Consider the following 114,606-nt stretch of genomic DNA (forward strand, 5'->3'; position numbering starts at 1 on the left):
CGCGTCTGCCCGATGCGGTGCGTGCGGTCGACCGCCTGGTTCTCGGCCGCGGGGTTCCACCACGGGTCGAGCACGAACACGGTGTCGGCCTCGGTCAGGGTCAGCCCGAACCCGCCGGCCTTGAGCGAGATGAGGAACGCCGGCGCGGTGCCGGTCCGGAAGCGGTCGATGACCTCGGGCCGACGCCGGGTGGAGCCGTCGAGGTACTCGTACCCGATGCCGCGGTCGTCGAGCGCGGTGGCGACCATGCGGAGGAACGACGTGAACTGGCTGAACACCAGGGCGCGGCGGCCCTCGGCGGCGAGCTGCTCGAGTTCGTCGAGCAGCAGTTCCAATTTCGCCGAGGAGAGATCATCACGAGACCCGTCGACCAGCGCCGGGGACAACGCCAGCATCCGCAGCAGCGTCAGCGACCGGAACACGATCATCCGGTTCCGGGCCAGGTCGTCGATGAGGTCGAGCACCTTGAGACGCTCCCGGTTCAGCGTCCGCTCGTACAGGGCCCGGTGCTCGGGGTCGAGCGTCACCCGGACGACCTGCTCCTGCTTCGGTGGCAGGTCGGCGGCGACGCTCTCCTTCGTCCGTCGGAGCATGAGCGGCCGGATCCGCCGCCGCAGCCGCTCGGTGAGTTCCTGGCGCGCGACCCCGCGGAGGTCGGGGGAGGCCAGCGGCTTCACGTAGTCGTCGCCGAACCGCGACCACGACGACAGCAGCCCGGGCGCGACGACGTGGAACAGCGCCCAGAGGTCGGTCAGCCCGTTCTCGAGCGGCGTCCCCGTGATCGCGAACTTCACCGGCGCACGGATTTCGACGGCGGCCCGGTGCGTCTGCGACTGCGGGTTCTTCACGAACTGGGCCTCGTCGAGCACGAGCGCGGACCACGGCAGGTCGGTGTAGGCGGTGGCGTCGAGCCGGAGCAGCGCGTACGAGGTGACGACCACGTCCGACGCGGCCGCCGCCCGCGCCACCCGAGCCAGGTCCTTCAGCGAGGTCGCCGTCACCGTGGTGACCCGGAGCGAGGGGGTGAACTTCGCCGCCTCGGCCGCCCAGTTGCCGACGACGGAGGTCGGCGCGACCACGAGGAACGGCGGCCCGTCCGGTGATGTCTGCCGGGCAGCGGCGACCATCGCGAGCACCTGCAGCGTCTTGCCGAGCCCCATGTCGTCGGCGAGCACCCCGCCGATGCCGTGCGACAGCAGGAACGACAGCCACGCGTACCCGGCGTGCTGGTACGGCCGGAGCTCCGCGTGCACCGTCGCCGGCACGGGGACCGACTCCGGCGGGGTCGCCCCGAGCAGCCCGGACGCGATCGTCTGCCACCGCTCGTCGTGCGAGGTCTCGTCGGCGAGCTGGTCGAACTCCGACCAGAGCCCGGCCTGCAGCGGCGTGACCGTCATCGGCTGGTCGGGCTCCCACTCGTCGAGGTCGCGCGCCTCGTCGATGAGCTCCTTCAGCCGGTCGAACGCGGGGTCCCCGAGCGACAGGTACGAGTTGTCGATCAGCTTCATCCGCCGGTCGCGCTTCGCGAGCGCCCGCAGCAGCGGCGTGAACGGCACCTGCTTGCCGTTCACGGTCACGAAGATGCCGAGGTCGAACCAGTCGTGCTTCTCGGACGGCATCGTCGTGACCGTGATGTGCGGCCGTCCGGTCAGCCGCTCGTAGTCGACGCGCTCGCCCTGCACCACGGTGCGGACGCCGAGCGCGGGGAGCGCCGGCAGCAGCTCGGTCGCGAACACCGCGACGTCGGCGCCGTCGACGGTGCCGTCCACGAACCAGTCCAGTCCGCCCCCGGGGCCAGTGCCGGTGGCGGGGCCAGTGCCAGGGCCTGGAGGCGCGACTCGGCCCGCGTCGTCGGCCGCCGTCGCCGACGTGGTCGGCTCCACGGCGTCGTCGGCCGCCGTCGCCGACGTGGTCGGCTCCACCGCGTCGTCCGCCGCGCGCAGACCGCTCAGGTCCGGCAGTGGGCCGTGCAGCGCGACCGGGTCCTTCCGGCCGTCGACGTGCCAGCGCCACTGCAGGTGCACACGGTCGTCGGTCCGGGGTGCTCGTGCGGGCTCGAAGGTCGCCGTGAGCACGAGCTCGGGCGGCGTGCGTTCGGGGAGCGCGATCGAACCGTCGGAGCTGACGAGCCCGAGGGCACCGCGGAGCTTCGGCGACCAGTCGGCCAGGAACTCGTCGACCTCGGCCGCGGGCACCGTGATGCGTGCGCCCTCGACCAGCATGCGGCGCTGGTCCTCCGGCACGGGGCCGGGCGTCGGGGCGAACACGACGTGGAACTCGGGGCTCTCGCGGAACACGTAGAGCCCGTGGTCGCCGATCATCCGGGCGGCGCCGTCGACCACGGGCCGGCCGTCGAGCACCGCGCTCGCGCCGAGGACCAGGCCGTCGTCGTGCCGCGCTGAATCGGTGTTCCGCGAGACGTCGAGGAGCACCCGGGCCTCGGTCCCGAGCGCCGCACCGCCCTCGCGCTTGCCGGTGACGAACGCGATCCCCAACCCGTGCGCCTGCGCGAGCAGCGGCCAGAGCAGCGGGCTACCGAAGTCGTCGAGGTGGATCCAGTCGGCCTCGCCCGGCAACCCGGCGAGCTGCCCCGCACGGTGGAGCGCGGCGAACTGCAGGAACCAGCCGTGCTGTTCGGGGGAGAGGCCGAACCGGTTCATCGAGTACGGGAGCGTGCCCCACGTCAGCTGCCCGCGCACCCAGTTGCCGGCGTCGCTGCGGGTCACCGGGCGGACGCCGAGCCGCACCGACCGCGAGGCCGTGGGCAGCGCCCGACCGGCCGCCCGCGCGCGGGACGCGAGCCGGGCCGACACGGCGTCACGCAACTCGAACTGCAGACCCATCGGCGTGCCCTGCGGGGTGACGACCTGCTCGTCGTCACCGGCGAGGCGGGCGAGGTCGTGCCTCCAGTCAGAAGGCGGCGGAGCCGGCGCTTCGGAACGTGGGCCGGCCGCGGCGGCGAGGGCTCGGGCGTTGACGGTGAGGAGCGCGGCGGCGACGTGCTTGCACTCGCCGCCGAGGGGGCAGCTGCACGTGCTGCGGACGGGGCGGACGAACTCGCCGCGTGCCGGGGTGGTCTCGACGCGGACGTCGTACGGGTCGTCGGCCGAGCCGGAGACCGACGCGGTGACCGTGCCGTCGTCGTCGTGCCAGTCGGCGTCGTCGACCAGGCCGGCGCGGACGAGGTCGCGTGCCCGGCCGAACGCCTGCGGCCCGACGAAACGGATGACGTCGACGGCGTCGATCATCGGGGCGGCTGGCACGCGTCGAGTCTGCCAGGTGCCACCGACCGCGGCGGCTCGCGGCCGGAGCCATACTGGGACGGTGACGACCATGCGAGGCGAACTGCGATCCACGGCCACCCGAGAAGCCGAGGGCAGTGGGGACGACATCGAATCGGCTCGGCAGGCCGCGATCGCGGCGCTCGACCTGGACGGCTTCGAGCTGCAGCAGATCAACGCGGTGACGAGCAAGGCGACCGGGGAGAGCACCGTGCGCGCGGTCGCGCGGGCACGGGACACGAAGCCGCACGAGGCGACGGGCAAGGACTACGCGGACGCGCTGCGGGCGTTCCGCGAGTCGATCCCGGAGGGGTGGCAGGCGCAGAACATGCGTGAGGTGCGGCAGTAGGCGTTCTGCTGCTGACCGCATCGACCCGTTCTGGGGGCGTCGGGCCGCGTCCATCCCCGGCAGGATCGATGACGGTCCGTCCGGAGGGAGTCGCATGCTGCATTCACTGGTCTACATGAGCTCGGCGTCCGAGCCGTTCGACGAGGACGCCCTGGCGGCGGTGCTCGAGCACGCGCGCGAGCGGAACGGCGCCGACGGCCTCACCGGCATGCTCGTGCACCGGGCCGGCCGCTTCATGCAGCTGCTCGAGGGCCCGTACGACGCCGTGCTCGCGACCTACGCCCGGATCGTCGAGGACCCCCGTCACGAAGAGGTCCGGCTGCTCGTCGAGGAGTCGATCCACACGCGGCGCTTCCCGGAGTGGTCGATGGCGTACGACCGCGAGTCCGACGGGGGCGACGTGCCCGAGGGGTTCAGCGGGTTCCTCGCGGCGGGGGACCAGAGCGCGGACACGAGCCGGCCGCGCGAGCTCCTCCGCTGGTTCCGGAACCACCCGATGGCGGACCCGACGGCGTCGAAGGGCAAGCACCGCCGCGAGGGGTGAGCCCCGGGGCGGCCGTACGCTGCTGCGTCAGGCGCCGAGGGGCTCGCTGGAGTCCGTCCGACAGCGCGGAAGACCCCCCGCCGACCGTGGTCGGCGGGGGGTCTTCGTGTCCTCGGCGGGTCAGTAGACCTTGCGGATGTAGCTGATGCAGATGTCGATCTCGACCGTCAGGAGCGAGTCCTGCTTGAGGAAGCGCTGCAGGAGTTGGACGTGCGACGGGCTGCCGATGCGGGAACGGTTCGCCGGGCCGACGATGTGGACGTCCTCGGTCTCAGCCGACTTGATGATCTTGAACACGTGATGCCTCTCAGTCGGTCAGGCTGCGGGCCAGACCTGGCGGATGTAGCTCTTGCAGATGTCGATCTCGACCGTCAGCAGGTCGCTCGACCGCTGGAACCGCTCGAGCAGTCCGGCGTGCGTGGCGTTGCTGACGTGGACCTTGCCGGCGGGACCGACGATCCACACCCGCCCGGTCTCGTTCGCCTTGATGAGCTTGAACATGTCGTCGTCGTCTCCGGTGCTGGGGTTGGTCGGGGTGGGCGCCGGCTTGCCCGGGTTGAGGCGAGCCGTCGTGATGACCTTCGCGGGGTCCTGGTTCTGGCCGTTGACGAGGTACTCGAGGTGCAGGTGCGGCCCCGTGACCTTGCCCGTGTCTCCGACCTGGCCGAGGAGCGTCCCCAGCTCGATGGTCTGTCCGGTCTTGACCGTGATGCTCCCGGCGACCATGTGGTTGTAGCTCGTGACGAAGCCGCCGCCGTGGTCGATCCGGACCTGGTTGCCCCACCCGCTGTTCGCCCCCGCGAACGCCACCTTGCCGCCGGCGCAGGCGTGGATGTTGACGCCTGCGCCCGCTCGGTAGTCGACGCCCCAGTGCATCTTGCGGATGCCGTCCACCGGGTGCACGCGCATGCCGTACGGCGAACTGACGCCCCACGCCTGCGTGAACGGGAAGACGAACGCCGGAGCTGCCAACGCTGGGACTGTTCGGAAGATCTCTGTGACGGAGGCTGCTGCTGCCACTCCGGCTGCGCCGGTGAGCAGCATCCTTCGTGACATCCCCCCTTGTTTCTGTGTATGCACACAGGGAGTCTGTCGCACCATCCGGAACCGCCGCAGTCCTCGTTTCGGAGGACATGAAGTTTCGTCGAGTCAGGTGCCGGTGCCGTCGCGACCGGTGTCGACGCGACCGGTGCCGCCGCGACCGCCGCCGCCGCGACCGGTGCCGTCGCGACCGGGGTCAGTCGCCGAGGGGCTTGCCGGTCGTCTCGCCCGTCGCCAGCTTGCTGTGCTTGCGCGAGTAGCCGAAGTACACGCCGAGGCCGATCGCGAACCAGACGGCGAAGCGGACCCAGGTCTCCCACTGCAGGAACGTCACGAGCCACAGCGATGCGATCACGCCGATGATCGGGATCACCGGCATGAACGGCAGCTTGAACTGGCGGTCGAGGTCGGGCTGGCGGTACCGCAGCACGATCACCGCGGAGCAGACCACCACGAAGGCGAGCAGGATGCCGATGTTCGTCAGCTCCGCCACGACGCCGATCGGCAGCACACCCGCCAGGATCGCCGACGCGATGCCGAGGATCCACGTGACCCGGGTCGGCACGTGGCGCTTCGGGTCGGTCTTCGCGAACCACTTCGGCATCAGGCCGTCGCGGCTCATCGAGAACCAGACGCGGCTCGCGCCGAGCATGAAGGTCACGAGGACGGTGATGATGCCGACGATGGCGCCGATCGCGATGACGTTCGCGACACCGCCGAGACCGACCGACGCGAACGCCGACGAGAAGCCCGACGCCGGGTCGATGTCGGTGTACTTCTGCATGCCCGTCAGGACGAGCGTCGCCAGGACGTAGAGGACCATCGAGATGCCGAGGGACAGCAGGATCGCCTTCGGCATGTGCTTCCGGGCGTCGGTGGACTCCTCGGCCGCGGTGGACATCGCGTCGTAGCCGAACACGGCGAAGAACACCGTCGCGGCGCCGGTCATCACGCCGCCGAACCCGAACGGGAAGTACGGGGAGTAGTTCGCGCTGTTGATGTGGAACACGCCGAGCACCACGATGAGCACGACGAGCGCCACCTTGATGCCGACCGCCACGAACTCGAACCGGGCGGCGCTGCGGATGCCGCGGGTGAGCACGAACGCGGTGAGCAGGCAGAGGATGATCGCGAAGACGTCGATCACGTGGCCGTCGCCGGTGCCGGGGGCGCCGAGCATCCAGGCGGGTAGGTCGATGCCGAACTGGCCGACGAGGAACCCGACGTAGCCGGAGATGCCGATCGCGACCACCGCCACGATCGCGGTGTACTCGAGCAGCAGGTCCCAGCCGATGAACCAGCCGACGATCTCGCCGAGGACCGCGTAGCCGTACGTGTACGCGCTGCCGGCCTTCGGGATGAGGCCGGCGAACTCCGCGTACGACAGGGCTGCGGCGGCACTCGCGACACCGGCCACGAGGAAGCTGATGAGGACGGCGGGGCCGGCGACGCCGTTCGCCACCGTGCCGGCGAGGGTGAAGATCCCCGCGCCGATGATGCCGCCGATGCCGATCGCGGTGAGCTGCCAGAGGCCGAGGTGCCGTTTGAGGCCGTCCTCGCCACCGGTCTCGTCGTCGATCGTGTCGATCGGCTTCCGTCGGAAGAGGGTGCGTGTCGTCGTCGTCACGCGCCCACTCTGCTCCTCGGGAGCGCGTTGTGCGCGGTTGGCCGCCCGGCCGCGCGCCCGGCGGGGCGCGCGGGGCGGGGGCCCGTTTCGCGGTGAGCGACAGTTCACGCGCTCGCTGCCGCGTGAACTGTCGCTGGGCCCGAAACTCGGGCGGCGCCGGGGCAGAGAGCCGGGGCAGAGAGGCGGGCGGCGAGGCGGGCGGAACGGCCGGGGGACGGACGCGACGGCGAACCAGCAGGGGCGCGGCGTAGACGGGAGCCATGCGACGACCCACCCGAACCGAACCCGCTGCCGGCCAGGAATCCGTGTGGGACTACCCGCGTCCGCCCGCCGTCGAACCGGTGCACGAGCGCGTGGTGGTGCGGCTCGGCGGGGTCGTGATCGCCGACACGACGGCTGCGGTGCGGGTGCTGGAGACCTCCCACCCGCCGGTGTACTACCTGCCGATGGCCGATCTGGACCTCCGGCCAGCCGACGGCTCGAGCATGTGCGAGTTCAAGGGCCACGCCCGGTACTTCGACGTGGTCGGTGGGGGTGCCGTGGCCTCGCGGGCGGCCTGGAACTACCCGACGCCGGAGCCGGGGTACGAGGTGCTCCGCGACATGGTGGCGATCTACCCGTCGGCGATGGACTCGTGCGAGGTCGGTGGTGAGGTCGTGCAGGCGCAGGAGGGCGACTTCTACGGCGGCTGGATCACGTCGAAGGTCGTCGGGCCGTTCAAGGGCGGGGCGGGCACGCTCGGGTGGTGAGGGTGTGGGCGATCACCGGAACGCGTACGGCGACCAGAACGGCGGCGGGAACGCACCCCCGGTGACGATCACGAGCAACTGCCACACGAGCATCGCCAGCCCGAGCGCCCCGATCACGATCCCGATCCACGACCAGACCCGCACGGCCCGTCGACGCCCCGCGATCGCGATCGCCCGCCACCCGCTCAGCACGCACACCACGCCGAACGCGGCACCGAGCAGGACGTGCCGTCCCGTCGAGGCGGCCGGCACGATGATGCCCATGTAGAACGCGATCGGCCCGAGCAGCACGGCCAGGGTCGCGGGAACGGCGGCTGGCTCGTGGTCCCGCGTGGCTGCTCCCATGCGTCCGAATCTACCGACCGACGAGTCGTGGCGCGCGAGCCGGTCCGATCCAGCGGCAGCGGGCACCGGGCTGGTCGGACGGGCACGATGGAGGCATGCGTTCCTTCCTCCGCGTCCTGCTCGGTCTCGCCCTGGTCTTCGCCGGCACGAGCCACCTCACCTTCGCCCGGCAGGACTTCCGCGCGCAGGTCCCCGAGTTCGTCCCGCTCGACGAGGACACCACCGTCCTCGCCTCGGGCGTCGCCGAGATCGCCCTCGGCAGCGCCCTCGTGCTCGCACCGCGCCGGAGCCGCCGCACCGTCGGGAACGTCGTCGCCCTGTTCTTCGTGGCGGTCTTCCCCGGCAACGTCTCGCAGTGGCTGAACCGTCGCGACGCCTTCGGCCTCGACTCGGACGTCAAGCGCATCGGTCGGCTGTTCGGGCAGCCCCTGCTCATCGCCGCCTCCCTCTGGTCGACGCGCGGGCGGCGAGTGTGATGGCAGCCCGCGCGGGAGTCGGCTCGGACCGGTCGGCACGTGCGCCCGGTCCGGCGTCGGGTGCCGCGTCGGCTGCGGATCCGCTCGGGTCCGGTCCGGCAGCCTTCGGCCGGGAGGCGCGCCACCCCCGGGCAGGGCGCCGCCGCGTCGTCGACGTGGTCGCCACCACGGCGCTGCTGGTCCTGTTGGCCGCCGAGTCGGTCGTCGCCGGGGGCGGGATCGTGTTCCTGTCGCTCGCGTTCGGCTCGTGCGGGGCGCCGGGCAACACCTGCGACGAGGCGTTCGGGGGAGCGGTCGTGTCCGTCGGCCCGGTCTTGGTGGGCCTGGTACTCGTCGCCACCCTGGTCGTGTGCGTGCTCCGTCTCGTGCGGCGGAAGCTGACCTGGCCGTTCGCGTTGCTCGGGATCGCGGCCGTCGTGGCGGTGTTCTTCGGCGCGATCCTGTTGGTGGACAGCGCGATCACGCACGGCATCTGAGGCCGTTCCCGGGCGTCGCAGGTTCTTCCTCCACAGGCGGCGGACAGCGGCGATCGCTCCACAGATGGCTGCTCGACCCTGCGCCGGGGTCGCTCCGGCCGCGACGCTGGGGGCATGCCAGACAACGACATGCTCGACCGCCTCATCCACACCCCGGTCCGGACGGACGACGACGTGGTGGACCTCGTCGACGCGCTCCTCGAACGGCCGCTCACACGACAGTGCTGGGTGCTGTTCCTCGACGAACGCGCCGTGCCGATCTCGTTCGTGATGCCGATCTCGGAGCTCCCGTGGCAACCCGACGAACACGTCGAGGACTTCGCGGCGCTCGCGGCCGACGTCGTGCACCAGCTCGCCGCGGCCGAGGTGGTGCTCGTGTGGGAGCGCCCCGGTGAGTCGCGCCTGTTCCCGGTCGACTGGGAGTGGGTCGACGCCTGCGAGTGCGCGCTGCGCGAGCACGGCGTCCGGATCCGGGCGCAGGTGGCGGTGCACACGGGCGGGACGGCGATCGTCTCCCTCGATGAGCCGGAGGAGACCGGTGAACCGCTCGCCCTGGTGTCGTGACGCCCGGGTCAGCCCTGCGGGGCGGCGTCCGGCACGGTCTCGCCGGTGAGCCCCTCGACGACGGCCTTCGCCTCGGGCCAGAACTTCGCGTAGTGCTCGGGGTCCGAGTTGATCTGCACCGCGTGCGCCATCTGCGTCGGTGTCATGGTCTTCCACCCGGGCACCTTGACGAGCTTCGCGTAGAACATCGAGGCCGCCGTGTACGGGTCCATCCGCTGCGCGTACGTGCCCCACGCGCCGTTGTCCCGCTGCTGGAACAGTCCACGGCTGTCGGGTCCGGCGACGTCACCGTGGTCGATGTTCACCAGGCTGGACTCGCCGATCGCGGTCATCACGCCGACGGCCTGGGTGTGCGGGCCGATCCCGAGCGCCTGGGCGGCCTCGATCACGTACGCGGCGTTGACCAGGCGGTCCTGACAGAAGCCGGCGACGGGTCCGGCGGGGACGACGATCCCGCCGATCGTCTTCGAGGCGACGTCCGGGCACGTGGGCGTCGCCTCGGCGGTGACGGACTTCGCGGCACCGGACAACGAGTTCACGGCGATGACGATCACCACGATGACACCGATGCCGATCGCGACGACGCCCGCACCGAACACCGATGCGAGCGTGATGCCGACGCGGCGCATGGCGGGTCCTCTCGGGCGGGGCGGGTCACGCGGAGCACGAAGAGGCTACGTGCGCCGCCTGGGAACCGCACCCTCCCGAGCGGGGGTGTCGCCGGGTCCGGGGTCGGGTCGTGTCGAATCCGGTCGGGTCGGGTCGGCTGGCTCAGACGTCCCGGTGCTCGTGGTCGTGCGCCTCGCGCTGGACCTTCGTCGGCTCGGTGACCAGCCCGGTCGGAGCCTTCTCGGCCTGCTTCCGCCCGTGCGTGAACCACGTGACGATCCAGAGCAGGACGCCGAGGGCCAGCAGCGCGCCCGCGATCTGGTACTGCTGCGGGTCGCGGCCGGACGAGAACGGCAGGACCAACCACAGGCAGGTGATCACGCCGATCACGGGGATGATCACGCCGGCACGGAAGTGCTTGTGGTCGACCTTGTCGCGACGCAGGACCAGGGCGGACAGGTTCACGACGGCGAACACCGACAGCAGCAGCAGCGACGTGGTCCCACCGAGGACGACGACGATGGGGGAGTCCGGGTCGAGCGAGACCCAGCCGATGAGCAGCAGCGAGATGAAGGTGGTGAAGACGATCGCGCTCGACGGGGTGCGGCGCGTCGGCGAGACGCGGGCGAGGAAGCCGGGCAGGACGCCCTGCTTGCTCATGCCGTACAGCAGCCGCGACGCCATCATCATGTTGATCAGTGCGGTGTTGGCGACCGCGAACATCGAGATGAAGGGCAGCAGGTCGGCGATCGGGAAGTCCGGCGCGGCGGTCTGCACCACGGTGACCAGCGGCGTCTCGTTGCCGGCGAGCTGTCCGATCGGCACGACGGCGACGGCGCAGATGGACACGAGCACGTAGATCACGGCGGTGATGCCGAGGCCGGTGAGCATGACCTTCGGGAAGATGCGCGAGGGCTCCTTCGTCTCCTCGGCCATGTTCACCGAGTCCTCGAACCCGACCATCGCGAAGAACGCCAGCGAGGTCGCGGTGGAGATCGACAGCAGCAGGGACTTGTCCTCCGGTGTGTCGAACATCACGACGCGCGAGAAGTCCGCGTTGCCGCCCGCGATCGCCCAGAAGCCGATGAGGATGACCATCACGAGACCGCTGAGCTCCACGAGGGTGAGGACCACGTTCGTCTTCACGCTCTCGCTCACTCCGCGGAAGTTGATCGCCATCACCATGAGCATGAAGCCCATCGCGATGAGCATCACGACCGCGTTCGGCAGCTCGATGCCGAACCCGGCGCCGAGGTTCGCCGCGAACGCCCGCGACGCCGTCGACGCCGAGGTGATGCCCGAACACATCACGATGAAGGTGACGATGAACGTGACGAAGTGGATCCCGAACGCCTTGTGCACGTACAAGGCGGCGCCGGCGGTCTGCGGGTACTTCGTGACGAGCTCGAGGTACGAGAACGCGGTCAGCAGGGCCACGGCGAATGCGATGAGGAAGGGGAGCCACGCTGCTCCGCCCACCTCCGCCGCGACCTGACCCGTGAGCGCGTAGACGCCCGTGCCGAGGATGTCCCCGACGATGAACAGCAGCAGGAGTTTGGGACCGATGACCCGCTTGAGCTCTGTCTGCTCCTGTTGCGGGCGCTCTGTGTTGGTGGTGGCCATGCGTCAGCCTCTTCCGGGGGACACCATTCTGTCCGCCTTCACAGGAAGCTCCCCGCTGATCGCAACACGGCTGTGTCCTGGGGGACACGTGATCTGCGGACGCCGGGGGACCGGGCCGCTACGCTCCGAGCCATGTACGACGAGTCCACCACCACCGAAGAGCCCATCGAGTTCGCCGACTTCAACGCGAAGCTCCTCGTGCTCGACGTGCTCTGCTACGACCTCGACGTGCTCGAGCCGTACGACGGCGAGGACGACGAGCAGAGCGACGAGGACCTCGACGTCGAGGGGCAGGACGACCGGGCGCGTGAGTACTACGACGACCTCGACCTGCTGCCGTCGCACCTGTCCCTCGTGACGGAGCTCACCGTCGACACCGACCTCCAGGTCCTGCAGGACGTGCACCCAGGCTGGGACGGCTCCGACGACCGCTACGACCCGCAGAACTGGGACGACGTGCTCGACCTGACGGCGCTCACGACCGTGTACGCCGCAGCGCCCCTGCCCGCCCACGTTGTGGAGCGCCTCGCCGCGAAGGGCGTCGAGGTCCGCTCCGCCTGACCCGGCTCAGCCCCGCGTCGCGCGAGGTCGCGGGAACTGCCGCCCGGAGTGCGTCGGAGCTGCACCTCGTGCGACTTCGGTGGGTGCGAGGCGGCATGTCGTGCGACCTGCGCTCGCGCGACCTGCGTGCGTTCAGCTCGTGCAGCGGTTCAGCGCGAGCAGCTGCTCGGTGAACTGCGTCGCGCCGCCCTGCGCCGGGTGCCGGACCGCCACGGCGTCGATGCCCGCCGACGCGAGCGCACCCTGAGCCTTCCGCCCGACCGCGACCACGCGGACGGCACCGGCTCCGCCCCTGCCCGCACCGAGTGCCGACAGCAGCTCGAGCGCGACGGGTGCGCCGTCCCGCACCTCGGCTGGTCGCGGCGTGCGGTTCGTCAGTCGGTCGGCGCCGGCGAACGGGTGGTGCGGGAAGATCGCCCACGCCAGGGGCAGCGGGCCACGCCAGTCCGCGAGCGCAGCCTGCACGACCCGGGACGATGCCTCCCACGGGGCGGTCGGCTCCGGGGGCACGAGGTACTCCGGGCCGAGCTCCCGCATGCTCGTGAACGGCACACCCGTGTTCGTCATGCCGCGCCAGCCCGGGGCCTCGGCGACGAGCAGCGTGTCCGCGCCGTCGGCGACGAGCGACAGGTAGCGCGTCAGGTTCTCGCGACGCAGACGACCCTCGGCCGAGGACACGTCGTACAGCGCCTCGGCGTCCTCGGCGACGGGCACGGCGTCGAGCGCCGCCCAGAACCCCGCGAAGTCCCTCACGACGACACCGACGACACCGACGACACGTGCACGCCCACCCCGCTCACACCCGCACGAGCACGCGACGGTAGACGTCCTCGAGCCCGGCCGCCGACCGCTCCCAGCTGAGCCGCTCCGCGTGCTCCCGACCGGCCGCGGCCAGCCCCGCCGCGTACGCCGCGTCCGTCAGGATCCGCTCGATCTCCGCAGCCCACACCCCGGGATCCCGCGACTCGAGCACGACCCCGGTCTCGCCGTCGACCACGGCCTCACGCAACCCACCGGCAGCGGCGGCCACGACCGGCACCCCGGAAGCGGAGCCCTCGAGCGCGACCAACCCGTACGTCTCGGAGTGCGACGGCACCAGCACGGCTGCCGCGCCGCGGAACAGGAACGCCAGGTCGGCCCGTGACTGCGGACCGATGAAGGTCACGCGGTCCGCGATGCCGTGCGCGGCGGCGAGCCGACGCAGTTCGTCCACGTAGTCGCCCGCCTCACTCGAGGCGTCACCGGCGATGACGAGGGTGGGGCGTGCCTCCAGGCTGATGCCGGCGATCGCCTCGATCGCGAGGTCCAGGCCCTTCAACGGTTGGACGCGTGCCGCGGCGACCACGTACGGGACGTCGGCGCGCCGCGCGCCGCTCGCGGCGGGGCGGAAGACGGACCCGTCGACGCCCGGCGGGACGATCCAGATCCGGCCGTCGTCGCCACCCAGTCGGGTCCGGACGGTCGAGGCCTCGGCCTCGGAGACCACCACGACCGCGTCGGACTCCCGCGCCAGCAGTTCCTCGCCGGCGATGCGACCCGCCGACTCGGGGCGCTCGCCCTCGGACAGCGGCGTCTCGGGGTCGGCGGCGATGGAGTGGAAGGACTGCACGTGCGGGATGCCGCGTTCGCGGGCGACGGGCAGGGCCGCGGCGCCGGAGAACCAGTGGTGCGAGTGCAGCACGTCGAAGGGGCCGAGGCGTTCGAGCTCGTGGCGGAACGGCTCGATGAACGCGTCGTGCTCGCCCTTCGGCACCGGCTCGGCGGGACCGGCGGACAGGAACCGCAGGCAGACGCCGGGCACGAGCGACACCGAGTCCGGCTGCGTCGGCGACGAGCGTCGCGTGATGATGTCGACGTGGTGGCCACGGTCGGCGAGGGCCTCGGCCTGGTGCCGGACGACGACGTTCATGCCGCCGACCTCGCCCGAGCCGGGTTCGTCGCCGGGGGAGGTGTGCAACGACACCAACCCGATGCGCAGGGGTTCGGTGGTGGTGCTCACCGGTCAAGACTAACCGCGCGCCGTGCCGCCGCACCGGATCCGCAGGGTGCAGGAGCGGACCGGCGATCCCCTGGAGTCGGAGCGTCTCGCCGCGTACGATTGACCACATGGCCAAGCGAGTGGTTCGGAGTCTCACCAGTGCGGAGCGCGCCAAGCGGTCCCGCGCGGTCGCGGCGGTCATCCACTCCGGCCGGCTCGAGGGCTTCGCGGACAACCCCGAGTGGATCCGCCAGATGGACCGCTTCGCCAAGGGTGAGATCAGCCGCGAGGAACTCCGGGCCGTCGCGCACCGGCGGTGAGTGTTCGGCCGGACGGCGGCTACCACGACGAGAACTACGTCCTCCGGAACAAGTTCGGCGCGACGAGTCGAGCGGAACTCGCCGCACTCGAAGTCCCCGAGGTGCAGGACCGCGAACTCGACCTCGTGCTCGGCGACGTCGACGGTCTCGACGACCTCCCACCGTCGCAGCGCGTCCGGCGCATCCACGCGCACCTCTTCCAGGACGTCTACGAATGGGCCGGGGAGTACCGGCTCGACGGGATCGCGAAGAACCCGGAGGAACCCTTCCTCGCTCCCGAGCTCATCCCCGCGAGGATGGCCCGGCTCGACGACGAGCTCGATGACGATGACGGCATGTCGACGCGTCCGGTCGAGTTCCTGACCCGACAGTTCGCCGTCCTCAACCACATCCACCCCTTCATGGAGGGGAACGGCCGGACCCAGCGCGAGTTCTGGCGGCAGTACGCCGCGGCGCACGGCATGGTGCTGGACTGGCAGCAGGCCACGACGGCTGAGAACCACCACTCCGCACGAAGGTCGATGCTCGGCGACCTCCGCCCGCTGCGCGAGTTGCTCGAGAAGGTGATCCAGCCCGACCAGCGGCCGGCCGACTGCTGACGGCCACGTCCAGCTACTGCGACGAACCGGCTTCGTGCGGCTCAGCAACGGCAGGGCGCCGCTGCGACGGGCGCGCGGGCGCCACCACGACGGGCTTCCGGCCCGCCTCGTCCAGCGGGTCTGCCGGGAGGCGCGGATCGCCTCCCAGGATCTGCACCCGGTCGTCGCCGTGCCGGTCCCAGAACGCCGCGGTCCAGGCGCACAGGGCACCGTCCAGCAGATCCTCCCGGTGCTTGTGCGTCGGACCGTGGATCCCGGAGGGCTCGGCCAACCCGGCGGTCAGGGGGTGCGAGTCGAGCAGCAGCGGCGGGTCGAGCGGGGTCCCGCGCAGCCGACGGACGAGCTCGTCGAAGGCCTCCGCCCGCCGAGCCCGTGCGGCCGCGGCCGGCACCCGGAGGTCGAGCCGCTTGTACCGGGGCCGCTCCTCGTCGTACCCGAGCTCCTCGACGCCGACGAGCGTCGTGTACGGGTAGCACTCGAACGCCGCAGGGCCGGTGCGTGCGTGCATCGCCGCGGTGTCGGAGACGTACCCGATGCCGAGCGCGGTCAGCCGGTCGAGCAGGCGGGCGCCGGCGCTCGCCGCGGAGGCGAGGTTCGTCGGGTTCGCCGCGACCTTCCACCGGCCGTAGCGCTGTCCGACCTGCCGTTCGGCCTCGCGGATGCCGGTGGGGTTCGTCACCACGAGCGAGGCGTCGACGGCGATCAGGGTGCGCGGGCCGAGGTGCTCCGCGACCCAGTCGGTCACGGCGTCGACCCCGCGAGCCCACCCGGCGTCCGTGATGGTGCCGTCCGCGTCCGCGGCGACGAGGCCGGTCTCGTTCGCGGGCTTCCGCTCGGAGCCGAGCCCCCACGCCAGGTCCACCCCGAGGTACGCCGTCACCCGACCATCCTCGCGCAGGTCGAGCGGGCGGGACACGCCGCCCGTGCACGTGTAGCTTCCGCACCATGGCGAGCGAAGCGACGGTGCTGACCGTGCCCGGGCCCGACGGCGACCGCGAGGTCCGGATCAGCAGTCCCTCCCGCGTGCTCTGGCCGGAGCCAGGCATCACGAAGCTCGACCTCGCGGAGTACCTCGTCACCGTGGGCGATGCGTTCGTCCGGGCGAACGGCGACCGGCCGATCTCGCTGCAGCGGTTCCCCGGCGGCGTCGACGGCGAGCAGTTCTTCTCGAAGAACCCGCCGAAGGGCGCCCCCGACTACGTCCGCGCCGTCACGGTCACCTACCCGAGCGCCCGGAGCCACCCGCAGCTCGTGATCGACGAGCCGGCGGTGGCGGTGTGGGCGGCGCAGATGAACACGGTGGTGTTCCACCCGTGGGCCTCCCGTGCCGAGGACAGCGACCACCCGGACCAGCTCCGGATCGACCTCGACCCGCAGCCGGGGACGGACTTCCACGACACGGTGCCGATCGCGCACGAGCTCCGGAAGGTGCTGGCGGAGGTCGGGCTCACGGCGTGGATCAAGACGAGCGGCAACCGCGGCCTGCACGTGTTCGCGCCGATCCGTCCCGAGCACGAGTTCCTCGACGTGCGGCATGCGGTGATCGCGGCGGCGCGGGAACTCGAACGGCGGATGCCGGACCGGGTGACGACGGCGTGGTGGAAGGAGGAGCGGGGCCAGCGCGTCTTCGTGGACTTCAACCAGGCGAACCGCGACCGGACGATGGCGGGGGCGTACAGCCCGCGTGCCCTGGCGCACGCGGCGGTGTCGACGCCGATCGCGTGGGAGGAAATCGACACCGCGGACCCGACGACGTTCACGATCTGCTCGGTGCCGGAGCGGCTCGCGGCGACGGGCGACCCGTGGGAGTCGATGGGGGAGGACCCGGGGTCGATCGCCCCGTTGCTGGCGTGGTGGGAGCGCGACCTGGAGAACGGCGAGGGCGAGCTGCCGTTCCCGCCGGACTTCCCGAAGATGCCGGGCGAACCGCCTCGCGTGCAGCCGAGCCGCGCGAAGAAGGCCTGAGCCGGAGGGCTACGCGGCGGCGGTCTCTTCGCCGACCAGCTTCGTCTCCGTCACCCGCGTGGTGTGGGTCGGCAGCGAGACGCTCGCCGTGTGCAGCCGCGTCAGTCGCGACCAGGTCGCGCGGTGCGCGTCGCTGATGCCGTCGATGATCATGTCCCGCTCCGTTCTCACTCCTGGCGGCCGCTCCGGGCCGCGAGGACGAAGTTACTAGTTCGGCTAACTACCTTCATCCTAGTGAGCGTCAAACGGACAGCACAAGCAATCAGTTGAGCACGTCTCGCAGATCGTAGGCGGCCGGGACCTCGAGTTGGTCGAACCCGCACGAGCGGGCCTCGCGGTCCGGGCGCCACCGTTCGAACTGCACCGTGTGCCGGAAGCGGTCGCCCTCCATCTGGTCGTAGCGGACCTCGAGCACGCGGTCCGGCGCGAGCCGGACGAACGACGTGTCGCGACCCGACGAGAACCGCGACCGTTCTCCGTCACCCGTGACGGGCCTCCCGTCCGCATCCCGGAGGACCACCGGGTCGAGCTCCTCGACCAACGCGACCCGTCGCTTGTCGGAGAAGGCGGAGACGCCGCCCACCTGCCGCAGCTCGCCGTCGTCGCCGTAGAGGCCGACCAGCAGGGAGCCGACGCCGGTCCCGCTCTTGTGGATGCGGTAGCCGATGGCGACCACGTCGGCGGTGCGGTGGTGCTTCACCTTGAGCATCGACCGCTTGCCCGGCTCGTACGGCTTCGCGCGGGGCTTCGCGACGACGCCGTCGAGCCCGGCCCCCTCGAACGTCGTGAGCCACTCGCGCGCGAGGTCGACGTCGAGCGTCGTCCGGGTGACGAAGAGCGGGTCGGCCAGGCCGTCGGCCAGCGACTCGAGCCGTTCCCGTCGGTCGTCGAACGGGCGGCCGGTCAGGTCTTCGCCGTCGAGCGACAGGACGTCGAACGCCACGAACTGCGCCGGGGTCTCCGCGCTGAGCTTCGCGATCCGCGAGGCCGCCGGGTGGATCCGCTGCGACAGCGCCTCCCAGTCGAGCTTCTCGGCACCGGGTTCGCCCGTGCGGAGCACCACCTCGCCGTCGAACACCACCGGGTGGTCGCGCCCGCCGAACTGCGCCCGGAACGCCTCGACGAGCTCGGGGAAGTAGCGGGTGAGCGGCTTCGCGCCCCGGCTGCCGATCTCGACGTCGTCGCCGTCGACGGTCACGATCCCGCGGAAGCCGTCCCACTTCGGCTCGTACCGCAGCCCGCCTTTCACGCTGTCCGGGTCCGGGACGTCCGCGACGGCCTTGGCGAGCATCGGTGCGATCTCCATGCGACCTGTCTACTCGTCACGACTCCGGGACCCCGCGGCGACCGCCTGGAGGCGCGGGTCACCCCGAGCAGGTCGTCGCGCCTCAGTAGGGTGGTGCGCGTGACGACCGTGCCACCGCCGGCAGCGCCGGCACCGGAACCAATCAGCCCCGTGCAGGCCGCCGCGCTCCGCGACGGCGTCCTGCCGCCCGTCGAGGAGGTCCGGCCCGGCATCTGGACCCTCGCCGTGCCCTTCCGCTTCGGCGTGCCCGACGCCACCCTCGTGTACGTGGTCGAGGGCGCCGACGGGTCGCTCGCCGTGATCGACCCCGGGTGGAGCGGCGACGGCTCGCTCGACGAGCTCCGCGACGGCCTGACGTCGATCGGGCGTCGCCTCGAGGACGTCTCGCTCGTCGCCGTGACGCACCTGCACGCCGACCACCTCGGCGCGGCGGCGGCGATCCGGAACGCCACGGGTGCCCGGGTCGCCATGCACCGGCTCGAGGTCGAGGCGCTCGGCCGCGAACGCGAGGACGCCGTCGCGAACGACGCCGAGATCGCGACGTGGGGCGTGCCGGCCGAGCTGCGGGCCGGCGTGGTCGAGTCCTGGGGGAGCGGGCGGCACATCGGCCTCGGTCGGCTCGTGCAGCCGTACGCGGACCTGCTGCTCGAGGACGGCGACGAACTGCCCGTCGCCGGGCGGTCGATCCGGGCGCTCTGGACGCCCGGGCACACCGCGGGACACCTGTGCTTCGTCGACGAGGCCGACGGGCTGCTCTTCACCGGCGACCACGTGCTGCCCCGGATCAACCCCGGGATCGGGCTCGGTGGGCTGACCACCACGAACCCGCTCGGGGACTACCTCGCGTCGCTCGAACTGCTCGCCGGCATGGACCACCTCGAGGTCTGCCCGGGCCACGAGTACCGGTTCCGGGGTGTCGTCTCGCGGGCGCAGACGCTCGCGCGGCACCGCGAGGAGCGGTCGCGACACGTCGCTGCGGCGCTCGACGCCCTGGACGGACCGACCCTGTTCGAGGTCGCGGCCCGCGTGCCGTTCAGCGGCGGGATCGAGACGATGACGGGGTTCCTGCTCGCGAGCGCCCTGACACAGACGGCGTACCACGCGGCGCTGCTCGGTCGTTCCGACGAGGTCCGCCCCGCCTGACCGGGCAGGGCGAGCGGTCAGGCGAGGGTGGACGCCAGGCGCTCCAGGGTCGTCTTCGCGTCGGCGAACTCGGCGTGGGCGTGCTCGGCGAGCGGTGCGAGGTCCGGCAGCCGGTCGGCGAGGGTCGCGCTCACCGTGATCGGGTAGACCTTCATGCCGAGTGCGGTGCCGAGGATGAGGTGCAGGACGGGCGACCCGTGGTCCCAGTCCTCCGTCGGGGTACCGGCGTCGTACGTGGCCCCGCGGCTCACGACCGTCACGACCGGGCGGCCGGCGAGGGGCTGCACGCCACCGGCCAGGACCCCGGGGACGTGGACGCGGTCGATCCAGGCCTTCAGCGTCGACGGCACGGTGTAGTTGTAGAGCGGCGATCCCACGACGACGACGTCGGCGGACAGGAGTTCGTCAATGACGTCCTGGCGGAGCGCCTCGGCCTCGGGCGCGACGGTCTCGTCGGCGGTCCGGTCCGCGGCTGCCCAGTGCAGGGCCGAGGTCTCGAGGTGGGGGAGCTGGTCGACGTGGAGGTCTCGGCGGACGACCGTGTACTCCGGGCCCCGTGCGCGCCAGGCGTCCGCGAAGGCGGCGGTGAGGGCGCGGGAGCGGGAGTGCGCGAGGTCGGCCGAGGAGTCGATGTGCAGCAGGGTGGGCATGCACCCAACGCTACCGATCCCCGACGGCCGGATGACGGGAACGGCCCCGCCGCGCCGTGACCGGTGGACCGGTGACGGGCGGGGCGGGGCCGAGGTGGGCCTCCCGTCAGCCACGCGGGCACGCGACTGACGGGAGACGTCGGGGGTCAGCGCTGGGCGCGACGGCGGCGCAGGCTGCGTGCGCCGATGAGGCCGACGCCGGCGAGGACGAGACCGAGGGCCCAGGGGAGGGCGCCCGTCGAGTCGGTGCCGGTGTAGGCGAGTCGGCCGGAGCCGACGTGGTGGGTCGCGACGACCGGCTTGGTCGGCACGATGGTCGAGACCGCGGTCGGACGCACGTCCACCGTGAAGACCGTGCTCGGCAGCGAGGCGCCGGACACCGTCAGGGTGTGCGTGGAGGCGTGCGGGAACGTGACGCTGACGAACCCGACGTCACCGAGGTCGGGGTCGGCCGCGACGACGTCCGTCGCGACGTCCGAGGTCACGGTCGGCGTGAAGAAGACCGGCTCGTCGGTCTCCTCGTCGAAGTCCGGGAAGACCTCGTTGCCGTAGCGGTCGACCTTCGCGCCGCCGACGGCGAGCGTGCCGCCCTGCTGCACGGTCACCTGGCCGCCCTTGACCGGCGCGGACTCGCCGAGGAGGTCCGCCGTGTACACGTCGCCGTTCGGGTGGATGATCCACGCGCTCGTCGTGGTGCCCGCGGTCAGGCCGTCCACGTCGAGCGAGGTGACCTCGATGCCGACGGGGTCGCCGGCCTCGATCGAGATGTGCCCGTACAGGTCGCTCGACACGGTGCCCGAGGGGCTGGTCGACGTCGCGGTGACGGTGAAGTCGTAGTACTGCTCGGCGTCGGTCAGCATGCCGGAGAGCACACCGGTCTTCGCGTCGAACTGCACGCCCTCGGGCGCCGTCGTCGTGTCGTCGCCCTCCTCGTCGAACCACGTGATCGAGAGCTCGGGTGCCGGCGTGCTGCTGGCACGGAAGGTGGACGAGAACGCCTCACCGGCCTTCGCGTCGATGGAGACGTCGCTGTCCTCATCAGCGAGCGGCTTGCCGTCCTCGTCCACGAAGACGGGGGCGATGGCGGTGTCCGTGACGGCGGTGGCCGTCTCGGGGACCCCCGCCACGGTGCCCGTGACCTCGACCGAGATCCGCTGCCCCGCGAGGGCCGCTGCGACCGTGTAGGTCTGGCGGGTCGACAGGACCTGACCGGCCTCGTCCGTCCACTCGTACTGCGGGGACGTCGGGTCGAAGCCCTCGTCGGTCGCGATGAGGCGCGAGCCGACGGTGAGGTCGCCCTCGATCGTGACGGTCTGCAGGGCGGCGCCGCGGATCTGCTTCGTGGGCTGGTCGTCCGACGTGGCCGGGGGCGTCACCGGGGTGGTGACCGGCGGGGTGGCGGGCTCGGTGGTCGAGCCGTCGCCGGGGCCGGTGGTGTCGGTGTCGCCGGGGGTGCCGTCGCCGGAGTTGCCGTTGCCGGGGGTGCCCGTGCCGGTCCCGGGGGTGCCGTCGTTGGAGTTGCCGGAGCCGGAGTTGCCGGTGCCGGCGTCGCCGGTGGCCGGGGTGTCGCTGCCCGTGCCGGAGCCGGCGGCGGGGTCGGTCGTGCCGGACCCGCTCGACGCGGTGCCGTCCGACGAGCCGTCGGCCGGAGCCCCGCCGACCGAGGTGTCGGTGGCGTTCGTCTGCGACGAGACGGGCGTCGTGAGCTCGGCGGCGGACGCCGAGGTCGCCGTCATGATGCCGAGACCGGTGCTGAGACCGATGAGTGCGATGGTGGTGCCGACGGCGCAGGCGCGTCGGGCGGCGGATGTGCTGCGGCGCACGTCTTCCCCCAGGTGTTCAGGTCCGGTCGGGTGCCGGATCGTAAGAATCCGCCGAGAGTTCTCGGACGTGATCGGATCGTACGGGTACGCGCGCGTGCAGCCGAGCGCGTCCGACCAAATGTGACCCGGCTTGGGGGTGGGCCGGCGTCCGCAGGTCACGGACCGGTCACGACCCGCACCGCCGGCGGTCACGGATCGGTCACGACCCGCACCGTCGCCTGCGATCGGTCACGACCGGCACCGTCGCCTCCGATCGGTCACGACCTGCACCGTTGCCCCGGCGGGAGGCGTGGCGGGCCGGCACCGTGCCTCCAGGCCCGAGGCGGGTCAGTCGCGGACGGCGGCCGCTGCGCGTTCGAGGGCGTCGCGGAGGGCGCGGACCGCCGGGGACGACGCGCCGGCCGCGCGGACCACCGTGAAGATCGTGCGCCGGGGGCGCTCCGGCAGGTCGACGAGCCGGCAGGTCGTGGTCCGCCCCGTCCACATCAGGTCGGGCATGAGGCTGACGGCGTTGCCGGACTCGACGAGGCGGATCTGGGTCTGCAGGTCGGCGGTCTCGTACCGGACGTCGGGCTCGAAGCCCCAGCGCCGGCACACCTGCTCGGCGAAGTGCCGCGAGGCCGTGCCCCGGGGCTCCATCACCCAGGGCAGGGCCTCGGCGTCGTCGATCGAGGTGACCGGTGCGAGGGCGGTGTCGACCGGCGGCAGCGCGAGCCGGACGGCGTCGGTGGTGAGGTCGGAGCGGTCGAGCCCGGGCAGGTGCGGTGCGGCGTGCGCCGGGTACTGCTCGGCGATGACCATGTCGAAGTCACGGGCCCAGGTCTCGTTGAGCGCGGTCTCCGGCTCCCGCTGCACCATCTCGATGCGGACGTCGGGGTGCTGCGTCGCCATGTCGTGCAGCGCGCTCGGCATGAGGGCGAGGGCAGCCGACTGGAACACCGCCACGCGCACACGGCCCTGGACGGTCGGCATCGTCGACTCCACCGCGGCCTGCGCCTGGTCGAGGACGTCGAGCACGTGGCCGGCGGCCTGCACGAGGACCTCGGCCTGCGGGGTGAGCTGCAGGCGCCGGCCGGCCTTGCGGAGGAGGGGGACGCCGGCCTCGCGTTCGAGGGCCGAGAGCTGCTGCGAGACGGCCGACGGGGTGAAGTTCACGGCCTCGGCGACGGCCGCGATCGTGCCGCGGATCGACAGCTCGCGGAGGAGGACCAGGCGGCGGACGTCGAGCATGACGGGGTCCCTCGATTCATCAGGAGAACTGAATGGTACCCGTCACGAACGGTTGCTTCCGCTACTGCTTCGGGGGCTCCACACTGAAGCCATGACGACGCTGCACGAGGCTGCTCCCACCGACCCCGGATCTGCTCATTCGGGCTCTGCTTCGGGGGCTGCTGCATCTGGGGCACCTTCCGCTTCGTCGGGGCCGGACGTGTTGGCGGACCAGTCCGTCGCGCTGGTGCGGCAGTGGCTGACCGACGCCGAGACCTACCCGGTCGACGGCTCGGCGAAGCAGCTCGCCGGGGTGCTCGCCGACCCCGCCGGTCTCGACTTCGCGGTCGGGTTCGTCGACGGCGTCGTCCGGCCGGAGGACCTCGGCGTCGCCGCGCGCAAGCTCCGGCAGATCGCGCCGAACGCGCCCGGCTTCCTGCCGGCGGCGCTCCGCGGGCTCGTCCGGCTCGGTGGCGGCATGGCCCCGCTGCTCCCCGGCGTCGTCGTGCCGATCGCGCGGCGGGTGCTCCGCGACATGGTCGGACACCTCATCGTCGACGCGACCGACGCCAAGCTCGGCCCGGCGATCGCGAAGATCAAGCGCGACGGCGTCCGGCTCAACGTCAACCTGCTCGGCGAGGCCGTGCTCGGCGAGAGCGAGGCCGCCCGCCGACTCGAGGGGACGCACGCGCTCCTCGCCCGCGACGACGTCGACTACGTGTCGATCAAGGTCTCCTCGACGGTCCACCCGCACTCCCCGTGGGCGTTCGACCACGCGGTCGAGGACATCATCGAGAAGCTCCGGCCGCTGTTCCGACGGGCCGCCGCGGCCACCCCGGCGAAGTTCATCAACCTCGACATGGAGGAGTACAAGGACCTCGACCTGACGATCGCGGTCTTCACGAAGCTCCTCGACGAGCCCGAGTTCCTGCAGCTCGAAGCCGGCATCGTCCTGCAGGCGTACCTGCCCGACGCGCTCGCCGCGATGGAGCAGCTGCAGGACTGGTCCGCCGCTCGCCGTGCCCGTGGCGGCGCCGGCATCAAGGTGCGCCTGGTGAAGGGCGCGAACCTGCCGATGGAGCAGGTCGAGGCCTCCGTGCACGGCTGGCCGCTCGCGACCTGGCACACCAAGCAGGACTCCGACACGAACTACAAGCGCGTGCTCGACTGGGCACTCACGCCGTCCCGCATCGAGAACGTCCGGGTGGGCGTCGCGGGGCACAACCTCTTCGACGTCGCGCACGCGTGGCTGCTCGCCGGTCAGCGCGGCGTCCGTGACGGCATCGAGTTCGAGATGCTGCTCGGCATGGCGCAGGGCCAGGCCGAGGCCGTCCGCAAGACCGTCGGGTCGCTGCTGCTGTACACGCCCGTGGTGCACCCCGGCGAGTTCGACGTCGCGATCGCCTACCTGATCCGCCGGCTGGAAGAGGGGGCATCGCAGGAGAACTTCATGTCCGCGGTGTTCTCGCTCGTGTCCTCGCCGACGCTGTTCGCGCGCGAGGAAGAGCGGTTCCGCTCCTCGCTGGCGCCGCTCGCGCTCCCCGGAGGGCTCGACGCCCCCGCATCCCACCGTGTGGCCGACCGCTACGCGGCCGTCGAGCGTCCGCGTGTGGGGCACTTCGAGAACACGCCTGACACCGACCCGTCGGTCGCCGCGTTCCGCGAGTGGGGCGCAGCCATCACCGGGCGGATCGCGTCCTCGACGCTGGGCACGAAGGCCGTCCAGGAGGCACGACTCACCTCCGCCGCCTCGCTCGACACGGCGCTCGGTCGTGTCCGGGCCGCCGGTGCCGTCTGGGGGACCTGGTCCGGTGGCGCCCGCGGCGCGGTGCTGCACGCCGTGGGCGACGCGCTCGAGGCGAACCGGGCCTCCCTCGTCGAGGTCATGGCCTCCGAGACCGGCAAGACCATCGACCAGGCCGACCCCGAGGTGTCCGAGGCGATCGACTTCGCGCACTTCTACGGGTCGCTCGCCGAGTCGCTCGACGACGTCGACGGTGCGTCGTTCACGCCCGCCGCGCTGACGCTCGTCGCGCCGCCGTGGAACTTCCCCGTCGCGATCCCGGCCGGGTCGACCCTCGCCGCACTCGCCGCCGGGTCCGCCGTCGTGCTGAAGCCCGCCCCGCCCGCCGAGCGTTCGGGAGCGGTGCTCGCGTCGATCATCGAGACGGCGCTCGACGCCCACGGCGCCCCCGCCGATGTGCTGGCGTTCGTGCAGGTGTCGGAGAACGACCTCGGTCAGCAGCTCATCGCGTCGCCGATGGTCGACCGGGTGATCCTCACCGGCGCGTACGAGACCGCCGAGCTCTTCCGCTCGTTCCGACCCGACCTGCCGCTGCTCGCCGAGACCTCGGGCAAGAACGCGGTCATCGTCACCCCGTCGGCCGACCTCGACCTCGCCGTGAAGGACGTCGTCGCGTCGGCCTTCGGGCACGCGGGCCAGAAGTGCTCGGCGGCGTCGCTCGTCGTGCTCGTCGGCTCCGTCGCGACCTCGCGGCGCTTCCGCTCGCAGCTCATCGACGCGGTGTCGTCGCTCACCGTCGGCTACCCGACGGACCCGACCACGCAGATGGGGCCAGTGATCGAGCCCGCTGCCGGCAAGCTCCTCGACGGCCTGACGAAGCTCGGCACGGGGGAGACCTGGGCGGTCAAGCCGGCGAAGCTCGACGACAGCGGCAAGCTCTGGAGCCCCGGTGTGCGTGACGGCGTCCGGCGCGGCTCGGCCTTCCACCGCACCGAGTACTTCGGCCCGATCCTCGGCATCATGACCGCGGCCACCCTCGACGAGGCGATCGCGATCGTCAACGAGGTCGACTACGGCCTGACCTCCGGCCTGCACTCCCTCGACCCGGCCGAGATCGGCACGTGGCTCTCCACGATCGAGGCGGGCAACCTCTACGTCAACCGCGGCATCACCGGCGCGATCGTCCGTCGCCAGCCGTTCGGCGGGTGGAAGAAGTCTGCCGTGGGCGCCGGGACGAAGGCCGGTGGGCTGAACTACCTGGTCGGACTCGGCTCGTGGTCGACGTCCGAGGCCACGGTGGGGTCCGCACCGTCCGCCCCGGTCTCCGCGTTCGTCCGCGCTGCCGGGATCACCTCGCCGGTGCTCGACCGTGCCGTCGCCTCCGACGAGCAGGCCTGGGCCTCGCTGTTCGGCACCGCCACCGACGTCTCGGCGCTGACGGCAGAGCGGAACATCGCGCGGTACCTGCCGTACCCGGGCGTGCACGTGCGGCTGGCGTCGACGTCCGACGACTCGGCTGCGGAGGGCGCCGTCGCCGATCTCGTCCGTGTCGTCGCCGCCTCGGTGCGTGCCGGCACGACGATCGACGTCTCGACCGCTGTGGCGCTGCCGGCCGCCGTGACGTCGGCCGTCCGTGCGCTGCCGAACGTCCGATCGCTCACGGCCGCTCAGTCCGACGACGCCTTCGCTGCGGCGGTGGCGAACGGGCCGTCCACGCGTGTGCGGCTCCTCGGCGGGGACGTGTCGGCGCTGTACTCGGCGATCGGTGGTCGTCCGGACGTCGCCGTGTACGGGGAGCCCGTGACCGAGGCCGGTCGGATCGAGCTGCTGCCGTTCCTCCGCGAGCAGGCGGTGTCGATCACGGCGCACCGCTTCGGGACGCCGAACCACCTCACGGACGACCTGATCTAGGCGCACTTCGTCGAACCACGGAACCGACGTCGAACCACGCTGTAGGGCTGGTTCGACGTCGGGTTCGTGGTTCCACGCGTGCCGCCTGTGGTCCCGCCGTGGTCTCGCCGTGGTCGCGCCGTGGACGCGGTGCGCGTGTCGTGCGCCTGTCCGGTCTCCGCGCCGGGCGAGGCTGCTCCGAGGTGATGGGGGTTGCCTCGGATTCGCGCCGCAACCACGGTGCGCCGCCGATTCCCCGTCGGGCCGACCCCTGAGGAGCTCCACCATGACCGAACCCTTCGCCCGTCCCACCGCCCTGGCCCACGTCCGCGTGACCGTCACGGACATCCACCGCAGCAAGGCGTTCTACCAGCAGCTCCTCGGCACGGACCCGGCGATCGACTTCAGCGACCAGGTCGACGAGCCCGGCGTGCGTGAGGACCGGGAGCGCTTCTACGGCGGCTCGGTGTTCCGGCTCGGCAACCAGGTCTTCGGCCTGCGCCCGGTCGCGCCCTCGGGGCAACGGTTCGACCCGGACACGGTCGGCCTCGACCACGTCAGCTTCGTGGTCGGCTCGGTCGACGAGTTGCACCAGGCCGCCGCTCGCCTCGACGCCGCCGGGGTCGAGCACGGCGAGGTCACCGACCTCGGCGATGCCGGCATGGTGATCCTGTCCGTGCAGGACCCGGACGACATCAACCTGGAGCTCGCCGCGCTCAAGGGGTGAAGGGCTGAAGGGCGTCTCCGCTCGGCGTATGCGCATCGTGTACGCCGTCGGTCGGGCGCTGGGGTTCGTCCTGACCACGATCGCGAAGGTCATCGGGACGTGGAACGGTGCGAAGCCCGCGGGGGATGACGCTGCCGTCCGGCTCAACCACCCCCGGCGCGAGGACTACCGCCCCTGAGTCCCGGGTGCGGTCCGTCCGGCGGCGCGCATCGCCTGTCGCGACGGCGCACAACTGAAGTCACCCCGAACCGCGGCGATGCGCGGCTCGGGGTGACTTTGGTTGTGCGGGGCGCGGGCGGGGGTCGTGCGTCGGCTTCGTGGTTCGGTGGGGCTACGGCGCGAGCGGCGCGGGTCAGTCGGCGGGGACGGCGGCGGGGGCCTGCATCGTCGCGGTCACGAGCTCGCGCAGGGACGCCGGCAGGGAGATCGGTCGGCGTGCACCCTCGCGGTCGATGATGACGTGCACGAACTCGCCCGTCGCGAGCAGCGCCCCGTCGGACTGCCGGAACAGGCCGAACTCCCACGACAGGCTCGTGTTCCCGAGGTGCTTCGAGCGCATCCCCACCTCGATGACGTCCGGCCACACGGCGGACTCGACGAACCGGCAGCTCGACGACACCAGCACGGCGATCCACTCCGACGTGAACGGGTCGAGCCCGGCTTCCTCGCGGAACCAGTACGTCGACGCGTTGTCCATCGCGCTGTAGTAGATCGTGTTGTTGACGTGTCCGAACATGTCGTTGTCGTTCCACCGCGTCTGGTAGGTCCGGCGGAACGGGTACTCGTCGATGGTCATCGGTCTCCGATCGATGGGGCGGCAGTGTCCACTGCGGTGACGGGGGAGCGTGCGGCATCGGTGGCGCGTGCGGGGTCGGGGTCTGGGCGGAGCACGTACTCGAACGCGGCTCGTGCCCGTTCGGGGTTCGGTGTCTCGCCGGAGATGAACTCCGCGTAGGTGAACGACTCGGAGATGCGGACGAGCAGCCGTGCGAGCTCCTCGCCCGACAGCGGGCCGGGATCGAACGTACCCGAGGACTGTTCGTGCTCGATGAGAGCGGTGACCCGACCGACGAAGCGGCTCTGCACGTCACTCTCCGTCGTGGTGAGGAGCCGCAGTGCCCGCGCGGGTTCCCGGGTGAGGAACGCGCGGAAGTACGGCGCTTCGATGAGGTCAGCGGTGAAGCGGTCGAGGACGTCCACGATGCGTGCGGCCCCGGAGGAGCCGGCGGCATCGGCAGCGCGGGCCGCGCCGTCGAGGGTCGGGACTGCGAGGGACCACAGGATCTCGGAGAGCAACCGGTCACGGTTGCCCACCCACCGGAACAGCGATGTGCGGTCCACGCCGAGCGAGGCAGCCAAGGCGCCCATGTCGATCCGCGAGCCGGCGATGAAGGTGTGGCGTGCCTCCCGGAACGCGCGCAGCGCAGAATCCGATGTGTACACGCGAGCCTCCCTTGCAACGTTTCCGAGAATGATGCATCGTGGACCTCATGTCAACGACGACGTCCACGACCGCGCTGCTCGAGTCCGACTTCTACCGTTTCCAGGAGGGGCTGACCGAGCAGGAGCGCGAGTCCCTCGGACGGCTGCGCACGTACCTCGAGTCCGAGGTGCGCCCGATCGCCGACGAGTACTGGGCGCGCGCCGAGTTCCCGATGCAGGTCATCACGCCGCTGTCGGAGCTCGGCATGTACGGACCGGGCGTCCCGCTCGTGCGGCAGTTCGAGAACTCGGCCGTGTACCGCGGGTGGGCGGCGCTCGAGCTCGGACGGGTCGACGCCAGTGTCGCGACGTTCATCGGTGTGCAGTCCGGCCTCGCGATGAACTCCATCGCCGTCGCGGGCAGCGAGGAGCAGCAGCAGGAGTGGCTGCCGCCGATGGCGCGTGGTGAGCTCATCGGTGCGTTCGGTCTGACCGAGCCGCTCTCCGGCAGCGACTCCGCCCGTGGACTCCGCACGACGGCTCGACGCGAGGGCGACGAGTGGGTGCTCGACGGCGAGAAGCGCTGGATCGGCAACGCCACCTTCGCGGACGTCGTCGTCATCTGGGCGAAGGACGTCGCGGACGACCAGGTGAAGGGCTTCCTCGTCACGACGGACACACCGGGTTTCACGGCGACGAAGATCGAGGACAAGATCGCGCTGCGCGGGGTGCAGAACGCTGACATCGTCATGCAGGGTGTCCGGGTGCCGGAGTCGCGTCGACTCCAGCACGCCGACTCGTTCCGGTCGACCGCCGAGGTGCTCCGCCTCACCCGCACCGAGGTCGCGTGGCAGGCGATCGGCATCGCCGTCGGCGCCTACGAGGCGGCACTCGACTACGCCCGCACCCGGATCCAGTTCGGCAAGCCGATCGCGGCGCACCAGCTCGTGCAGGACCGGCTCGTGCAGTCGCTCGCGAACATCACGGCGTCGATCGCGCTGTGCACCCAGGCGTCGGCGATGCAGGACGCCGGCACCGGAGGCGACGAGCACTCCGCGATGGCGAAGGCGTTCGCGACGGCGAAGATGCGTGAGACCGTCGCCTGGTGCCGCGAGGTGCAGGGTGGCAACGGCATCGTGCTCGACAAGGGCGTCGCGCGGTTCTTCGCGGACGCCGAGGCGATCTACTCGTACGAGGGCACCCGCGAGGTGAACACGCTCATCGTCGGGCGGGCGATCACGGGGCAGGCCGCGTTCGTCTGAGGGGGCAGGCGTGGCACGTCGCGGCAGGGATCGTCGACCCGGAACGACGACGCCGATGTCGTACGACGTCGACATTGTCGTTCCGGGTCGACGGACGCCCGACGGGCCCGACGCCCGGCGCAGCCTCTACCCCAGCAACTCCGGCCGCTTCCACTCCTCGCCGAGCACGTGCTGCGCCAGGAACGCGAACACCGTCTCGTACCAGACCACGGCGTGCTGCGGCTTCAGCACCCAGTGGTTCTCGTCCGGGAAGTACAGGAACCGGTGCGGCATGGTGCCGTCGGCCGCCGCGTGGTGCTCGGCCAGCTCGGACCAGAGCCGCAGACCCTCGCCGATCGGCACCCGGTAGTCCTTGTCGCCGTGGATCACGAGCATCGGTGCGGTGATGTCCGCGACGAACCGGTGCGGGTCGTTCTCGTGCAGCCCCTGCTCGTCGAAGATCGACTGCCAGTACTGCGACATGTCCGTGGTGCCGTTGAACTGGTCGAGTGCCCAGAGGCTGGCGTGCGTGACCACGGCGCGGAACCGGTCGGTGTGCCCGGCGACCCAGTTCGACATGTACCCGCCGAACGACCCGCCCATCGCGGCCGTCCGGGTCTCGTCGATGTCCGCCCGCTCGACCACGGCGTCGGTGATCGACAACAGGTCGGTGTAGGGCGCCTGCCCCCAGGCGTTCCACCCGCGGTTGATGAAGTCCAGCCCGTACCCGGTGGACAGCGCGGGGTCCGGCAGCAGCACGGCGTACCCGCGGGCCGCGGCGAGCTGCGGGTTCCAGCGCCACGACCACTGGTTCCACGAGTTGAGCGGTCCGCCGTGGATCCAGAGGAGCAGCGGGTGCGGCCCCTCGCCGTCGGGCAGGACGAGCCAGCCTCGAACACGGGAGCCGTCCGCGGCCGTGGCCGAGACCTCTTCGAGGCGACCGGGGACCTCCGGCAGGGCAGCCGGCGTGGCGAGCGGGGTCACCGCGCCGTCCGTCGCGATGCGGACTGGGTGCAGCGGGGCCTGCCAGGAGGCACGGAGCGCCACGACCGCGCCCGTCTCCTCCGCCACGCGCAGGCTCGAGTACGCCCAGTCGTCGTGGGTCAGCTGCTCGACGGCGCCGCCGTCGACGGGGATGCTGAAGACCGGTGCCCGGCCGTCCTGGTCGGCCGTCGCGAGGATCGCGCCGTCGCCGTGGGCGAACACGAGCTCGTTCGGCCAGCGGTCCCAGTCGGTCGCGATGCGGCGCGCACCGGACACCGAGGTGCCGTCGAGGTCGGCGACCCAGATCTCCTGCTGCGTCGCGCCCTGCGGCGTGAACCGCGGCGTCCGGATCCACGCGAGCGTGCGCCCGTCGTGGCTCAGGGTGGGCGTCTCGTGGTCGACGGCGTCGTCGCTGAACAGCACCGTGCCCTGGCCGCTCGCGACGTCGAAGGCGACGATCGTCGAGCGCGCACCACGGGCCTCCTGGACGGCGACCGTCGCGACGACCACCGAGCCATCGGGGGCGACCGCGCCGGAGACGTGCTCGAGGGAGCGCGCCGGTGCCGGCGTGAGGTCGACGGGCGCGGGGAGGTGCGCCGGGTAGGCGGGCTTCGTGTCGCCGTCGGGGCCGTCGTCGGAGAGCGCGGGCGTCGTGTCGGCCTCGCGCAGGGTGGCGAGGTCCAGCGTCAGGACGTGGGTCTCGTCGGGGCCGAGGTCGTGGTCCCAGTAGCGGACGGGGTAGGTCTCGTGCAGGATCGCCTGCACCTTCCGGTCCTTGCGGCGGCCGCGGAGTTCGGCGTCGGCAGTGACCACGCCGGTGCGGTCGGTGCCGGCGCCGGGCAGGAGCGCGGCGGTCACGGCGACCGTGTCCGCCGCGGTCGCGGTGCCGAGCACGCCGCCGATGCCACCCGTGAACCGCGTGACCGGACGGGCCTCGCCGCCGGCCGCGGGCAGGACCCAGAGCTGCGGCGCGTCGGTGTCCTCGTCGCCCTCGCCGTCGGGGCGTCCGGAGACGAAGAGCAGGTCGCCGTGGCGCGTGAACGAGACGCCGCCTTCGCCCTTGACCGACCGGGTCAGACGGACGGGCGTCCCGTTGTCGGTGCCGGGCACGGCCCAGATCGACCGGCGGTACCCGGTGCCGTCGGCGTCGAGCACGCTGACCGTCAGGGCGACGCGGGAGCCGTCCGGGCTGACGGCGATGCCGTCGACCCGGGGCAGGGCGGTGAACTGGTCGAGATCGGAGAACGGCGTCGTCATGCCCCCACGCTATCGGCGCGCCCGGACACCGGGACCGTCACGCCCGGTCCTGTGGACAACTCCCGCAACGAACACGCCAGACAGGCGTGCCCGCGCAAACGCACGCGCACGCACGCGCACCCGTACGCACGCATGCATGCGCACCCGCGCGCACGCCCGCGCACGCGCACGCTCACGCCCAGAACGCAGCGATCCCCTCGGCGACCGCGCGGCCCTGGGTGTGCCCGGCCTCCGCCGACGGCGCCTGGGTCGCGAGCGACAGCGAGTTCGCGCCGAACGCCTGCTGCGCGGTGCTGTCCGCCACGACGACCTCGACCGAGCTGCCGCCCGCCCGCAGCCCCTCGACCGCGATGTCCAGCCACGGTCCGAGCGGCGACGGCCCCTCCGGTCCGCAGGCGATCACGAGGACGCGCTCGTACCCGGCGGCCACGTCGGAGTTCGTCGCGGAGCGCAGGCCGCCGTCGTAGTACGGCCGCCCTTCGAGCCCGACGGGCGACCACACGAGCGGCACCGAGCAGCTCGCCGCCACGGCACGGGCGAGCGGCACACCGTCGGCAGCCGTGAGGACCCGGAACGTGCCGTCGGTCGCGTCGATCGTGGTCAGGGCGAGCGGCTTCCCGGGCCACTCCGTCGACGGCAGGGTCTCGGTGAACGTCGCCACGCGCTCGTCGTCGGTCTGGCCCGTGGTGGTCTGCTGCGCGAGGAGCCCGAGTCGCGCACGGGCGTCCTGCTCGGAGGTCGCCCCCTCGAGCACGGCCCCGATGCGCTGCTGGAAGTCCTCGCCGTCGATCGCGACGGGCTCCTCGTAGGTGGTCGGGACGGGCGCGTGCTGCTGGTCGTACGCCTGCTGCACGCCGCCGTGGCGGACGAACGTGCCGACGACGCTGCCGGCGCTGGTGCCGACCACCAGATCGGCGGCGTCGAGGTCGACCCCGGCCTCCTGGAGCGCGGTGAGCACCCCGAGTTCCCAGGCGATGCCGGCGACGCCGCCACCTCCGAGGACGAGTGCTCTGGTTCCGGGCGCGGGCGTGGAGACGTCGGTCATGCGTCCTGCTTACCAGGCTGCGGTGACGCCGTGGTGGCGACCGGCGTCGGCCTGGAGGCGCGTGGCGGCGCCGCCACGCGCCTCCAGGCCGACGGTCGGAACGTCCCATCGCGCTCGCGATGGGAGGTCGAATCGCGCATAGGAGGTCGGAACTTCCGACCTCCTATGCGCGGAACGACGTCCTTCGCGCGGAACGACCTCCTACGCGCGGAACGACCTTCTTCGCGCGGGAGCGGGGCGTCAGACGCTGGCGGTGGAGCGGATCCAGGCCGCGCTCTGGGCGAGGACGGCGTAGTTCGAGCCGGCGTGCGTGTTCGCTCCCGGGTCGGCGACGTCACCCGTCGAGCAGACGCCGACGACCTTGCCGCCCACCACGAGCGGGCCACCGGAGTCGCCGTGGTTCGACGCTCCCGACACCCCGGTGACGTGCTGGGCGACCCCGCCGTACGCGTCCGTCGACCCGCCCGTCAGGCTCACGCTCGCCTGGTACAGCCCCGTGGTCGGGACGCTGTCCGCGCGGTTGCCGTAGCCCATGATCGTGCCCGTACCGGAGGAACGCGGGGCGTACCCGAGGTCGAGCTGCGCGTACGAGGCGAGGGTCTTCGGCGTGCGGAGGTGCACGAGCGCGATGTCGCCGGACGGTGCGGAGTACAGGCGGTCCGCGGCGGTCGCGGCACCCCGGTTCGTGGTGCTGTTCGAGTGGTACACGTTCATCGCGGTGGTGCCGTCGACGCAGTGCTCGGCGGTGAGCACCCACGACGCGTTGAGCTGCTCGCCGGTGCACCCGTACGTGCCGGTGCCGCCCTGCTGGAAGACGAGCTGCACCTCCCACGGGGTGTTCGGCGCCTGCTCGCCGCCGATGACCTGCGGCGAGGCGGTGGCGGCGTTCGCGGTGGTGGCGCCGAGGGCACCGCCGAGCAGGGTGAGGGCTGCCGTCGCGGTGAAGGCGAGGGCCTTGAGGTTCTGTCGCTGCTTCATGGACAGATCGTGCGCGCCCCCTGTTCGGGGGGCAAGTCGGCGTTGCGGAGGACAACAGACGTCACCCTGTGGACAACTCCGTCCTCGTCGGTGGCAGCCCCTACCGTCGAGGCATGGGGCAGCAACAGGAACGACGCCGGACACGTGCCGGGCGCATCGGCGCGGTGGTGTGGCCGATCGTGGTGGCCGCTGCGCCCACCGCGGCGTTCCAGCTGCCGAACCTCGTCGCGACCTCGGCGGTGCGGGTGTCGCTCGTCGTGTTCGGGCTCGTCGTCCTCGTCGCCGCGGTGCTCGTGCAGATCGCGCGCGCTCGCCGTGCCGAGGCGTCACGGACCGCTGCAGAGGACGACTCCGCGGCGGTCGAGCTCGAGCAGGGGACCGCGATCCGGTACGCGTTCGGCCAGCTCGCCACCCGGCTCGTCCGGTTCACCGAACTCCGGCGACGTGACCGGCGGAGCGAACTGCCGGCGTTCGCGGACCGGGTCGCGGTGGCCCTCGCCTTCTACCTGCTCCCCAAGGTCCCCGACGTCCGCGCCAACGTGTACCAGCTCTCGGCGGACCTGCACGCGCTCGAACCGATCGGTCACGGCGGAGCGGGCGACACCGCCGGGGTCTTCCGCGCGGGCACGCCGTACGGCGACCGCAACCTCGACTGGGTGCTCGTCGGCGGTGCACCCAGGATCGTCGGCGACCGTGCGGCGGACGTCGACGTCGACCAGGACCTGCCGGGCTTCGAGCCTCGGTACCGGTCGTACGTCTCCGTCGTCATCCGGTCGCACGAGTACTCGTTCGGCATGCTCACCGTCGACTCCCCGGCTCCCGATGCGTTCACCGATCTCGACGCGAAGAACGTGGCCGTCGTCGCGGCGTTCATGGCGGTCGCGTTCTCCCTCACCTACGCGTCCCCGGAACGGGACCGCGACTCTCGGAAAGGCCCGTGATGCTCACACGATTTGTCGGACGCTCGACGTACGATCCCCCCATGACCATCGTGACCCCCGAACCGAGGCCCTTCGGACGTTCACGGGTGTACACCCCGAACTGGACCGACGACACCACCGACGCCGACTACGAAGACCTCGACGTCATCGCTGCCAACCTCGAGCGCGAGCTCGTCGAGGCACGCGTGCGCGTCGCCGAACGGATCGCGGCCCGCCAGCGTCGCTGACCTGGCCACCGTCCGCCCGCGCTACCCGGCGGGAGCGACGTCGATGAGCACCTTGCCCACGGCGTCGCCCTCGACGGCGTCGTGCGCGGCAGCGGTGTCCTCGAGCCCGAACCGCACGAGCGGCAACCCGGCGTCCTCGCCCACCGGCAGGGCGCCGTCGCGCAGTGCCGCGGTGACGTCCTCGGCGGCGGCGGAGAGCGCCTGGTCGCCGATCGTGTACAGCAGCAGGAACTGGTAGCGCGCGTTCACGCTCATGTTCGGGCGGATCGGCAGCGTCGCGTCGTCCCCGCCGTTGTTCGCGTAGATCGAGACGACGCCGTGGTTCGCCAGCACGTCCGCGACGAGCCCGGCGTTCTGCGGGATCGACACCTCGACGACGATGTCGACGCCGTCCGGGGCGATCTCGCGGATGCGTGCCGCGGCGTCCTCCGACCGGTAGTTCACCGTGTGGTGCGCGCCCGCGGCCGTCGCCAGGGCGGCCTTCTCGTCGGAGCTGATCGTCGTGGTCACGGTCGCGCCCGCCCAGCGTGCGAGCTGGATCGCGGCGTGCCCGACGGCTCCGGCGCCGCCGGCGACCAGGACCTGCTTGCCGGCGAGGGCCCCGGGGGAGAGCCGCGCGGGGCCGTCCTCGTGGGTGGTGAGGGCGCGGTGCGCGGTCATCGCCGGCACGCCGAGCGAGGCGCCGACGTCGAAGCTCGTCCCGTCCGGCAGTGGCACGGCGCGGGCGGCCGGCACGACGGTGTACTCCTGCGCGGTGCCCGTGGGGCGGCTCGCGGCGGCCATGAAGAGCCAGACGTGGTCGCCGACGGCGAGTCCGTCGACGCCGTCGCCGAGCGCGTCGACCACGCCGGCACCGTCCTGGTTCGGGGTGATCTCCGGGAACGGCAGCCCGTCACCGTACGTGCCGCCCGCTCGGGCCTTCCAGTCCGTGGGGTTCACGCCGGAGACGACGACGCGGACGCGGACCTCTCCGGGGCCGGGCTCCGGCACGTCGCGGTCGACGAGTTCGAGGACGGACGAGTCACCGGGCGTTGTGTAGACGACTGATCGCATGTCCCCAGGCAACCACGCGGCCCCACCACGGATTCCGGCCGGTGCTCAGCGTGCGTCGTACTCCCCGCGTGAGACCGCGACCTCGTCCATGTGGGAGGTCGCCCAGTCCTCGAGCGGCTCGAGCACGGCACGGAGCGAACGGCCCCGGTCGGTGAGCTCGTACTCGACGTGCGGCGGGATCTCGGGGAACACCGTGCGGGTGACGAGTCCGTCGCGCTCGAGCGCCCGCAGCGTCTGCGTGAGCATCTTCTGCGAGACGCCCTGCACGCGGTGCGCGATCGCCGAGTAGCGTGCCGGACCGTCGGCGAGGGTGCCGATCGTCAGGACGCTCCACCGGTCGCCGATGCGGTCGAGCAGTTGGCGTGAGGGGCACTCCGCGGCGTAGGGGCTGTACTCGAGCGCTGACATGGATCCTCCGTTACGCACTGTGAGGTGCCTACTTACTCAAAGAGAGTAACGCTTGTACGGTGAGTGTCAACGTTCCACGAAAGGAAGCTCCATGACCAACATCGTCGTCTTCGGTGGCACCGGCTACGCCGGCTCCGCCATCACCCGCGAGGCCCTCTCCCGCGGCATCACCGTCACCGCCGTCGCCCGCGACACGTCGAAGCTCGACGCTGCCGAGGGCCTCACCCTCGCGCAGGGCGACGCGTTCGACGCCGACTTCGTCGCCGACGTCACGAAGGGCGCCGACGTCATCGTCGTGGCCCTGCACGCGGTGCAGGCGGACGGCAGCGAGCTCAAGGACAAGTTCCAGCACTTCGTCGACGCGGCCGCTGCAGCCGGCGCGCGACTCGGCATCGTCGGTGGCGCGGGGTCGCTCCTCGTCGCCGAGGGCGGCCCGCACCTGTTCGACACCGAGGGCTTCCCGGACGCCTTCAAGGGCGAGGCGAAGAGCCACGCGCAGATCCTCGAGGCCCTGCGCGCGAGCGGCACCGACGTCGACTGGTTCTACGTGAGCCCGGCGGCGGCCTTCGGCGGCTACAACCCCGGCGAGCGTCGCGGCACCTACCGCACGACCGACGAGGTCCTGCTCACCGACGCCGACGGCAACTCGGACATCTCCGGCGAGGACTTCGCGCTCGCCTTCGTCGACGAGATCATCACCCCGGCGCACCACCAGGCGCGCTTCGGCGTCGCCTACTGAGGCTCGCCGGCGACGGCCGCACAACCACAGTCACCCGGAACTGCGCAAGCGCGCGGCTCCGGGTGACTTTGGTTGTGCGGGGCGCGGCGGACGCGGTGGGCGCGACCGGCGGGCGGACTGGAGGCGCGGTGCGGGCCCGCCACGTGCCTCCAGGCCGTCAGCGGTGCCCGACGATCGACGGCACCGGCATGTGGTGCCGCATCCGCACCGCCAGGTGCAGCCCGCCGCGGCGGGCGAGCACGAGGCCGACCACGGCCGCCGCAGCCGCGGGCACGCCTCCCGCGACGACCATGCCGACGTGGGCCCCGAAGTGGTCGACGACCTGGCCCATGAGGGGCCCGCCGATCGCCTGCCCGCCGAGCAGCACCAGGACGTAGAGCGACATCACGCGACCGCGGATCGCCACGTTCGACGACAGCTGCACGAGCGAGTTCGACGCGGTCTGGAAGAGCAGCTGCGACATCCCGACGGCGACGAGCGCGACGGTGAACGGGGCGATCGCGGGGATCGAGCCGGAGACCACGAGCAGGATCCCCGTCCAGAACACCCCGCCGACGATGGTGCGGAGCCGGACGGTCGCACGTCGGGTGGAGAGCAGCGCGCCGACGAGGGCGCCGATCGCGACGGCGGAGTTGAACACGCCGTACCCGCCCGCGCCGACGTCGTACACCTGTGACGCGAAGGCGGACAGCAGCACCGGCATCGTCAGCGCGAACACCGAGAAGAACGCCACGAGGATCACCGGCACGATGATGGTCGGCTTCCGGACGGCGTACCGGAGGCCCTCGACGAGCTGGCCCTTGCCGCGCGGGGCCGGGGGAGTGCGGTGCAGCTCGGACACCTTCAGGAAGCCGAGCGTCACGACGACGGCGACGCAGGCGATCGCGTTCACCCCGAACGACCAGCCCGCTCCGACCGCGACGAGCAGAGCGCCGGAGAGCGCCGGGCCGATCATGCCGCCGAGCTGGAACACCGACGAGTTGACGCTGATCGCGTTCCGCAGGTGCTCGTGGCCGACGATCTCGGTGACGAACACCTGGCGCGCCGGGTTGTCGATCACGGTCACCATGCCGACCACGAAGGCGATCGCCCAGATGTGCCACGCCTGCACCACCCCGGCGAGGGTGAGGACCGCGAGCAGCGCCGACAGCACCGCGAACGACCCCTGCGTGATCATCATCAGCGCGCGCTTCGAGAAGCGGTCGACGATCACCCCGCCGAAGAGCCCGAACAGCAGCATCGGCGCGAACTGGCACGCGACCGTGATGCCGACCTGCGCGACCGACCCGGTCAGCTGCAGGACGAGCCAGTCCTGGGCGATGCGCTGCATCCACCCGGCGGTCATGGCGACGAGGTTCGTGGCGGTGAAGAGCCGGAAGTTCGGCACCGACAGAGCGATGAGGGTGTGTCGCCACGGCGGTCGGGTGGCCTGGATCGGGAGCGGTTCGGTGGGCGGGGGGAGGGTCGTCGATGACGCGCTCACGGTGGGGGATCTCCGGACGTCGGCTGCGGAAGTGGTACCCCAACGAAACTACGTGACAACGAGTCATTCGATACCCCTATGGTGGCTATCAGTCCATTGCGAAGTCGAATGACGCGGGACCGCCGCGAACGACGGGACCCCGTGAACGACGGGACCCCGAGAACGAACGGAGCGCACCGTGCTCGACCCCGTCCTGCTGCAGACCTTCCTCGCGGTCGCCGAGACCGGCAGCTTCACGCAGGCCGGGGCGCGCCTCGGCATCAGCCAGCCGACCGTGTCCCAGCACGTGCGGCGCCTCGAGACCGCGGTCTCGCGCACCCTCGTCGCGCGGGACACCCGGGGCGTGGCGCTCACGGACAACGGCGACGCGATGGCCGGCTTCGCGCGGACGATCCTCGCGGCGCACGCCACCGCCGACGCGTACTTCTCCGGCGCCGCCACCCGCGGTCGGCTCCGGTTCGGCGCGGCCGACGACCTCGCCATCACCCAGCTGCCGCGGATCCTCCGGGACTTCCGGCGGCTGCACCCCCAGGTGAACCTCGAGCTGACCGTGAACCAGTCGTCACCGCTCCTCCGCCGCGTGCACGCCGGGCAGCTCGACCTCGTGTTCATCAAGCAGACCGCGGGGGAGTCCGCCGAGGGCACCCGCGTCGCGACCGACCAGATGGTGTGGATGGCGCAGGACGGCATCTCGCTCGAGCCCGGCGAGCCTGTGCCCCTCATCGCGTACCAGGCGCCGAGCATCAGCCGGCAGATGGCGATCGACGCACTCGAGGCCGCCGGCCGCACCTGGCGCATCACCTGCAACACGCGCGACGTCAACGGGGTGCTCGCGGCCGTGCGGGCGGGGATCGGCGTCGCGGTGTTCCCGCACTCGCTCATCCCGGCCGACCTGGTGAAGGTGTCGCAACGGCTCGCGCTGCCCGACCTGCCGGCCGTCGACTACGTCCTCATCGCGAACCCGACGGTGCAGCGGGAACCGATCGACGCCCTCACGAACGCGATCCTGTCGCGCGGGGTCGTCCGCGCGGTCTGAGCGCGCTACGGCACGAGCGTCGGCGTCGCGCCCGTCCCCGTGAGGTCCGGCAGCGTCACGCCCGCCATCGGCAGCAGCGCCGCGGCGACCGCCCACAGCAGCCCGAGCGTGCCGACCCCGCCGAGCACCGCACCGAGCAGCGCGATCGGCCGCTGCCACGTGGTCGCCGGGTTCCGCAGCGTCACGATCGACAGCAGGAGCGCGATCGCGCCGAGCGCCACACCGACGCCGTGCACGGTCGCCGGAGCGGTGAACCACCACGCCGCGAGTCCGAGCGTCACGAGACCGGCGACGGCACCGAGGAGCGCTCCCGGCGTCGCACCGACGGCCGGCCGACGCGCAGGGGCACCGGTCTCGCCCGGTGCGTCGCTCCGGTCGGCGCGGTTCCGGTCGGTGTCGTCGGCCTGGAGGCGCGGCTCGCCTCCGTCGGACCTGCTCACCCGGGTGGCCGGTGCGGTCGCGGTCGAGGTGGTCGGCCCGGTCGCGGAGGCTCCGGGCGCGCGGGTGGCGCCGGTCGTGATCGGCGTCGTGGCGGGGAGGGCGGTGCGTGCCTCCGCGGCGGTGCTCGGGGTCGGCGGCGCGATGACGGCGTCGAAGGACCGCGTCGGCTCGGAGACGGGCGCCGGCGTGGTCGCCGCGGGGCGGTGGTGCGCGAAGCGGGCGGGGGTGCGGTAGCCGATGGGGCCGACCTGCTCCGGTTCCGTGCCCTCCACGACGACGTGCTCGAGTCCGGGGACCGAGAAGCGGGGCTGCCCGACGACGGGGACCGCGGGGTACGTGCGGGCCAGCGGGGCGGCGTCGATCGGCGAGACCGGGGCCGGTGCGGCGAGTGCACGGTCGAACGGCACGGTGTGCACGGACGGCGAGGTCGGGGCCGGCGGCAGGAGCGCCTCCTGCGGCGGGTAGTCCGGCACGACGAGGCCCTCCGCGACGAGGCCGTGCCCGACGGATGCGTGCTCGACGCCACCGCGCTCGATGGAACCGTGCGCGACGGAGCCCGTACCGGGTGCCGGGGCGGACTGCGGTGCCGGGAACGCGGTCTCGGAGCCGGCCGTCTCCGGAGCCGGGGCCGACGCGGCGGGGGTGGGGCGTGCCTCCAGGCCGGGGTCCGACGAGCGGTCCGCAGCGGACGCGGCTGAGCGGTCCTCGGGGGGAGCCGTGACCCAGGCGGGGACCGCGCGACGCGGTCGTTCCTCGTCAGGCAGGCGATGCGATGCCACTCCGGCACTCCCTCCGTAGGCTGATCCATCGTCAGTTCTAACGGCAACCGGTGCGCACGGCGCAGCCCCAGTTCCGGGGTCGCCGGTACGGTCGGAGCATGACCGGAATCGAACACCGTCCGCTCGGGCCCTCTGGGCTCGTCGTCTCCACCGTCGGCATCGGCTGCAACAACTTCGGCCGACCCGGAACGCTGACCGAGTCGCAGGAGGGCACGGACGCCGTGGTCAACGCTGCCCTCGACGCCGGCGTCACCCTCTTCGACACCGCCGACGTCTATGGCGGGCGGCCGGGCCTGTCCGAGGAGATGCTCGGCAAGTCGATCGCCGGCCGCCGCGACGAGGTCGTCCTCGCCACGAAGTTCGGGCTCGACATGCAGGGCGTCAACGGGCCGGACTGGGGCGTCCGCGGCTCGCGGCGGTACGTGCGGCTCGCCGTCGAGTCCTCGCTCAAGCGCCTCGGCACCGACTGGATCGACCTGTACCAGATGCACCGACCGGACGACGTGACCTCGATCGAGGAGACGCTGTCCGTGCTCGACGACCTCGTCCGCGAGGGCAAGATCCGCTACATCGGGCACTCGAACTTCGCCGGGTGGCAGATCGCCGAGGCCGAGCTCACCGCCTCGATCGCCGGCACGACGGCGTTCGTGTCCGCGCAGAACGAGTACAGCCCGCTCGCCCGCAGCGTCGAGGACGAGGTCCTGCCGGCCGTGCGCGCCTACGCCCTCGGGTTCCTGCCGTACTTCCCGCTCTACAACGGGCTGCTCACCGGCAAGTACACGCAGTCCGGCGGGGGACCGTCCGACGGGCGACTGACGAAGGCGAAGCCGCAGCTGCTGGCGGACGCGCCGTGGGCGATCGTCGAGGAGTTCCAGCGGTTCTGCGACGACCGCGGCGTCACGATGCTGCAGGCGACCTTCGCGTGGTTGCTGGCGCAGCCCGGGCTGTCGAGCGTCATCGCGGGTGCGACGAAGCCCGAGCAGATCGTGCAGAACGTCGAGGCCGGCACGGCGTGGACGCCGTCAGAAGATGACCTCGCCGAGCTGACGGTGATCTTCGACGGGGCGTGAGCGGGCCGGCGGTCGGTGCGGCGCGTTCGGGGCGGGGCCCGGCGCGGGCGGGGCGGCGGTCGGCGCGGCGCGTGCGGGGCGCGACGCGGGCGGGGCGCGGCCACGCACGGGGCGCGGCCACGCGCGGGGCGGGGCCTACGCGCGGGTGCGCTCCGCCTGGGTCAGCGCGGTGCGCAGCTCGTCGGCGGTCAGGCGCGGGCCGTACCCGGGGGTGTCGCGCTGGATGCGCCAGCCCTCGGCGAGGGGCCCGGCGTCGACCACGTCGAAGCCGAACGCGTCGATGAGGTCCGTCACGACGCGCTTCGCCTCGGCGTCGTCGCCCGCGACCACGAGGGCACGGCGGTCCGGGGTGCCGGCCGGGGTGGCGTGGCCGGTGAGGTCCGCGGCGCCGATGTGGTTGAACGCCTTCACGACCCGGGCACCGACGAGGCGGTCCTGCAGCAACTCCGCCGTCGTGGTGGTCTCGTCGTCGAGCGCGGCGATGTGGCCGTCGCGTTCGGAGTAGTAGTTGTTGGTGTCGATGACGACCTTGCCGACGAGGGGCTCGACGGGGATCGTCTCGATGGCGGCGAGCGGGGTCGTCACGACGACGATCTCCCCGGCGGCCGCCGCCTCGCCACGCGTTGCCGCACGAGCGGGCGTGCCGGTGCTGCCGGTGCTGCCGGTGCTGCCGGTGCTGCCGGTGCTGCCGCCGAGCGTGTTGAGCTCGTCGACCAGCTCGGTGAGCGTCTCCGGCCCGCGTGAGTTGGCGATCACCACCTGGTGACCGTGCTGCACCGCGAGCCGTGCGAGCTGGGATCCGATGTTGCCTGCGCCGATGATGCCGATGGTCGTCATGGTGTGCTGCAACGCGATGGTGCAGAACGCATTCCCGAGCGGCACGAGGCCGCCCGGCGGTGCATGATGGCGGCATGGACCACGAGTTCCGCGACGAAGCCGACCAGGACCGCTACGCCATGTACGTCGGCGGCGAACTCGTCAGCGTCCTCGACTACCGGGTGAACGGCGACGCGATCGCGTTCCCGCACACCTACACGGTCCCGAAGCACCGCGGGCACGGCTACGCCGCCGAGCTCGTCGACTTCGCCGTCGCCGACGTCGAGGCCAACTCCACCAAGCGCGTCGTCCCGATGTGCTGGTTCGTCGGCAAGTGGTTCGACGAACACCCCGAGAAGTCCGACCTGCTCGTCCGCAGCGCTGCGGACTGAGCCCCTCCCGGAAGGCGCCGACGATGCCGTCGATCACCCCGTTCCTCTGGTACGACGACCAGGCCGAACACGCGGCCGAGCACTACGTCTCGCTGTTCCCCGACAGCCGGATCGACAGTGTCGCCAAGGCCCCTGACGGGCAGACCCTCGTCGTCGAGTTCACGCTGCTCGGCCGTGGGTACCGCGCGATGAACGGTGGGCCCGGTCACGAGCACTCCGACGCCGTGTCGTTCCAGGTCGACGTCGACACGCAGGACGAGCTGGACCGCATCTGGGACGCGCTCCTCGCCGACGGTGGCCGACCGAGCATGTGCGGCTGGTTGTTCGACCGCTGGGGAGTGGCGTGGCAGGTCACCCCGTCGATGATGGGCGAACTGATGACCGGCTCGGGTGACCCCGAGGCGAACGCGCGCGTCTTCCAGGCGATGCTGCAGATGTCGAAGCTCGACATCCCCGCGCTCCAGGCCGCGGCGGCGGGTCGCTGATCGGAGCAACACCGTACCCGCCGGTATGGTTGCGGGACCGATCCGCCGGCCGGTGCCGGCGCTGACAGGCTGGAGTCACCCGATGAGCGAGCCGAAGCCCGATGTCCGCAACAGCGACATCGGGCGCGCCTACACGGAACTCGCGCGCATCACCCGTCGAGCGAGCATCCGGGCGCGTGGTTCCGAGTCGATCCTGAGCGTCGTGGACCAGTCCCTCGTCGACTTCGTCGTGCTGCACCGCGGCTGCATGGCGATCGACATCGCCCGGTACCTGCGCCTCAACCGGTCGACCATCTCGCGGCAGCTGTCCGGGCTGCTCGCCGCCGGGCTGATCCGGACGACCGACGGGGGCTCCGGCAACGCGAAGCCGCTCGAGGCCACCGACGCCGGCCGCGCCGCCCTGGAACGGTCCGTGCAACTGCACCGCGACGCCCTCGACGAGCGGCTCGCCAGCTGGTCGGACGACGACATCGCGCTGCTCGCCGGCCTGCTGGAACGGCTCGGGGCAGCGGACGAGGCCGGCCTGCCGATGCCGCAGCGCACCGAGTGAGCACCGCGTTCGTCCTGCTCTCGGACACCCACCTGCCGAAGCGAGCGAAGGACCTGCCGCCCGGACTGTGGTCGGACATCGACGCCGCCGACCTCGTGGTGCACGCCGGCGACTGGGTGGACCTCGCCACGCTCGACGCCGTCGCGGGCCGTTCGCGCCGGTTCGAGGGCGTCCGCGGCAACAACGACGGCCCCGAGTTCGACGACCGTCTGCCGCTCGTCGCCCGCTTCGCCGTCGAGGGGCTCCGCGTCGCGCTCGTCCACGAGACCGGCGCCTCGACCGGCCGCGAACGCCGGATGGACGCGGAGTACCCGGACACCGACGTCCTGGTCTTCGGCCACTCGCACATCCCGTGGGACACCGTCGCGCCCTCGGGCCTGCGTCTGCTCAACCCGGGCTCGCCGACCGATCGCCGCCGCCAGCCCGACCACACCTGGATGCGCGGCACCGTCGACGGCACCGACCTGTCCGTCGAACTCGTCCGGCTCTCACCGCGCTGACACCCGCACGGTGCGCACCGTGCGGGCGTGCGGGCGCGAGCCGGATTTCGGGGTCAGCGACAGTTCACGGGTCCACGAGCGCGAGAAGTGTCGCTCAGGCCGAAAACTCGGCTCCCTGCGGCGCGGCCGCCGCCGTCGGCATCCGGAAGAACGCGAGCTCCCACTCAGCCGACCGGCGGAACGCGCGCGTCATCCGCCCGCGCTCCTCGGGGTCCGCCGCCGCCGCGAGCCGCTCGACCTCCGCGGTCGCGGCAGCCGAGGCCTCCGCGAACCCGGCATCCCCGTACGCCCCGATCCAGTCCGCGAACGGGTGCCCCGCCGGCGCGGCGCCGAGCTGCGTCCCGACCCAGGCGTAGACCCGGAAGCACGGCAGCACCGCCGCCGCCAGGACCCCCGGCGACCCGGACGCCGCGGACGACTGCAGGTGGGCGAGGTACCCCGCGCACGTCGGGTGCACGGGGTCGTCGGCGTGCGAACCGGCCAGGCGGCGGTGGTGCAGGTCGCGGGCCTCGTCGGCGCAGCCTTCGGCGGAGGCCGCCCAGAACGCCGCCGCGGCACCGGTCGACCACGCGGCCAGGGTGGACAGGTGCCGCTCGTACGCCCGGAGGTAGTGCACGTCCTGGGCGAGGTACATCGCGAACACGGCGGGGTCGAGCGTGCCGTCCCGCAGCCCGACCAGGAACGCGCAGTCGATCGTCGCGCGCAGCACACCGGCGACGTCGTCCCACCACCGGTCGGTCCACGACGGTGTCGGCAGTGCGTCGCGGATCGCCGCGCCGTGGTCGATCGGCCCGTTGCCCGTCCCGACCCGGAGTGCGTCGGCACCCTCGAGCGCGCGGGTCAGCCACGCCTTCGCACCGCCGATCGCGAGCTCCCAGTCACCGTCGCGGGCCATCCGGGTCGCGATCGCGCTCGACAGCGAGCAGCCCGTGCCGTGCGTGTTCGCCGTCGCGATCCGCCGCGCCGTGAAGGTGCGCACGACGCCGTCCGCCGACACGAGCACGTCCTCCGAGGTGTCCCCGTCGTCGTGCCCGCCCTTGGCCAGCACGAGCACGTCCCACGTCCGCGCCACCAGGACCGCGGCGTCGAGCGCAGCACCGCCGCCCGACACGATGCCAGCCAACCCCGCGACGCCACCCGGCCCCGCCGCGCCGGCCAGCCCCGCGCCGCCTGCCAGCCCCGCGAGCACCTCCAACTCCGGACGGTTCGGCGTCACGAGGTCGGCGAGCCGGAACAGCTCCGCCGTCGCCGCCGCGGCGTCCTCGTCGAGCAACCGGTCGCCACTCGTCGCCACCATCACCGGGTCCACGACGACCACGGGCGGCCGGTGCACCCGCAGCCAGTCCGTCACGCCCCGGACGACCGGAGCGGTCCCGAGCATCCCGATCTTCACCGCGTCGATCGTCACGTCGTCCGACACCGCGTCGAGCTGCTCCCGCAGGAACGCCACGTCCGGCACGTGCACCGACCGGACCCCGTGCGTGTTCTGCGCGACGAGCGCCGTCACGACCCCCATCCCGTACCCGTCGTGCGCGGCGATCGACTTGAGGTCGGCCTGCAGCCCGGCACCACCCGTCGGGTCCGTCCCCGCGATGCTGAGCACACGGGGGACCTGCGTCGCGCTCATGCGTCCGCCCCGTGGCCGGTGTCCACTGCCTGGAGGCGCGGATCACCCGGGTCGGACCGGCCCGGCTCCGGCAGGTGGTCGGCCCATGCGGCGACGTACGCGGCAGCGGCGGCACCGGGGTCCGCGGCGGCGCAGATGCCGGACACCACCGCGACGCCCGCGGCACCGGCAGCGCGGAGCGGCAGGACGTCGTCGAGCGTCACACCGCCGATCGCGACGCACGGCACCCCGGTGCTGCGGGCGGTCCGCGCGAGCCGGGCGAACCCGTCGTGCCCGAGCGCCGGCGGGTGGTCGGGCTTCGTCGAGGTCGGGTGCACGACGCCGACGCCGAGCAGGTCGACGGTCCCACGGGGGAGTCGGGCGACGGCCGCGAGGTGCTCCGGCGTGTTCGCGGTGAGTCCGACGTGGGCCTCCGGCCCGAGGAGCGCCCGCGCGGCCTCGACCGGCACGTCCGACTGCCCGAGGTGGACCCCGGCGACCCGGTGCCCGGCGCGCCGCGCGGCGAGGGCGACGTCGAGCCGGTCGTCGACCACCACGAGGGCACGGTCGCCCACGGTGTCGGCCACCGCCGAGGTCAGCGCGAGCAGGTCCCGCGCCGAGGCGTCCTTGTCGCGCACCTGCACGATCCGGACGCCGGCGTGCACCGCGGCCCGGACCACCCCGAGGACACCGACACCGTGCCGGTCGCAGAGCACGCCGTCGGTCACGAGGTAGACCCCGACGTCGGTCATGCCGCACGCTCCTCGGTGATGCGCGCCTCGCGGACGACGTCCTCGGGCGACAGCGACGCGAGCCGGTCGAGGAACAGGGGCTGGAACGTGCCCGGGCCGCCGGCGTCACGAGCGGCCAGCTCCGCGGCGATCGTGTGCACGGCGGTCCCGGTCACCGCGGCGGCGAGCGGGTCGTCCGGACACACCGACGAGCAGGCCGCGATCACCGCGCCGAGCGCGCAGCCGCCGCCGGTGATCCGGGTGAGGAGCTCCGTGCCGTTCGCGACCCGGACCGGCACACCGGGGGTGCCCACGGCCCTGGAGCCGACCACGAGGTCGACCGGACCCGACACGGCCACCGCTGCCACGTGCCTCCCGGCCGGGTCGAGACCGGACACGGCGGCCACCGCAGCGTCACGGGCGTCCTCCGTGCCCACGGTGCTGTCGACGCCGCGACCACCGGCGGACGCACCGAGCACGGCGAGTACCTCGGAGGCGTTGCCGCGGAGCACCGTCGGCCCGAGCGCCAGCAGGTCGCGGGCCAGCGCGGTCCGGACCGGCAACGATCCGACCGCCACCGGGTCGAGGACCCACGGGATGCCCGCGTCGACCGCGGCCGCGGCGGCCTCGAGGGACGCGGCGCGCGGCTCGGCGTGCGGGGTGCCGGTGTTCACCAGCAGGGCGTCGGCGACCCGGGCGAAGGGCCCGGCCTCGGTGACGACGTCGACCATCGCGGCCGAGGCGCCGAGCGCGAGCAGCACGTTCGCGGTGACGTTCTGCACCACCGTGTTCGTGATGCAGTGCACCAGGGGGCCACGGGTCCGGACGGCCTCGAGGAGCGTGGCCGTGCGGTCGGCCCAGTCAGGGTCGGGCACCGTCGGCCTTCCGGCGGCAGGCACCGGCGGCCTTCCGGAGGCGGGCGGTACGGGCGCAGCAGTGTTCATGGACGATCCCTTCGCGAGTACGAGCTCGAGCAGGTTCGACGGGTGTGATCTCAGCCGCTGGTTGCGGCACCCCGTGTCTCGAGCGACACCGTACACGACGTCCGGTGACCACTCCGAGGCCCGTCGTGGGTCCCGTGTGGAAAGCTTGCGGTGTGCCAGACTCCACGCCTCCCGGGCCGCCTCCCGGCCCCCGCGACCCCGGCGACGCCTGGGCGGTCGGCCCCGACGGCACCAAGGCCTGGGGACGCTTCGGCGCCGCCGGACTGCTCGTCGACGACGGCTCCGGACGTGTACTCCTGCAGCACCGCGTCGAGTGGAGCCACCACGGCGGCACGTGGGGGATCCCCGGGGGCGCCCGCCACCTGGGCGAGGACGCGGTGACGGGCGCACTCCGCGAGTCCGCGGAAGAAGCGGGGGTGCCCGACGACGGCGTCGACCTGCGCCACACGGCCGTGCTCGACCTCGGCTTCTGGACGTACACGACGGTGGTGGGGCGGGCCTCCCGGCCGTTCGAACCGGTCATCGCCGACCGCGAGAGCCTCGAGCTCGCCTGGGTCCCCGTCGATGACGTCGACGACCTGCCCCTGCACCCCGGGTTCGGGGCGTCGTGGCCGGCACTGCGCGCCCGGATCACGACCACGCCGCACGTCGTCGTCGACGCCGCGAACGTGGTCGGCAGCGTGCCGGACGGCTGGTGGAAGGACCGGGCGGGTGCGGCGACGCGGCTGCTCGGGCGGGTGACGGCGCTCGCCGAGGTGGGGGTGCCGGCGGCGGAGCTCGAGCTGCCGTTCGACCGGTGGTGGCCGCGGTGGACGGTGGTGCTCGAGGGCGAGGCGCGGGCGGCGGCTGCTGCTCCCGACGCGGAGTCCGGGCGGATCGACGTCGTGCGGGCGCCGGGTTCGGGTGACGACGCGATCGTCGAGGCCGCACGGGCAGCGGTCGAGGCCGGCGACGCACCCGTCGTCGTCGTGACGGCCGACCGTGAGCTCCGGGCGCGGGTCGAGGCGCTCGGCGCTACCGTGCGCGGCCCGGGCTGGCTCCGCGACCAGCTCTAGGCGCCCGCACCGCGCACCGCGCACCGCGCACCGCGCACCGCGCCCCGCGCCCCGCGCCTCGCCCCGCGCACCGCGCACCGCGCACCGCGCACCGCGCTACGCCGGGATGTGCCGCCGCGACGACACCGCGATCACGAGCCACGACAGCACCCCGAGGCCGACGACCACCCACAGCACGAGCGGCACCGCGACGACGTTCGCGATCGCCGCGATGACCGCCGGCGCCAGGAACCCGGCGTAGGCGACGGCGTAGAACACCCCGGTCAGCCCGGCCAGGTCGCGCGGCCCGGCGATCCGCTGCACCTCGAGCAGCGACGACACCAGCGCGATCCCGATGCCGAGTCCGATCACCACGTTCGCGACCAGGCCGATCGCCACGGACTGCAGCTGGATCGCGACGACCACCACGGCGATGCCGACGGTCATGAGCGCGACGGCGGTCAGGATGCCGCGCGCCGACAGCAGGGAGTGCACCCGCGCGGCGAGGGGTTGCACGGCGCTGGACACCCCGAGGGCGACCACGGTCGTGGCGGTCGCGAACACGAGCCCCCACGTCCCGGTGGCACCGGCGAGCTTCGTCGGCAGGTACCCGTAGCCGATCGCCGCCGAGCCGAAGATCCACGGCGCCGCGACGAGCACCACGCGCGTGAACCGTCGGTGCCCGGCACTCGGCACGGCGAGCTGGCGCCACCAGGGCCCCGGCAGCCCGCCGGCCCGGTTCGTCTCCGGCGTCCGCCACACGACGACGGCGAAGGGGACCGCGACGCAGATGTGCACGAGGAACGGCAGCACCTCGGGGATCGGACCCCACTGCGCGATGAGCCCGGCGACGAGGGCGCCCGACGCCGACCCGAGGGTGAACGCGAGCGAGGCCCGACGTGCGCCGGACCCGGCGTCGGCGGACGGGTCGAACCGTCCCTGCGAGAGCTCCTTCACCCAGCTGTTGCCGACCGCCATCGCGATGCCGACCGTGATCCCGGAGAACAGCCGTCCGGCCATCAGGAACCCGGCGCCGAGCGGGCCGAACGCGAGCAGCCCGCTCCCGACGACCGCCGAGGCGATGCCCACGAGCATGAGCGGCCGGCGTCCGTGCCGGTCCGACAGCGACCCGGCGACGAGGAGCGCCGGCGCGAGGCCGAGCACGTACACGCCGAGGAAGACGGTGACGAGGAACGACGAGTAGTGCGCCCGCTCCTCGTACATCAGGAGGAGCGGCGAGAACTGGTTGCCGCCCCACGAGCTGACGAACACCGCGCCCCAGACCGCCACCCACGGCAGGACGCGGACGTTCGGGACGGCGATCGAGTCGGTCCCCGCGCTCACAGGGCGCCCCGGTGCGACGCGACGTGGGCGCTGAGCACCTCGGCGTAGCGGGCGGCGTCCCCGGCCTCGAGTGCGGCGGCGAGGGCGCGGTGGTCCTCGAGCGACGCCTGGAGCTGTGACGGCTGCAGCCGCATGAGGTGGTGCCGCAGCCGCTGCTGCCGGTCCCGCAGGGTGCGCGCGAACATGACGGCGATCGCGTTCCGCGACGCGCCGATGACGGCTCCGTGGAACTCCGCGTCCACCTCGACGAACCGGTCGACGTCACCGGTCGCGACCGCCTGTTCCTGCTCCACGAGCATGGCCTGGAGGCTCGGGGTGACGTCCGCCACGCGGCCGTCGGTCACGACGCGGGTCGCCGCCGTCGACTCGATCGCCTCCCGCATCTCGAGCACGTCCGCCGCCTCGTTCGGGGACATCGGCCGGACCACGGCACCCTTCCGGGACTCGAGGGTGAGCAGGTCCTCGGCGGCGAGGCGCAGGAACGCCTCGTGCACGGGTGTCCTGGAAACGCCGATCTCCTGACTGAGGGCGTTCTCGCTGATGGCGGAACCGCCGGGCAGGTCGCCGCGGATGATCGCGCGCTTGACGTGCTCGTAGGCCCGGTCGGAGGCGGCCTGACTGGTGACGGGGATGCTCACGATCAGTGATCCTACGCCTTGCATGCAACGGTGCATGCGGATGCGACACGCGGTGTTGCTGAAGACAACCGGGACACCGACGGCCGTCCGCGGATACGCTGGACCACCACGTCAACGGAGACGTGGACGACAGGAGGACCCGATGGAGCGGATCACCAGGGCCGACGATCGTGTGCACCGCCCGGCCGGGCCGTGGACACCGACCGTGCACCGGCTGCTCGCCCACCTGCACGAACAGGGGTTCGTCGCGGCTCCCGAACCGATCGAGCACGGCGACACCCTCGAGACGGTGTCCTTCGTGCCCGGCACCGCGGGGGAGTACCCGTGGACCAGCGACGTCGCCAGCGAGGCCGCCCTCGTCACGACCGCACGACTGCTCCGGCACTACCACGACGCCGCCGCGACCTTCCCGCGCGACCCGTCCCGCGACGTCTGGTCCCAGGCGGACCGGCTGCCCGTCGAGACGATCGTGCACGGCGACTTCGCCCCGTACAACTGCGTGTACGACGGCATCGCCGCGGTCGGGCTCATCGACTTCGACACCGCCCACCCCGGGCCGCGGGTGTGGGACGTCGCGAGTGCCGTGTACCGGTTCGCCCCGTTCACGACCGGCGTCGTCGAGGGGTCGACCGCGCCGTCGCTCGACGAACGACTCGACCGTGCGGCGGAGTTCTGCCGTGCCTACGAGCTCGACGCCCGGTCGCGGGCGGTCCTCGCCGAGACGATCACCGGCTCGCTCGTCGCGCTGGTGACGACCATCGAGACCGAGGCGGCGGCGGGCAACCCCAAGTTCGTCAGCGACCTCGCGCACGGGCACGCCGACCTGTACCGGGCCGACGTCGAGTACATCGAGGAGCACGCCGGCGAGATCACCGCCGCCGTCGCCTGACGGTGGTGCCGGGCATGCTGGTGCCATGACGACGCCGGCGCAGCTCCGCACGATGCGCCTCGCCGCGCAGGGGATCGCGGTGCCCGGGGCCGGGCCGACCGCCGCCGTCGAGCGGATGACCGCGGTGCAGGGGCAGGACCTCGGGCAGGTGCTCTGGGCGATCGGGGTCCGTGCGCCCGGAGCGACGCGCGACGACGTCCGCGCCGCGTTCGACCGGGGCGAGCTGGTCCGGTCGTGGCCGATGCGCGGGACCCTGCACGCGATGCGCCCCGACGACCTCCGGCTCCTGCTCTCCCTGACCGCCGAACGAACCCTGCGGACCATCGCCCGGCGTGCGGCGGAGCTCGGCATCGACGACGCGCTCCTCGGGCGCGCACGAGACACCACCGTCGCCGCACTGTCCGGCGGTCGGTCCCTCGTCCGCGACGAGCTGTTCGAGGCCTACCGTGCCGCCGGCATCGACCCCGCGGCCGGACGCGGCTACCACCTGCTGCTGCAGCTCTCGCAAGAGGGCCTCGTGGCGTGGGGCCCCACCGCCCGCGTCGGGCAGGGACTCGTCCTGCTCGACGAGTGGGCACCGCCCGCGTCATCGGTGCCCGACCGTGACGAAGCCCTCCGCCGCGTGCTCGTCGGGTACCTGCGAGGTCGTGGTCCGGCGACCGTCGCCGACGCGGCCTCGTGGACGAAGCTGCCGCTCGGCGAACTCCGGCGTGCCCGGGCCGCTGCCGGCGACGTCGTCGAGGACCTGGGCGACGGCCTCCTCACCCTCGCCGACCGGGCGCCGAGCGGGGGTGTCCCGTCGGGGCACCTCCTGCCCGGGTTCGACGAGTACCTGCTCGGGTACGCCGACCGTTCGGCGCAGCTCGACCCCCGGCACGCCGACCGCGTGGTGCCCGGCGGCAACGGGATGTTCCTGCCGATGGCCGTGGTCCGCGGGCGGGTCGTCGGCACCTGGAACCGCACCGAGCGCTCCCGCGACGTCCGGGTCACGGTGACGCCGTTCGAACCGCTCGACCCCGCGTCGCTCCGCGCACTCGAGGCAGCGGCCGCCCGCTACGGTGCGTTCCTGGCGACCCCCGTCGCCTTCGAGGTGACCTGAGCGGTCCGCGAGCCGACCCGCGCAGGCCGCACCGCGCCTCCAGGCCCGCAATGAGCCCGCACTGAGCCCGCAGGCAGCACCCAGCCGCCACGCGGCGGACTCCGACGCTGCCTCGGGTAATGTCGCAGGGCCATGACCGACAGCCCGGCCGACGCCACCCCGTACGAAGTCCTCGGCGTCCGCGCGACCGCCGACGACGACGAGCTCCGCCGCGCGTACCGCCGGGCCGCCCGCGAGTCCCACCCGGACCTCGGCGGCGACGCCCGCCGGTTCCGTCAGGTGCAGATCGCGTGGGAGCGCATCGGCACGCCTGCCGCGCGCCGCGCCTACGACGCCGGATCGCGCGGCTCCTCCGGGCAGGGCGCGTCCGGCCCGACGGGGTCCTCAGCCTGGAGGCCCGACTCCGGTCGCGACGCCTACGCACCCCCGGCGGCGCGTCGCGATTCACGGCCCCGGGCCCGGTCCCACGGACATCCCGGCGGTCGGTCGCGCGAGGTCTTCCTGCAGGCCGAGCGTGAGTGGGTCGGCCTGGGCGACCCGATCGAGGACCCGTACGACCCCACGCTCATCCGGTCGGCGCCGCGGCACATCCGGCGGCTGCTCGCCGAGGCCCTCGCGGAGGAGGCGACCGCGTCGATCATCGCCGAGATGGGCATCGGCGTGACGGTCTGGCACGACCTCGACGCCGGGGCCGAGGGCAAGCTCGACCACGCCGTCCTCACGCCGAGCGGGCTCTGGGCCGTCGAGTCCATCGACTGGGGAGCCCCGGTCCGCGTCGAGCACGGCGAGATCGCGGGGGAGACCCTCGCACCGGGGGAACGCCCGGTGAAGGAACTCGTCCGCGCGGCCCGTGCGGTGCAGAAGCAGACCCGCGTGAAGTTCACCGGGCGACTGCTGGTCGTGCCCGACTCCGCGGTGGACGAGGACGTGCAGGTCGTCGGTTCGCCCCGCAAACCCACGGCGCTCGTCGTGCGGCGGAGTGCGCTCGGCCAGGTGCTGAACGGCGTGTGGTCGCCGGAGGGCTCGGTCGACGTGTTCGAGCTCCGCGACCGGCTGCAGCAGACCGTCCGCTTCGTCTGATGCCCGACCGCGTCGTGGGTCAGTAGCCGCGGAGCTTCTCGAGGTCGCGGCGCTCCCGCTTGCTCGGACGTCCGGCGCCACGCTCACGCATCGGGACGAAGCCGGCTTCTTCCTTGGGGAGTCGCGGCGGCGTCCGGTCCTCGAAGTGCTTCGCGGCCTCGGGCGCGCTCGTCCGCTTGAGGATGATCCCGGTCACGACGACGATCCGGTCGAACCCGTTCTGGCGGACCCGGACCTCGTCGCCGGGGCCGATCGGTTGCGCGGGCTTCGCGCGCTCCCCGTTCACCCGGACGTGACCGGCCTTGCACGCGGCGGTCGCGGCGGAGCGGGTCTTCGTGATCCGCACCGCCCAGATCCAGCTGTCCACGCGTGCCTTGGCCATCCCCTCACTCTAGGCGTGCGTCCTACGCTGGGGGTGTGACGGAGAGCGGGCAGGACGCGATCGCCCGGGCACACGCCCTCGGGGTGCTGCGCGATGCGGTGATCGGGGACCGGGTCGTCGTCCGGGCGCACCACGGCGGGGGAGCGCGGGACGCCCTCGGGGTCCTCGTCGCCCGCACCGCCGACGCCGTCGTGATCGACACCCGCCGGGGTGCCGTCGAGGTCGCCCTCGCCGACGTCGTCGCCGCGAAGCCCGTCCCGCCTCCGCCCGCGCCGCGCTCCCGCCGCGCCCCCTGATCCCGAGCAGCCCGCACTCGCACCGTGCGACGCACCCAGCCCCCAGCCCCCAGCACCCAGCACCCAGCACCCAGCACCCCGCACCCCGCACCCCGCACCCGCCAACCCGCGCGGCCCCGGCGAGCCGCACCCGGCCGCGGGCGACCCCCGACGTAGCCTCGTGCCATGGCCGTCCCCGCTCCGCTCGGCACCGAGGACCGCACCGCCCGCCTCACCCTCCGCCGCCCCGACGCGTGGCGTCGCGAGGACTCGGCCCAGGCGGACCTGCGCGTCACCGGCGACGACGTCGTGCTCACCGTCCGCTCCCGTCCCAGCGACCGGACGATCGCCGAGGAGCACACCAGCCTGCTCGAGCGGCTGCCCGGGTCCGTCGACGGACTCCGGCTCATCGGGAGCGACCCCTGGACCACCACCGGAGCCCCGGCGCGCCTGGTCGAGTACGTCCGCCCCGACGAGGACGGCGACGTCGCGGGAGCGCACCTCCTCTTCGTCACCGGTCGGCACCGCGTGGACCTCACCATCGAGCGGCCCCTCGCCCGCATGCTCGCCACCGACGACCTCGTGTTCGCCCTGCTCGACACCGTCCGCGCCACCGAACCGGCGCCGTCACGGGTGCAGCGGGACCTCGAGGCCCTGCCGCACCCGGCACCCGCCCCCGCCGTCGACGGCGTGCGCGTCAGCCCGCAGGCGCTCCGCACCCTCCGCAGCCTCGCCGGCCGCCGCTGGAACCCGACGCTGCTGCGGACGCCCGCCGGCCGCGAACTCATCGAGGTCGGCCTGGTCGGCCGCCTCGGGACGCTCCCCGAGTCCACCCAGACGCTCCTCGAGCCCTGGGACGGCGATGCCCAGCCGGTCACCCTGGAACAGCGGCTGCCCGACGGGCGCACCACGCGCCTCCAGGCCTGGTCGGAGACCGTCGTGGACGGGACGGACGAGGCGGACGCGGTGGTCACCGGGCTGTCGGCCGAGCGTGTGGTCGCGGTGCTGGCCGGGAGGCTCGGCATCGGCCCGGCATGGACCTTCCCGTTCCGCACGGGGTCGCTCCGGGCGGACCTGCTCGGCCGGAGGACCGGCGGAGCGGAGAGCGCTCCTGACCTGCCGGCCGCGATCGCGGAGGCCGATCCGCGGCTCGCCCGGTTCTGGGCCGCGCCGTGGACGGTGTCGTCGCTCCGGCGGCCGGGCAAGCCGAACCCGATCGTGGTCGTGCACGCCGAGGGGCAGGGGTTCGCGCGCGTCGGACGCACGGAAGCCGGGGAGACCGCCTTCACGACGGACTCCCCGGCCAACGTCTACCGGTCCTTGGTGCGCGCGCTGCTGGGCTGACTGCGTTCTCGACACTGTGCCCGCTGGGCCAACGTCTACCGGTCGCTGGTGCGAGCGCTGCTGGACTGAACCGACGCTCGCGTGGTCGTTACGCGGCGGGGCCGGCGGTGAGCGTCACCGTCACGGTCTTCGCGGCACCGGTGCTGTCGGTGTAGCCGACCGTCACCTTGTCACCGACCGAGTGCGACTGGATCGCCGAGGTCAGCGCGTCCGAGCTCGCCACCGCGGTGCCGTCGATGCTCGTGATCGTGTCGCCCGCGACGAGACCGGCGCTCGCAGCGCCCGACCCCTCGACCGTGCCGGCCACGGCGACGCCGCCCGTCGACGCCGTACCGCTGACCTCGACCCCGAGGAACGCCGGCAGTCCGAGGGTGATCGTCGACGAGGACTCGCCCGCGAGGATCTTGTCCGCGATGCTCTTCGCCGTGGTGATCGGGATCGCGTAGCCGGTGACGTCCGCCGACCCGGAGGACGCCGCGGTCGCCATGCCGACGACCTCGCCCTCGCTGTCGAGGACCGGCCCGCCGGAGTCGCCCGACACGATGTCCGCCGCGATCTCGATGAGCCCGGTCAGGGACTCCGTACCGGTGCCGGACTCGCTCTGCACCTGGATGTCCTGGTCGGTCGCGGTCACCGAACCCTCGGCCGCGACGAGGTTGCCGGTGCCCTCCGCGTTGCCGACGTCGGTCACGGTGTCGCCGGTGCTCGGCTCACCGTCGTCGTCGAGCGTCACGGTGGAGAGCCCGGACGCGCCCTCGAGCTTCAGGACCGCGACGTCGTTCGTGGCGTCCGACCCGACGACGTCGGCCTTGTACTCCTTGCCGGTGGTCTCGTCGGTGACGGTGATGCTCGTCGCGCCCTGGATCACGTGGTTGTTCGTCAGGATCGTGCCGTCGGAGGTCAGGACCATGCCGGTGCCCGCCGCCTGCGACGACTCGTCGTAGTTGAGGACCGTGTTGATCGTGACGACGCCCTTCTTCTGCGCCGCCGTGGCCGCGGTCGCCGCCGACTCGGTGCTCGTCCCGGTGCCGCTGTCGGTGCCGCTGCTGCCGCTGCCGCTGCCGTCACCCGGGACGGTGAAGCCGTTCGTGCCGCTGCCGTCCGTGCCCGAGCCGGAGTCCGGCAGGGTCGTGGAGCCCTGCGACTGGCTCGACGTCGTGGTGGTGTGCTGCGAGGAGAGGCCGAGCGCGGTCCCGCCGGCGGCACCGACGATCGCGAGGGCCGCGATGCCGGAGCCGATCACGAGCCCGAGCCGACGCGGACGCTTCCGGCCGTGGTCCGCCGTCGCCGCGCTCTGCGCCCAGCCGTACTGCGGGGTGCGCAGGGTCGCGCCCGGCAGCTCCGGGCTGCCGATCCGGAACGGACCACGGCCGTCCGGCGCGTAGGCGTAGGGACCGGAGCCGTCCGGCGCGTAGAGGTAGGGGCCGCTGCCGTCGAACGCGTACGCGGAGCGCAGCGTCGACGGGTCGACGTGGGCGGCGCCGTGCTCGGCGGGGGATCCGGCTCCGGCGGCGGGGTTCGGGGTCTCGTTCATCGGTGCTCTCCGGTCGTCCTCGACGACCCGGTCGGGTGTCGATGGGTACGAGTACAAGCCCGCTTCCCATGACGGACCTATGAACGAACCCTGTGGCCGCTCCGGGCTTGCTCGGGGGTCGCCGAACGGGGTGAACCGTTAGGGTTGCCTTACTTCCCATGCGTTCCCCGTCGCCCACGCCCCCCGCGCCCAGCTCCGTGTCCCGCCTCGTCGGGGCGACCGTGCTGGCGGTGGTCGTCCTCGCCGTGGCGGTCGCGCTCTCCGTGGCCTTCGGCTCGCGCCCGATCCCGCTCGGCACCGTGCTCGACACCGTCCTGCACCCCGGGCGGAACGACGAGATCGGCCTCATCGTCCTCGGCAACCGGGTCCCGCGCACGATCGTCGGGCTCCTCGCCGGGTCGGCCCTCGGCGTCGCCGGCGCGGTCATGCAGGGCGTCACCCGGAACCCCCTCGCCGACCCCAGCATCCTCGGCATCAACTCCGGAGCAGCCCTCGCCGTCGTCGCCGGGATCGCACTGTTCGGCGTGAGCGGCACCGCCGCCTACCTGCCCTTCGCGTTCGTGGGGGCCGCACTCGCCGCGCTCCTCGTCTACGGCATCGCCGCCGTCGCACGCCGCGGGCTCTCACCGGTTGGCCTCGCCCTCGCGGGCGCCGTGGTCGCCGCCGCGCTGTCGTCCATCACCACCGCGGTGCTCGTCACCAGCCAGAGCCTGCTCGACCAGCTCCGGTTCTGGCAGGTCGGCGCACTCGCCGGGAAGGACCTCGGGACCGCAGGGGTGATCGCGGTGCCGGTCCTCGTCGGACTGGTCATCGCGTTCGGCCTCGGGCGGTCGCTGAACACCCTGGCGCTCGGCGACGAGCTCGCCGCCTCGCTCGGCCAGCGGGTCGTGCTGGTCCGCGCCGTCGGGGGACTCGTCACCGTGCTGCTCGCCGGATCGGCCGTCGCCGCCGCCGGGCCGATCGCGTTCATCGGACTCGCCGTGCCGCACGCCGTCCGCCGGCTGAGCGGGCCGGACCACCGCTGGACGATCCTGCTCTCCGCGGTCGTCGCGCCCGCACTGCTGCTCGTCGCCGACGTCATCGGCCGGGTCGTGGCGTACCCGGGGGAGCTGCAGGTCGGGATCGTCACCGCGCTCATCGGGGCGCCGGTCTTCATCTGGCTCGTCCGCTCGAGGGCGGTGACGGGGCTGTGACCGCCGTGCACCACACCCACCACTCGGCGCGTCGTCGCGAACTCGTCGTCCTCGGAGTCGTGGTCGTCGTCCTCGTCGCGCTCGTGCTCGTCGGCCTCGGCGTCGGCGAGATCCCGCTGTCGCCGGTGCAGGTCGCCGCGGCCCTCGTCGGGCACGGCGACACCGTCTCGGACTTCGTGATCGGGCAGCTCCGCGGGCCGCGGGTCGCCGGCGCGATCCTCGTCGGGGCGTCCCTCGGCGTCGCCGGGGGCATCGTGCAGAGCGTCGTCCGGAACCCGATCGCCAGCCCCGACGTCATCGGCATCACCTCGGGCGCGAGTGCCGCTGGACTCACCGCGATCGTGCTGTTCGGCGCGAGCGGCGGGACCCTGTTCTCGGTCGTGCTCGTCGGTGCCGTGGTCGTGTCGCTCCTCATCGCCGGGCTCGCCTGGCGTCGGGGGATCACCGGTAACCGGGTCGTGCTCGTCGGCATCGGCGTCGCCGCGATCTGCCTCAGCGTCACGGGATGGATGCTCACGAGCGGCACCGTCACCCAGGCCGGTACCGCGCTCCTCTGGCTGTCCGGCAGCCTGAACGCGGTCGACCGGAACCTCGTCGGGGTGCTCGCGGTCGCGTTCGTCGTGCTCATGGCGCTGGCGCTCGTGCAGTCGTCGCGCCTGACCGTCCTGACGCTCGGCGACGAGGTGGCCTCGGCGCTCGGACTCCGGCCGAACCGGGCGAAGGTGCTGCTGCTCCTCACGGCGGTGTGCCTCACCGCGGCGGCCGTGGCGACCGCGGGGCCGGTGTCGTTCGTCGCACTCATGGCAGCGCCGATCGCCCGACGGCTCGTCGGCGGGGGACGGGTCGCGCTCGGGCCGACGGCCGCGGTCGGGGCGGCGATCACGCTCGCGAGCGACCTCATCGCCCAGTTCGCGATCCCGGGCAACGCGCTGCCGGTGGGCGTCGTGACCGGCGTCATCGGCGCCCCCTACCTGCTCTGGCTCCTCGCCCGGGGCCGCTGACCCCGCCGCCCCGCGCCGCCCCGCCGGGTCGGGTCGTGCCGGCGCCTCGGCGAGGTCGCACGTTCGGTCGGTCCGCGCGGCGGTGGGCGGCAGATCGTGCGATCTCGGCGGACGTGAGCGGCATGTCGCGCGACCGGTGGGGCGGAGCCGAGCCGCGCCTCCAGGCAGACCGGCCGGACCACCCGCACCACCGCACCTCCGAGGGCGGCAGCGACACGCGCCAACGGTGCACCACGCAACATCGTGCGGTTTCCCGCACGGCACGCCCAGAACCCCCCTTCCGGGTGTCTGCACCGTTCGTTCTGTCCCCGTACGTTCGTGATCGACCGAACGGACTCCCCGACAGCGCCCGACCCGATGGTGCGCTGGTCCGGACGGAACGAAGGACTGTCATGCCCGAACTGCATGACGGCGCTCCCGCGCGCCGTCGCCAGTGGGGTTCCGAGCGACGTACCCACCCGCTCGACACCCTGCACGAACGCCCGTCCGACCGGAAGCTCGTCTCCGGCCGCGTCGCGATCATCCTGACGATCGCCTTCTGGCTGGCGTACGTCGTCTACACCGTCATCCGCCAGTTCCTCGACTCCGGCGCCGAGAGCTTCCGCTTCACCACCGAGGCCGTCTCGTACCTGGTGGTCGTCACCTTCCTGACCTTCTCCGCCCTGATGCACCTGGTCGCCCGCCAGGGTGCGATGGAGCGCTTCGCCACCCACGTCCGCGTCCCGCGCGCCGAGCTCGACCGGCACTTCGCCGAGGGCCACGAGTCGCCGATGACCGTCCTCGTGCCGAGCTACGCCGAGGAGCCCGACGTCGTCGCCACCACGCTGTGGTCCGCTGCCCTGCAGGAGTACCCCTCGCTGCGCGTCGTGCTGCTCGTCGACGACGCCCCGTTCCCGACCGACCCGGAGACCCTCGACAAGCTCGAGCGGACCCGCGCCGTCGCGACGACGATCCAGAACCAGCTCGCCGCCCCGTCGCAGCGGTTCCAGGAGGCCCTGCTGTCGGCCGAGGTCGAGGCCGCCGCCGCACCCATGGCGAGCGTGGACGGGCTCCGCAACCTCGTCGAGCACCACCGTTGGGCCGACGCCTGGCTCCGCCGGCACGCCCGGGAGCACGAGGTCCGCGATCACGTCGACCACTTCTTCCACGACCAGGTCCTGGTCGGGCTCGCCGACGAGTTCCGCCTGACCTCCGAGGCGCTCGAGGCCGCGATCGTCGACGCCGTCGACGCGGGCGAGTCCTTCACCGAGGTGACGAGTGCCCGCGCCCTCGAGCTGCAGCGCCGCCTGGCGTGGACGTTCACGGCGGAGATCACGACGTTCGAGCGGAAGCGCTACGCGAACCTCTCGGACGAGGCGAACAAGGCGATGAACCTCAACGCCTACATCGGGCTGCTCGGCGGCGCGTACGCGTTCGAGGAGACCGCGTCCGGCACCATCCTCCGCACCGTGTCCGACCCCGCGGACGCGGACCTCGTCGTCCCCGCGTCGGACTACATCCTGACGCTCGACGCCGACTCGGTGCTCCTGCGCGACTACTGCCTGCGGCTGGTCTACTTCCTCGAGCAGCCGGAGAACGCCCGCGTCGCCGTGACGCAGACACCGTACTCGTCGTTCCGCGGCGCGGCCACTCGCATCGAGCGCCTCGCCGGTGCCACCACGGACATCCAGCACATCCTGCACCAGGGCATGTCCCGCCACAACGCGACCTTCTGGGTCGGCGCGAACGCGGTCATCCGCACCCGTGCGCTCCGCGACATCGAGGAGGTCGAGACCGTCGGCGGCTTCGAGGTGAAGCGCTACGTGCAGGACCGCACCGTCATCGAGGACACCGAGTCGAGCGTCGACCTCGGCATGCACGGCTGGACCCTCGTGAACTACCCCGAGCGACTGTCCTACAGCGCGACCCCGCCGGACTTCGGCTCGCTCATCGTCCAGCGTCGCCGCTGGGCCAACGGCGGTCTGCTCATCCTGCCGAAGTACATCCGGCAGGTCCGCGAGCGTCGGGCACGGGGCGAGCGGGTCGGCATCGTCGAGATGTCCCTCCGCGTCAACTACATGGCGTCGATCGCGTGGGCGTCGTTCGGCCTCATCTTCCTGCTGGCCTACCCGTACGATTCGCGGCTGCTCAGCCCGATGGTGCTCCTGGCCGCCCTGCCGTACTTCTGGCTCCTGTCGAGCGACCTCAAGTACTGCGGGTACAAGCGCACGGACGTGTTCCGCATCTACGGCTTCAACCTGATCCTCATGCCGGTGAACGTCGCCGGTGTCCTGAAGAGCATCCAGCAGGCGCTCACGGCGAAGAAGATCCCGTTCGCCCGCACGCCGAAGGTCCGGGACCGCACGGCGTCGCCGGCGCTGTACGTCTTCGCGCCGTACGCCATGGTCGTCTTCTCGGTGTTCACCTTCGCCAGGGACTTCCAGGCGCAGAACTGGGGCAACGCGGTGTTCGCGGCGTTCAACGCCCTGCTCGCGATGTACGCGATCGTCGCCTACATCGGCATCTGGAACTCGGTCGTCGACGTGTGGCTGTGGGCCACGAAGTGGATGTACTACAGCCCGGCGGCGCGAGCGGCGAAGCGTGACGCAGCCCGCCTCGCGCACGCCGACCGGAAGCGTGCCCGCAGGGGCCTGGCCCCCGAGCCGGAGCCCGTGACCGAGGACTGGCGTGCCGTCCTCTACTTCGGCCACCGCGGGAAGAGCATGCCGGTCCGGCACCACGCCGACGTGGTCGGAGCGGGGCGCAGCACCCACGCGACGAGCCTCGCCGCCGCGCCCACGACGGCCATCGCGCCCGCCGCGCCCACGACCCAGAACAACGAGAAGAGCGCCGCCTGATGTCCGCCACCAGACGCCTGTCCCCGATCCGCGTCGGCATCGCCGTCGTCCTGACCGCGGCCCTCGCCGCCGCCGGCTACGTCGGCTTCGACCGCTGGCAGTCCGCGCAGGCCGCCGAGACCCAGCAGTCGTGGTTCGCCGCGTACACCGACGTGACCGCCACCCCGACGTTCGCGTTCGAGGACGTCAAGTCCGCCAAGGGCCGCGACGTCATGCTCTCGTTCGTGGTCGCCGACCACGACGCCGCCTGCACCCCGACGTGGGGCTCGTTCTACTCGTTGCAGGGTGCGTCGGACCAGCTCGACCTCGACCGTCGCATCGCCCGGCTGCAGCAGCAGAAGGGCGAGGTCGGCGTCTCGTTCGGCGGCCTCGCGAACGACGAGCTCGCCACGACGTGCACGAACGCCTCGGATCTGGTGCAGGCGTACGACACCGTCGTGCGGCGGTACGACGTCTCCACCGTCGACTTCGACGTCGAGGGTGACGACCTGACGAACCACGCCGCGGGGGAGCGCCGCGCGGCCGCCGTGAAGAAGCTGCAGGACGAGCGCCGTGCGGCGGGGCACCCGCTCGCGGTGTGGCTGACCCTGCCGGCCGCCCCGTCCGGACTGACGAGCGACGGCACCACCGCGGTGGCGCAGTTCCTCAAGGCCGGCGTGGACCTCGCGGGGGTGAACGCGATGACGATGGACTACGGGCAGGGCAAGGGCGCGAGCCAGAGCATGTACTCCGCCTCGGTCCAGACCCTGCAGCAGGTCCAGCGCCAGCTCGGCGTCCTGTACGAGCGGGCCGGTACCCCGCTCGGCGACGGCACGCTGTGGCACAAGGTCGGCGCGACCCCGATGATCGGGCAGAACGACGTGCAGGACGAGGTCTTCACCCTGGCCGACGCGAAGAAGCTCAACGCCTGGGCCCGGGAGCGTGGCCTCGGCCGGATGTCGATGTGGTCCCTCAACCGCGACACCACGTGCGGCTCGAACTACGTGAACCTCTCCACCGTCTCGAACTCCTGCTCGGGCGTCGACCAGGACGGCGTCCTGTTCGCGGACGTCCTCGGCAAGGGCTTCACCGGCGGGATCGTCGCCGCGGCGTCCGACGTCACGACGGCGGAGCCGTCCGCCACCGTGCAGCCGACCGACGACCCCTCCACCAGCCCGTACCCGGTGTGGAGCTCCGACGCCTCGTACCTCGAGGGCACGAAGGTCGTCTGGCACCACAACGTCTACGAGTCCAAGTGGTGGACGTCGGGCGACCTGCCCGACGACCCGGTGCTGAGCGCCTACGAGACGCCGTGGCAGCTCGTCGGTCCGGTCCTGCCGGGCGAGAAGCCGGTCGAGCAGGTCACCCTGCCGAGTGGCACCTACGCCGCCTGGTCCGGCACGAAGCAGTACGACACCGGCGAGCGGGTCCTGTTCGACGGGATCCCGTACCAGTCGAAGTGGTGGAACACGGGCGACAGCCCCGAGGCCTCCACCAGCGATCCCGACGGCTCGCCCTGGGTGAAGCTCAAGGACTCGGAGATCCGGCAGATCCTCGCGGACGTCGCGTCCGGCCAGTCCGCACCGACGGCTGACGCGACCCCGTCGTCGTAGGCTGCGGTCCCCTCTGACTGGAGGCGCGGTGCCAGCTGGCACCGCGCCTCCCGTCCGTGCGCCCAGCGTTGACGGTACGTTCGCTGTACGCGTGCTCCGGAGTTGTCCCCATCCCCGTTCGGGGCTCCCGCGGAGTCACCCGTTTCCGATACGCTGGTGCGCCAAGAGGAGGAGGTCCACGATGCCAGAACCAGTGGTCCCGCAGCCGGACGGTCAGAAGACCCCTGAGCAGCGGCTGGTCGACACCACACTGACCTTCAGCATGGACATGGGAGCGGCCCTGACGGCCGAGTCCGGTGTCTCCGCGGAAGAGCGCGAGGCGGTCAACGCCCTGCCCTCCGGTTCCGCGTTGCTCGTGGTCCGTCGTGGTCCGAACGTCGGTGCTCGCTTCCTGCTCGACTCGGACGTCACGACGGCGGGTCGGCACCCCGACGCCGACATCTTCCTCGACGACGTCACCGTGTCGCGCAAGCACGCGCAGTTCCTCCGTCACGGCACCAGCTTCACCGTCAAGGACAACGGGTCGCTCAACGGCACCTACTTCGACGGTGCCCGCATCGACGAAGCACTGCTCACCGACGGATCAGAGGTGCAGGTCGGCAAGTTCCGCCTGACCTTCTACGCGTCGCGGGTCGACCTGGCGCGCCTGGCGAACGCGTAGTGGCTGCGCGGTCCGCCGCGGCCCGGGCGGGGGCCGCGGTCCCGGACCTGCTCACGATCGGGCAGGTCCTCGCACGCCTCAAGCCCGACTTCCCGGACCTGTCGAGCTCCAAGCTGCGCTTCCTCGAAGAGCGCGAGCTCGTCACCCCGATCCGCACGGCCAGTGGGTACCGGAAGTTCTCCGCCGCCGACCTCGAGCGGCTCCGGGTGATCCTCGGGCTCCAGCGCGACCACTACCTGCCGCTCAAGGTCATCAAGGACTACCTGGCCGACCTCGACGCCGGCCGCGACCCCGTGCTGCCCGGTAGTGGGGACGCGCCGAAGCCGTCGATCCTCGGACGTGAGCGCCGCTACACCCGCGACGAGACCGTCCGGGCTGCCGGCGCGACGCCCATGCTCCTCGCCGACGCGGTGTCCGCCTCGCTCCTGCCCGCCGCCGACACGTACGGCGACGACGGCGTCTCGGTGCTCAAGGCCCTCGTCGAGCTGCAGCGCACCGGCATCGAGCCGCGACACCTCCGCACCATGCGGAGCGTCGCCGAGCGCGAGGTCGGGCTCATCGAGTCGGCACTCGTGCCCGTCTCGCGGCGGGGCGACGCCACCTCGCGGGCGAAGGCGACCGAGCTCGCGCGCGAGATCGCCGGCCACCTCGAGGTGATCCGCTCGAACCTCATCCGGACGGCGATCGGGCGTCTCGACGCATGACCTCGTGAGGCGTATCCTCGACACGCCGGACTCGCCGAGTCGGATGTCCCGCGCCGGAGCGGTTCGAGTCGCTACCGTGGACCTCGGAACAACTCTCAACCCGTCATTGAACGTTCGGATGAGAGCTCGATCGTCGTGGAAGGCAGCCTGATGAGTGGGAACGACACCCCCGGCACCGAGTCGGAGATGACCCGGTACGACCTCGGGCTGCTCTTCACCGACGGCCTTCCCGAGCACGACGAGCAGAACGGCTACCGTGGCACCGTCGCCGCCAAGGCCGCCGGTATCTCGTACCGCCAGCTCGACTACTGGGCCCGCACCGAGCTCGTCGAGCCCACGATCCGCGGGGCCGCCGGCTCCGGGTCGCAGCGGCTCTACGGGTTCCGCGACATCCTCGTGCTCAAGCTCGTCAAGCGCCTCCTCGACACCGGCATCTCGCTCCAGCAGATCCGGACCGCGGTGAACCAGCTGCGCGAGTCGGGCGTGTCCGATCTCGCCCAGACGACGCTCATGTCGGACGGCGCCTCGGTCTACCTCTGCACCTCGGATGACGAGGTCATCGACCTGGTGTCCCGCGGGCAGGGCGTCTTCGGCATCGCGGTGGGCAAGGTCCTGCGCGAGGTCGAGAGCTCCCTCGTCGAACTCGACGCCACCCCGGCGGCCGACCCCGACGACGAGCTCGCCGCGCGCCGCGCGTCCCGCGCCTCGTAGCGCGCGCTGCGCGCTCGCGCCCCGCGGGCGCGCTGGGCGCGCTCCGCGGACGCTGAGATCGCACCTTCGCGCGCCGACCGCACACGGCCCCGCGCCGAAGTGCGATCTCATCGCCCTGGCGCCGCTGGCGTCGCCGCCCGGGGCGCTGCCGCGCGCTGGCCCGGTGAGATCGCACTTTCGCGCGCCGACCGCACGCGGCTCCGCGCCGAAGTGCGATCTCGCCGCCCTGGGGCCGCTGGCGTCGCCGCCCGGGGCGCTGCCGCGCGCTGGCCCGGTGAGATCGCACTTTCGCGCGGCGACCTCACATGGCTCCGCGCCGAAGTGCGATCTCGGCGGCCGAGCGGGGCGTGCCGAGCGCGCGCGGCGCTAGGCGGCGCCGCCCTCGGCGTAGGGGCCGATCTTGCCCGTGCGCATGATGCGCTCGAGCAGCTGGTCGAAGTTCCGCGCCATCTCCTGCGCCGACTCGCCGGGCCACACGTGCAGGGGCTTCGCCGCACCCTGCGCCTGCTGCAGCGACGTGCGCTCGGGCAGCTGCGGGGAGAGCACGAGCGGGCCGAACATGTCCCGGAGCTCCTTGATGCGGAACTGGTGCTCGAGGGACTGCACGCGGGCACGGTTCACGATGATGCCGAGGGGCTGCAGACGGGGGGAGAGCCCGCGTCGGATCTCCTCGATCGCGCGGAGGGCCCGGTCGGCGGCAGCCACGGAGAACAGCCCGGGCTCGGTGACGACGGTCACGCGGTCGGACGCGGCCCACGCGGTACGGGTGAGGGCGTTGAGCGACGGCGCGCAGTCGATGAGGACGAGCTCGTAGTCCTGCTCGACGTTGGCCAGGGCCTCTTCGAGCTTCCAGATGTCGCGGATGGACGGGTGCGGCCCGTCGAAGTTGATCGCCGAGGGGGAGCCGACCATCACGTCGATCTTGCCCTGGGAGCCCTTCGTCCAGCCGGACGGGGCGATCGCCTGGCGGACGATCTTCTCCTTCGGGTTCTCGAGGACGTCGGCGACGTTGAGGTGTCCGGAGATGTTGATGTCGAGCCCGGTCGAGACGTCCGACTGCGGGTCGAGATCCACCACCAGCGTGCGCAGTCCCTTGGCGAACGCGGCCGAAGTCAGGCCGAGCGTCACCGTCGTCTTGCCGACACCACCCTTGAGGGAGCTCACGCTGAGTACATGCACGGTCAGCAACGTTACCGCCACTAGGGTTGTCTCACCTCAACCCGGGCTGAAAGGGACCTCGTGTTCAGCAAGATCCTGGTCGCCAATCGTGGCGAGATCGCGATCCGCGCATTCCGTGCGGCGTACGAGCTCGGTGCCCGCACCGTGGCCGTCTACCCCTACGAGGACCGGAACTCGCTGCACCGTCTGAAGGCGGACGAGGCGTACCTGATCGGGGAGCGGGGCCACCCCGTGCGGGCGTACCTCGACGTCTCCGAGATCGTGCGCGTGGCGCAGGAGTCCGGCGCCGACGCGATCTACCCGGGGTACGGCTTCCTGTCCGAGAACCCGGAGCTCGCCGCCGCGGCCGCCGCCGCGGGCATCACCTTCATCGGCCCCGGCGAGCACGTGCTCGAGATGGCGGGCAACAAGGTCACCGCGAAGGAGCACGCGATCGCGGCCGGCGTGCCGGTCCTCGCGAGCACCCCGGCGAGCCGCGACATCGACGAGCTCATCGCCGGGGCGGACGCCATCGGCTTCCCGGTCTTCGCGAAGGCCGTCGCCGGTGGTGGCGGTCGCGGTATGCGCCGGGTGGAGACGAAGCCCGAGCTGCGGGCGGCCCTCGAAGAGGCGATGCGCGAGGCCGACAGCGCGTTCGGGGACCCGACGATGTTCCTCGAGCAGGCCGTCATCCGCCCGCGGCACATCGAGGTGCAGATCCTCGCCGACGCCACGGGCACCGACGCGGGCACGATCCACCTGTTCGAGCGGGACTGCTCGGTACAGCGGCGCAACCAGAAGGTCGTCGAGATCGCGCCGGCGCCGAACCTCGACCCCGCGATCGCCAGCGCCCTGCACCGCGACGCCGTCGCCTTCGCCCGCTCGATCGGCTACGTGAACGCCGGCACGGTCGAGTTCCTCCTCGACACCGAGGGTGAGCGTGAGGGCCAGCACGTCTTCATCGAGATGAACCCGCGCATCCAGGTCGAGCACACCGTCACCGAAGAGGTCACGGACGTCGACCTGGTGCAGTCGCAGATGCGCATCGCCGCGGGGCAGACGCTCGCCGAGCTCGGGCTGACGCAGGACACCGTCCACGTGCACGGGGCCGCGCTGCAGACCCGCATCACGACCGAGGACCCGACGCAGGGCTTCCGTCCGGACACCGGACGCATCACGACCTACCGCAGCCCGGGCGGCGCGGGTGTGCGCCTCGACGGCGGCACGGTGGCCACCGGCGCGCAGATCAGCCCGCACTTCGACTCGATGCTCGCGAAGATGACCTGCCGCGGGCGGGACTTCCCGGCGGCGGTGGCCCGGGCGAAGCGCGCCCTCGCCGAGTTCCGCATCCGGGGCGTGTCGACGAACATCCCGTTCCTGCAGGCCGTGCTCGAGGACCCGGACTTCGCCCGCGGCGACGTGTCGACGAAGTTCATCGAGGAGCGCCCGCAGCTGTTCAGCGGGCACGTCTCGAAGGACCGCGGCACGAAGGTCCTCAACTGGCTCGCCGACGTCACCGTGAACAAGCCGAACGGCGAGCGTCGGCCGCAGACGGTGGAGCCGAGCGAGAAGCTGCCGGCGATCGACCTCGGTGCGCCGGTCCCGGCGGGGCAGCGCGACCTGCTGCGCGAGGTGGGTCCGGCGGCGTGGTCGCAGGCCCTCCGTGCCCAGACCGCCCTCGCCGTCACCGAGACGACGATGCGCGACGCCCACCAGTCGCTCCTCGCGACCCGGGTCCGCACGAAGGACCTCGTCGCGGTCGCCCCGTACGTCGCCCGGCTCACGCCGCAGCTGCTCAGCGCAGAGGCGTGGGGCGGCGCCACCTACGACGTCGCGCTCCGCTTCCTCGGTGAGGACCCGTGGGAGCGCCTGGCGTCCCTGCGCGAGGCGATGCCGAACATCCCGATCCAGATGCTCCTGCGCGGCCGGAACACGGTCGGCTACACGCCGTACCCGACCGAGGTGACCGACGCGTTCGTCGCCGAGGCCGCCGCGACCGGTGTCGACGTCTTCCGTGTGTTCGACGCCCTGAACGACGTCAGCCAGCTCCGACCGGCGCTCGAGGCCGTGCTCGCGACCGGCACCGCCGTGGCCGAGGGAGCGATCTGCTACACCGCGGACCTCCTCGACCCGGCAGAGGACCTCTACACGCTCGACTACTACCTCCGCCTGGCGGAGCAGATGGTCGAGGCCGGCGCCCACGTCATCGGCATCAAGGACATGGCGGGGCTCCTCCGCGCCGGAGCGGCCGAGAAGCTCGTCACCGCGCTCCGCGAGCGGTTCGACCAGCCGGTCCACGTGCACACCCACGACACCGCCGGTGGGCAGCTCGCGACGCTGCTGGCCGCCGCACGTGCCGGTGCCGACGCGGTGGACGTCGCGGCCGCCCCGATGGCCGGCACGACGAGCCAGCCGAGCATGTCCGCGCTCGTCGCCGCCCTGGCGCACACCGAGCGCGACACCGGCCTCTCGCTGACCGCCGTCGGTGACCTCGAGCCCTACTGGGAGGCCGTGCGCCGCGCCTACGCCCCGTTCGAGTCCGGCCTGCCGGGTCCGACCGGTCGCGTGTACCAGCACGAGATCCCGGGCGGGCAGCTGTCGAACCTCCGCCAGCAGGCCATCGCGCTCGGACTCGGCGACCGGTTCGAGCAGGTCGAGGACTGGTACGCCGAGGCGAACCGGATCCTCGGGCGTCCGACCAAGGTCACGCCGTCGTCGAAGGTCGTCGGCGACCTCGCACTGCAGCTCGCCGCCGTCGACGCCGACCCGCGCGACTTCGAGCAGAACCCGCAGAAGTACGACATCCCGGACTCCGTCGTCGGCTTCATGGCCGGCGAGCTCGGTGACCTGCCCGGCGGCTGGCCCGAGCCCTTCCGCTCGAAGGTGCTCGAGGGCCGCGACGTCCGGCTCGAGATCACGCCGGTGCCCGACGCCGAGCGCGAGCACCTGGGCACGCCGGGCCCGGAGCGGCAGCACGCCCTCAACCGTCTGCTGTTCCCGCAGCCGACGCAGCAGTTCGAGGCCGTCCGCGAGCAGTACGGCGACCTGTCGGTCGTCCCCACCGTCGACTACCTCTACGGCCTCCGCCCCGGGCAGGAGCACACCGTGCCGCTCGGCAGGGGCGTGAACCTGTTCGTCGGGCTCGAGGCGATCGGCGAGGTGGACGACAAGGGCATCCGCACGGTGATGGCGACGATGAACGGGCAGCTCCGCCCGGTCTCCGTCCGTGACCGCTCGGTCGAGGTCGAGACGAAGGCCGCCGAGCGTGCGGACAAGTCCGACCCGAAGCACGTCCCGGCACCGTTCTCCGGGGTCGTGACGCTCAAGGTCGCCGTCGGTGACGTCGTCGAGGCCGGGCAGGCCGTGGCGAGCATCGAGGCGATGAAGATGGAAGCGGCCATCACGGCGCCCGTGGCGGGCACCGTCGGCCGGCTCGCGATCCCGGTGACCCAGCAGGTGGACGCCGGAGACCTCCTGGTGGTGCTGCAGTAACGTGACCGTTCGTCCCATCCGCCTGTTCGGCGACCCCGTCCTCCGTTCGCCGGCCGACCCGATCCCGACCGCGACGCTCGGCAGTCCCGGCATCCGCGACCTGGTGCAGGACCTCGTCGACACCGTCGAGGAGCCCGGCCGCGCCGGCGTCGCCGCGCCCCAGATCGGGGTCGGCCTCCGCGCGTTCTCGTACAACGTCGACGGCGTGGTCGGCTACGTCCTCAACCCCGAGGTCGTCGAGGTCTCGGGGGAGCCGGAGCTCATGGACGAGGGGTGCCTCTCCGTCCCCGGCCTGGCCTACCCGACCCGCCGGTACCCGTACGCGAAGGTCCGCGGCGTGGACGTCGACGGCGCCGAGGTCGTGCTCGAGGGCACCGGGCTGATGGCGGAGGCGCTGCAGCACGAGGTCGACCACCTCGACGGCACCGTGTACGTCATGACGCTCGACCCGGAGGTCCGCCGCCAGGCCCTCCGCGACATCCGCGAACAGGACTGGTTCCACTAGCGCGTCGCCCGCTTGTCCGCACTCCTGCCGACACTCGATCACGGGGGTCGCCGCGCGGTGCCCGGCAGCGTAGGGTTCCGCTCGACGCGCAGCCGGCCCGACCCACCGACGGGCCGCCGCGTCCGATCGGAGGACCGTCGTGCGCCAGGGGACCAGGACCACCCGCGGGAACGTGCCACGCCTGCTGGCGACCGTGCTCGCAGCCCTCACCACCGTCGCGGCCGCAGCCGTGGGCGCCGCGGCACCGCCGCCGGCGACCGCCGCGACCACGACGGCGACGACCACCGCCGCGGCGGCCGCCACCGAGCCCGAAGGGGCGGACTACGCCACCGACGTGTACGGCGACGCCTGGGACTTCTCGAACGCCGCCGACATCAACACCAGCTTCACCTCCGGAGCGGCCTCGGTGCGGAGTGGTGCGCTCAACGTCGACCTCGTGCACGGCGACCAGCTGTTCCTCGTGCACTCCATCGGGGGCAGTGTCCCGTTCGGTCGTGACGGCGCCCTGCAGCCCGTCGACACCGCGAAGTACACCCGGCTGTCGTTCTCGATGAACCAGCCGATGGCCAACCGCATCGGTGCCGTCTACTGGTTCACCTGCCGTGAGCAGACGGCCGCCTGCGGCGGTGGCGTCTCGTTCCCGACGACGCAGGGCAAGCACGTGTACGACATCGACCTCGCCGCGAGCTCGACGCTCCTCGCCAAGCGGCCGTGGAAGTCCGCGAAGATGGTCGTCGTCCGCCTCGACCCCGTCGTGATCCGCTCGAGCGAGCGGTCGGGCGGCACCGCGGTGATCGACTGGGTCCGGCTGCACGCCGCGCAGGACGCCGCGCACCCGCACGCGGCACTGCCGCCGGGCACGTTCGGCACGACCACCATCACGCCCCGGCCGCAGACCGTCGTGGACTCGCCGAACCCCTCGCAGGGCGCCGACCTCGCCGCGGTGCAGCGCGGCCGCTCGTGGGACTTCCGGTCCGGCCCGGCGACCACGGGCATGCGGTACCAGAACCTCACCCAGATCACCCGTGACGCCAGGGGGCTGACGGCGAAGAACGCGCCGCCGTTGCGCAACGATCCGCGCATCATGTTCCCGGTGTCCGCCTTCAAGGGGGACACGTGGCACTACCTGCAGTTCGACATGGCGTACGACGGGAAGTTCAACCTGTCGGGCAACGCCGGCGGCGGCAAGATGGCGCGGGTGATCTGGACCGCGGCCGGCTCGGGCACGCCGCAGATCAGCAACGACATCCTCACGTACGACTCGGGGAACCAGGCCGAGGTCACGCTCGACCTCACCGCGCGCAACCCGCTCGACGAGAACGCCCTCGCGCCGAAGCTCGGCTGGGCAGGCCGGACGATCACGAGCCTCCGGTTCGACCCGAACGAGGACCCGGGCGCCGCGGTCTGGCACCTGAAGTCGCTCCACCTGCGGGCCGACCCGACCGCGACCGGTGCCACCACCGTCGGCTTCCACGACGCCGCCTGGGTCGCGGGCACCACGGCCGAGGTGGCCGTCGGCACCCAGCGCCCGGGCAGCCACGGCTACGTCGCTATCGCCAAGAACGTCGCCGTGACCAAGGGCTCGAACGCGGTCCCGTTCCGTCTCGGGTCGATGGCCGCCGGCCGTTACTGGGTGCGCGTCACGCTCACCCACCCGAACGGCACCGCGTCGACGTCCTACTCCACGTCGCCGATCGTCATGCGGCGCTGACGCGCTGCCCGCAGCGAACACGGCCTGACACCCGGACGTGGGATTGTCGCTTCGTCCTGACAAGGAGGTACCGTGCTCCTGTCGGCCTCCCACCGGCACCACCCCACCGGCACCCCCACGTCCCCAGGATCCCGCATGACCAGTCAGAACGACGAGCTCAGCTCACACCGCACCCGCACGAACCGCCGCCCCGCCGAGGCCCCCGTCACGACCGCGTCGGTCGCCGTCCTCGACACCCCCGCTGCGGAGCAGTCGGCCGAGGTCTGAGCGCGACGCGCGCGGTGCGTCGCGGACCCGACAGCGGGTCGCGCCCCGCGCGCAGCCGCACCGCACTGGAGGCCCGGTGCCGGTCCACGGGACCGGCACCGGGCCTCCAGGCAGTTGCGTCCAGTGCCTAGGCGCGGTTCCGTCGTCGGGTCTCGACCACGGGTGTCGCGGTCGTCTGCACCTTCGAGCCGGAGTAGATGTGCTCGACGTCCGCGGCGAAGTCCCGCATGACCACCGGGCGCTTGATCGTCAGCTTCGGCGTGAGGTGCCCGGACGCCTCGGTGAGCTCGGTGTCGAGGATCGTGAACGACCGCACCGACTCGGCGCGCGAGACGCGCTGGTTCGCGGCGTCGATCGCCTCCTGCACGGCCTCGTGGACGCGCTCGTCGTACGCGGCCTCGTGGGCGGAGAGCGCCGGGGTGATCCCGCGCGCCTCGCACCAGCCGGGCAGCATCTCGCGGTCGAGCGTGACGAGCGCCGCGATGAACGGCTTGCCCTCGCCGACGACGACCACCTGGCCGATGACCGGGTGCTCGCGGATGCCGTCCTCGAGCGGTGCCGGGGCGACGTTCTTGCCGCTCGCGGTGACGATGAGCTCCTTGGCGCGACCGGTCACGGTGAGGATGCCGTCGCCGTCGAGCCGGCCGAGGTCGCCGGTGCGGAACCAGCCGTCGACCAGTGCCGTGGACGTCGCCTCGTCGTTCCGCCAGTACCGGTCGAAGACGTCGACGCCGCGGATGAGGATCTCACCGTCGTCGGCGATCCGGATCTCGATGCCCGGGAGCGCCCGGCCGACGCTGCCGATCCGCAGCTCGCCGGCGCGGTTCACCGTCGCCGGCGCGGTCGTCTCGGTGAGGCCGTAGCCCTCGAGGATCAGGACGCCGATGGAACGGAAGAAGTGCGACAGCCGCGGGGAGAGCGGCGCCGAACCACTGATGGCGTAGCGGACGTTCCCGCCGAGCGCGTCGCGGAGCTTCGCGTAGACGAGCCGGTCGAAGAGCCGGAACCGCAGCGCGAGACCGAGCGGCACCTTCCCCTTCGCCAGCGCCTCGGAGTGCGCGACGGCGGTGCGGGCGGCGGCGCGGAAGATCCGGCCCTTGCCCCCGAGGTCGGCCTTCTGCTCCGCCGAGTTGTAGATCTTCTCGAAGACGCGCGGCACGGCGAGCAGGAACGACGGCTTGAAGGTCGACACCGCCCGCATGAGGTCCTTCGTGTCCGGCTCGTGGCCGACCAGGACGCCGGCGGAGACGCTCATCGCCGCGATGAACCGGGCGAAGACGTGGGCCATCGGGATGAAGAGGAGCGTGGAGGCGCCGTCGGCGACGACCTCGGGCATCGCCTCGGACGCTCCCTCGATCGTCGCGGTGAAGTTGTCGTGCCGGAGCACGCAGCCCTTCGGTCGACCGGTCGTGCCGGACGTGTAGATGATCGTCGCGTCGTCGTGGCCGTGCACGTCGGCGGTGCGGGCCGCGAGTTCGTCGTCGGTGACGTCCTCGCCGAGCCGGATGAGGTCGTCGAGCCCACCACCGTCGATGGTCCAGTGCTGGCCGAGGTGCGGCAGGTCGGGCGCGATCGAGGCCACGCGGCGCGCGTGCTCCTCTTGCTCGACGACGATCGCCACGGCCTCGGAGTCGGACAGGATGTAGCGGACCTGGTCGGGGGAGCTGGTCTCGTAGACCGGGATGGCCACGAGGCCGGCGGTCCAGATCGCGAAGTCGACGAGCGTCCACTCCAGACGGGTGCGCGACAGGATGGCGATGTGCGCGCCGGGTTCGAGGCCGGCGGCGACGAAGCCCTTCGCGATGCCGCGGACCCGGGCCAGGGTCTCGGCGGCGGTGATCGGCGTCCAGGTGTCCCCGTGGCGCTGGGCCAGGATCGGACGGTCCGGTGTCTTCCGGGCCCGATCGGAGAGCAGCCGCGCGGCTGAGCCGTGGTCGGGTGCGGTGATCGGGGTTGGGTGCCGCTGATCGTTCACGGTGACTCCCTTGTCGGCCGGTTCGATTCGAGGTCGCCTCATCGTCGAGGGGACACCGCCAGCATAGGGTGCACGCCCGAGCGTTCCGTGTGGCCGTGCGGAACCGGTAGGCTCGATGCTCGTGCATGCCATCGGAATCGACATCGGGGGCACCAAGATCGCGGGTGCGGTCGTCACGGAACTGGGCGAGATCCTCGCCGAGGACCGGGTGGCCACCAACGCTGCGGACCCGGACGCCATGCTCGACGACGTGGTCGCGATGGTCTCGCGACTGCGCGCGGCCCACGACGTGAGCGCCGTCGGCGTCGCCGCCCCGGGGTTCATCGACGCCTCGCAGTCGATCGTCTACTACACGCCGAACATCCGGTGGCGGAACGAACCGCTGCGCCAGAAGCTCCAGCAGCGCATCGGTGACCTGCACATCACGGTCGACAACGACGCCAACGCGGCGGGCTGGGCGGAGTTCCGCTTCGGTGCCGGTCGGCTCGTGTCCGACATGACCATGCTCACGATCGGCACCGGCGTCGGTGGCGCGATCGTCACCGAGGACCGGCTCTTCCGCGGCGGCTTCGGCACCGGCGGCGAGATCGGCCACCTCCGCATCGTCCCGAACGGCCTGCCCTGCGGCTGCGGCGCGCGCGGCTGCATCGAGCAGTACGGCTCCGGCCGCGCCCTGCAGCGGATGGCGAACGACGTCGCGGACGCCGGTGGCATCGGCCAGGCGCTGGCGGACGCCCGCGCGGCGAACGGCGGCGAGCTCGACGGACACATCGTCGGCGACCTCATCCTCGCCGACGACCCGGGTGCCCTCGCGGCGCTCCGGCGGCTCGGGCGGCACCTCGGCGAAGCGTGCGCCTCGCTCTCGGCGGTGCTCGACCCGCAGCTCTTCGTGTTCGGCGGCGGTGTCGCGAGCGCGGGGGACCGGCTGCTCGACCCGATCAAGCAGGCGTACCTCAGCAACCTGCCGGCCCGCGGCTACCACCCGGAGCCGGACTTCGTGATCGCCGAGCTCGTCAACGACGCCGGTGTGGTCGGCGCGGCCGACCTCGCCCGGATCCACGCCCGCACGGCGTAGGGTCGCCGCACCCACCGTCAAGGAGTCGACGATGACCTACTGGCTGCTGAAGAACTTCCTGCTCGGCCCGCTCATCCTCACCCTCTTCCGGCCGTGGGTGGTCGGACGCGAGCACGTCCCCGCGAAGGGGCCGGTGATCTTCGCGTCGAACCACATCTCCTTCATCGACTCGGTGATCCTGCCGGCGGTGCTCGACCGCCGCGTGTCCTTCCTGGCGAAGAGCGACTACTTCACCGGTCGGGGGCTCAAGGGCTGGGCGACGAAGACGTTCTTCAACGCCATCGGCCAGCTGCCGATCGACCGGTCCGGCGGCAAGGCGTCAGAGGCCTCGCTCCGTGCCGGCCTGCAGGTCCTGGCCCGCGGCGAGCAGCTCGGCATCTACCCCGAGGGCACGCGCAGCCCGGACGGCAAGCTCTACCGCGGGCGCACCGGCATCGCGCGGATGATCCTCGAGGGCCGTGTCACGGTGATCCCGGTCGCGATGGTCGGCACGCGCGAGGTCCAGCAGATCGGGCAGCGCATCCCGAAGTTCAAGCGCGTCGGCGTCGTGTTCGGCAAGCCGCTCGACTTCTCGCGCTTCGAGGGCTTCGAGACCGACCGCTTCATCCTGCGCAGCGTCACCGACGAGGTCATGCACGAGCTCGCCGGGCTGAGCCGCCAGGAGTACGTCGACGTCTACGCGACGAGCGTCAAGGAGCGTGCGAGCACCGCGCGCGAGCAGGTCATGCGGGGCAAGGTCACACGGAATGGCCGCGGTACGTCGGCACGTTAGGATTCGAAGGTCCTGGCATCCGCCAGCACGGCCCCGTGGATCCGTCCACGTGCCCTTCTCCACCAGAACACCGAGGTAACGCCCTTGTTCGAGTCGACCGACTTCGTCGCCCTGCAGGATCCGGACGTGATCGAGGGCCTCGACTACTGGCGGACGCTCCCGATCAAGCAGCAGCCGAGCTGGCCGGACGCCGCCGCCGCCGAGTCCGCCTCGGCGGAGATCGCCACGCTGCCGCCGCTCGTGTTCGCGGGCGAGGTCGACAAGCTCCGCGAGCGGCTCGCCGCCGCCGCGCAGGGCAAGGCGTTCCTGCTGCAGGGCGGTGACTGCGCCGAGACCTTCGCCGGCGCCACCGCCGACTCGATCCGCGACCGCGTGAAGACGATCCTGCAGATGGCCGTCGTGCTGACGTACGGCGCGTCGATGCCCGTCATCAAGATGGGCCGCATGGCGGGGCAGTTCGCCAAGCCGCGCTCGAGCGACTTCGAGACCCGCGGCGACGTCACGCTGCCCGCCTACCGCGGGGACATCGTGAACGGCTACGACTTCACGCTGGAGTCCCGGACGGCCGACCCCCGTCGGCTCGTGCAGGGCTACCACACGGCCGCGTCGACCCTGAACCTCGTCCGCGCCTTCACGCAGGGGGGCTTCGCCGACCTGCGCCAGGTGCACTCGTGGAACAAGGGCTTCGCCTCGAACCCGGCGAACGCCCGGTACGAGCACCTCGCGCAGGAGATCGACCGCGCGATCCGCTTCATGGACGCCTGCGGTGCGGACTTCGACGAGCTGAAGCACGTCGAGTTCTACGCCTCGCACGAGGGGCTGCTCATGGACTACGAGCGCCCGATGACCCGCATCGACTCCCGCTCCGGGATGGCCTACGACACGTCGGGGCACTTCATCTGGATCGGGGAGCGCACGCGCGACATCGACGGCGCCCACGTGGACTTCCTGTCCCGCGTGCGGAACCCGATCGGCGTGAAGCTCGGCCCGACCACGAGCGTCGACGACATGAAGGCGCTGGTCGACAAGCTCGACCCCGAGCGCGAGCCCGGCCGCCTGACGTTCATCACCCGCATGGGTGCCGGCAAGATCCGCGACGAGCTGCCCAAGCTGCTCGAGGCGATCAAGGGCATGGACGCGAACCCGCTGTGGGTGACGGACCCGATGCACGGCAACGGCCTGACCACCCCGACCGGGTACAAGACGCGCCGCTTCGACGACGTCGTGGACGAGGTCCTCGGCTTCTTCGAGGCCCACCGCGAGGTCGGCACCTACCCCGGCGGCATGCACGTCGAGCTCACCGGCGACGACGTCACGGAGTGCCTGGGCGGCTCGGAGCCGATCGACGAGGCCACCCTCGCGACCCGCTACGAGTCCCTGTGCGACCCGCGCCTGAACCACATGCAGTCGCTCGAGCTGGCGTTCCTCGTCGCCGAGGAGCTCGGCGCGCACCCGTACGTGCGCGCGTAGCGCGCCGCGGCCGCCGCGCGCCGCGGCGCGGCCGCCCCTCGCCCCTCGCGAAAGCGACAGATCCCCGCGGGAATCCCGCGGGGATCTGTCGCTTTCGCGTCCGTGTCCCGGGTGAGATCGGAGGACTGTCGCTTCGGCCCCCTGGACGCGACCGCCGCGGGCCTGGAGGCGCGTGGCGGCCTGGCACCGCGCCTCCAGGCCGCAACGTGGGCACCGCGTGTGCCCCGCCGCCCCGCCGCCCCGTCGGCCGCCTGCGCGTGCTCCCCGGCGCGGCCGCCGCGCTGCCCGCCCCGCCCCGCCCCGCTCGCGAAAGCGACAGATGGCCCGGAAGGTTCCGCGGCCGACTGTCGCTTCAGCGGCACTGTCGGCGCGCTCCGGCGCGATCTGTCGCTTTCGCGGACCCGGACCCGTGCCGGGGCACGCTCCTGCGGCACTGCGAGGCGGCCGCCGCGCAGGCCGCGCAGCGCCTACTGCTTGTACGCCAGCGTGACCGTGTCGCCGCGGTGCACCGTCGTGCCGGCGGCCGGGTCCGTCGAGGACACCGGCAGGGACGACTTCCAGTCGTAGAAGCCGCAGAGGATGTTCGTGCAGTCGGGCACGACGACCTTGAGGCCGAGGGTCTCGAGCGTCGAGGTCGCCTCGTTGATGGTCTTGCCGTGCACGTCGGGCAGCGATATCGGCGCCGGCCCCTTGGACACGACGAGGTCGACGGCGGTGCCCTTGACGGCGGGCTCGTCGTGCGGCTCCGCCGAGAGGATCTCGCCCTCGGGGACGTCGTCGCTGAACTGCCCGTCCTGGGTACCGATCGTCAGGCCGACGGCGTCGAAGGTCTTCGTGGCGTCGTCGACGGTCTTGCCGACCACGTCGGGTACGGGTCCGAGGGACACCGTGAGCGTGACCGGGCCGCGTTCGCCGTAGGTCTCGACCTTGCTGAGGTCGATCGCGGCACCGTCGGTCCCGAGCCCCGTCGCGGCGATGACGGAGTCCTTCGGGGCGTCGGCGGAGAACTGGTACTGGTCCTCCTGCAGCTGGAAGTCGTCGTCGAGCGCGGCGGTGACCGTGGAGACCGGCTGCCCGACGATCGCGGGGAGGGCGATCATCTTCGGACCGTCCGACACGACGATCTGCACCGCGGTGCCCTTCCGGACCTCGCGCTTCGCGGCGGGCTTCGTGGTCGAGACCTGGCCCTTCGCGACGACGGCGTCGAAACGGGTGGCGGTGGCCTTCGTGGTGCTGAGCCCCTGCGCCTCGAGCAGCTGGCGCGCCTGCGAGACGGACTTGCCGGCGACCTCGGGGATGCGGACGTTGCCCCACGGGCCGGGGCCGAGCGCCCACCCGATGGTGCCGCCGACGATCGCCAGGAAGAGCACGATCGCCAGCACGATCCAGCCGCGCTTCCGTCGCTTGGCGGACTTGTCGGCCAGGCGCTGGCCGGCGGGGGACAGTGCTCCGGGCTGGGAGCCGGTCCGGCGGGGGCCGGGGACGTTCCGACCGCCGCGGTTGCTCGGCTGCTGCCCCGACGAGCGCTGTGCGGGCTCGAGGATCGTGGTGGCGTCGCCGGAGTCGGCCGACGACGGCGTGGTGCCGCCGGCCGGCAGGATCGCGGTCGCGTTCTCGGGCCGCAGCACGGCGGTGCGGTACTGGCCGGTGGCGCGCTGCCGGTTGCCCGCCATGTGGTCGAGCATCTCGCGGGCGTCGCTCGGCCGGTCGTCGGGGTTCCGGGCGGTGGACCACGCGACGAGGTCGTCGAGCTCGGACGGCACGCCGGGCACCGCGGCGCTCGGCGCGGGGACGGAGTCGTTGGCGTGCTGGTAGGCGATCTGCATCGGCTGCTCGCCCTTGTAGGGCTGCTCGCCGGTGAGCATCTCGTAGAGCATGATGCCGAGCGCGTAGATGTCGCTGCGGGAGTCGGCGGCGCCGCGGGTGACGAGTTCGGGGGAGAGGTACGCGATCGTGCCGAGCAGCGCGGCGCCGGTGGCGGTGTTCGCCGTCGTGGCCCGTGCGAGGCCGAAGTCGCCGAGCTTGATGCGGCCGTCGTCGGCGAGCAGGACGTTCTCCGGCTTGAGGTCGCGGTGCACGATCCCGGCGCGGTGGGCCGAGGCGAGGCCGGCGAGCACGGCGCGGAGGATGTCGGTCGCCTGCTCGGGCGTCAGCGCGTGGTGCTCCTGCAGGAGGTCCCGGAGGGTGATGCCGGGGATGTACTCCATCACGATGTACGCGGTGTCGCCCTCGGCGCCCTGGTCGTACACGCCGACGAGGTTCGGGTGGGACAGGCGGGCGGCGGAACGGGCCTCCTGGATGAAGCGCTCCCGGAACGCCTGGTCGTCCGCCAGGTGCCCGTGCATGATCTTGATCGCGACGCGTCGCTCGAGCCGGACGTCGGTCGCGAGGTACACCGTCGCCATGCCCCCGCGCGCGATGCGGGAGCGTACGCGGTACCGGTGATCGATCATGCGACCGATCATCGGGTCCGTGGCGGCGTTGGTGGTCATCGGCGGCATTCTACGAATCGGGACTGCACGGACCCGCACTGACGCACCGGTCGTGACCGAATCTCGATCTTGCGGATGACTCGGGTTCGCCGGGCGGCCAGGTGGGTGAGGATCGCTGCGCCGTCACGCGGCGGAGCGGTCGGGCCGGTCGGGACGACCGCCGCGCCGCCGTACCGCCGGCGACGGTCGGGCTCAGAGCGACGCGAGCAGGCTCTTCGCGGTCGACTCCCACTGCGCGTACGCCTTCGGGTACGCGGACACCTGCACGGCCTGCGCCGCGGCCGTCACGCTCATCGAGGACCACCCGGCGACGTCGAGCAGCCCGCGGGTCTTGCCCGGGTTGCCCGTGAAGAACAGCTTCGTCGCGGTCGCCGGGTTCTGCAGCGCCGCCGCGGAGCCCCAGCCCTGGCTCGGCCGCTGCTGGAACAGCCCGACCGAGTCGCGGTCGCCGTGCGACAGGTTCCGGAGGCTGGACTCCTGCATCGCCGCCGCCAGCGCGATGACGATGCCGCGGTCGGAGACCCCGAGGGAGCGGCCGACGCTGACGATGGTCGCCGCGTTGCCCCGCTGCTCCGCCGAGAGCGACGGCCCGGAGGACGGCAGGACGAGGGTCTTGCCGGCGTAGATCGTGCTCGTGTAGCTCAGGCCGTTCGCCGACAGGAGCGACGACACGGAGACGCCGTGTGCCGCAGCGATCGAGGCGATGGTCTCGCCGGTGCCGATCTTCACGCTGCCGGCGCGCGCGGTCGACGCCGAGGCGCCCGATCCCGAGGCGCCAGCCCCGGAGGCGGACGCCCCAGCGCTCGACGACCCGCCGGACGCGGCGACGGGTGCGGCCGCAGCGGCCCCCGCCGTCGGCACGCGCAGGGTCTGCCCGGGGTAGATCACCGAACGCATCGAGAGCTTGTTCGCGCTGAGGAGCGCCGTGGTGGACACGCCGACGCGGGACGCGATGCCCGACACCGTGTCGCCCTGCTTGACGTGGTAGCTGCCCGTGCTCGCCGTCGACCTGGTGGACGCGGCGCGGACGGCCGGCGTCGACGCGAGGTGCAGCGTCTGCCCCGGGTGGATGATCGTGTTCCAACCGAGGCCGTTGCGGACCAGGACCTCCTGCGCGGAGAGCCCGAAGCGCGCGGCGATGCCGGACACGGTGTCGCCCTGGCGCACGGTGTAGGTGGTGGGGGCCTTCGACGTCGCGGCCACCGTGGTGACGGTCGTCTGCGACGGGCGGGCGACGGCGGTGCCGAACACCGAGCGGCTGCCGACGTTGCGGTCGGTCACGGCGCGTTCGGCCACGGTGCGGTCGACGGCACCCTGGTCGACGTGCCGCTTGTGGGTGCTGTCGTCCTCGTGGTGCGGTTCGGCGTGGGCGACCGGGCCGGTGAGGCCGGCGGTCACCGCGATCGTCCCCGCGAGGACGATGGGCATGGTGGCGAACCGGGCGGATCGTGCGCGCCGGGCGTCTTCGTCTGCAGCGTTGTCCACGGGTGTCTCCTGTCCCTTGCGGTGAGCCGTGCGCGTGCGTGCGCACTCACAGGTGGTGCAACGCTGGCATGGCGCGATTCCCAAGTCAACCAGAGAGTCAGATGTTGCGTGTGTGACGAATGTGACGAACGGGGCGGTGTTCGGCTCCGCGCCACTCTGGCAACATGGGGCCTGTGAGTGCTGCACCCGCCGACGACCTGACCCTCTCCGAGCGCTGGCTGACCGTCCCCGAGCTGGTGGACCTGTTCAGCACCAGCCCCGGCCGGATCCACCGCCTGTTCGAGGAGAAGACCCTCCTCGCCGCCCGCGTCGGCGGTGTGCTGCGGGTCCCGATCGAGTTCCTCGAGGAACGCGAGCCCATGCCCGAACTGCGCGGCACGCTCACCGTCCTCAGCGACAACGGCTTCACCGACGACGAGGCCGTCCGCTGGATGCTCTCCGTCGAGGACGCGCTCGGCACCTCGCCGGTCGCCGCGCTCCGCGCCGGCCGCAAGGCCGAGGTCCGCCGCGTGGCCCAGTCGCTCCTGTAGCGCACCGTTCCCCGGGAGCGGCCCGCGGCTCTCGACCCGACCCCACGACGGACTGGAGGCACGGTGCCAGCTGGCACCGTGCCTCCAGTCCGTTGCCGGTTGCGTCTACGCCACGCGGCGGCTGACCGTGTCGGCCAGCGCCACGAGCTGCTCGCGCGCCGACGGCGTCAGCGGAGCCGCCTCGATGGCGGCCTTCGCGCGCTGCACGTGCCGGTCGATCGATCGTTCCACCGCAGCCACCGCGCCGGACTCGGTGAGGGTCGCGCGGAGCATCTGCACCTGGCCCTCGTCGAGGTCCGGGTCGCCCAGGAGCTCGTCGAGCAGCTGGCGCGGACCGCTCGCGAGCGTCTTCCGCGCGGAGGCGATGAGGACGGTGCGCTTGCCCTCCCGCAGGTCGTCGCCGGCGGGCTTGCCGGTGACCTCGGGATCGCCGAACACGCCGAGCATGTCGTCGCGGAGCTGGTACGCCACGCCGAGGGGCAGGCCGAAGGCGCGGAGCCCCTCGAGCTGCGCTTCCGTCGCGCCGGCCACGAGGGCGCCGATGAGCAGGGGCGCCTCGACCGAGTACTTCGCCGACTTGAAGACGATGACGCGCTGGGCCCGGACGAGGTGCTCGGCCTCGTCGATGGACGGCCAGGCGGTCTCCTCGTGCACGTCGAGGTACTGCCCCGCCGTGACGTCGAGCCGCATGGTGTGGAACTCCTGGCGGACGATCCGGCCACGGGCGGGCTCGAGGAGCGCGAGGCCCTCGTCGAAGACCGCGTCGCTCAGGGAGAGCAGGAGGTCGCCGAGCAGCAGCGCCGAGTTCGTGCCGTAGAGCCCGCGGTCGCCGACCCAGCCGGACTCCTCGTGCAGGGACTCGAACCGGCGGTGCGCCGCGGGACGGCCGCGGCGGGTGTCCGAGCGGTCCATGATGTCGTCGTGGACGAGGGCCGCGGCGTGGAAGATCTCGAGCGCGGCCGCGACCGTGACGATCGCCTCGGCCGTGGTCTGGCGGGAGCCCTCGGCGAGGGGGTCGAACGAGCCCGACCGACCGGCCACGGACTGCCATCCCCAGTAGCAGAACAGCGCTCGGAAACGCTTGCCGCCGGAGAGCAGATCACGCGCGTACGTGTCGAACGGAGCGAGGTCCGGACTGATGGCGGCGAGCCGTTCACGTTGGTCGTCCAGCGCCCGATCGATGCGCGCCGACACGAGGTCCACTAATCGCGTACTCTCAGCCACACTCCCTACCCTAGTGGAGTGGTCGAGTCGTAGACTCGACCCACCTCAACCACGCGTCGATCCCAGGAACAGAGGGAACACAGATGCCACTCTCGGAGCAAGAGCAGCGACTCCTCGAAGAGATGGAGCGGAGCCTCTACCAGAACGACTCCGACTTCGTGGCGCGCGTCACACGCCGCCAGGGCCGTCCGAGCTACACGTCGATCACCCTCGGGGTGCTCGGAGCACTCGCCGGCGTCGCCATCGTCATCGTCGGGTTGGTCCTCCGCCAGCCGCTCATCGGCATCCTCGGCTTCGTCGTGATGCTCGCCGGCGTCCTCTTCGCCCTCCGACCGGGCATGCGAGCTCCGAAGGCGAAGGCGCCTCGGGCTGGCGGTCCGGCGTCCGGTGGGGCCTCGCGTCCGAGTACGGGCGGCGGTGCCGGCGGTGGGTCCTTCATGGACCGCATGAACGACCGCTGGGACAAGCGGAACGACCAGAGCTAACCGCTCTCCACACTCCTCCACGGGGTCGGTCCTTCGGGGCCGGCCCCGTTTTCGTGCGCCCGCCGCCGGCCGCGCGCCGCCCCGGCGCCCGCTGGCCGCGCCCGCTGAGATCGCACTCGGGACGCCTTCGAGCCCGGGGGCGGGCGCGGAAGTGCGATCTCGGCGCTGAGCGGGCGCCCCACGCGCGCCCCACTCGCGCCCCGCGCGTGCGCCGGGCGCACGCCAGGCACGCCCGCCGCGCCGTCGTGCGGCTCCCGGGGCTGCGAAAGTCCTCCACTTTCCTCCACGCGCTCCACTCCGCTCCACCGGCCCGTGGTTCCGCGGGAGTCCGGGCCTCGCGTGCACGGCGACGACGCCAGCACCGCCCCAGAACGGGGCACGTGGGCGATTCGGGGAGCGATTTCCTGGCCCGGGGGAGGGGAGTGGAGTAAAGTGGTGCACACAACGGTCCGGTGGAGCGGAGGGGAGGCCCGACGTGCTGCTCGGTACCCATGCCCCGAAGCTCGACGAGAAGGGTCGCGTGATCCTCCCCGCCAAGTTCCGGGACGAACTGTCCGGGGGGCTCGTGATGACCCGCGGCCAGGAACGCTGCGTCGTCGTCTTCAGTGCGGACACGTTCGAGCAACTGCACGAGCGCATCCGCACCGCTCCGATGACGTCGAAGCGGACCCGGGACTACATGCGTCTCTTCCTCTCGGGGGCGAGCGCCGAGACGCCCGACAAGCAGAACCGCGTCACCATCCCGCAGAACCTCCGCGAGTACGCGGGGCTCGAGCGGGACCTGACGGTCATCGGCAGCGGTGACCGTGCCGAGATCTGGTCGACCCCCGCGTGGGAGGCCTACTACGCCGAGGTCGAAGAGGGCTTCGCCGACAACGACGAGGAGGTGATCCCGGGGATCTTCTGATCCGTGGATCGGGACTCCCAGCCGTCCGCCCTGACACACCTTCCCCGGTGTCAGGTCGCATGGATGGGGATCCGGACCCGCGGCCCAGGAGACAGAGGGGCTGCACATGGCAGAACACGACCAGACCGACGGGACACCGCGGTTCCCGCACACGCCGGTGATGCTCGAGCGCATCGTCGACCTCTTCACCCCGACCCTCGACGGGCCGGGCAAGGTCGTCGTCGACGCCACGCTCGGCATGGGCGGGCACTCCGAGGGGCTGCTCGAGCGCTTCCCCGAGCTGACGCTGATCGGCCTCGACCGCGACACCGACGCGCTCGGCATCGCGGGGGAGCGCCTCGCCCGGTTCGGTGACCGTGTCCGCCTGGTGCACACCGTGTACGACGGCATCGTCGACGCGATCGAGGGCGAGGGCTTCACGGAGGTCGACGGGGTGCTGTTCGACCTCGGCGTCTCCTCGCTCCAGCTCGACCGGGCCGAGCGCGGTTTCGCGTACAGCCAGGACGCCCCGCTCGACATGCGGATGGACCGGACCGAGGGGCAGACCGCCGCCGACGTCCTGGCCACCTACGACGAGGGCGAGCTGCGCCGGATCTTCCAGCGCTACGGCGAGGAGAAGCTCGCCGGCCGGTACGCCCGGGCGATCGTCGAACGCCGCACGACGCGGCCGTTCGAGATGTCGGGCGACCTGGTGCAGGTCCTCCACGACGCGACGCCGGTGGCCATCCAGCGCCAGGGGCACCCGGCGAAGCGTGTGTTCCAGGCGCTCCGGATCGAGGTCAACGCCGAACTCAGCGTCCTCGAGCGGGCGATCCCCGCCGCCCTCGACGCGATCGCGGTCGGCGGCCGGATCGTCGTCGAGTCGTACCAGTCGCTCGAGGACCGCATCGTCAAGCGGGCCCTGACCGCCCGGACGAAGTCCAGCGCACCCGCCGGCCTGCCCGTCGAGCTGCCCGAGCACGCACCGACCTACTCCCTGGTCGTCAAGGGCGCCGAGCTGGCCGACGAGGCCGAACGCGCCGCCAACCCACGAGCAACCCCCGTGCGCCTGCGCGCGGCCGAGCGGATCCGGAAGTGACATGAGCACGAACCTCGCACTCGTCGACCCCGCCGTCGTCCCGTCCCGCGCCCCGCGGCCCACGCGGCACGACCGACCGGAGCTCGTCGAGGTCACCCCGACCAAGGCCCAGCGCCGCGCCCGCCCCCGGATCGCGTACGCGGTCGTGGCGGTGGCGGCGCTCGGCATCCTGCTCCTGGCGCAGCTCGGGATCAGCATGGTGCTCAGCCAGGGGGCGTACACGCTCAACTCGTTGAGCGCCGAGCAGACGAACCTCTCGCGGACCCAGCAGTCGCTGTCCGAGGAGCTCCGCGTGCTCGACTCCCCGCAGAACCTGGCGCGCAACGCCCAGGCGCTCGGGATGATCGCGAACTCCACGCCGGTGTACCTCGACCCGCGAACCGGTCGGGTGTACGGCACGCCGACCCCGGCGGTCGCGGACCAGGCCACCGCGAGCACCGAGAACCAGGTGCCGAACTCGCTGCTCGCCGACGTCCCGCTCGCCGCTCAGCAGGGGGACACGTCGACGAGCAAGGAGAGCGGCTCGACGACCGGCAGCGACAGCACGGCGACCAGCGGCAGCACGGCGACGAGCGACAGCAAGGCGACCAGCGACGGCACGGCGACGAGCAACAGCACCGCCGGCGCAGCCGACGCGAAGGCCGACTCCGACGCGGCTGACTCTGAGAAGACCGCAGGCGCCAGCGCGTCGGGCGGGGCTTCCTCGACCACCGACGTAGAGTCCGACCCGAACCAGCTCCAGGCGCCCTCCACCCGGTGACCTGCGGGCCCGGCGCTCCCTGACCGAGGGCGCTCCAGCTCCACCGCTCCGCCCCGGGAAGGACCGCACCGCGTGACGAAGACGACCCGAAGCCGACGACTGCGCTACAGCGTCGTGATGATCGCCGTGATCGCCCTGGTGGCGGTCTTCGTGATCCGACTGGTCGACATCCAGGTGGTGCAGGCCGCCGACCTCAACGAGCAGTCGAAGCAGAAGCGGAGCATCCCGGTCACGATCTACGGGACCCGCGGCTCGATCGTCGACCGCTCCGGCACGGAACTCGCCGACAGCGTGACCCGGTACAACATCACGACGGCTCCCCGGCTCGTGAAGGAGTTCGAGGGCAAGCTCGGCGGGTCGCGCATCAAGGACGTCACGGTCGACACGGCGCTCAAGGCGCTGGCGGAGGCCTCCGGCGGCGACGTCGCCACGATGCGGAAGAACATCGCGGCGAACCCGAAGTCGGACTTCGCGTACCTGGTCAAGGGCCTCGACGTGAAGCACTACGAGGCCGTGACGGCGCTCGGGATCCCGTGGGTCTACAAGGAGCAGCAGGCCTCCCGCGTGTACCCGACGGCGGCCACCACGGGCAACCTCACCGGCTTCATGGGGACGGACGGCGCGCAGGCCGGCCTCGAGCTGGCGTACGACAAGTGCCTCGCGGGCTCGAACGGCTCCGAGACGTACGAGCGCGGTGAGGACGGCGTCCAGCTGCCGGGCAGCACGGTCACGACCAAGAAGGCCAAGGACGGCGGCACGCTCGAGACGACGATCGACAGCGACCTGCAGTACATGGCCCAGCAGACCATCGCGTCCGCGGCGAAGACGCTGCAGGCGGAGTCCGCCACGGCGACGGTGACGAGCGTCAAGACAGGTGAGCTCCTGGCGGTTGCGGACTACCCGACGGTCGACCCGAACGACGTCGACGCGACCACCGACAAGGGTGCCTTCGGGTCGCGGGCGCTGACGGCGTCCTACGAGCCCGGGTCGACGATCAAGGCCGCGATCGCCGCCGCGCTCATCGACCAGGGCAAGTCGAGCCCCACCGACGGGATCACGGTGCCGTACACGCGCTCGTTCCCGTGGGGCGGCTCGATCAAGGACGCCGAGTTCCACCCCACGGAGCACCTGACGCTCGCCGGCGTGCTGCAGAACTCGTCGAACGTCGGCATCACCGAGCTGGGCGAGCGGTTGAGCAAGCAGCAGCGCTTCGACTACATGAAGAAGTTCGGGCTGTTCCAGCCGGAGTCGGCGATCGACTACCCGGGCCAGCCGTCGATGGACTACGGCACGAGCCCGAACTGGGACGACCAGACCAACATCAACTCGATGTTCGGCCAGGGCATCTCGACGACGGCGGTCCAGATCGCCAGCGTCTTCCAGACGATCGCGAACCAGGGCGTGCGGATCCCGCTGCACTTCGTCAAGGGGTGCGAGACGGCCGACGGGAAGACGATCGACGCGCCCGACGTGCAGCCGACGCGCGTGGTGTCCGCGAGCGCCGCCACGCAGGTCACCGACATGCTGCAGAACGTCGTCAAGGGCGGCACCCTGTCGGGCATGGCGCCCATCTCCGGCTACAACATCGCCGCGAAGACCGGTACCGCCGAGGTGGCCGAGGGGTCGAAGGGCTACGGCGGCCAGCGCATCATCTCGGTGGCCGGAATGGCACCCGCCGAGGACCCCCAGTATGTTGTCACGGTGACGTTCACGAAGCCGCAGACGACGAAGTTCTCGTCCGGTGCAGCTCCGGCGTTCCGAACCCTCATGTCCCAGGTGCTCGAGAAGTACCGAGTAGCCCCCTCCACGTCGCAGGCGAAGCTGTACCCGTCCACGTGGTGAGGAAGAAGGAGCACTTGTCCGCACGGATCCCCCCGGTCCTCCGACCCGAACACCCCACCCCGAGGGCCGTCGCCGAACTCGCGAACGCATTCGGTCTGCGTGTCGTCGGCTCGCTCGACGCCGTCGAGACGACCGGCGTGACGCTGAGCGCCGCCGAGGTGCAGCCGGGTGACCTCTTCGTCGGGGTGCACGGAGCGAACCGGCACGGCGCGCAGTTCGCGACCGAGGCCGCCGAGCGTGGTGCCGTCGCGGTCCTGACCGACGCCGATGGCGTGGCCCTGGCCGAACCGTCCGGCCTGCCGGTGCTCGTCGTGGACGACCCGCGTGCTGCCCTGGGCGACGTGTCCGCGTGGGTCTACCGCACCCACCCGGACGAGGCCACCGACCTGCCGCAGCTGTTCGCCGTCACCGGTACGAACGGCAAGACGAGCACCTCGTACATCCTCGAGGGGATCCTCAAGCAGCTCGGGCTCGTCACCGGCCTCAGCTCGACGGCGGAGCGCCACATCGGCACGCTCAGCGTCACGAGCCGGCTCACCACGCCCGAGGCCAGCGAGATGCACGCGCTCCTCGCCCGGATGCGCGAGAGCGAGGTCCGTGCCGTCGCCGTCGAGGTGAGCGCCCAGGCCCTCAGCCGGCACCGCGTGGACGGCATCGTCTTCGACGTCGCGGCGTTCACGAACCTGTCGCACGACCACCTCGACGACTACGCCGACATGGAGGAGTACTACCGCGCGAAGCTCCCGCTGTTCGAGCCGGAGCACGCCCGCCGTGGCGTCGTCTCGCTCGACACGGACTGGGGCCACCGCGTGGTGCAGGACTCCCGGATCCCGGTGACCACCATCACGGTGCACCCCGACGTCGAGGCCGAGTGGCACGTCGACATCGTCGAGGCCCACGCCGCGTACACCGAGTTCCGCCTGACCGGCCCCGAGGACCGCGAGCTCACCACCCGTGTGCCGCTGATCGGCTGGCACATGGCCGCGAACGCCGCCCTGGCGATCGTCATGCTGGTCGAGGGCGGCTTCGAACTCGGCACCATCGCCCACGCGCTCGAGAGCAACCACCGCCACTACGCGGACGAGGACGGCGATCGCGGCGACCACGGCCAGCAGCGCACGGTGTCCGCCATCGAGTGCTACCTGCCCGGCCGCACCGAGCGCGTCTCCGGTGACCGCGGGCCGAGCGTGTACGTCGACTTCGGGCACAGCCCCGACGCCTTCGAGAACACCCTCGCCGCAGTCCGGCAGTTCACCCCGGGCAAGGTCCTCATGCTCTTCGGTGCCGACGGCGACCGCGACAAGACGAAGCGCGCCGACATGGCCCGCATCGCCGCGGCCGGCTCGGACATCCTGGTGGTCACCGACCACCACCCCCGCTTCGAGGACGCCGCATCCATCCGGAAGACCCTCGTCGACGCCGCGCGCGCCGCCTACCCGGAGCACGAGATCCACGAGGTCAGCCCGCCCGAGGCCGCGATCCGCACCGCCGTGGGCCTGCTGAGCGAGGGCGACTCGATCCTCTGGGCCGGCCCCGGTCACCAGGACTACCGCGACATCCAGGGCGTCCGCACCCCGTACTCGGCACGCGACGAGGCCCGTCAGGCGCTCCGCGAGGCCGGGTGGGAGCCGAACTCCGGCCCCGCCGAGGACGTCCGATGATCGCCCTGACCCTCGCCGAGATCGCCACCGCGGTCGGCGGCGAGCTCATCGGCGGTGCCCAGGCGACGGACGTCGCCGAGCCCGGCGACCTGGTCGTCGAGGGCTCGGTCGAGACCGACTCGCGGCTCGTGCGTCCGGGCAGCGTGTTCTTCGCGCTCCCCGGCGAGGTCACCGACGGCCGCCGCTTCGTCGCGGCCGCGGTCGACGCCGGAGCCGCCCTGGTGATCACCCCCGAGCGCGTGGACACCACCGCGCCGCAGATCGTCGTGGCCGACGGCTACGAGGCCCTCGCGGCGCTCGCGCACGAGGTCGTCACGCGCGTCCGGATGAGCACCGCCGACCGCGTGGACGCGGACGGCCGGCCGGCGCCGCTGCGGGTCGTCGGCATCACCGGCTCGAACGGCAAGACGAGCACGAAGAACATGCTCCGCACGATCCTCGAGCAGCACGGCGAGACCGTCGCGCCCCAGGGGTCGTTCAACAACCACGTCGGGGCACCGATCTCGATGCTCCGGGTGACGTACGACACGCGGTACCTCGTCGTCGAGATGGGGGCGAGCGGCGTCGGCCACATCGCCAAGCTCGTCTCGATCGCCGAGCCCGACGTCGGTGTCGTCCTCAAGGTGGGCCTCGCGCACGCCGGCGAGTTCGGCGGCATCGAGGCGACGCAGCGCGCGAAGTCCGAGATGGTCACCGACCTCCCCGACTCCGCGACGGCCCTCCTCAACGTCGACGACGACCGGGTCGCGTCGATGCGCGACCTGACGGCCGCCCACGTGGTCGGCTTCGGCACGTCGGCGGACGCCGACTACCGCATCACCGGCATCGAGACGGACCGCAGCGGCACCCGCTTCACGCTCACCGCGCCTCCCGTCCGACCGGAAGGCGACCGTCCGGCGGACGCAACCCCGCCTGGAGGCACGGATCGCCTTCCCGAGACCGTCGACGTCCGCCTCGCGATCCTGGGTGAGCACCACGCGATGAACGCGTCCGCGGCGCTCACGGTGGCCCACCTGTGGGGCGTCCCCCTGGCCGCCGGCGCCGAGGCGCTCCCGTCGATGACGCGCGCCGAGCGCTGGCGCATGGAGCTCCTCCAGGGCGGCCCGGAGGGCGTCACGGTCATCAACGACGCGTACAACGCGTCCCCCGACTCCACCGCAGCGGCGCTGCGGACCCTGGCGCAGATCGTGCGTCCGGGGGAGCGGACCGTCGCCGTGCTCGGCGAGATGGCCGAGCTCGGCGAGTTCTCGACGGAGGAGCACGACCGCATCGGCCGGCTCGTCGTCCGTCTCGGCATCGGACAGCTCGTGGTCGTCGGTCGCGCCGCGATGCCGATCCACCAGGCCGCCACCCTCGAGGGATCGTGGGACGGCGAGTCCGTGTTCATCGAGGACGTCGACGACGCCGTCCACCAACTGCAGGACATGCTCCGCCCCGGCGACGTCGTCCTCGTCAAGTCCTCGAAGTCCGCCGAACTGCGATTCCTCGGCGACCGCCTCGGAGGTGTCACCGAATGATCGCCCTCCTGATCGCCGGCGCCGTGTCGCTGGTGTTCACACTGCTGCTCACGCCGCTGTTCATCAAGCTGTTCCACCGCCTCGGCTGGGGACAGTTCATCCGCGACGACGGCCCGCAGTCGCACCACACGAAGCGCGGCACGGCGACGATGGGCGGCATCGTCCTCATCATCGGCGCGGTGCTCGGCTACTTCGTCGGGCACCTGGTCGGGCGTGACTCGATCACGCTGTCCGGTCTGCTCGTCCTGTTCCTCATGGTCGGCCTGGGCTTCGTCGGGTTCATCGACGACTTCCTCAAGGTGCGGCGGCAGCGGAGCCTCGGGCTCGGCGGCTGGGCCAAGGTGCTCGGCCAGGTCATCGTCGGCGTCATCTTCGCGACCATCGCCCTCGTCGTCCCGACCGCGAACGGCAAGCCGCCGGCGTCGACCATGGTGTCGGCCATCCGCGACATCCCGTGGCTCGACTTCATGGCACTCGGCACCGTCATCGGCACCGTGCTGTTCCTGGCGTGGATCGTCCTGCTGACCGTGTCCACGTCGAACGGCGTGAACGTCGCGGACGGCCTCGACGGACTGGCCACCGGGTCGAGCATCCTGGCGATCGGCTCGTACGTCATCATCGGCTTCTGGCAGTCGAACCAGATCTGCGGCGGCGCCCGGCTCGACGCCAGCACCGAACACGCCTGCTACACCGTGACGAACCCGCTCGACCTGGCGGTCGTCGCGGCCGCGGTGTGCGGCGGGCTGATCGGCTTCCTCTGGTACAACACGTCCCCGGCGCAGATCTTCCTCGGCGACACCGGGTCGCTCGGCCTCGGCGGTGCCCTGGCCGGACTCGCGATCCTCAGCCGCACCGAGCTGCTCCTCGTCCTCATCGGCGGCCTGTTCTTCATCGTCACCGGCTCGGTCATCCTGCAGCGGGCGTACTTCAAGATCACCCACGGCAAGCGCATCTTCCGGATGAGTCCGCTCCACCACCACTTCGAACTGAAGGGGTGGGCCGAGGTGACCGTCGTCGTGCGGTTCTGGATCATCGCGGGACTCTGCGTCGCTGCCGGTGTCGGCCTCTTCTACCTCGAATGGATCGCGCGCGTTGGCTGATCGTCTCGACTCCCTGGACAGCTGGTACTCCGAGGGGTGGAAGGGCCTGAACGTCGCCGTCCTCGGCCTCGGCGCCACCGGGTTCTCGGTCGCCGACACCCTGGTCGAACTCGGCAGCGACGTGACGGTGTACTCCACCGACGCGCCGGCCGACAGCGTCGAGCTGCTCGACGTCATCGGGGCGCGCTTCGTGCAGGTCCCGCTCGACACCGTGCCCGACGCGCTCGTGCAGCAGGCGCCGGACGTGGTCGTCGTGTCCCCGGGGCTGCCGCCGCACAACGCGACGGTCACCTGGGCCGTGGCGAACAGCACCGTGTGGGGCGACATCGAGCTCGCCTGGCGCGTGCGAGACAAGGTCGTCCGCGGGCCGATCGCGGCCCCGTGGGTGACGATCACCGGCACGAACGGCAAGACCACCACGACGCAGCTGACGACCGCGATGTTCGAGGCCGGCGGCCTCCGCGCGGTGGCGTGCGGCAACATCGGCGTGCCGGTCCTCGACGTCGTCCGCGACCCGGACGGCTTCGACGTCCTCGTGGTCGAGCTGTCGAGCCACCAGCTCCACTACCTGCCGACCACCGGCGACGGGGCCGTGGTGCCGCTCGCGAGCACCTGCCTCAACATCGCCGACGACCACCTCGAGTGGCACGGCTCCGCCGAGGCGTACCGCGCCGCGAAGGCGAAGGTCTACGAGCGCACCGTGATGGCGTGCGTCTACAACACGACCGACGACGCCACCCGGCGCATGGTCGAGGAAGCGGACGTGGTCGAGGGTTGCCGTGCCGTCGGCTTCGGCCCCGGCATCCCGGCGCCGGGCGACGTCGGCATCGTCGAGGACGTCCTGTGCGACCGTGCCTTCGCCGAGAACCGGCAGAGCAGCGCGCTCGAGCTCGCCACCGTCGCCGACCTCGAGCAGGCCGGGCTCGCCAGCCCGCACATGACGATGAACGTCCTCGCCGCCGCGGCCCTCGCCCGTGCGGCCGGCGTCCAGCCCAGCGCGATCCGCTCGGCCGTGCAGGGGTTCCGCGCGGACCACCACCGCACCGAGCTCGTGGCCACCGCCGACGGCATCACCTGGGTCGACGACTCGAAGGCGACGAACCCGCACGCCGCGACCGCATCGCTCGGTGCGTTCGACCCGGTCGTCTGGATCGTCGGCGGCCTGTTCAAGGGCGTCGACGTGGACGGACTCGTCGAACGCTTCGGTCCGGACGTCCGCGGCGTCGTCGTGATCGGCACCGACCGGACCCCCGTGGTCGAGGCATTCGCGCGACACGCGCCCGGGGTGCCCGTCCTGCAGGTCGAAGCAGCGGACACTGATCAGGTCATGCCCGAGGCGGTCCGGCATGCCGCATCGGTCGCGAGACCGGGCGACACGGTCCTCCTCGCCCCGGCTGCGGCGTCGTTCGACCAGTTCGGCTCCTACGCGGACCGGGGGCGTCGATTCGCGGCGGCGGTCCACGAGCACCTGGGAGGAAACGCCGATGGCGACGACGGATCTTCCGAACGGTCGTAAGACGCAGAGCACCGGCACCGCAGCGAGCGGCACGGCGGCCCGCCGTACCAACGGCGCCGTCGTCGCCGTCAAGAACGTCTTCGTCGCCGAGTCCAGCACGTTCTACACGATCCTCGGCGTCACGCTCTTCCTCGTCGTCTTCGGCGTCGTCATGGTGCTCTCGTCGTCGAGCGTCGAGCAGTACGCGGCGACCCACGACTTCTTCGGCGCCGCGTCCCGCCAGGGCCTCTACGCCGTCCTCGGCGTGCCGCTCATGCTCATCGCGAGCCGCCTGTCCGCCCGCTTCTGGCGTCGGTGGGCGATGTGGATCGTCGGCATCGGCCTCATCGTGCAGGCGCTCGTCGTCCTGACCCCGCTCGGGTACTCGATCCAGGGCAACCGGAACTGGATCAAGCTCGGCTCGTTCACCGCGCAGCCGTCGGAGATCCTCAAGCTCGCGCTGGTGCTCGGCATCGGCGCGATCATGTACGTCAAGCGCGACAAGCTCGACGACTGGAAAGAGGTCTACATCCCGATCGGGATCGCCGCCCTCGGGTCGATCGGCCTCGTGCTGCTCGGCGGTGACCAGGGCACCGCGATGATCATGCTCATCCTGGTGTTCGGCGCCCTGTACGTCGGGGGTGCCCGGGCGAAGCACCTGCTGCTCGGCCTCGTCGTCCTCGCGGTGGCGCTGCCGTTCGTCACGATGGCGTCGAGCTCCCGGCAGAGCCGCATCAGCGCGTGGCTGTCGGGCTGCACCGACACGAGCCAGTACCAGGACCTCTGCTGGCAGCCGGTCCACGGCATGTGGGCGCTGGCGTCCGGCGGCGTGTTCGGGGTCGGGCTCGGCAACTCCAAGGCGAAGTGGTCCTGGCTGCCCGAGGCGGACAATGACTACATCTTCGCGATCATCGGCGAGGAACTCGGCCTGGTCGGCGCCGTCGTCGTGCTCGCCCTCTTCGTGGTGCTCGCGATCGGCATGATCAAGATCATCCGGCAGTCGAACGACCCGTTCGTGAGGACCGTCACCGGCGGCGTCCTCGCGTGGATCATCGGCCAGGCGCTCGTCAACATCGCCGTGGTGCTCGGCCTGCTGCCGGTCCTCGGCGTCCCACTCCCACTCATCTCGGCCGGTGGTTCCGCGCTCATCATGACGCTCGTCGCGATCGGCGTCGTCCTGTCCTTCGCACGCGAGCTCCCCGGCAAGCACGACCTCCCCGGCAAGCACGACCTCCCAGGCGCGAACGCCCGGTCGGTCCCCAGCACCACGAACGGAACACTCCGGTGAGCAAGTACCTCTTCGCCGGCGGCGGCACCGCCGGGCACGTCAACCCGCTGCTCGCGGTCGCCGACCGGCTGACCGAGCGCGAGCCCGACGCCGAGGTCCTCGTCCTCGGCACCGCGGAGGGCCTGGAGTCCCGTCTCGTCCCGATGCGCGGCTACGAGCTGCTGACGATCCCGCGCCTGCCCTTCCCGCGCAAGCCGAACGCGGCGGCGCTGCGGTTCCCCGGCGCCTTCTGGCGAGCGGTCAAGCGGACCGAGCGGCTCATCCGTGAGCACGAGATCGAGGTCGTCCTCGGCGTCGGCGGCTACGCGGCCGCGCCGGCGTACATCGCCGCCCGCCGGACCGGCACCCCGATCGTCGTGCACGAGCAGAACGCCAAGCCCGGTCTGGCGAACCGCCTCGCCGCGTTCCTGACGAACCACGTCGGCGTGACGTTCTCGAACACCCGCCTGCGGCACGGTCGCGTCGTCGGCATGCCGCTCCGCCGCGAGATCGAGTCGCTCGACCGCCGTGCGTCCCGCGCCGAGGGGCTCGCCGAGTTCGGCCTCGACCCCGCTCGTCCGGTCCTGCTGGTCACCGGCGGATCGTCCGGCGCACGGAGCATCAACCGCACCGTGAACGCCGCCGCCGCCACGATCGTCGGTGCCGGGTGGCAGGTGCTGCACGTGGTCGGGGCCGCGTCCGACATCGGTCCGAGCGACCTCGACGGCTACCACGTGCTGCCGTACTGCGACCGGATGGACCTCGCGTACGCGGCGAGTGACTTCGTGGTCTCGCGCTCCGGTGCCGGCATGGTCTGCGAGCTCACGGCCGTCGGGCTGCCGAGCGTCCTGGTGCCGTACCCTGTCGGCAACGGCGAGCAGCGCCACAACGCGAAGGACGTCGTCGACGCCGGGGGAGCGGTCCTCGTGGCGGACGCGGAATTCGACGAGGACTGGGTGACGTTCCAGCTCCTGGACATCCTGCAGGACCGGGCCCGGATCGCCGACATGACGGTCCGCGCCGGCAGTGTCGGCCACCGCGACGGCGCCGACCGGATGACGGACCTGGTGCTCGACGCAGCGAAGAACGCCGGCACCGCCAGCAGCACGGAGGAAGCATGACCATCAAGCCGGACCTGACGCAGCCGATCCCGGACGACCTCGGCACGGTGCACTTCGTCGGCATCGGCGGCTCCGGCATGAGCGGCATCGCCCGGCTGTTCCTCGCCGCGGGCCACCGCGTGACGGGCAGCGACTCCCGCGAGACCGCCACCACCGGCACGATGCGCGAGCTCGGCGCCGACGTGCACATCGGGCACGACGCCGCGAACGTCGGCGCGGCGGACACCATCGTCGTCACGAGCGCGCTGTGGCCGGACAACCCCGAGCTCCTCGAGGCGCAGCGCCGCGGCCTGCCGGTGCTGCACCGCTCGCAGGCCCTCGCCGCCCTGATCGCCGAGCACCGCCTCGTCGCGGTCGCCGGCGCGCACGGCAAGACCACGTCGACCGGCATGATCGTCACCGCCATGGTCGAGCTCGGCCTCGACCCGAGCTTCGTCAACGGCGGCGTCATCCAGTCCCTCGGCACCAGCTCGGCCCCGGGCTCGAGCGCCCTGTTCGTCGTCGAGGCCGACGAGTCCGACGGCTCGTTCCTGCTGTACGACGTCGCGGTGGCCCTCGTCACGAACGTCGACGCCGACCACCTGGACCACTACGGCAGCGAGGAAGCGTTCACCGAGGCCTTCGTCGAGTTCGCCGCGAAGGCGTCCGAGCGGGTCGTCATCTCGAGCGACGACGCCGGCGCGAAGCTGGTGACGGCCGGGGTCCGGGCACGTCCCGACGCCCCCGAGGTCGTCACCTTCGGCGAGGCCGTCGACGCCGATGTCCGGATCGAGGGCATCACCGAGTCGGCGGGCGTCGAGGTCGACTTCCGCTCCGGAGGCGAGGCACACCACCTCACGCTCCGCGTCCCCGGTCGCCACAACGCGATCAACGCCGTCGGCGCCTTCGCCGTCCTCACCGGGCTCGGCATCGCCCCGGCGGACGCGATCCGCGGCATCGAGGCGTTCGGCGGCACCCAGCGCCGCTTCGAGCTGCACGGTGTGGAGCGCGGGGTGTCCGTCTACGACGACTACGCGCACCACCCGACCGAGGTCGCGGCGGCCCTCAAGGCCGCACGCAACGTCGTCGGCGACGGCCGCATCATCGCGATCCACCAGCCGCACCTGTACTCCCGCACCCGGCTGATGGCCGGCGACTTCGCCAAGGTCTACGAGGAGCTCGCGGACCACACCGTCGTCCTCGACGTGTACGGCGCGCGCGAGGACCCGGAGCCCGGCGTGACCGGTGCCCTGGTGCAGGAGCGCTTCGCCGACCAGTCCCGTGTCGAGTTCCTGCCCGACTGGGACGAGGCCGCGGCGCGCGCGGCCGCGGTGGCGCGCGACGGCGACATCATCATGACCCTGAGCTGCGGCGACGTGTACCGGATCATCCCGCAGGTCATCGACGCGCTCCAGGGCGACGGAGCGCCGTCCCGGTGAAGCGCCCGGAGGGGTTCGACGAGCGTCCGGCACAGCCGGACGCCTCTGCCGAGGACGCCTCGGCGCCCCGGCAGCGCCGTGCCCCGCTGATCCCGCGGCGTCCGTCCCGCGGGTCCTCGTCGGACGGCCTGGAGGCGCGGCCCGACCCCGCCCCATCGGCTCCCGTCGACGAGACGGAGACGCCCACCACCACGGACGGCACCGCCGACGACTCCGGTCCGTCAGCGCGCGACCGCGCGGGCGCCTTCGCCGGCGCGGCCGGCCGCCGGCTCGGTGCCGGTCTGTCGACCGTCGCCGGCCGCCTGCGCGAGTACACGCCGGACGAGGACCACCGCGACCCCGACGCGGAACGCCGCGAGACCCTGCGCCGTGAGACCGAGCGTGCCGACGCCGAACGGCTGGCGGCACTGACCGACCTGCACCCCGAGGACGGCCACGAGCACGCGACCCCGATCGGCGCCGGCGTCCGTGCGGCCGAGACCGCACGCGAGGCCCGGGTGGCGAAGCGACGCCGTCGGCTCCTCGAGCGCGCCGAGGTCCGGCGGTTCACCCGTCGCAGCCGCCACCGCCGCGCGGCGTGGATCACCGGCGCGAGCATCTTCCTGGTCTTCGGCATCTCGATCCTGGTCGCGGTGTTCTCGCCGCTGATGGCCCTGCAGACGATCGAGGTCAAGGGCACGAACCGCGTCGACGCCACGCAGCTCCGGCAGGCGCTGTCCGAGCAGATCGGCACGCCGCTCGCCCGCCTCGACTTCGAGGAGATCAAGCGGGACATCGCCGGCTTCCCGCTCATCGAGAGCTACGTCACCGAAGAGGCCCCGCCGCACACCCTGGTGGTGACGGTCACCGAGCGCACCCCGGTGGTGGCGGTCCGGTCCGGCTCGACGTTCGACCTCGTCGACCCGGCGGGGATCGTCGTGCAGTCGTCACCGAAGCAGCCGGCGAACATGCCGGTGGCCGACATCGGCAGCGCGAAGCTCGGGTCGCCGGTGTTCCGCACCATGACCGAGGTCGTGCTGGCGCTGCCGTCGACCGTGCGCGCGCAGGTGACGAGCGTGAAGGCGTCCACCGCGGACGACGTGACGCTGACCCTCAAGGACAAGTCGACGGTCGTGTGGGGGAACCCGGACGACTCCGACGCGAAGGCGGCGCTCCTCGCGGCCCTCGTGAAGGACCACTCGACGCGGAACCCCGGCGTCGTCGTCGAGTACGACGTGAGTGCGCCGGACAACGGCGTCATCCGCGCGAAGCCCTGACGGAAGCCCGGACGGATCGTGCGACACGCGGCGTGGCGGGGCGACAGTGCCCGGAGCACACCCGTAGCGTCGAGGACAGCACCACATCTACCAGCATTACCCCTGAACTTCAAGTAGAGGTTGAGGGTTCGACCGGAGGCCCGACTGACGTGACCACGAACCACAACTACCTCGCCGTCATCAAGGTCGTCGGTGTCGGCGGCGGCGGCGTGAACGCCGTGAACCGCATGATCGAGCTCGGCCTCCGCGGCGTCGAGTTCATCGCCATCAACACCGACGCACAGGCCCTGCTGCTGAGCGACGCCGACGTCAAGCTCGACGTGGGCCGTGAGATCACCCGTGGTCTCGGCGCCGGCGCGGACCCCGAGGTCGGCCGTCGCGCCGCCGAGGACCACGCGGAGGAGATCGAGGAAGCGCTCGCGGGCGCCGACATGGTCTTCGTCACCGCGGGTGAGGGCGGCGGGACCGGTACGGGTGGTGCTCCCGTGGTCGCGCGCATCGCGAAGTCGATCGGTGCGCTCACCATCGGCGTCGTCACGAAGCCGTTCAGCTTCGAGGGCAAGCGTCGGCAGTCGCAGGCCGAGAACGGCGTCGCCGGGCTCAAGGACGAGGTCGACACGCTCATCGTCGTGCCGAACGACCGCCTGCTCGAGATCAGCGACCGCGGCATCTCCATGGTCGAGGCCTTCGCGACCGCCGACCAGGTGCTCCTCGCCGGTGTGCAGGGCATCACCGACCTCATCACGACCCCGGGCCTCATCAACCTCGACTTCGCCGACGTCAAGTCGGTCATGCAGGGCGCCGGTTCGGCGCTCATGGGCATCGGCTCCTCGCGGGGCGCCGACCGCGCGATCAAGGCGGCCGAGCTCGCCGTCGCGTCGCCGCTGCTCGAGGCCTCGATCGACGGTGCGCACGGCGTGCTGCTCTCGATCCAGGGTGGGTCGAACCTCGGCATCTTCGAGATCAACGACGCCGCCCGTCTCGTGCAGGAGGCCGTCCACCCCGAGGCGAACATCATCTTCGGCGCGGTCATCGACGACACCCTCGGCGACGAGGTCCGTGTGACCGTCATCGCCGCGGGCTTCGACGGCGGCGAGCCCCAGCAGCAGCAGAAGGAACGTCGCTCGAGCTACGTCGACCCCGAGGCCGGCGCGACCGTCCCCGTGGCGAGCGCCGGTGGCACGGGCGCGATCGAGGACTCCTCCTCGTCGGCGCCCTCGTGGGCGTCGCAGGAGCACGCGGCGCCGGCGCAGCGCGCCGCCGACCCCGCCTTCGACGACGATGACGACGAGCTCGACGTCCCCGACTTCCTGAAGTAACACCCCCTTGGTAGCCGACCCGCGCCTCCCGTCCGCCTCGTCACCCGACGACGGACCGGAGGCGCGTCTCGCGTCCGTCCGGTCCGGCATCTCCGACGCGGCGCGAGCCGCGGGGCGGTCGGTCGACGAGCTGACGCTCGTGGTCGTCACGAAGTACCACCCGGCGTCGCTCGTCCGGGAGCTCGCCGCCCTCGGCGTCACGGACGTGGGGGAGAACCGGCACCAGGAAGCGCAGGCGAAGGCCGCCGAGCTCGCCGACCTGCCGCTGACGTGGCACTTCGTCGGGCAGCTGCAGTCGAAGAAGGCGCGGCAGGTGCGCCGCTACGCGCACGTGGTGCAGTCGCTCGACCGCGACTCCGTCGTCGACGCGTTCGCCCCGACCGAGGCTGACCCGGAGCCGCCGGTGATCGACGGCTTCGTGCAGGTCAACCTCACCGACGACCCGGGCCGCGGCGGCGTGCAGCCCGACGCCGTCGAGGCGATGGTCGAGCGGGTCCTCGCGACCGGCACGATCCGGCTGCGCGGCGTGATGGCCGTCGCACCGCTCGACGAGGAACCCCGTGCCGCCTTCGCGCGGCTGCGCTCGATCTCGTCGCGTGTGGTGTCGCTCGCGCCCGGCGCCACGGACATCTCCGCCGGGATGAGCGGCGACTACGCGGACGCCGTGCTCGAGGGCGCGACACACCTCCGGATCGGGACCGCAATCACGGGAAATCGCCCGGTCGCGCCCTAGCCTCGTCCCAAGGGCATCCACGAGCACGAACTCCGGAGGAACCATGGCCAACCCGCTGAAGAAGACGATGGTCTACCTCGGCCTCGCCGACGAGGAACTCGAGTACGAGGACGAGCAGCCGCAGGAGCCTGCGCGCCAGCAGTCGTCCCGTCAGCAGGCCGCGCCGGCCCAGGCCCCCGTGGCCGCACCCGTCGCGCAGGAGGCCGCCGCGCCCGTCGCGGCACCGGTGGCACCCGCCCCCGAGCCCAAGACGCAGACCCACCAGCGCGGCGCCCAGGTCACCCCGCTCCGCCGCTCGCACACGACCGCACAGAAGGCAGCACCGGTCCAGGAAATGAACGAGATCCTCACCGTCCACCCGCGCGAGTACAAGGACGCCCAGTCCATCGCCGAGAGCTTCCGCGACGGCATCCCCGTCATCATCAACCTCTCGCAGATGACCGAGGCGGACGCGCGCCGCATGATCGACTTCGCCTCCGGGCTCTCGCTCGGCCTGTACGGCAAGATCGAGCGCGTCACGAACAAGGTCTTCCTGCTCTCCCCGGCGCACGTCGCGGTGAGCGGTGAGGCGCCTGAGGTAGAGTCCGACATCGAGGCGTCCTTCTTCGCCCAGTCCTGAGTCCCTCGGGCCCGAGTCCCTCTGGCCCGAGCCCATCAGGCCCACCCGCCCCGTGAGCGACGTCACGTGACGACGCCCACCCGAGCCGAGCGAGCCCCATCGTGTCCGCGATCTTCACGATCCTGTACTTCCTCCTCCTGCTCTACTTCTTCGTGATGTGGGGACGGTTCGCGCTCGACATCGTGCAGGCGTACAACCGCTCCTGGCGGCCCCGCGGGGGACTCCTCGTGGTCTCCGAGGTCGTCTACACCCTGACCGACCCGCCGATCCGCACCGTCCGCAAGGCGCTTCCGCCGCTGCGGATGGGGCCGGTGGCGCTCGACTTCGGGTGGACGATCGTCATGCTCGTGGTCATCATCGCGATGACCATCGCCCGGGCGTTCATCTAGCCCAGCCCGACCACGACACGCGCCACGCCGCGGTCACGGTCACGGTTCTCGGCCGCCGTCGGTGTACGGTGGTCGGGATCGATGCTCGCTCCGGCGCAGCATCCGCACCGCAGGGAGCGACTGGTACATTCGGTCGCACCCGTAGCGGTTCCACACGTTCAGCAGTTCTATTGAGGTGACGGCAATGGCTTTGACGCCGGAAGACGTAGTCAACAAGCGGTTCCAGCCGACGAAGTTCCGCGAGGGCTACGACCAGGACGAGGTCGACGACTTCCTCGACGAGGTCGTGGTCGAGCTGCGTCGCCTGACGGCCGAGAACGACGAGCTCCGTCAGCGCCTGCAGGCCGCCGAGTCGGCCCCGCAGTCGGCGCAGGCCGAGCAGTCCGCTCCGACCCCCGAGCCCGAGCCGGAGCCCGCCCCCGTGGCCGCCGCCCCGGAGCCCGCTCCGGTCGCCGCAGCCGCGCCGGCCTCGACGGTCCCCGCCGACGAGGACACCGAGGGCACCACGAACCTCCTCACGCTCGCTCGCCGTCTCCACGAGGAGCACGTGCGTGAAGGCGTCGAGAAGCGCGACGCGCTCATCGCCGAGGGCACCGCCCAGGCAGCGCGTCTCGTCTCCGAGGCCGAGGCCAAGCAGCGCCAGATCATAGCCGACACCGAGAACACGAACCGTCAGCGTGTCGCGGTGCTCGAGCAGGAGCAGCGCCAGCTCGAGGGCAAGATCGACGAGCTCCGCACCTTCGAGCGCGACTACCGTGCGCAGCTCAAGAGCTACATCCAGGGCCAGCTCAACGAGCTGGACGGTTCGGGCACCGAGCAGTCCGGTCTCACCCCCGCGCCGGCATCGGCGCAGGGCTTCGGCAACTGACGTTGTCGCGACCAGCATCACGAGCGAAGGTCAGTGCACGCGCTATCGCGGCACTGGCCTTCGCCGCTGTCGTCGTGGTGGCGCTCGACCAGGGCGTGAAGGCGCTCGTCGTCGCGAACCTGCCGTACGGCACCGCGGTCCCCGTCCTCGGGAACGCCCTGCAGTTCTTCTACGTCCGGAACCCCGGCGCCGCGTTCTCGTTCGCGGTGAACATGACGTGGGTGTTCTCGATCGTCTCGACGGCCGTCGTCGTCGCGATCATCGTCTTCGCCCGACGGATCCGCTCGATGTGGTGGGCACTCGTGCTCGGCATGCTGCTCGGCGGGGCGCTCGGCAACCTGCTCGACCGGCTCTTCCGTGAGCCCGGCTTCGGCCGCGGTCACGTCGTGGACTTCATCTCGACACCGTGGATGATGCCGGCGATCTACAACATCGCCGACTCGTTCATCTGCATCAGCATGGTGATCTTCGTGCTGCTCGTGATCCTCGGGGTGAACCTCGACGGTTCCCGCGCGCTGACCGCGAAGCAGCAGCGCGCCCGGGACGCGGCCGGCCCCGGTACGCCCGAGTCGGACGGCACGCGGATCGCCGCCGCCTCCGACGACCCGCGCGCGCCGCGTGACGGGCGCGACACGCTGGGCCACGACGCCACGTGAGCGAGCAGCGCAGTCTGCCCGTGCCGGACGGGCTCGCCGGTGAGCGCGTCGACGCGGCCATCGCGAAGCTCCTCGGGTTCAGCCGGTCCTTCGCGGCCGACGTCGTCGCCGCCGGGGGCGTGCGCGTCGACGGGGCCGTCGTCGACAAGTCCGACCGGTTGCACGCCGACTCGTGGCTCGAGGTCGAGTGGACCCCGAAGGAAGCCCCGCGGATCATCCCCGTCGAGGTCCCCGGCATGACGGTCGTGCACGACGACGACGACATCATCGTCGTCGACAAGCCGATCGGCGTCGCCGCCCACCCGTCGCCCGGCTGGGACGGCCCGACGGTGCCCGGTGGCCTGGCCGCGGCCGGGTTCACCATCGCGACCTCGGGTGCCGCCGAGCGCGCGGGCATCGTGCACCGGCTCGACGTCGGCACCTCGGGCCTGATGGTCGTCGCGAAGACCGAGCTCGCCTACACGCACCTCAAGCGCGCCTTCAAGGAGCGCACGGTCGAGAAGGTCTACCACGCGCTCGCGCAGGGGCACCCGGACCCGACCTCCGGCACCGTCGACGCACCCATCGGCCGGCACCCGTCGAGCGACTGGAAGTTCGCGGTGACAGCGGACGGCAAGCCGAGCGTCACGCACTACGCGACGCTCGAGGCGTTCCGGTCCGCGACGCTGCTCGAGGTGCACCTCGAGACCGGTCGGACGCACCAGATCCGGGTGCACATGGCCGCGACGCGCCACCCGCTCGTCGGCGACACCATGTACGGGGCCGACCCCGTGCTCGCCGCGGAGCTCGGGTTGACGCGGCAGTGGCTCGACGCCGTGCGGCTCGGGTTCGAACACCCGCGCACCGGGCAGTGGGTGCAGTACGAGGCCTCGTACCCGGAGGACCTGCAGCTGGCGCTCGACCGCATCCGCGCCGCGTAGGCGGGCGTGCCTCGGGCCGGGCCTCCGGCCGGGCCCTCGGCGCGCTGAGGTCGCGCAATGTGCCGCCCGCGTGCCGCCGAGGCGGCACTTCGTGCGACCTCGACGACCGTCGCGCGGCGTGTCGTGCGATCTCGCGGGCGCCAGCCCGACGTGACCACCATTCGGCCAGGAGGCGCGTGCCGGGGCCGCCACGCGCCTCCAGGCCGTCAGGGCGTGCGTCCACCGACCGACTGCCGTGATCGACGTGCCCGGGAACGTCGCCGGTCGCCGTTAGGCTGTTCTTGCCCGCAGCAGCTTCGTCGAACCGGAGGTTCCGTGTCGGAATCCGACTCCTTCGTCCACCTGCACGTGCACAGCGAGTACTCGATGCTCGACGGTGCCGCCAGGCTCTCCGACCTCGTGGCGGAGACCGCCGCGCAGGGCATGCCCGCCGTGGCGGTGACCGACCACGGCAACATGTTCGGCGCGTTCGAGTTCTGGAAGGCCGCGAAGGCCGGCGGCGTGAAGCCGATCATCGGGACCGAGGCGTACATCACGCCGCGCACGCACCGGTCCGACAAGACCCGTGTGCGCTGGGGCGACGGCGGCGGGGACGACGTGTCCGGTGCGGGTTCGTACACGCACATGACGATGTTCGCCGAGAACACCACGGGCATGCACAACCTGTTCCGGCTGTCGTCGAAGGCCTCGCTCGAGGGGTACTACTTCAAGCCCCGCATGGACATCGAGCTCCTGCAGGAGTACCACGAGGGCATCATCGCCACGACGGGCTGCCCGTCGGGGGAGATCCAGACGCGCCTGCGCCTCGGCCAGTACGACGAGGCCGTCAAGGCCGCCGCCGACTACCGCGACATCTTCGGCAAGGAGAACTACTTCGCCGAGATCATGGACCACGGGCTCGAGATCGAGCGCCGGATCATGACCGACCTGATCCGCCTGGCGAAGGACCTCGACATCCCTCTGGTCGGCACGAACGACCTGCACTACACGCACGCGCACGACGCCAAGTCGCACGCCGCCCTGCTGTGCGTGCAGTCCGGCTCGACGCTCAACGACCCGAACCGGTTCAAGTTCGACGCCGACGAGTTCTACCTGAAGACGCCGGCGCAGATGCGGCACGTCTTCCGCGACAACCTCGAGGCCTGCGACAACACGCTGCTCATCGCCGAGCGGTGCAACGTCGAGTTCGACACCGCAGCCAACTACATGCCGAAGTTCCCCGTGCCCGAGGGCGAGACGGAGCACTCCTGGTTCGAGAAGGAAGTGGCGAAGGGGCTCGAGTACCGGTACCCGGGCGGCATCACGCAAGAGGTGCAGGAACGCGCCGACTACGAGGTCGGGATCATCAACCAGATGGGCTTCCCGGGGTACTTCCTCGTGGTCGCCGACTTCATCAACTGGTCGAAGAACAACGGCATCCGCGTCGGCCCGGGGCGTGGTTCCGGCGCCGGTTCGATGGTGGCGTACGCGATGCGCATCACCGACCTCGACCCGATCCGGCACGGCCTGATCTTCGAGCGGTTCCTCAACCCGGACCGCGTCTCCATGCCCGACTTCGACGTCGACTTCGACGACCGGCGCCGCGGTGAGGCGATCAAGTACGTCACCGAGAAGTACGGGTCCGAGCGCGTCGCGCAGATCGTCACGTACGGCACCATCAAGGCGAAGCAGGCGCTGAAGGACTCCTCCCGCGTCCTCGGCTTCCCGTTCGGCATGGGCGAGAAGCTCACCAAGGCGATGCCGCCGCCCGTGATGGGCAAGGACATCCCGCTCACCGGGATCTTCGACAAGGACCACCCCCGCTTCAAGGAAGCCGTCGACGTCCGCACGGTGGTCGAGACCGACCCCGAGGCCAAGACCGTGTTCGACACCGCGCTCGGGCTCGAGGGGCTGAAGCGCCAGTGGGGCGTGCACGCGGCCGGCGTCATCATGTCGAGCGACCCGCTGATCGACATCATCCCGATCATGAAGCGGGAGCAGGACGGCCAGATCGTCACGCAGTTCGACTACCCGGCAGCGGAGTCGCTCGGCCTGATCAAGATGGACTTCCTCGGGCTCCGGAACCTCACGATCATCAGTGACGCCCTCGAGAACATCAAGACGAACCGGGGTATCGACCTCGACCTCGAGACGATGGGGCTCGAGGACCCCGAGGCCTACGCGCTCCTGCAGCGCGGCGACACCCTCGGTGTGTTCCAGCTCGACGGCGGCCCGATGCGTGGCCTGCTGCGCCTGATGAAGCCGGACAACTTCGAGGACATCTCCGCGCTCATCGCCCTGTACCGTCCGGGGCCCATGGGTGCGAACTCGCACACGAACTACGCGCTCCGCAAGAACGGCGAGCAGGCGATCACGCCGATCCACCCGGAGCTCGCCGAGCCCCTGCAGGACATCATCGGCACGACCTACGGCCTGATCATCTACCAAGAGCAAGTGATGGCCATCGCGCAGAAGGTCGCCGGGTTCTCCCTCGGCCAAGCGGACATCCTCCGCCGCGCGATGGGCAAGAAGAAGAAGTCGGAGCTGGACAAGCAGTACGCCGGCTTCGAGAAGGGCATGCAGGACAACGGCTACTCGGCCGCGGCGATCAAGACGCTGTGGGACATCCTGCTGCCGTTCTCCGACTACGCGTTCAACAAGGCGCACTCGGCCGCGTACGGCGTGGTGTCCTTCTGGACGGCGTACCTCAAGGCCCACTACCCGGCCGAGTACATGGCCGCGCTGCTGACCTCGGTCGGTGACGCGCGTGACAAGCTCGCGCTCTACCTCAACGAGTGTCGCCGGATGGGCATCAAGGTCATGCCGCCGGACGTCAACGAGTCGATCGGGTTCTTCGCCGCCGTCGGCAACGACATCCGCTTCGGCATGGGTGCGATCCGCAACGTCGGCTTCAACGTCGTCGACGACATCGTGAAGGCCCGCACCGAGAAGGGCGCGTTCGAGTCCTTCCACGACTTCCTGCGGAAGATCCCGATCTCGTCGGCGAACAAGCGGACGGTCGAGTCGCTCATCAAGGCCGGCGCGTTCGACGAGTTCGGCGATTCCCGCCGGGCGCTCGTGGAGATCCACGAGGGCGCGGTCGAGGGCGCGGTGAAGGTCAAGCGCGACGAGGCCAACGGCAACGTCGGGTTCGACTTCGACTCGCTCTTCGCCGAGGTCGCCGAGGAACAGCCCGCCGCGGCCGCCGTGTCGCAGGTACCGGATCGTCCGGAGTGGTCGAAGCGCGACAAGCTCGCGTTCGAGCGCGACATGCTCGGGCTCTACGTCTCCGACCACCCGCTGGCCGGGCTCGAGATCGAGCTCGCGAAGCACCAGTCGATCACCATCGCCGACCTGCTCACCGCTGACGACTCGATCGAGGGCGAGACCGTCACGGTCGCCGGCCTGCTGACGAGCGTGCAGCACCGGGTCGCGAAGACGAGCGGCAACCCGTACGGCATCGTCGACATCGAGGACTTCGGCGGCCAGATCGGCGTCATGTTCCTCGGCAAGACGTACCAGGAGTTCGGCCCGTCCCTCGTGGCGGACTCGATCGTGGTGCTCCGTGGCCGGGTCAACGTGCGCGACGACGGCAAGGCCCTGCACGCGGTGAGCATGTTCCAGCCGAACGTGGGCGACGCGATGGGCTCGGGGCCGCTGACCCTCAGCGTGCCCGAGCGGCAGGCGACCACGACGACCGTCACCGAACTCGCGGCCGTGCTCAGCCGGCACAGCGGCGCGACCGAGGTGCGACTCCGCCTGCTGAAGGACGACGTCGCACGCACGTTCGAGCTGCCGTTCCCGGTCAACCTCACCCCGGACCTGTTCGGCGAGCTGAAGAGCCTGCTCGGCCCGCGCTGCCTGGTGTGAGCGGGTCGCGCATGAGCGGTCACCGGATCTTCGGGACGCCCGTCGCGGCGGTCTACCCGCACTACCTGGCGAAGGTGGAGCGGAAGGGCCACACGAAGGCGGAGCTCGACACCGTCATCGAGTGGCTCACCGGGTTCGACGACCGGGCGCTCGCGCAGCACCTCGCCGACGAGACCTCGTTCGAGGACTTCTTCGCGGCCGCGCACCTCAACCCGAACGCGCCGCTCATCACCGGGGTGATCTGCGGCGTCCGGATCGAGGAGCTCGAGGACCCGCTCATGCGGCAGATCCGGTACCTCGACAAGCTCGTCGACGAGGTCGCGAAGGGCCGGCCGATGGCGAAGGTCCTGCGGACCGCGTGAACGACGCGGCCGCGGCGGCGCCGTCCGCCGGGGCGCTGGCGGCCTTCGGCGTGGGGGAGTCCGTGCCCGTCCCGCTCGCCGGCGGCCGTGGCCTGACCTGGCGAGCCGGCGACGTCGTCCTGCGCCCGCACGACGGAGCGGCGGAGACCGACTGGCGCTCCGGCGTCCTCGCCACGCTCGAGCACACGGCCGGGTTCCGCACGCCGCGACCGATCGCCACGGCCGACGGGCACTGGCGCGCCGGCCGGTGGGAAGCGTGGGAGTGGCTGCCCGCGGTCGCCGACGAGACCCGCGTCGAGGACGTCATCCGGGCGGGCGCGGCCTTCCACCGTGCGATCGCCCACCTCGACCGTCCGGCGTTCCTCGACGGGGCCGACGACGCCTGGAGCCGCGCGGACCGCATGGCCTGGGGCGAGCTGCCGCTGCAGCGGCCGCTCTCGCTGCCGAGCGACCCGTCGACCGCCCTGCTGTCCGATCCGTCGCGCGCCCGGTCGCTGGACCGGCTCGCCGCTGCGTTCCGCCCCGTGCGGGCGCCTGCTCAGCTCGTGCACCGCGACCTGCTCGGCAACGTCCTGTTCGCCGACGGGCAGCCGCCCGCCGTGATCGACTGGTCGCCCACCTGGCGCCCGGCCGGGTTCGGGGCGGCGATCGCGGCGGTGGACGCGGTCTGCTGGCACGGGGTGCCGCCCTCGCGGCTCGGGCCGCTCGGCGACGGCATCGCCGAGTGGGGGCAGCTGCTGGTGCGGGCGCTCGCGTTCCGGATCGCCACGCTGCACCTGCTCGGCGCGTGGGACGCGGACGGCGAGGCGCGGCACCGCCCGGTCGTCGACGCGCTCGTCTGAGCGTGGGCGACGACCGCCGGGGCACGTCACGGACAGGTGCCCTCGGTAGGCTTGGCACCCTGATGATGCAGCGAATCGACCTCCGCGGCGGCCTCCCCGCCCGTGCCGAACTCCTCCGACTCATGCCGCGCGCCGCGGGCGACGTCTCGCACGCCGTCGACGCAGCACGCGAGCTGGTGGAGGCCGTGCGGCACGACGGCGCGGACGCGCTCCGCGAGCAGGCCGAACGGTTCGACGGGGGAGCGCCGGCGCACGTCCGGGTCCCCGCCGCCGAGATCGCCGCCGCGGTCGCCGGGCTGACCCCGGCTCTGCGGGAGGCCCTCGACGAAGCGATCCGCCGCGTCCGGGCAGCGAGTGCCGCGCAGGTGCCGTCCCCGTCTGTGACGACCCTGGCCGACGGCGCCGAGGTGCGCCAGCGCTGGCAGCCGATGCGGCGCGTCGGGCTCTACGTCCCCGGGGGCAAGGCCGTCTACCCCTCCAGCGTCGTCATGAACGTCGTCCCCGCCCAGGTCGCCGGGGTCGGGTCGATCGCCCTCGTGTCCCCGCCGCAGCGCGACCACGGCGGTGCGGTGCACCCGACGATCCTCGCGGCCGCCGGGCTCCTCGGCATCGACGAGGTGTACGCGATGGGCGGTGCCGGTGCGATCGGTGCCCTGGCGTACGGCGTCGCGTCGATCGACCTCGAGCCGGTCGACCTCGTGACCGGGCCGGGCAACAACTACGTCGCGGCGGCGAAGCGGATCGTGCGCGGCACCGTCGGCATCGACTCCGAGGCCGGCGCGACCGAGATCCTCGTGATCGCCGACGACACCGCGGACCCCGGGTACGTCGCCGCCGACCTCATCAGCCAGGCCGAGCACGACGAGCAGGCCGGCAGTGTGCTGGTGACGACGTCGGCGACGTTCGCCGATGCGGTGGAAGCCGCCATCCCGGAGCGGGTGGCTGCCCTGGGGACGGCTGCGCGCCTCCAGGCCGCACTCGACGGACCGCAGTCGGCGGTCGTGCTCGTGGACTCGCTGGCCGACGCCGCGACCGTGAGCAACGCGTACGGGCCGGAGCACCTCGAGATCCAGACCGCCGACGACGACGCGGTGCTCGCGCAGATCGACGCCGCCGGAGCGGTGTTCGTCGGACCGAGCACCCCGGTGAGCCTCGGCGACTACCTGGCCGGGTCGAACCACGTCCTGCCGACCGGGGGGCAGGCGCGCTTCGGCTCCGGGCTGTCCGCGTCGACGTTCCTCCGCCCGCAGCAGGTCATCCGCTACACGGCGGCCGCCCTCGCCGAGGTCGGGTCGCACATCGTCGCGCTCTCGACCGAGGAACAGCTCCCCGCGCACGGCGCCGCCGTGACGGAGCGCACGACCCGATAGCCTGGGGGACGCCATGTTCTGCCCCTTCTGCCGCCACCCGGACTCCCGCGTCGTCGACTCCCGGACGAGCGACGACGGAACCTCCATCCGCCGCCGTCGTCAGTGCCCCAACTGCGGGCGCCGTTTCTCGACCACCGAGACCGCATCGCTCAACGTGGTGAAGCGCAACGGCGTGACCGAACCGTTCAGCCGCGACAAGATCGTGTCCGGCGTGCGCAAGGCGTGCCAGGGCCGACCGGTCACCGACGGCGACCTCGCGGTGCTCGCGCAGCGGGTGGAGGAGACCGTCCGCGCCTCCGGCTCGAGCCAGATCGACGCGAACGACATCGGGCTCGCGATCCTCGCGCCGCTCCGCGAGCTCGACGAGGTCGCCTACCTGCGGTTCGCCAGCGTCTACCAGGCGTTCGACTCGCTCGACGACTTCGAGGACGCCATCACGCAGCTCCGGATCGACCACCACGGACGCCGGACCGACGCCGGCTCCGGCGCGGCCGGCACATCGGCGTCCGCCGGTGCGGGCGCATGAGCGGCGTCGCGGAACGACTGATCCGTGGCGGGTACGCCGTCGTCTTCCGGTCCGTGTTCGCGAACATGGACCCGGAGCGCGCCCACCACATCGCCTTCGCGGTCATCAAGGTCCTGCCGCACGTGCCGATCGTCGGCCGGCTGGTCGAGCGGTACTCCCGCCCGTCGGCGCTCGACGGCGTCACCACGATGGGCATCCACTTCCCGTCGCGCTTCGGCCTCGCCGCCGGCTTCGACAAGGACGCCCGGGCCATCGCCGGCCTCGGGGTCCTGGGGTTCGGGCACGTCGAGGTCGGCACCATCACCGCGAAGGCGCAGCCCGGCAACGAACGACCGCGGCTCTTCCGGCTCATCGCCGACCGCGCGCTCGTCAACCGGATGGGCTTCAACAACCACGGAGCCGCCGCGGCCGCCCGACGGCTCGAACGCGCGCGCCGCAACCCCGGACGCCCGGTCATCGGCGTCAACATCGGCAAGAGCCGGGTGGTCGACGTCGCCGACGCGATCGACGACTACCTCGAGTCCACCCGCCGGCTGGCCCCCTTCGCCGACTACCTGGCGGTCAACGTCAGCTCGCCGAACACGCCTGGGCTGCGCGGACTGCAGGAGCTCGACCAGCTCCGCCCGCTGCTCACCGCCGTGCACGACGCCGCCGGCCGGGTCCCCGTGCTCGTGAAGATCGCGCCGGACCTCGACGACGAGCAGATCGACGCGATCGCCGGGCTCGCGGTGGAGCTCGGGCTCGACGGTGTCATCGCGAACAACACCACGGTCTCCCGTGCGGGGCTCCAGACCCCGGCGGACGAGGTCGCGGCGATGGGTGCCGGGGGACTCTCCGGCGCGCCGGTCGCCGAGCGATCGCTCGAGGTGCTCCGGCGGGTCCGGGCTGCGGTGCCGTCGGACTTCTGCGTCATCGCCGTCGGAGGCGTGACGAGCGAGCAGGACGTGCAGGACCGGATCGACGCGGGGGCCACCCTCGTGCAGGGCTACACGGCGTTCCTCTACGAGGGGCCGACCTGGGCCACGCGGATCAACCGCCTGCGGCG

At 72.0% G+C, this 114,606-nt stretch carries 108 protein-coding genes and 1 riboswitch (2 of these 109 running past the window's edge); of the genes, 71 read left to right on the forward strand and 37 right to left on the reverse strand.

Annotated features, from left to right (window positions below; translation table 11 throughout):
• On the reverse strand, positions 1-3,263 hold the 5' portion of the coding sequence (locus EDF64_RS12090) for a DEAD/DEAH box helicase (protein ID WP_166645714.1). Its footprint begins 160 nt before the window's first position; only the first 3,263 of its 3,423 coding nucleotides appear in the window; its start codon is at positions 3,261-3,263; its stop codon lies beyond the left edge, outside the window.
• A 61-nt stretch (positions 3,264-3,324) separates the two neighbouring features.
• Between EDF64_RS12090 and EDF64_RS12095 the strand changes: the two genes are divergently transcribed.
• Together EDF64_RS12095 and EDF64_RS12100 are read left to right on the forward strand one after the other, a co-directional pair.
• On the forward strand, positions 3,325-3,630 hold the full coding sequence (locus EDF64_RS12095; RefSeq protein ID WP_166645715.1) for a hypothetical protein: 306 nt from the start codon (positions 3,325-3,327) through the stop codon (positions 3,628-3,630).
• Positions 3,631-3,724: 94 nt separating this feature from the next.
• Positions 3,725-4,174 carry a BLUF domain-containing protein gene (locus tag EDF64_RS12100; protein WP_133520247.1) on the forward strand — a complete coding sequence of 150 codons (450 nt, stop codon included), beginning with the start codon at positions 3,725-3,727 and terminating at the stop codon, positions 4,172-4,174.
• 120 nt (positions 4,175-4,294) lie between these two features.
• Here the strand turns inward: EDF64_RS12100 and EDF64_RS18230 are convergent, their stop codons facing one another.
• From EDF64_RS18230 to EDF64_RS12110, 3 genes are all read right to left on the reverse strand, one after another.
• On the reverse strand, positions 4,295-4,471 hold the full coding sequence (locus EDF64_RS18230; protein ID WP_166645716.1) for a hypothetical protein: 177 nt from the start codon (positions 4,469-4,471) through the stop codon (positions 4,295-4,297).
• 18 nt (positions 4,472-4,489) lie between these two features.
• A complete protein-coding gene (locus EDF64_RS12105; RefSeq protein ID WP_166645717.1) occupies positions 4,490-5,146 on the reverse strand; it encodes a M23 family metallopeptidase in 657 nt (218 codons plus the stop codon).
• Between the two features lie 265 nt (positions 5,147-5,411).
• Positions 5,412-6,842 carry an amino acid permease gene (locus EDF64_RS12110; RefSeq protein WP_133520249.1) on the reverse strand — a complete coding sequence of 477 codons (1,431 nt, stop codon included), beginning with the start codon at positions 6,840-6,842 and terminating at the stop codon, positions 5,412-5,414.
• Positions 6,843-7,102: 260 nt separating this feature from the next.
• Here EDF64_RS12110 and EDF64_RS12115 point away from each other — a divergent pair, with 260 nt between their 5' ends.
• On the forward strand, positions 7,103-7,591 hold the full coding sequence (locus tag EDF64_RS12115; RefSeq protein ID WP_133520250.1) for a DUF427 domain-containing protein: 489 nt from the start codon (positions 7,103-7,105) through the stop codon (positions 7,589-7,591).
• A gap of 12 nt (positions 7,592-7,603) precedes the next feature.
• Here the strand turns inward: EDF64_RS12115 and EDF64_RS12120 are convergent, their stop codons facing one another.
• A complete protein-coding gene (locus tag EDF64_RS12120) occupies positions 7,604-7,936 on the reverse strand; it encodes a hypothetical protein (RefSeq protein WP_133520251.1) in 333 nt (110 codons plus the stop codon).
• Between the two features lie 95 nt (positions 7,937-8,031).
• On the opposite strand from EDF64_RS12120, the gene EDF64_RS12125 reads away from it, so the two are divergent.
• The 3 genes from EDF64_RS12125 to EDF64_RS12135 all read left to right on the forward strand — a co-directional run bounded on the left by EDF64_RS12125 (position 8,032) and on the right by EDF64_RS12135 (position 9,452).
• Positions 8,032-8,412 (forward strand): DoxX family protein, encoded by a 381-nt coding sequence (locus EDF64_RS12125; protein WP_133520252.1) that lies wholly within the window; start codon positions 8,032-8,034, stop codon positions 8,410-8,412.
• A complete protein-coding gene (locus EDF64_RS12130; RefSeq protein ID WP_432207028.1) occupies positions 8,412-8,888 on the forward strand; it encodes a DUF6264 family protein in 477 nt (158 codons plus the stop codon). The genes EDF64_RS12125 and EDF64_RS12130 overlap by 1 nt, the downstream gene beginning before the upstream one ends.
• Before the next feature lie 114 nt (positions 8,889-9,002).
• On the forward strand, positions 9,003-9,452 hold the full coding sequence (locus EDF64_RS12135; protein ID WP_133520254.1) for a hypothetical protein: 450 nt from the start codon (positions 9,003-9,005) through the stop codon (positions 9,450-9,452).
• 8 nt (positions 9,453-9,460) lie between these two features.
• Here EDF64_RS12135 and EDF64_RS12140 read toward each other — a convergent pair whose 3' ends face one another.
• Together EDF64_RS12140 and EDF64_RS12145 are read right to left on the reverse strand one after the other, a co-directional pair.
• On the reverse strand, positions 9,461-10,081 hold the full coding sequence (locus tag EDF64_RS12140) for a hypothetical protein (RefSeq protein WP_133520255.1): 621 nt from the start codon (positions 10,079-10,081) through the stop codon (positions 9,461-9,463).
• A gap of 142 nt (positions 10,082-10,223) precedes the next feature.
• Positions 10,224-11,684: an APC family permease gene (locus tag EDF64_RS12145; protein WP_133520256.1), complete on the reverse strand. Its 1,461-nt coding sequence runs from the start codon at positions 11,682-11,684 to the stop codon at positions 10,224-10,226.
• A 132-nt stretch (positions 11,685-11,816) separates the two neighbouring features.
• Here EDF64_RS12145 and EDF64_RS12150 point away from each other — a divergent pair, with 132 nt between their 5' ends.
• Positions 11,817-12,245: a DUF6892 domain-containing protein gene (locus EDF64_RS12150; protein ID WP_133520257.1), complete on the forward strand. Its 429-nt coding sequence runs from the start codon at positions 11,817-11,819 to the stop codon at positions 12,243-12,245.
• A 132-nt stretch (positions 12,246-12,377) separates the two neighbouring features.
• Here EDF64_RS12150 and EDF64_RS12155 read toward each other — a convergent pair whose 3' ends face one another.
• Together EDF64_RS12155 and EDF64_RS12160 are read right to left on the reverse strand one after the other, a co-directional pair.
• Positions 12,378-12,998, reverse strand: coding sequence for a hypothetical protein (locus EDF64_RS12155; RefSeq protein WP_133520258.1), 621 nt, complete (start codon positions 12,996-12,998; stop codon positions 12,378-12,380).
• Positions 12,999-13,041: 43 nt separating this feature from the next.
• Positions 13,042-14,244, reverse strand: a complete 1,203-nt coding sequence (locus tag EDF64_RS12160) for a glycosyltransferase (protein WP_133520259.1) — start codon at positions 14,242-14,244, stop codon at positions 13,042-13,044.
• A gap of 107 nt (positions 14,245-14,351) precedes the next feature.
• Here EDF64_RS12160 and EDF64_RS12165 point away from each other — a divergent pair, with 107 nt between their 5' ends.
• Positions 14,352-14,543: an antitoxin VbhA family protein gene (locus EDF64_RS12165; RefSeq protein WP_133520260.1), complete on the forward strand. Its 192-nt coding sequence runs from the start codon at positions 14,352-14,354 to the stop codon at positions 14,541-14,543.
• Positions 14,540-15,142, forward strand: coding sequence for a Fic/DOC family protein (locus tag EDF64_RS12170; RefSeq protein WP_133520261.1), 603 nt, complete (start codon positions 14,540-14,542; stop codon positions 15,140-15,142). The genes EDF64_RS12165 and EDF64_RS12170 overlap by 4 nt, the downstream gene beginning before the upstream one ends.
• A 13-nt stretch (positions 15,143-15,155) precedes the next feature.
• Here EDF64_RS12170 and EDF64_RS12175 read toward each other — a convergent pair whose 3' ends face one another.
• Positions 15,156-16,022, reverse strand: coding sequence for a DUF429 domain-containing protein (locus EDF64_RS12175; protein WP_133520262.1), 867 nt, complete (start codon positions 16,020-16,022; stop codon positions 15,156-15,158).
• A gap of 65 nt (positions 16,023-16,087) precedes the next feature.
• On the opposite strand from EDF64_RS12175, the gene ligD reads away from it, so the two are divergent.
• Positions 16,088-17,107, forward strand: a complete 1,020-nt coding sequence (ligD, locus tag EDF64_RS12180; protein WP_133520263.1) for a non-homologous end-joining DNA ligase — start codon at positions 16,088-16,090, stop codon at positions 17,105-17,107.
• Positions 17,108-17,116: 9 nt separating this feature from the next.
• Here ligD and EDF64_RS18235 read toward each other — a convergent pair whose 3' ends face one another.
• Entirely contained in the window at positions 17,117-17,260 is a 144-nt protein-coding gene (locus EDF64_RS18235) for a hypothetical protein (RefSeq protein ID WP_166645718.1), read from the reverse strand.
• A gap of 109 nt (positions 17,261-17,369) precedes the next feature.
• Positions 17,370-18,413 (reverse strand): ATP-dependent DNA ligase, encoded by a 1,044-nt coding sequence (locus tag EDF64_RS12185; protein ID WP_133520264.1) that lies wholly within the window; start codon positions 18,411-18,413, stop codon positions 17,370-17,372.
• A gap of 99 nt (positions 18,414-18,512) precedes the next feature.
• Here EDF64_RS12185 and EDF64_RS12190 point away from each other — a divergent pair, with 99 nt between their 5' ends.
• Entirely contained in the window at positions 18,513-19,556 is a 1,044-nt protein-coding gene (locus EDF64_RS12190; RefSeq protein WP_166645719.1) for an MBL fold metallo-hydrolase, read from the forward strand.
• Positions 19,557-19,573: 17 nt separating this feature from the next.
• On the opposite strand, the gene EDF64_RS12195 is transcribed toward EDF64_RS12190, so the two are convergent.
• The 3 genes from EDF64_RS12195 to EDF64_RS12205 form a co-directional block, all read right to left on the reverse strand.
• Entirely contained in the window at positions 19,574-20,206 is a 633-nt protein-coding gene (locus EDF64_RS12195; RefSeq protein ID WP_133520266.1) for an FMN-dependent NADH-azoreductase, read from the reverse strand.
• 146 nt (positions 20,207-20,352) lie between these two features.
• Positions 20,353-22,029 carry a hypothetical protein gene (locus tag EDF64_RS12200; protein WP_133520267.1) on the reverse strand — a complete coding sequence of 559 codons (1,677 nt, stop codon included), beginning with the start codon at positions 22,027-22,029 and terminating at the stop codon, positions 20,353-20,355.
• Positions 22,030-22,356: 327 nt separating this feature from the next.
• Positions 22,357-23,259 carry a LysR family transcriptional regulator gene (locus EDF64_RS12205; protein ID WP_133520268.1) on the reverse strand — a complete coding sequence of 301 codons (903 nt, stop codon included), beginning with the start codon at positions 23,257-23,259 and terminating at the stop codon, positions 22,357-22,359.
• A gap of 91 nt (positions 23,260-23,350) precedes the next feature.
• Between EDF64_RS12205 and EDF64_RS12210 the strand changes: the two genes are divergently transcribed.
• The 3 genes from EDF64_RS12210 to EDF64_RS18240 all read left to right on the forward strand — a co-directional run bounded on the left by EDF64_RS12210 (position 23,351) and on the right by EDF64_RS18240 (position 27,777).
• Positions 23,351-26,893, forward strand: a complete 3,543-nt coding sequence (locus EDF64_RS12210; RefSeq protein WP_133520269.1) for a proline dehydrogenase family protein — start codon at positions 23,351-23,353, stop codon at positions 26,891-26,893.
• 265 nt (positions 26,894-27,158) lie between these two features.
• Positions 27,159-27,599 carry a VOC family protein gene (locus EDF64_RS12215; protein ID WP_133520270.1) on the forward strand — a complete coding sequence of 147 codons (441 nt, stop codon included), beginning with the start codon at positions 27,159-27,161 and terminating at the stop codon, positions 27,597-27,599.
• 28 nt (positions 27,600-27,627) lie between these two features.
• Entirely contained in the window at positions 27,628-27,777 is a 150-nt protein-coding gene (locus tag EDF64_RS18240) for a hypothetical protein (protein WP_166645720.1), read from the forward strand.
• A gap of 174 nt (positions 27,778-27,951) precedes the next feature.
• On the opposite strand, the gene EDF64_RS12220 is transcribed toward EDF64_RS18240, so the two are convergent.
• A complete protein-coding gene (locus tag EDF64_RS12220) occupies positions 27,952-28,395 on the reverse strand; it encodes an acyl-CoA thioesterase (protein ID WP_133520271.1) in 444 nt (147 codons plus the stop codon).
• Positions 28,392-29,042: a QsdR family transcriptional regulator gene (locus EDF64_RS12225; protein ID WP_166645721.1), complete on the reverse strand. Its 651-nt coding sequence runs from the start codon at positions 29,040-29,042 to the stop codon at positions 28,392-28,394. Before EDF64_RS12225 ends, EDF64_RS12220 begins: the two co-directional genes overlap by 4 nt.
• Positions 29,043-29,089: 47 nt before the next feature.
• Here EDF64_RS12225 and EDF64_RS12230 point away from each other — a divergent pair, with 47 nt between their 5' ends.
• On the forward strand, positions 29,090-30,283 hold the full coding sequence (locus tag EDF64_RS12230; protein ID WP_133520272.1) for an acyl-CoA dehydrogenase family protein: 1,194 nt from the start codon (positions 29,090-29,092) through the stop codon (positions 30,281-30,283).
• A 126-nt stretch (positions 30,284-30,409) separates the two neighbouring features.
• On the opposite strand, the gene EDF64_RS12235 is transcribed toward EDF64_RS12230, so the two are convergent.
• From EDF64_RS12235 to EDF64_RS12245, 3 genes are all read right to left on the reverse strand, one after another.
• Positions 30,410-32,503 carry a S9 family peptidase gene (locus tag EDF64_RS12235; protein ID WP_133520273.1) on the reverse strand — a complete coding sequence of 698 codons (2,094 nt, stop codon included), beginning with the start codon at positions 32,501-32,503 and terminating at the stop codon, positions 30,410-30,412.
• 172 nt (positions 32,504-32,675) lie between these two features.
• Positions 32,676-33,548 (reverse strand): patatin-like phospholipase family protein, encoded by an 873-nt coding sequence (locus EDF64_RS12240; RefSeq protein ID WP_133520274.1) that lies wholly within the window; start codon positions 33,546-33,548, stop codon positions 32,676-32,678.
• 240 nt (positions 33,549-33,788) lie between these two features.
• Entirely contained in the window at positions 33,789-34,526 is a 738-nt protein-coding gene (locus EDF64_RS12245) for a trypsin-like serine protease (protein WP_133520275.1), read from the reverse strand.
• A gap of 113 nt (positions 34,527-34,639) precedes the next feature.
• Between EDF64_RS12245 and EDF64_RS12250 the strand changes: the two genes are divergently transcribed.
• Positions 34,640-35,467, forward strand: coding sequence for a GAF domain-containing protein (locus EDF64_RS12250; RefSeq protein WP_133520276.1), 828 nt, complete (start codon positions 34,640-34,642; stop codon positions 35,465-35,467).
• A 41-nt stretch (positions 35,468-35,508) separates the two neighbouring features.
• Positions 35,509-35,694, forward strand: coding sequence for a hypothetical protein (locus tag EDF64_RS12255; RefSeq protein ID WP_133520277.1), 186 nt, complete (start codon positions 35,509-35,511; stop codon positions 35,692-35,694).
• Between the two features lie 21 nt (positions 35,695-35,715).
• On the opposite strand, the gene EDF64_RS12260 is transcribed toward EDF64_RS12255, so the two are convergent.
• The gene (locus EDF64_RS12260; RefSeq protein WP_133520278.1) at positions 35,716-36,747 is read right to left on the reverse strand and encodes an NADPH:quinone reductase; all 1,032 of its coding nucleotides are present in this window, start codon (positions 36,745-36,747) and stop codon (positions 35,716-35,718) included.
• A gap of 45 nt (positions 36,748-36,792) precedes the next feature.
• Positions 36,793-37,155, reverse strand: a complete 363-nt coding sequence (locus EDF64_RS12265) for a winged helix-turn-helix transcriptional regulator (RefSeq protein ID WP_133520279.1) — start codon at positions 37,153-37,155, stop codon at positions 36,793-36,795.
• 91 nt (positions 37,156-37,246) lie between these two features.
• Between EDF64_RS12265 and EDF64_RS12270 the strand changes: the two genes are divergently transcribed.
• Entirely contained in the window at positions 37,247-37,894 is a 648-nt protein-coding gene (locus EDF64_RS12270) for an NAD(P)-dependent oxidoreductase (protein WP_133520280.1), read from the forward strand.
• 157 nt (positions 37,895-38,051) lie between these two features.
• On the opposite strand, the gene EDF64_RS12275 is transcribed toward EDF64_RS12270, so the two are convergent.
• On the reverse strand, positions 38,052-39,377 hold the full coding sequence (locus EDF64_RS12275; protein WP_133520281.1) for an MFS transporter: 1,326 nt from the start codon (positions 39,375-39,377) through the stop codon (positions 38,052-38,054).
• 178 nt (positions 39,378-39,555) lie between these two features.
• Here EDF64_RS12275 and EDF64_RS12280 point away from each other — a divergent pair, with 178 nt between their 5' ends.
• Entirely contained in the window at positions 39,556-40,413 is an 858-nt protein-coding gene (locus EDF64_RS12280; RefSeq protein ID WP_071292805.1) for a LysR substrate-binding domain-containing protein, read from the forward strand.
• A gap of 5 nt (positions 40,414-40,418) precedes the next feature.
• On the opposite strand, the gene EDF64_RS12285 is transcribed toward EDF64_RS12280, so the two are convergent.
• On the reverse strand, positions 40,419-41,633 hold the full coding sequence (locus EDF64_RS12285; protein WP_133520282.1) for a hypothetical protein: 1,215 nt from the start codon (positions 41,631-41,633) through the stop codon (positions 40,419-40,421).
• A 98-nt stretch (positions 41,634-41,731) separates the two neighbouring features.
• On the opposite strand from EDF64_RS12285, the gene EDF64_RS12290 reads away from it, so the two are divergent.
• Positions 41,732-42,703: an aldo/keto reductase gene (locus tag EDF64_RS12290; protein ID WP_133520283.1), complete on the forward strand. Its 972-nt coding sequence runs from the start codon at positions 41,732-41,734 to the stop codon at positions 42,701-42,703.
• Positions 42,704-42,838: 135 nt separating this feature from the next.
• On the opposite strand, the gene EDF64_RS12295 is transcribed toward EDF64_RS12290, so the two are convergent.
• Positions 42,839-43,540 carry an NADPH-dependent F420 reductase gene (locus tag EDF64_RS12295; protein ID WP_133520284.1) on the reverse strand — a complete coding sequence of 234 codons (702 nt, stop codon included), beginning with the start codon at positions 43,538-43,540 and terminating at the stop codon, positions 42,839-42,841.
• 74 nt (positions 43,541-43,614) lie between these two features.
• Here EDF64_RS12295 and EDF64_RS12300 point away from each other — a divergent pair, with 74 nt between their 5' ends.
• The 4 genes from EDF64_RS12300 (at position 43,615) to EDF64_RS12315 (ending at position 45,446) form a co-directional block, all read left to right on the forward strand.
• On the forward strand, positions 43,615-43,911 hold the full coding sequence (locus EDF64_RS12300) for a GNAT family N-acetyltransferase (RefSeq protein WP_133520285.1): 297 nt from the start codon (positions 43,615-43,617) through the stop codon (positions 43,909-43,911).
• Between the two features lie 23 nt (positions 43,912-43,934).
• Entirely contained in the window at positions 43,935-44,396 is a 462-nt protein-coding gene (locus EDF64_RS12305) for a VOC family protein (protein WP_133520286.1), read from the forward strand.
• Between the two features lie 82 nt (positions 44,397-44,478).
• Complete coding sequence (locus EDF64_RS12310) at positions 44,479-44,946, forward strand: MarR family winged helix-turn-helix transcriptional regulator (protein ID WP_071292780.1); 468 nt, start codon at positions 44,479-44,481, stop codon at positions 44,944-44,946.
• Positions 44,943-45,446, forward strand: coding sequence for a metallophosphoesterase family protein (locus EDF64_RS12315; protein WP_133520288.1), 504 nt, complete (start codon positions 44,943-44,945; stop codon positions 45,444-45,446). Before EDF64_RS12310 ends, EDF64_RS12315 begins: the two co-directional genes overlap by 4 nt.
• Positions 45,447-45,540: 94 nt before the next feature.
• Here the strand turns inward: EDF64_RS12315 and EDF64_RS12320 are convergent, their stop codons facing one another.
• From EDF64_RS12320 to thiM, 3 genes are read right to left on the reverse strand one after another with little or no spacing between them, the layout of a single operon-like run.
• Positions 45,541-47,073 (reverse strand): bifunctional hydroxymethylpyrimidine kinase/phosphomethylpyrimidine kinase, encoded by a 1,533-nt coding sequence (locus tag EDF64_RS12320; RefSeq protein WP_133520289.1) that lies wholly within the window; start codon positions 47,071-47,073, stop codon positions 45,541-45,543.
• Positions 47,070-47,804, reverse strand: a complete 735-nt coding sequence (thiE, locus tag EDF64_RS12325) for a thiamine phosphate synthase (RefSeq protein WP_133520290.1) — start codon at positions 47,802-47,804, stop codon at positions 47,070-47,072. The genes EDF64_RS12320 and thiE overlap by 4 nt, the downstream gene beginning before the upstream one ends.
• Positions 47,801-48,658, reverse strand: a complete 858-nt coding sequence (gene thiM / locus EDF64_RS12330; RefSeq protein ID WP_243736372.1) for a hydroxyethylthiazole kinase — start codon at positions 48,656-48,658, stop codon at positions 47,801-47,803. The genes thiE and thiM overlap by 4 nt, the downstream gene beginning before the upstream one ends.
• Positions 48,659-48,715: 57 nt before the next feature.
• Positions 48,716-48,811, reverse strand: a riboswitch (TPP riboswitch).
• A gap of 68 nt (positions 48,812-48,879) precedes the next feature.
• Here thiM and EDF64_RS12335 point away from each other — a divergent pair.
• Entirely contained in the window at positions 48,880-49,782 is a 903-nt protein-coding gene (locus EDF64_RS12335) for an NUDIX domain-containing protein (RefSeq protein ID WP_133520292.1), read from the forward strand.
• 96 nt (positions 49,783-49,878) lie between these two features.
• On the opposite strand, the gene EDF64_RS12345 is transcribed toward EDF64_RS12335, so the two are convergent.
• Together EDF64_RS12345 and EDF64_RS12350 are read right to left on the reverse strand one after the other, a co-directional pair.
• A complete protein-coding gene (locus tag EDF64_RS12345) occupies positions 49,879-51,105 on the reverse strand; it encodes an MFS transporter (RefSeq protein ID WP_133520294.1) in 1,227 nt (408 codons plus the stop codon).
• The gene (locus tag EDF64_RS12350) at positions 51,102-51,743 is read right to left on the reverse strand and encodes a GntR family transcriptional regulator (RefSeq protein WP_208108900.1); all 642 of its coding nucleotides are present in this window, start codon (positions 51,741-51,743) and stop codon (positions 51,102-51,104) included. The genes EDF64_RS12345 and EDF64_RS12350 overlap by 4 nt, the downstream gene beginning before the upstream one ends.
• Before the next feature lie 142 nt (positions 51,744-51,885).
• Between EDF64_RS12350 and EDF64_RS12355 the strand changes: the two genes are divergently transcribed.
• The 3 genes from EDF64_RS12355 to EDF64_RS12365 all read left to right on the forward strand — a co-directional run bounded on the left by EDF64_RS12355 (position 51,886) and on the right by EDF64_RS12365 (position 54,811).
• On the forward strand, positions 51,886-52,632 hold the full coding sequence (locus tag EDF64_RS12355; protein ID WP_133520296.1) for a phosphotransferase enzyme family protein: 747 nt from the start codon (positions 51,886-51,888) through the stop codon (positions 52,630-52,632).
• Between the two features lie 25 nt (positions 52,633-52,657).
• Entirely contained in the window at positions 52,658-53,731 is a 1,074-nt protein-coding gene (locus EDF64_RS12360) for a winged helix DNA-binding domain-containing protein (protein ID WP_133520297.1), read from the forward strand.
• Positions 53,732-53,863: 132 nt separating this feature from the next.
• Positions 53,864-54,811, forward strand: a complete 948-nt coding sequence (locus EDF64_RS12365; protein ID WP_133520298.1) for a J domain-containing protein — start codon at positions 53,864-53,866, stop codon at positions 54,809-54,811.
• Between the two features lie 19 nt (positions 54,812-54,830).
• Here EDF64_RS12365 and EDF64_RS12370 read toward each other — a convergent pair whose 3' ends face one another.
• Positions 54,831-55,193, reverse strand: a complete 363-nt coding sequence (locus EDF64_RS12370; protein ID WP_133520299.1) for an RNA-binding S4 domain-containing protein — start codon at positions 55,191-55,193, stop codon at positions 54,831-54,833.
• 35 nt (positions 55,194-55,228) lie between these two features.
• On the opposite strand from EDF64_RS12370, the gene EDF64_RS12375 reads away from it, so the two are divergent.
• Positions 55,229-55,489 (forward strand): hypothetical protein, encoded by a 261-nt coding sequence (locus EDF64_RS12375; protein WP_243736373.1) that lies wholly within the window; start codon positions 55,229-55,231, stop codon positions 55,487-55,489.
• A gap of 165 nt (positions 55,490-55,654) precedes the next feature.
• A complete protein-coding gene (locus tag EDF64_RS12380) occupies positions 55,655-56,812 on the forward strand; it encodes a hypothetical protein (protein WP_133520300.1) in 1,158 nt (385 codons plus the stop codon).
• A gap of 88 nt (positions 56,813-56,900) precedes the next feature.
• Here the strand turns inward: EDF64_RS12380 and EDF64_RS12385 are convergent, their stop codons facing one another.
• Positions 56,901-58,403, reverse strand: coding sequence for a trypsin-like peptidase domain-containing protein (locus EDF64_RS12385; RefSeq protein WP_243736374.1), 1,503 nt, complete (start codon positions 58,401-58,403; stop codon positions 56,901-56,903).
• 101 nt (positions 58,404-58,504) lie between these two features.
• Between EDF64_RS12385 and EDF64_RS12390 the strand changes: the two genes are divergently transcribed.
• From EDF64_RS12390 to EDF64_RS12420, 7 genes are all read left to right on the forward strand, one after another.
• Entirely contained in the window at positions 58,505-59,539 is a 1,035-nt protein-coding gene (locus EDF64_RS12390) for a FecCD family ABC transporter permease (RefSeq protein ID WP_133520301.1), read from the forward strand.
• On the forward strand, positions 59,536-60,540 hold the full coding sequence (locus tag EDF64_RS12395; protein WP_243736376.1) for a FecCD family ABC transporter permease: 1,005 nt from the start codon (positions 59,536-59,538) through the stop codon (positions 60,538-60,540). Before EDF64_RS12390 ends, EDF64_RS12395 begins: the two co-directional genes overlap by 4 nt.
• 392 nt (positions 60,541-60,932) lie before the next feature.
• The gene (locus EDF64_RS12400) at positions 60,933-63,377 is read left to right on the forward strand and encodes a glycosyltransferase family 2 protein (protein ID WP_133520302.1); all 2,445 of its coding nucleotides are present in this window, start codon (positions 60,933-60,935) and stop codon (positions 63,375-63,377) included.
• A complete protein-coding gene (locus tag EDF64_RS12405; RefSeq protein WP_133520303.1) occupies positions 63,377-64,969 on the forward strand; it encodes a chitinase in 1,593 nt (530 codons plus the stop codon). Before EDF64_RS12400 ends, EDF64_RS12405 begins: the two co-directional genes overlap by 1 nt.
• Before the next feature lie 181 nt (positions 64,970-65,150).
• Complete coding sequence (locus EDF64_RS12410; protein WP_071292794.1) at positions 65,151-65,630, forward strand: FHA domain-containing protein; 480 nt, start codon at positions 65,151-65,153, stop codon at positions 65,628-65,630.
• Positions 65,630-66,334 carry a transcriptional regulator FtsR gene (ftsR, locus tag EDF64_RS12415; protein ID WP_133520304.1) on the forward strand — a complete coding sequence of 235 codons (705 nt, stop codon included), beginning with the start codon at positions 65,630-65,632 and terminating at the stop codon, positions 66,332-66,334. The genes EDF64_RS12410 and ftsR overlap by 1 nt, the downstream gene beginning before the upstream one ends.
• A gap of 150 nt (positions 66,335-66,484) precedes the next feature.
• A complete protein-coding gene (locus tag EDF64_RS12420) occupies positions 66,485-67,045 on the forward strand; it encodes a MerR family transcriptional regulator (protein ID WP_133520305.1) in 561 nt (186 codons plus the stop codon).
• A gap of 366 nt (positions 67,046-67,411) precedes the next feature.
• Here EDF64_RS12420 and EDF64_RS12425 read toward each other — a convergent pair whose 3' ends face one another.
• Positions 67,412-68,224: a ParA family protein gene (locus EDF64_RS12425; protein ID WP_031262009.1), complete on the reverse strand. Its 813-nt coding sequence runs from the start codon at positions 68,222-68,224 to the stop codon at positions 67,412-67,414.
• 60 nt (positions 68,225-68,284) lie between these two features.
• Here EDF64_RS12425 and EDF64_RS12430 point away from each other — a divergent pair, with 60 nt between their 5' ends.
• From EDF64_RS12430 to EDF64_RS18605, 4 genes are all read left to right on the forward strand, one after another.
• Positions 68,285-71,695 (forward strand): pyruvate carboxylase, encoded by a 3,411-nt coding sequence (locus tag EDF64_RS12430; protein ID WP_133520306.1) that lies wholly within the window; start codon positions 68,285-68,287, stop codon positions 71,693-71,695.
• 1 nt (position 71,696) lies between these two features.
• On the forward strand, positions 71,697-72,200 hold the full coding sequence (locus EDF64_RS12435; protein WP_133520307.1) for a peptide deformylase: 504 nt from the start codon (positions 71,697-71,699) through the stop codon (positions 72,198-72,200).
• A 172-nt stretch (positions 72,201-72,372) separates the two neighbouring features.
• Positions 72,373-73,911: a hypothetical protein gene (locus EDF64_RS12440; protein ID WP_133520308.1), complete on the forward strand. Its 1,539-nt coding sequence runs from the start codon at positions 72,373-72,375 to the stop codon at positions 73,909-73,911.
• A 135-nt stretch (positions 73,912-74,046) separates the two neighbouring features.
• Positions 74,047-74,178: a hypothetical protein gene (locus tag EDF64_RS18605; protein ID WP_279512736.1), complete on the forward strand. Its 132-nt coding sequence runs from the start codon at positions 74,047-74,049 to the stop codon at positions 74,176-74,178.
• A 127-nt stretch (positions 74,179-74,305) separates the two neighbouring features.
• Here EDF64_RS18605 and EDF64_RS12445 read toward each other — a convergent pair whose 3' ends face one another.
• Positions 74,306-76,153: an AMP-dependent synthetase/ligase gene (locus tag EDF64_RS12445; RefSeq protein ID WP_133520309.1), complete on the reverse strand. Its 1,848-nt coding sequence runs from the start codon at positions 76,151-76,153 to the stop codon at positions 74,306-74,308.
• 121 nt (positions 76,154-76,274) lie between these two features.
• On the opposite strand from EDF64_RS12445, the gene EDF64_RS12450 reads away from it, so the two are divergent.
• From EDF64_RS12450 to EDF64_RS12460, 3 genes are all read left to right on the forward strand, one after another.
• The gene (locus tag EDF64_RS12450; RefSeq protein WP_111115004.1) at positions 76,275-77,228 is read left to right on the forward strand and encodes an ROK family glucokinase; all 954 of its coding nucleotides are present in this window, start codon (positions 76,275-76,277) and stop codon (positions 77,226-77,228) included.
• A 31-nt stretch (positions 77,229-77,259) separates the two neighbouring features.
• The gene (locus tag EDF64_RS12455; protein WP_133520310.1) at positions 77,260-78,000 is read left to right on the forward strand and encodes a lysophospholipid acyltransferase family protein; all 741 of its coding nucleotides are present in this window, start codon (positions 77,260-77,262) and stop codon (positions 77,998-78,000) included.
• A gap of 126 nt (positions 78,001-78,126) precedes the next feature.
• On the forward strand, positions 78,127-79,470 hold the full coding sequence (locus EDF64_RS12460) for a class II 3-deoxy-7-phosphoheptulonate synthase (protein WP_133520347.1): 1,344 nt from the start codon (positions 78,127-78,129) through the stop codon (positions 79,468-79,470).
• Between the two features lie 467 nt (positions 79,471-79,937).
• Here EDF64_RS12460 and pknB read toward each other — a convergent pair whose 3' ends face one another.
• Both pknB and EDF64_RS12470 read right to left on the reverse strand, forming a co-directional pair.
• Positions 79,938-81,962 (reverse strand): Stk1 family PASTA domain-containing Ser/Thr kinase, encoded by a 2,025-nt coding sequence (gene pknB, locus EDF64_RS12465; protein ID WP_133520311.1) that lies wholly within the window; start codon positions 81,960-81,962, stop codon positions 79,938-79,940.
• A gap of 192 nt (positions 81,963-82,154) precedes the next feature.
• Positions 82,155-83,447: a LysM peptidoglycan-binding domain-containing protein gene (locus EDF64_RS12470; RefSeq protein ID WP_243736377.1), complete on the reverse strand. Its 1,293-nt coding sequence runs from the start codon at positions 83,445-83,447 to the stop codon at positions 82,155-82,157.
• Between the two features lie 164 nt (positions 83,448-83,611).
• On the opposite strand from EDF64_RS12470, the gene EDF64_RS12475 reads away from it, so the two are divergent.
• Positions 83,612-83,977 carry an Rv2175c family DNA-binding protein gene (locus tag EDF64_RS12475; RefSeq protein WP_133520312.1) on the forward strand — a complete coding sequence of 122 codons (366 nt, stop codon included), beginning with the start codon at positions 83,612-83,614 and terminating at the stop codon, positions 83,975-83,977.
• Positions 83,978-84,082: 105 nt separating this feature from the next.
• Here EDF64_RS12475 and EDF64_RS12480 read toward each other — a convergent pair whose 3' ends face one another.
• Complete coding sequence (locus EDF64_RS12480; RefSeq protein ID WP_133520313.1) at positions 84,083-85,201, reverse strand: polyprenyl synthetase family protein; 1,119 nt, start codon at positions 85,199-85,201, stop codon at positions 84,083-84,085.
• An 83-nt stretch (positions 85,202-85,284) separates the two neighbouring features.
• On the opposite strand from EDF64_RS12480, the gene EDF64_RS12485 reads away from it, so the two are divergent.
• The 26 genes from EDF64_RS12485 to EDF64_RS12610 all read left to right on the forward strand — a co-directional run.
• Positions 85,285-85,686, forward strand: coding sequence for a DUF3040 domain-containing protein (locus EDF64_RS12485; RefSeq protein ID WP_133520314.1), 402 nt, complete (start codon positions 85,285-85,287; stop codon positions 85,684-85,686).
• A gap of 475 nt (positions 85,687-86,161) precedes the next feature.
• Positions 86,162-86,593, forward strand: coding sequence for a division/cell wall cluster transcriptional repressor MraZ (gene mraZ / locus EDF64_RS12490; protein ID WP_058729729.1), 432 nt, complete (start codon positions 86,162-86,164; stop codon positions 86,591-86,593).
• A 106-nt stretch (positions 86,594-86,699) separates the two neighbouring features.
• Entirely contained in the window at positions 86,700-87,671 is a 972-nt protein-coding gene (rsmH, locus tag EDF64_RS12495) for a 16S rRNA (cytosine(1402)-N(4))-methyltransferase RsmH (RefSeq protein WP_133520315.1), read from the forward strand.
• Position 87,672: 1 nt separating this feature from the next.
• On the forward strand, positions 87,673-88,431 hold the full coding sequence (locus tag EDF64_RS12500; protein WP_133520316.1) for a hypothetical protein: 759 nt from the start codon (positions 87,673-87,675) through the stop codon (positions 88,429-88,431).
• A gap of 72 nt (positions 88,432-88,503) precedes the next feature.
• A complete protein-coding gene (locus EDF64_RS12505) occupies positions 88,504-90,273 on the forward strand; it encodes a peptidoglycan D,D-transpeptidase FtsI family protein (protein ID WP_133520317.1) in 1,770 nt (589 codons plus the stop codon).
• Between the two features lie 14 nt (positions 90,274-90,287).
• Positions 90,288-91,934, forward strand: coding sequence for a Mur ligase family protein (locus tag EDF64_RS12510; protein WP_071292868.1), 1,647 nt, complete (start codon positions 90,288-90,290; stop codon positions 91,932-91,934).
• Positions 91,931-93,451, forward strand: a complete 1,521-nt coding sequence (locus tag EDF64_RS12515) for a UDP-N-acetylmuramoyl-tripeptide--D-alanyl-D-alanine ligase (protein WP_133520318.1) — start codon at positions 91,931-91,933, stop codon at positions 93,449-93,451. Before EDF64_RS12510 ends, EDF64_RS12515 begins: the two co-directional genes overlap by 4 nt.
• Positions 93,448-94,551 carry a phospho-N-acetylmuramoyl-pentapeptide-transferase gene (gene mraY, locus EDF64_RS12520; RefSeq protein ID WP_133520319.1) on the forward strand — a complete coding sequence of 368 codons (1,104 nt, stop codon included), beginning with the start codon at positions 93,448-93,450 and terminating at the stop codon, positions 94,549-94,551. The genes EDF64_RS12515 and mraY overlap by 4 nt, the downstream gene beginning before the upstream one ends.
• Positions 94,544-96,067 carry a UDP-N-acetylmuramoyl-L-alanine--D-glutamate ligase gene (gene murD, locus EDF64_RS12525; protein ID WP_243736378.1) on the forward strand — a complete coding sequence of 508 codons (1,524 nt, stop codon included), beginning with the start codon at positions 94,544-94,546 and terminating at the stop codon, positions 96,065-96,067. The genes mraY and murD overlap by 8 nt, the downstream gene beginning before the upstream one ends.
• Positions 96,036-97,334 (forward strand): putative lipid II flippase FtsW, encoded by a 1,299-nt coding sequence (gene ftsW / locus EDF64_RS12530; protein ID WP_133520321.1) that lies wholly within the window; start codon positions 96,036-96,038, stop codon positions 97,332-97,334. Before murD ends, ftsW begins: the two co-directional genes overlap by 32 nt.
• The gene (gene murG / locus EDF64_RS12535) at positions 97,331-98,434 is read left to right on the forward strand and encodes an undecaprenyldiphospho-muramoylpentapeptide beta-N-acetylglucosaminyltransferase (RefSeq protein ID WP_133520322.1); all 1,104 of its coding nucleotides are present in this window, start codon (positions 97,331-97,333) and stop codon (positions 98,432-98,434) included. The genes ftsW and murG overlap by 4 nt, the downstream gene beginning before the upstream one ends.
• The gene (gene murC / locus EDF64_RS12540; RefSeq protein ID WP_133520323.1) at positions 98,431-99,852 is read left to right on the forward strand and encodes a UDP-N-acetylmuramate--L-alanine ligase; all 1,422 of its coding nucleotides are present in this window, start codon (positions 98,431-98,433) and stop codon (positions 99,850-99,852) included. The genes murG and murC overlap by 4 nt, the downstream gene beginning before the upstream one ends.
• Positions 99,849-101,108 carry an FtsQ-type POTRA domain-containing protein gene (locus EDF64_RS12545; protein ID WP_133520324.1) on the forward strand — a complete coding sequence of 420 codons (1,260 nt, stop codon included), beginning with the start codon at positions 99,849-99,851 and terminating at the stop codon, positions 101,106-101,108. The genes murC and EDF64_RS12545 overlap by 4 nt, the downstream gene beginning before the upstream one ends.
• Positions 101,109-101,257: 149 nt before the next feature.
• Positions 101,258-102,427 (forward strand): cell division protein FtsZ, encoded by a 1,170-nt coding sequence (gene ftsZ, locus EDF64_RS12550; protein WP_133520325.1) that lies wholly within the window; start codon positions 101,258-101,260, stop codon positions 102,425-102,427.
• Between the two features lie 7 nt (positions 102,428-102,434).
• Entirely contained in the window at positions 102,435-103,160 is a 726-nt protein-coding gene (locus EDF64_RS12555) for a YggS family pyridoxal phosphate-dependent enzyme (protein WP_133520326.1), read from the forward strand.
• A gap of 43 nt (positions 103,161-103,203) precedes the next feature.
• A complete protein-coding gene (locus tag EDF64_RS12560) occupies positions 103,204-103,779 on the forward strand; it encodes a cell division protein SepF (protein ID WP_133520327.1) in 576 nt (191 codons plus the stop codon).
• A 101-nt stretch (positions 103,780-103,880) separates the two neighbouring features.
• Entirely contained in the window at positions 103,881-104,168 is a 288-nt protein-coding gene (locus EDF64_RS12565; protein ID WP_432207029.1) for a YggT family protein, read from the forward strand.
• 184 nt (positions 104,169-104,352) lie between these two features.
• Positions 104,353-105,036 (forward strand): DivIVA domain-containing protein, encoded by a 684-nt coding sequence (locus EDF64_RS12570; RefSeq protein WP_166645722.1) that lies wholly within the window; start codon positions 104,353-104,355, stop codon positions 105,034-105,036.
• A gap of 2 nt (positions 105,037-105,038) precedes the next feature.
• The gene (gene lspA / locus EDF64_RS12575; protein ID WP_279512737.1) at positions 105,039-105,692 is read left to right on the forward strand and encodes a signal peptidase II; all 654 of its coding nucleotides are present in this window, start codon (positions 105,039-105,041) and stop codon (positions 105,690-105,692) included.
• Complete coding sequence (locus EDF64_RS12580; protein ID WP_133520328.1) at positions 105,689-106,612, forward strand: RluA family pseudouridine synthase; 924 nt, start codon at positions 105,689-105,691, stop codon at positions 106,610-106,612. Before lspA ends, EDF64_RS12580 begins: the two co-directional genes overlap by 4 nt.
• A gap of 366 nt (positions 106,613-106,978) precedes the next feature.
• Positions 106,979-110,461, forward strand: a complete 3,483-nt coding sequence (gene dnaE / locus EDF64_RS12585) for a DNA polymerase III subunit alpha (protein ID WP_243736380.1) — start codon at positions 106,979-106,981, stop codon at positions 110,459-110,461.
• An 11-nt stretch (positions 110,462-110,472) separates the two neighbouring features.
• Positions 110,473-110,823 (forward strand): DUF2200 domain-containing protein, encoded by a 351-nt coding sequence (locus tag EDF64_RS12590; RefSeq protein ID WP_133520330.1) that lies wholly within the window; start codon positions 110,473-110,475, stop codon positions 110,821-110,823.
• Positions 110,820-111,665 carry a hypothetical protein gene (locus tag EDF64_RS12595; RefSeq protein WP_133520331.1) on the forward strand — a complete coding sequence of 282 codons (846 nt, stop codon included), beginning with the start codon at positions 110,820-110,822 and terminating at the stop codon, positions 111,663-111,665. Before EDF64_RS12590 ends, EDF64_RS12595 begins: the two co-directional genes overlap by 4 nt.
• A 62-nt stretch (positions 111,666-111,727) precedes the next feature.
• Positions 111,728-113,035 (forward strand): histidinol dehydrogenase, encoded by a 1,308-nt coding sequence (hisD, locus tag EDF64_RS12600; RefSeq protein WP_133520332.1) that lies wholly within the window; start codon positions 111,728-111,730, stop codon positions 113,033-113,035.
• 13 nt (positions 113,036-113,048) lie between these two features.
• Positions 113,049-113,561, forward strand: coding sequence for a transcriptional regulator NrdR (gene nrdR, locus EDF64_RS12605; RefSeq protein ID WP_133520333.1), 513 nt, complete (start codon positions 113,049-113,051; stop codon positions 113,559-113,561).
• Positions 113,558-114,606: the 5' portion of a quinone-dependent dihydroorotate dehydrogenase gene (locus EDF64_RS12610; protein WP_133520334.1), read on the forward strand. 28 nt of this gene lie beyond the right edge of the window; 1,049 of the gene's 1,077 nt are visible here — the first part of the coding sequence; it begins with the start codon at positions 113,558-113,560; its stop codon lies off the right edge, out of view. Before nrdR ends, EDF64_RS12610 begins: the two co-directional genes overlap by 4 nt.

The sequence above is a fragment of the Curtobacterium flaccumfaciens genome (genome assembly GCF_004361695.1).
Classification (GTDB): Bacteria; Actinomycetota; Actinomycetes; order Actinomycetales; family Microbacteriaceae; genus Curtobacterium; species Curtobacterium flaccumfaciens_B.

Coding starts and splice junctions, on each gene's coding strand:
- EDF64_RS12140 (WP_133520255.1), bottom strand. CDS start 10,081: ATGCGCCGCGTCGGCATCACGCTCGCATCGGTGTTCGGTGCGGGCGTC.
- EDF64_RS12265 (WP_133520279.1), bottom strand. CDS start 37,155: ATGTCAGCGCTCGAGTACAGCCCCTACGCCGCGGAGTGCCCCTCACGC.
- EDF64_RS12215 (WP_133520270.1), top strand. CDS start 27,159: ATGACCGAACCCTTCGCCCGTCCCACCGCCCTGGCCCACGTCCGCGTG.
- EDF64_RS12365 (WP_133520298.1), top strand. CDS start 53,864: ATGACCGACAGCCCGGCCGACGCCACCCCGTACGAAGTCCTCGGCGTC.
- EDF64_RS12250 (WP_133520276.1), top strand. CDS start 34,640: ATGGGGCAGCAACAGGAACGACGCCGGACACGTGCCGGGCGCATCGGC.
- EDF64_RS12355 (WP_133520296.1), top strand. CDS start 51,886: ATGGAGCGGATCACCAGGGCCGACGATCGTGTGCACCGCCCGGCCGGG.
- EDF64_RS12410 (WP_071292794.1), top strand. CDS start 65,151: ATGCCAGAACCAGTGGTCCCGCAGCCGGACGGTCAGAAGACCCCTGAG.
- EDF64_RS12500 (WP_133520316.1), top strand. CDS start 87,673: ATGAGCACGAACCTCGCACTCGTCGACCCCGCCGTCGTCCCGTCCCGC.
- EDF64_RS12400 (WP_133520302.1), top strand. CDS start 60,933: ATGCCCGAACTGCATGACGGCGCTCCCGCGCGCCGTCGCCAGTGGGGT.
- EDF64_RS12220 (WP_133520271.1), bottom strand. CDS start 28,395: ATGACCATCGACGAGTACCCGTTCCGCCGGACCTACCAGACGCGGTGG.
- EDF64_RS12560 (WP_133520327.1), top strand. CDS start 103,204: ATGGCCAACCCGCTGAAGAAGACGATGGTCTACCTCGGCCTCGCCGAC.
- EDF64_RS12145 (WP_133520256.1), bottom strand. CDS start 11,684: ATGGCCACCACCAACACAGAGCGCCCGCAACAGGAGCAGACAGAGCTC.
- EDF64_RS12310 (WP_071292780.1), top strand. CDS start 44,479: ATGAGCGAGCCGAAGCCCGATGTCCGCAACAGCGACATCGGGCGCGCC.
- ligD (WP_133520263.1), top strand. CDS start 16,088: ATGGCGAGCGAAGCGACGGTGCTGACCGTGCCCGGGCCCGACGGCGAC.
- EDF64_RS12455 (WP_133520310.1), top strand. CDS start 77,260: ATGACCTACTGGCTGCTGAAGAACTTCCTGCTCGGCCCGCTCATCCTC.
- EDF64_RS12130 (WP_432207028.1), top strand. CDS start 8,412: ATGGCAGCCCGCGCGGGAGTCGGCTCGGACCGGTCGGCACGTGCGCCC.
- EDF64_RS12245 (WP_133520275.1), bottom strand. CDS start 34,526: ATGAAGCAGCGACAGAACCTCAAGGCCCTCGCCTTCACCGCGACGGCA.
- EDF64_RS12260 (WP_133520278.1), bottom strand. CDS start 36,747: ATGCGATCAGTCGTCTACACAACGCCCGGTGACTCGTCCGTCCTCGAA.
- EDF64_RS12475 (WP_133520312.1), top strand. CDS start 83,612: ATGGGGCCTGTGAGTGCTGCACCCGCCGACGACCTGACCCTCTCCGAG.
- ftsW (WP_133520321.1), top strand. CDS start 96,036: ATGGCGACGACGGATCTTCCGAACGGTCGTAAGACGCAGAGCACCGGC.
- EDF64_RS12150 (WP_133520257.1), top strand. CDS start 11,817: ATGTACGACGAGTCCACCACCACCGAAGAGCCCATCGAGTTCGCCGAC.
- hisD (WP_133520332.1), top strand. CDS start 111,728: ATGATGCAGCGAATCGACCTCCGCGGCGGCCTCCCCGCCCGTGCCGAA.
- EDF64_RS12135 (WP_133520254.1), top strand. CDS start 9,003: ATGCCAGACAACGACATGCTCGACCGCCTCATCCACACCCCGGTCCGG.
- EDF64_RS12360 (WP_133520297.1), top strand. CDS start 52,658: ATGACGACGCCGGCGCAGCTCCGCACGATGCGCCTCGCCGCGCAGGGG.
- EDF64_RS12100 (WP_133520247.1), top strand. CDS start 3,725: ATGCTGCATTCACTGGTCTACATGAGCTCGGCGTCCGAGCCGTTCGAC.
- EDF64_RS12295 (WP_133520284.1), bottom strand. CDS start 43,540: ATGACGACCATCGGCATCATCGGCGCAGGCAACATCGGATCCCAGCTC.
- EDF64_RS12390 (WP_133520301.1), top strand. CDS start 58,505: ATGCGTTCCCCGTCGCCCACGCCCCCCGCGCCCAGCTCCGTGTCCCGC.
- EDF64_RS12305 (WP_133520286.1), top strand. CDS start 43,935: ATGCCGTCGATCACCCCGTTCCTCTGGTACGACGACCAGGCCGAACAC.
- nrdR (WP_133520333.1), top strand. CDS start 113,049: ATGTTCTGCCCCTTCTGCCGCCACCCGGACTCCCGCGTCGTCGACTCC.
- EDF64_RS12165 (WP_133520260.1), top strand. CDS start 14,352: ATGGCCAAGCGAGTGGTTCGGAGTCTCACCAGTGCGGAGCGCGCCAAG.
- murC (WP_133520323.1), top strand. CDS start 98,431: ATGACCATCAAGCCGGACCTGACGCAGCCGATCCCGGACGACCTCGGC.
- EDF64_RS12230 (WP_133520272.1), top strand. CDS start 29,090: ATGTCAACGACGACGTCCACGACCGCGCTGCTCGAGTCCGACTTCTAC.
- EDF64_RS12370 (WP_133520299.1), bottom strand. CDS start 55,193: ATGGCCAAGGCACGCGTGGACAGCTGGATCTGGGCGGTGCGGATCACG.
- EDF64_RS12590 (WP_133520330.1), top strand. CDS start 110,473: ATGAGCGGTCACCGGATCTTCGGGACGCCCGTCGCGGCGGTCTACCCG.
- EDF64_RS12210 (WP_133520269.1), top strand. CDS start 23,351: ATGACGACGCTGCACGAGGCTGCTCCCACCGACCCCGGATCTGCTCAT.
- EDF64_RS12515 (WP_133520318.1), top strand. CDS start 91,931: ATGATCGCCCTGACCCTCGCCGAGATCGCCACCGCGGTCGGCGGCGAG.
- pknB (WP_133520311.1), bottom strand. CDS start 81,962: ATGACCACCAACGCCGCCACGGACCCGATGATCGGTCGCATGATCGAT.
- EDF64_RS18240 (WP_166645720.1), top strand. CDS start 27,628: ATGCGCATCGTGTACGCCGTCGGTCGGGCGCTGGGGTTCGTCCTGACC.
- EDF64_RS12405 (WP_133520303.1), top strand. CDS start 63,377: ATGTCCGCCACCAGACGCCTGTCCCCGATCCGCGTCGGCATCGCCGTC.
- rsmH (WP_133520315.1), top strand. CDS start 86,700: ATGGCAGAACACGACCAGACCGACGGGACACCGCGGTTCCCGCACACG.
- EDF64_RS12570 (WP_166645722.1), top strand. CDS start 104,353: ATGGCTTTGACGCCGGAAGACGTAGTCAACAAGCGGTTCCAGCCGACG.
- EDF64_RS12120 (WP_133520251.1), bottom strand. CDS start 7,936: ATGGGAGCAGCCACGCGGGACCACGAGCCAGCCGCCGTTCCCGCGACC.
- EDF64_RS12300 (WP_133520285.1), top strand. CDS start 43,615: ATGGACCACGAGTTCCGCGACGAAGCCGACCAGGACCGCTACGCCATG.
- EDF64_RS12240 (WP_133520274.1), bottom strand. CDS start 33,548: ATGACCGACGTCTCCACGCCCGCGCCCGGAACCAGAGCACTCGTCCTC.
- EDF64_RS12270 (WP_133520280.1), top strand. CDS start 37,247: ATGACCAACATCGTCGTCTTCGGTGGCACCGGCTACGCCGGCTCCGCC.
- EDF64_RS12125 (WP_133520252.1), top strand. CDS start 8,032: ATGCGTTCCTTCCTCCGCGTCCTGCTCGGTCTCGCCCTGGTCTTCGCC.
- EDF64_RS12115 (WP_133520250.1), top strand. CDS start 7,103: ATGCGACGACCCACCCGAACCGAACCCGCTGCCGGCCAGGAATCCGTG.
- EDF64_RS12320 (WP_133520289.1), bottom strand. CDS start 47,073: ATGAGCGCGACGCAGGTCCCCCGTGTGCTCAGCATCGCGGGGACGGAC.
- EDF64_RS12380 (WP_133520300.1), top strand. CDS start 55,655: ATGGCCGTCCCCGCTCCGCTCGGCACCGAGGACCGCACCGCCCGCCTC.
- EDF64_RS12205 (WP_133520268.1), bottom strand. CDS start 23,259: ATGCTCGACGTCCGCCGCCTGGTCCTCCTCCGCGAGCTGTCGATCCGC.
- dnaE (WP_243736380.1), top strand. CDS start 106,979: ATGCTCGACGGTGCCGCCAGGCTCTCCGACCTCGTGGCGGAGACCGCC.
- mraY (WP_133520319.1), top strand. CDS start 93,448: ATGATCGCCCTCCTGATCGCCGGCGCCGTGTCGCTGGTGTTCACACTG.
- EDF64_RS18235 (WP_166645718.1), bottom strand. CDS start 17,260: ATGATCATCGACGGCATCAGCGACGCGCACCGCGCGACCTGGTCGCGA.
- EDF64_RS12235 (WP_133520273.1), bottom strand. CDS start 32,503: ATGACGACGCCGTTCTCCGATCTCGACCAGTTCACCGCCCTGCCCCGG.
- EDF64_RS12485 (WP_133520314.1), top strand. CDS start 85,285: ATGCCACTCTCGGAGCAAGAGCAGCGACTCCTCGAAGAGATGGAGCGG.
- EDF64_RS12255 (WP_133520277.1), top strand. CDS start 35,509: ATGACCATCGTGACCCCCGAACCGAGGCCCTTCGGACGTTCACGGGTG.
- thiE (WP_133520290.1), bottom strand. CDS start 47,804: ATGACCGACGTCGGGGTCTACCTCGTGACCGACGGCGTGCTCTGCGAC.
- EDF64_RS12290 (WP_133520283.1), top strand. CDS start 41,732: ATGACCGGAATCGAACACCGTCCGCTCGGGCCCTCTGGGCTCGTCGTC.
- EDF64_RS12420 (WP_133520305.1), top strand. CDS start 66,485: ATGAGTGGGAACGACACCCCCGGCACCGAGTCGGAGATGACCCGGTAC.
- EDF64_RS12195 (WP_133520266.1), bottom strand. CDS start 20,206: ATGCCCACCCTGCTGCACATCGACTCCTCGGCCGACCTCGCGCACTCC.
- EDF64_RS12185 (WP_133520264.1), bottom strand. CDS start 18,413: ATGGAGATCGCACCGATGCTCGCCAAGGCCGTCGCGGACGTCCCGGAC.
- EDF64_RS18605 (WP_279512736.1), top strand. CDS start 74,047: ATGACCAGTCAGAACGACGAGCTCAGCTCACACCGCACCCGCACGAAC.